We start from the raw sequence: 115,343 nt of genomic DNA, 5'->3' as shown, positions 1-115,343 counted from the left end.
GTGGACGCGGCGGCAGCGCCGGTTCGACGATCTCGACATGTTCAACCAGGTGCTGGCCATCGGCGAGACGGCCGCCCACCTGGACGTTCTCGTCGAACGTGGCGAATTGACCCGAACTGTGAACGCCGGCGTGCTCGAATACCAGGCGTGACACTCCTGTGTTGGGGACCGGTCCGTAAACAGGTCCTTCGCGAGAGCTGTACGGGAGACATCCGGGACTTCTCCGCGAGTCAGCGTCGCGGGGACATCGACGAGTGACGAAATCGATCTCGGTGCTCGAGTTGGCACGCGTCGGCCGACCGCATCACCGCTGATCGGTATGAACACGCTCGATCAACCCGCTCTGCGGCATGAGCGGACGCGTTGCCCTTGCGAAAACCATTGGGGGACCGACTTGCTCCGCTGATGTACTGATGTCCACCGGGAGTCTGCCGCGTGACGGAGGTAGCAGGTGTGAGCAGCTATAACGCGCTTGCCGAGGTGTACGAGTGGCTCATCTCAGACGCAAAGCTGGCTCCGGCCGAGTTCGCTGCGTCGTTCGATGACGTCCTCAGTCTTCTGCCGTCGAACGCTCGCGTCCTCGATTGTTCGTGCGGGACCGGACAGTTGGCGGTTGGCCTCGCCGGTCTGGGCATGAACGTTGTCGCAACTGACGCCAGCGACGCGATGGTTCGTCGGACCGCGGAGTTGTCCGAGGAGTTCGGGGCATCTGTCCGGACAGTGCGGGCGGACTGGCAAGAGTTGCCCGACCATTTCGATGACGACACCTTCGACATGGTGTTCTGCGTTGGCAACTCGCTGCACCATGCCGAGGGCGCGCGAGGCAGAGTTGCTGCTCTGGAGTCGATGTCACGGCTTCTGCGCCGTGGCGGGCGCTTGGTGCTCACCTCCCGCACGTGGGAACTCGTGAGGGCCAGAGGTTCCCGGCTGGACATCAGTGACCGACTCGTCCGCCGGAACGGGCGCGATGCCGTCGTGGTCTACCGCTGGGACATCGCGCCCAACTGGGAGGACGAGCACCACATCGAGATTGCGATCGCGCAAGTGGACACGGCCGGGTCGGTTCTTGCCCGCTCGGAACTGCTGTCGAGCTGGCCCTACCGATACGAAGAACTCGAAGCCGAGTTGCGCCGGGTCGGACTTCAGACGGAAATGAGCACGTTCAACCTTGAGGCCGAGAACTACATGGTGGTGGCGAGCAAGGTATAGACAGCGGGCTCTCAGTCCGCAGCCGGACCGCGCGGTTGCGACCAGGAGGCTTGCCTCCTCTCATCGGCATGAGTGGGTCTCTGCTCGGCACACGATCAGCGGCATGAGCGGATGTTCGTTGTTCCAATATTGATCGAGCGGCCGCGGCGGTGTGCATTGTCGTCGGCAGCAGGACCGCCCGCGCGGCTGCACGACGGCACGTTCGCGGTGAAGATCGACGGCGGCGAGATGTGCGGCAGGTCCGACCACCCCGGCGGGCCCCCGTGGTGAGCAACGTGATGCGGGTGACGCTCGGCAACGGCCAGGTCGTCGAAGGTCCACTCTGCGTACCCGCCGGACAGGCGCCACCCGCCAGGGCTGGTGCCAATGCCGTGTGGTCAGGCACTGGGCTGTTGATCAAGGGCTTGGCGGGTCGAGGATGTCGAAGCTGATGGTTGTTTTGCAGCTGGTTCTGTCGACGGTTCAGCGGGCGGCGTATTTGGGAAGTTCATGAGATTGATCAGGCAGCGGTTGATGGTCTTGTTGGTTCGGAAAGTTCTTCATGGCCCTTCAAGGTGCCGGTCAGCGGCCGGTCGTGGACCTGTCACACCGCCGCTGTGCACGGGACGCTCCTGTGCGGGTGGTGCGCGACGTCGGGTGCCGCTCAAACGAGGAGGGGAATGATGAGACGACTGATCACGATCATCGTCACCGCCGCGGTGGTGGCAGCGGGACTGCTGGGAGGTGGGGGCACCGCAGCCGCCGCACCGGACGTCGGGGTCCAGGCGGCCTGCCTGGACAACGGCAACGATCTCGTGCCGTCCCGCAGCGAGGCGCTGCGCCGGGCACGGTCGTGGCTGGCCCGCGTTGACACCAGTGCCGACCCGATCAACTATCACGGCGACTACGTGCCGTACTCGCAGGCTTCCTGCCACAACAACAGTTACGGCTCGTACCGGCAGGACTGTTCCGGGTTCCTGGCCATGGCCTGGGGGATGGGTGGCCGGGGAGACGCCTGGTACACGGGCAACCTGCGGCCGGCGTACTCCAGCGGGCGGACCGTCTCGATCGCCCAGTCGCAGCTCGCGCCAGGCGACGCACTGCTGCTGCACATCGCGGACAGCGACCCCAACAACGACCACGCCGGCCTGTTCGTGGCGTGGGTTTCCGGCGGCGCGCTGGTGTACGAGCAGACCGGGGCGGTTGACCGGACCCGGGCGGCCGTCTGGTCCCAGTCCAAGGTCAACTCCTACTCTCCCATCCGCTACACGAAGCTCGCCAACGACGTCGTGTCCGGCCAGCTGGGCCGGTTGAACATCGTCGCCGACGACGGGGCACTGAGCTGGTACCAGCACACCGGCTGGTCCTCAGGCACGCCGAGCTGGGAATCCTCGTTCACCGCGGGCGCCGGGTTCCAGAACTTCGACAAGCTCGTCGCCGCGGACCGGACCCTGTTCGGTGTCCGCCCGAACGGCGACATGCAGTGGTACCGCTACGACACCGACCAGGGGTTCGCCGCGGCCAGCGGCGCGGTGATCGGCACCGGGTGGAACTCCTTCAAGTTCGTCATCTCTGCCGGCGCGGGGGTCATCTACGGCGTCTCCTGGACCGGCGCCCTGCACTGGTACCGGTATCGCGGAACGCCTGGTTCCGGCGGTTCCTGGGCACCGAACTCCGGCAAGGTCATCGGAGCAGGCTGGCACACGTTCCGTTCGGTTACCGCGTCCAACGGGGTGCTCTACCCGGTCGGACACGACGGATCGCTGCGGTGGTATCGGTATCTCACACCGGATGACGGGTCGGGCGTCGCGTGGGCTGGAGGCAGCGGGGCGGCCATCGGGTCCGGCTGGGTCGAGGGGACCTGCAACTACCAGACCGTTCTCGCGGCCGGTGACGGCCGGATCTATGCCGCCGACCAGGCAGGCGTCCTCCACTGGTGGCACCACACCGATCCGACGAACGGCTCCGCCAGTTGGGCACCCGTCGCACCGTGCGGCAACACGGTCGGCTCCGGCTGGCTATGAGGTAGGACGGAGGTCTGCGAGGGGGGACCTTTTTCTGAGCGGTAGAGCGGGTCGACCGGCTCGCTCTACCGCTCGGTCAGCACGCCCGGATCGCAGTGGCAGCCCCATGAACGGCGCCAGATGTCGAGCTCTTCCGCCTCCCTTGTGCGGTGGGCGCGGAAGATGGTCATGGCCTCCGCCCAGTGTGGGTGGGCCTGGGCGCAGTCCGATCCGACTGCATGTGCCGCGCCGATGTCCCGGAGGGTGCGGGCCTGCCAGAGGAGGAGGTGAAGGTGACGCCAGATCGTCATGGCCTGGGTCAGCCAGTGCAGGGCGGACTCGGCGTCGCCTTCCGCCAGGTGCAGTTCGCCGATCGTGCGGAGCATGAGCGCGACGCCAAGGCGATCCTGGTGTTCTCGGCACACGCGCAGGCTGTTCAACAGCACCGGTTTCGTCCGGTCGGTTGCGCCGCGGCGGATCCAGACCTTTGCCAGTGCCTGCAAGGTGTAGCACCGCAGGTGCCGGTCGCCGGTCGTCTCGATGATCCGGTGTGCTCGTTCGCAGAACTGTTCGGCCAGCTCGTGTTCGTCGCGGGCCCGGTGGATCAAGCCGATGCCCCGGATCGCGATCGCCTCGCCGCGGTGGTGTCCGATGCGGCGGTACTGGCGTGCGGCTTCTTCCAGGTGGTGTGCTGCCAGCTCGTCGTGGCCCAGTTCCCGGTGTGCGTAGCCGATTCCGTAGAGCGCGTGCGCGACGCCGTGCCAGTCGCCCAGTGCGAACAAGGCTTCCCGGGCTCGTTCGTGGTACAGCAGGGCCAGGTCGTGTTCGCCCAGCTCACGGTGGGCCGTGCCGATGCCGTTGGTCGCGACCGCTTCGCCGTGTGGGTTCCCGCCCGCGCGGAAGCGGTCGATGGCCAGCTGGAAGTGGTGCTTCGCTTCGGCGAAGCGGTCTTCGGTGTACCGGAGCTGACCGAGGCCGCATTCCAGCGCGGCCCGTCCCGAGTCGTTGCCTGCCGCGTCAGCGGCGGCGCAGGCCGCGGCGTGGGTGCGGTCCCAGCCGTCGAACCGGTTGTAGGTGCCGAAAACGGCGAACACCAGGGCCTCGGCCAGTGCGCACGCGAGCCGATCCAGTCCGAGCGCGCTCGCCCGCTCGACCATCGCGACCAGCATCGGTTCCTCGTCAAGCAGTTCGGGGCCGTAACCTCCGTCGACCGCGAGCCAGCTCGGGTCCAGGTCCGGCTGGTACAGGCGGCGCACGGCCACCGGCAGATGCTCGGCCACCCCCTCGACCGCCCGCAGCGCCTGGGTGATCGCGCGCGCCACGGCCGTCGTGCGGTCGCCGACGCTCTCCTCCGCCTCGGCGCACTCTCTGGCGTAGATCCGGACGAGGTCGTGCATGCGGTACCGGATCCGACCGCCCGTCTTCGAGATGTACTCGACCAGCCGTGCGTCGGCGAGCCGGTCGAGGACGTCCTCCGCCGCGGCGACGGGCACGGCAAGCAGCGCAGCGGCGGTCGACGCCGCGAAGTCGGACGGGTCGAGGAAACCGAGCAGCCGGAACGCTCGTTTGCCCGTCTCGTCGAGTCCGTGGTAGCTGACCGCCAGCGACGAGCGCACGCCGAACTCGCCGAGCCGGAGCTCGTCCAGCCTGCGCCGCTCGTCACCCATCCGGCTCACCAGCGTCGCGACCGGCCACTGTGGACGGTTGGCCAGCCGCGCGCCTGCGATCCTCACCGCCAGCGGAACCTGGTCGCACAGCCGCACAAGGGTTTCCGCTGCGCCCGGATCCTGGTCGAGCCGGGTGTCGCCGATGATGTGCCGGAGCAGACCCAGGGCGTGCGACTCGCTCATCGCCTGGACGTCGAGCGTGATCACCCCTGGCAAACCGGCGACCGGCGCACGGCTGGTGATGATCACCCCGCAGCCGGGATGGCCTGGCAGGAGCGGCGCCACCTGTTCGAGGCCGCCCGCGTCGTCGAGCACGACCAGGACGCGCCGGGCGGCGAGGGTCAGCCGGTACCGCTCGACCTTCTCGTCGAGGCTGCGCGCGGACGCGGCGGCCGACTCGTTGAGCGCGTGCAGCAACCGCCCGAGCGCCTCGTCGGGAGGCACCGGGTTCGATTGTGTCCCACGGAGGTTGATGAACATGCCACCGTCGGGGTAGATCCGGCGCAGGCGGTGGGCGACGTGCACCGCGACCGTCGTCTTGCCCATCCCGGCCGCCCCGGCCAGCGCGACCACCGGAACCGCGGTGTCGGCCGCCTGCCGCTCGGCCAGCCGCGCCTCCATGACCGCGATCTGCTCGTCCATCCCCGTGAAGTCGGCGGTGTCCGACGGCAGGGAGAAGACCGGCGACGGCCGCCGCGCCGACACGTCGGCGTCGTTCTCGGCGAGCGCGGAGTCGATGAAGACAGCGCGGTCCTCGCCCGTGAGGTTCAGCCCGTCGGCCAGCAGCCGCACGGTGTCGTTGCGGGGCTGGCGGATGAGACCGTTCTCGAGCTTTCGGATGGTGCGCACGCCCAAACCGGACCGCTCGGCAAGCGCCTCCTGGGTAAGACCGGCACGCCGACGCCGAGCACGCAAAACCGAACCGAACACCCGGCCCCTCCTGGCTACCTCGGCTCCCAGGAAAGCCTACCGTCGGCATGCTCCGAACTCAGATGGTTCGGGAACGTCAGGTTTCCTCACGGCCGAGCAACAGACGTTGCACCCACGCCGCCAGTTCGGGCGGATGTTGACGTTCGCAACCTCCTGGTAGACGCGGGTGATGTGGGTGTTCACGCGCCCTCGTAGAAGTCTACGAACGGAGGCGGATCGGCCATGCCCAGTGCCGTCACCAGTTCCCGGCAGTCGTCGCGGGCCGCGAATGCCACCTCGTGGTCGCCCCGCACAGCGGTCCTCCTCGCTCCATCCGCACATGGCTGGCCAACAATTCAATACGCCCGCGTGGGCAGCCGGAAAGGTAGCCCACGCCTTCCTTCCGGTCACGCCGTCACATGAGTACGTGTGGCGCGGCCGGCCGTAGTCCAGCGGCAGTGCCTTGAGGTGTTCGACGGGAGTCTTGCTCACAACCGCGACGCGCGACTGGTGTTCGTCGCCCACTCGATGGGCGGACTCCTCGCCCGCTGGTACGTCGAACACAGCGGCGGTGCCGAGATCACCCGCAAACTCATCACCCTCGGCACCCCCTACCGCGGCGCTGCCAAAGCCCTGCTACCTCTCATCAACGGTGTCCGCAAAGATCTCGGCCCCCTCGCCGTCGACCTCACCGCCTTCGCCCGCAGCATGCCCTCGCTCCACCAGCTTCTTCCCACGTACGCCTGCATCGACCAGACCCAAGGTCTGGCCACCCTCGCCGAGATCACCCTGCCCGAACTCAACTCCGCCATGGCCACCGACGCATTCGCCTTCCACCACGACCTCGCGCACGCCGAAGCCGCCCGCCCCGCCAGCCCACCACCAGCACCATCCGCATCGTCGAAGGTCGAGTCGAAGCCCTGGACACCATCGGCGGCGACAACGACTACGGCGACGGCACCGTCCCCCTCACCGGAGCGACCGGACACGGCCAGCCGATGGACACCAACACCGTCCGCCGCATCATCGACCACCACGGCAGCCTCCAAGCCGGCCCCAACGCTCTCGACGAAGTCGAAGAAATCCTGACCACCAAACCCATCCGTCGACGAGCACCGGCAACAGTCCCGGTCCAACTCGCCGCCCCGGACATCGTCCTCGCCGGCCACCAGTTCCCCATCACCGCGCAACTCCCGCCGGACGCACGCGACTCCATCCAGATCACGATCGTCGACGAACACCAACGATCAGTCTTCGCGCGACGCCCATCCAGCATCGGCGGAACCTTTCACACCAGCGCACCCGCGCTCCCACCCGGCGGCTACGAAATCCGTGTCACCGGAACCCGCCCTGGATCACCCATCACACCCGTCACCATCCCAACCCTTGTCTGGGACTCCGCAGGCGCCACTGCCTGAAGCAACTGCATGATCGATCTCGTGCGACGTCCGCTCATCGGCATGACAGTGCGTCGGAACTCAGCTGCCTGTTCCGTCAGCAGCCCAGCACGTGGCGGTGTCGTGAGCGTTCGCGATGATCGGATGGTCCCGGCCGAACAGATCGTGGCACTCGATCATCTGGAGTCTGTCGGGTGCCGTCCAAGTGAGGCGGAACGGAGGTACGGGCTCAACGGCGTGCGGTCGCTCCTCGACGACAACGGCATCGTGGACGTGGAACTGGAGGGCACACCCGCTTGGTGGACCTCCTCCGCGGATCAGGTAGGACGTCAGGTCCTCGCGGCTGCTGAAGTGGTCGGTGCCGCACACGTCAAGGTGACTCCGGACGACCACGACCGGCCGTGGAATCTGGCCGAGTGGGCGGCGAAGTTCGCGACTCTGGCTGCCGAGACGGAAGGCGTGGGAGTCCGGCTGGGCCTTGAGTTCCTGCCCTGGTCGAACGTCAAGGATCTGGAGAGCGGCTTGCGGTTGGTAGGGGAGGCCGGGCACGACAACGGTGGCCTGGTGATCGACATCTGGCACGTGGAACGCAATCGCGCGGCTCCCGCCAGCCTCCTCGGGTTCCCCTGAACCGCGTCACGAGTGTGGAACTGAGCGATGACCTCCGGTGAGGTGGTCGGCACGTTGCACGGGCTTACGAGACGGGCGATACCCCACTTGATGCGGAATCCGTGCGATGCTGCGGTCGTCCACCGGGCGGCTGGCCACTTCGAGTCGGCGTGCCATCTTCAGGATTGTGCGGGGCAGTCCGTCGAACCGGATCTTCATCGCCGATCACTGGCGACGTGACGGTGGTCGCGCACTCTTGGCGGTGGGCACGCCGCGGTCACAGTCTTCGACCGGAAATACCTGGGACGAGGCAGAACGCATGACGTATCCCGTTGCTGTGTGATCGCTCGCTGTTACGGATGCTCTCCCGATCGTGACTTCCTGTATTCAGATGAATACGGGATCTGTCCGTGGTTCGCGTGGTGGAATACCAGGCGTGACACCGCTCCAACTGGCCGCCTGGACCTGGAAGATGCCCCGCCGGGGCAGGGGATTCTGGTTCTCGCTGGCGATCGACGTCCTGTGGCCCGTCGTCGTGCTGTTCGTCAGGCTGCGCGTGCGGGGCAAACAGCACGTGCCGGGCAACGGCGGCGTGATCCTCGCGTTCAACCACCTGTCCAACGCGGACACCGTGGCGGCCGTGGTGTTCGCGCTCATGTCGAACCGGGTGCCGCGCGTGCTCGCGAAGGCCTCCCTGTGGCGCACACCGGTCATCGGCTGGGTCATGCGCTCCGGAGGGCACATCCCGGTAGAACGTGGCACCGTGAAGGCCTCAGAGGCGCTCAGGCCCGCTGTGGAGGCGTTGCGCGACGGCGAGTGCGTGATGGTGTTCCCCGAGGGCACCTTCACCGACGACCCGGAGAACTGGCCGATGAAGGGCAAGTCCGGGGTCGCGCGGATGGCGCTGGAGTCCCGCGTGCCGGTCGTGCCCGTCGCCGAGTGGGGCACGCAGGACCTGCTGCCCAAGGGCACGATCCTGCCCAGGTTGTTGCCTCGCAAGCGGATCGAGGTCGTCGCGGGCGCGCCGGTCGACCTGTCCGATCTGTACGACCTCGAACTCACCGCCGAGGTGCTGGCCGAGGCCACGCGACGGGTCATGGCGGCCATCACGACCATGCTGTCGGGCATACGTTCCGCCGAGACGGGTACCCGGAGTGCATGACCACGCGAGAGGAATTCGAGTTACGCAGGCGCCGTCCCGGTGGCACCGGGATGTGGGCACCAGTCATCCCTGACCCGCGCGAGCCCCAGGAATGGGTCGTGCAGGCCGACGACGAGCCGGTGATCGTCCGCAGCGTCGACTGACCGTCTACCTCACCTGGACAGTGTCTAGACGAACTAGACGCGTCTAGCTAACGTAGACGGCATGACACTGGACGAGGAACTGCTGGCTGCGGCGCGGAAGGCGGGCACCGCCTCCGCCGCCGCCCAGGAGCAGGCCGACATCGCCAAGGCCGTCTACCAGCACACCGTGCTGCGGCTGCACCGCGCCGGCGGGTCGATGCGCGAGATCGCGGAGGCGCTGGGGATCAGTCACCAGCGCGTGCACCAGATCGTGGAGCAGTCCAAGCGGACCGAACGCTGCTGGTTCTGCGGCCGCGGCGCCGCCGAGGTCGACAAGATGATGGCCGGCCCGGCCGCGCTGATCTGCGACCTCTGCGTCGCCGCCGCTCAGGTGGGCGAGGCCGGCGACTGCTCGTTCTGCAGCGAGACCAAGGCCGTGCACGAAGGCGCGGACGCGAAGATCTGCCGGTCCTGCCTGGACTTCAGCGCCGCCGTGATCAGCGGGGCAGCTTCACTACGGTGACGAAGAAGTCGTCGATCTGCCGGACGACCTCGATGAACCTGTCGAAGTCGACCGGCTTCGTCACGTACGCGTTCGCGTAGAGGCTGTAGCTGCGCAGGATGTCCTCCTCCGCCTCCGACGTCGTCAGCACCACGACCGGGATCGAGCGGAGCTCCGCGTCGGCCTTGATCTCGCTGAGCACCTCACGGCCGTCCTTGCGGGGCAGGTTCAGGTCCAGCAGGATCAGCCCCGGCCGCGGCGCGTTCTCGTACTGGCCCTCGCGCCGCAGGAACTCCAGCGCCTCCACGCCGTCCTTCACCACGTGCAGCGTGTTGCGGATCTTGTGGTGCTCGAACGCCTCCTGCGTCATCAGGGCGTCGCCCGGATCGTCCTCCACGAGCAGGACGTCGATCACGGTCATCGGTGAATCAGACATGTACTTCCTCAACCAGGGGAGCGGGCTCGGGGACAACGGGCAGGGTGAACTCGAAGGTGGTGCCGAAGTCCACATCGGTCTTCAGCCGGATCGTGCCACCGTGGAACTCGACGATCTTGCGGCACATCGCCAGGCCGATGCCCGTGCCCGGATAGGCGTCCTTCGGGTGCAGGCGCTGGAAGATGACGAAGATCCGGTCAGCGTACTCCGCCTCGATCCCGATGCCGTTGTCGTGCACCGTGAACTTCCACAGCTCACCGTCCTTCTCGACGTCGACGGTGATCACCGGCGCCTCGGCGCCCTTGAACTTCAACGCATTGCTTATCAGGTTCTGGAACACGGCGCTCAGCAGCGACGCCTCACCTCGCACGGAGGGGAGCTTCGCGATCTCCAGCCGCGCGCCGGTCTCCTCGACGCGGTCCGAGTAGCTGTCCACGACCTGGCGCACCAGATCGTTCAGGTCGATCACCGTCTGCTCGCGGGTCATCCGGCCGACGCGGGAGAACGCGAGCAGGTCGTTGATCAGCACCTGCATCCGCTTCGCGCCGTCAACCGCGAAGTCGATGTACTGGTCGGCGCGCTCGTCGAGCTGGCCGCCGTAGCGGCGTTGCAGGAGCTGGCAGAACGACGCCACCTTGCGCAGCGGTTCCTGCAGGTCGTGCGAGGCGACGTAGGCGAACTGCTCCAGCTCCGAGTTCGACCGCTGCAGCTCGGTCTTCGCCGCGTCGAGCGTCGCGAGCTCCTGCACGATCCGGCGGCGCATGGCGTCGACGTCCTGGCCGAGCTGGACCGTCTCGCGTGGACCGTCCGCGTCGATCTCGTGCTCGAAGTCGCCGGACGCCACCTGGCGGGTGTGGTCGGCGAGGTTCGCGAGCGGGGCGATCAGCAGGCGGTGCAGCAGCAGTGACAGCCCGCCGATCACCGCGACCAGCAGCACGCCCATGCCGATCACCAGCCACAGCACCACGTTCGCCGCGTGGTCGAGGTTCACGCGTGCCTGCCGGGCGAGCCCGCCGATGTCGGTCCGCAGCGCCGCGGTCTCGGAGCGGAGCTGGTCGAACAGCACCTTGCCGCGCTCGATGTCCCCTCCGGTGCCGGGGGTGGTGCCCGACCGGGCGGCGGTGATCGTCGGCGTCGCGTACTCGGAGCGCCACTGGTCCGCGAGCTGCTCGATGCGGCTCACCCGGCCGTTGACGTCGCCGACGAGGTCGCGCACGCTCCGCGCGGCGTCCGCCTCGGCCTTCTGGCCGTCCAGGTACGGCGTGAGGAAGTCGTCCTGCCGGGTGAGCACGAAGCCGCGCACCCCGGTCTCCTGGTCGAGCAGCGCGCGGTTGATCTCGTTCACCCGGCGCCCGGCGGGTTCGACCTGGTCGACCGATCGCGCCCGAGCGCCGCTGAGCGCGTCGAGGGCGATGACGGTGGACGAGATCGCGACGGCGGTGATGGCGAGCAGGACCGCGAGGATGGCGCCCAGCAGGCGGCTTGCCGGGAGCCTTTGCGGCAGGTTCAATTTCCGTCCTTCAGCAGCAGGATGGCCACGTCGTCGTCGAGCGCCCCGCCGTTGAGCTCCGTCACCTCCGCGATGACCGAGTCCATCCATTCGGGGCCTTCCTGGAGCTGCCTGTGCAGGATCTCGCTCAGACGCTCGACGCCGAGCCGGTCGACGTCGTCAGGTACCCGGCCCTCGATCAGTCCATCCGTGTAACAGGCGATCGACCAGCCGGACGGCAGCGGCACGTCCACGCCGGTCCACGCGTAGTCGGGGAGCACGCCGAGCGGCACACCGATCTTCGACTGCGGCAGGTCCGCGATCTGCGTGCCCGCGATCAGCAGCGGCTCCGGATGCCCGGCGAGGAAGTAGCGCGCCGACCGGCGGTCCGGCGCGACCGTGACCATGCACGCCGTGGTGAAGATGCCCTCGCCGTGCCGTTCCGCGACCAGCACCTGGTCCAGGGTCTGCAGCACCTTCTCGGCCGGCGCGCCCGAGAGGACCAGCGCCCGCCACGCGATCCGCAGGCAGACGCCCAGCGCGGCCTCGTCCGGGCCGTGGCCGCAGACGTCGCCGATGATCGCGTGCACGGTGCCGTCCGGCATGCCGACCGCGTCGTAGAAGTCGCCGCCGAGCAGCATCCGCTGCCCGCCGGGCTGGTAGCGCACGTCGAGGCCCACGTCGGAGCCCTGCAGCAGCGGCGGGGGGAGCAGGCCGCGTTCGAGCCGGGACTGCTCGGCGGCCAGCAGGCTCGTCTCCCGCAGCTGGAACTCGGCGAAGTCGGCGCGGCGGCGTTCGACCGCGTACCGGACACCCCGCAGCAGCAGTTCTCCGTCGACCTTGCCCTTGATCAGGAAGTCCTCGGCACCCGCGGCGACCGCGTTGATGCCCTCCTGCTCGTCGTCGTGCCCGGTCAGCACCAGGATCGCCGGCGCGTCGGGCTTGGCCAGCAACCGGTGCAGGCCGTCGAGGCCCCGCGAGTCGGGCAGACCCAGGTCGAGCAGCACGCATTCGGAGTCGGAGAGCATCTGCTCCGCCTCCGCCAGCGTGCCCGCACGCGACAGGACGAACGGCGCGCTCGCTTCTTCGAGCAGCGCCTCGACGAGGAGGGCGTCGCCATCGTCGTCCTCGACCAGGAGGACGCGCACTGTCTTGGTTCGCATCGAGTCGGACTTTAACGTTATTCGGCTGCGAGGTCCGCGTCAGACCTACCAGGATGACGGGCGTGTTGATCCGTCTCGCCCAACCAGCCGAACTGCCGTACCTCCAGCAGATCGAAATCGCGTCCGGAGAGCCCTTCCGCGACGCCGGAATGCCCGAAATCGCCGACGACGACCCGATGTCCCTGGACGACCTCGCCGAGCACGAGGTCTGGGTCGCCATCGGCGCGGAAGGCGTGCCCGTCGCGTTCATCGCGATCGGCGACGTCGACGGCGCGACGCACGTCCACCAGGTCAGCGTGCACCCTTCGCACGCACGCCAGGGGATCGGCGCCGCGCTGATCGAGCACGTCACGCGCGGCGAACGCGCGGTGACGCTGACGACGTTCCGCGACGTGCCGTGGAACGCGCCGTACTACGAACGCCTCGGGTTCAGGGTCGTGGCCGACGTCTCGCCCGGCCTGGCGAAGCTCCTGCGAGCGGAGGCCTCACGGGGCCTCGATCCCGCGACCCGTGTCGCCATGGCTCTTCTCCCAGCGCAGGTACGAGCCTGAGGCCACCGAAAGACTGCTGAGCAACCACACCAGGACACCCGCGTCGTCGGTCACGCCGATCACCGGAAGGAACTCCGGCAGGAGGTCGATCGGCGACACGAGGTAGACCAGCGCCACCGCCCACATCAGGACCTGGCTGCGCGGCAGCTCCGGGTACTGGCCACTCCGCCAGGTCTTCCACAGCCGCGGCAACGCCTTCAGGCGCTGGACCGGGTTCCCGACCGCGCCGGGCTCGCCCTGGGCGCGCTTGCGGCGGTTGCGGAGGATGCCCAGGCCGGCGAACACCAGGCCGAGCGGGATCAGCACCCAGCCGACGACCGCGGGGCTCAGCCCGCCCAGCGGGGCGTTGCGGAACAACAGGATCAGCAGACCTGACAGCGAGATGAACGATCCGAAGACGACCATCTGCCGTATCCCCCTAGTTGTGTCGTTCGAAGCGTGGTCGGGCCACTAACTGGGCTCTTGGAAGAGCATCGTCGGAATGGCCTTGTGGGGCTGCTTCTGCTGCGCGGGCTCGGGTTCCCTGAGGTCGATCACGTGCTCGGGTTCCACCTCGGGCGCCTCTTCAACCACCGGCTTGCGCGCCGCCTTCACCGGGGGCGGCGTGATCTGGTCCAGGGCGGCACGCGCCTTGGAGATCCAGACCTTCTGCATGGCCTCGTCCTTGCTGCCGGCCGAGGTGGCCGCGAGTCCGGAGAGGACACCTCGGATGCGCGGAACCAGAGACGGATGGCGCCGGATCGCCTGCCACACCGCGTGATCACCCGGTAGCCGGGCGGACACGAGCCGCGACACCTGAGCGCGCAGCTCCTCTGTGGACAGATCGAGCCAGCGCTCGACCGCTGACGGGGCAATCGCCACGTAGCCAGCCTTTCCCGAACCTCTGCGGATTTCCGCGAAACGACAACTGCCCCCACAGGATCTCACGGATCCCGCGGGGGCAGTGGTCTGGTGTCGTGAAACGTCAGGAGGCGACGACCTCGAGCAGTGTTTTGCCGTTCTCGTCGACGATCCGGAACGTGGCGATCTCGTGCCAGCGCATGGCGACGTTCGCCGCGAGCTTGATGGTCTTCTTGTCCCCGGCCACCGGTTCGGGGGCGTACCAGGACGTGACCTGCGCGACACGGCCCGCCCGGCCCACGGCGACGAGTGACCCGCGGCCGGGTCCCGCCATGCCGCTGATCTCGATGTCCATCGCGGTGCCCGACGCCTCGTCGGAGGCGGTGATCTTCGTGCCCACGCCGCTGTTCGGGTCTTCCTGCTGCACCTTCATCGACGAGTCGGGGGAGTTGTTCGCCACCCGCGTCTGCGACGTCGTCGTGCTGGGTGCGGCCTGGTTCGTGCCGTCGTCCTTGCCGCCCACGACGAGTGACGTGACCACTGCGGTCACCGCCACGATGCCGGCGGCGGCGGCCGCGACACCCTGGGCGACGAACCACCGTCGGCGCTTCCTGCGCGCCGCTACGGCGTCGAGCATGACCCGCACCGACTTGCCGTCGGGGCGTTCCGGAGCAGTCCCGCGCAGCATCCCGCCGGCGTCGGCCTCGTCGATGAGGTCGGGCACCACCGCGAAGTCGCGCAGGTCAAGAGCACACCGCCGACATTCGGTCAGGTGGTTCTCGAACGCCTCCACCTCATCGGCATCGAGGATGCCGAGCACGTAGGCGGCGACGTCGAGGTGATCTGGTGCCGTTGTCACCGCGTCTCTCCCCGATCGTGCAACGCACGCCGCAACGCACGGAGCGCGTAGTACACCCTCGACTTGACCGTTCCCGGTGGCACACCCAGTGCCGCCGCGGCCTCACCGACGGTGCGGTCCCGCAGATATGTCTCGAGAATAGCCTCCCTGTGTTCCTCCGAGAGACCGTTCATCGCCTCCGCCACGACGATCGCCGCGAGGGTGCGATCCTCTTCGCTGCCGGAAGGCGACTCGTCCGAAGGGGTCAGTTCGAACTCCTGCGGACGGACGCTTCTCTTACGCCTGTCGTCAATGACCAACCGCCTTGCCACCGTGAACAACCACGACCGCAGGAGCACGGGGTCACGCTCGAGTTTCTCGGCGTTGCGCCATGCCCTGACCAGGGTTTCCTGCACGATGTCCTCGGCCCACTGACGATCATGGCCCGTCAACCTCATGCAGTGTCCCAGCAGGGCACTGCCGAATTCCTCGTACAGCCGACGGATCAACTCTTCCTCGAGAGATCCCGGTCTTGGTGATTGTTCGTCTAACTCGCGTTGACGTCTATGCCGCGCCACGGGGGACATCCTTGCCTCATCAACCGCCTCAAGTCGAGAGGCAAATATTCCTCACGAAGTTCGTGAACCGTCACCGGATCGTGTCCGTACTCCTCGGTACCCCAGTTGAGAAAGGACCTGCCGATGCGACGTGGACAGGCCACCACCGCCCTCGCGGCCCTGGCTATCGCCCTCACCGCGTGTGGCAGCACCCAGACTCCTCCCGGAGGGGAGGCCGCACCCGGCGGTCTGCGAGCGAAAAACGCTGATCTGGAGGGTCACAACAACTACTTCATCGCCAACACGGAGCAGATGGGGTGGTTCGTGATCGACGCCGAGGGTCTGCCCATGTACCGCTACGACAAGGACGTCCCCAAGCCGTCCAAGTCGAACTGCGAGGGCGAGTGCGCGAAGGCGTGGAAGCCGGTCCTCGCGGACAAGACGCCGATGGCGACCGGTGTGGACCCGATCTCCATGGGGGTCCTGACCAGGCCGGACGGCACCAAGCAGCTCACCATCCAGGGCTGGCCGCAGTACACGTACGCCGAGGACAAGGTCGCCGGTGACATGAAGGGGCAGGCGAAGGGCGGAGTGTGGTTCGTCACTGCCCCCAACGGCGCCAAGATCACCGGCGGAAAAGCGCAGAACAACAGCAACAAGAGCAGCAGCAAGCCGAGCACGTCCCCCACGGGAGCCGGCCAGACGTCGTCTGCGCCTCCGCCCGCCGCGCCCGGCTACTGAGCCCACTGCTCAGCGGTACTTCATCCACCCCCTATCGACTTCCTTTGGACAACGAGGACAACAAGACGATGACCAGAGCCCTCGCCACCGTCTTTGCGATGTTGTTCCTCTTCTCCGGTCTGACCGCCACGGCTGCCGCGCAGCCCGCGGACACCGGGGGAGTGATGGACACCCCGTCAGGGCCTTTGACGGCGAACGACCGCGAACTGCTGAACAGGGTGCGCCTCGCAGGCCTGTGGGAGATGCCCATGGGCGAGCTCACGGCCACCAAGGCGTCCAACGCCAGGGTCAAGCAGATCGGTAAGATGATCATGCTCGACCACATGATGCTGGACGCGCTGACGAAGAAGACGGCCGCCGGCTTCGGGCTGACCACGCCCGACGTGCCGAACCCCACGCAGCAGTCGTGGATGGAAGAGATCAACGCCCTCGAAGGCGACGCGTTCGACCAGGCGTTCATCGCCCGGTTGCGCGCCGCGCACGGCCAGATCTTCCCCTTCATCGCCAAGGTGCGCTCCGGGACCCGCAACGACGTGATCCGCGGGTTCGCCCAGGCGGGCATCGACGTGGTGATGAAGCACATGACGCTGCTGGAGAGCAGCGGCCTCGCGGGCGACGCGGCGTTCGCGGAACCCCAGCCCGCCGGCAACATCATCAACGCGACCCTGGCCTCCGACGAGGGGCCGAACATGTGGGTGATCCTCACGGTCACCGCCGCGGGAGCCGTTCTCACCGTGCTCCTGCTCCGAGTGCTCCGCCCGCGACGACCGGTGCGGTGATTCTGCAAGACCCCGTTGCACGACGGGAAACGGAGGTGGTGTCCCAAGGTCAGAGGCACTCCAACGCGGACCTGTTCCCACCCGCCCGGTTCTGATGTGTCCACTCCTGCACCCAGGACCGGGCGGGTTCCCGCGAGAAGTTCTTTCCGGAGGAAGAGTTGTTGTCGAGCCAGATTCCGCTCCTGGTGGCCCAAGCCGAGTTCGACTCGGGCGTCAAGAAGATGGCGCAGATCTCCGCCAGGCTGGCTTATGTACTGATGTGCGCGACCTTGTCCTGGGGCGTGCTCATCGCGACCGGGTGGGCCGAGAAGCTCACCGGCCGTGAAGGTCTGAAGAACGGGCACATGGTGCTCGCGTCACTGGCGATCGCGTTCGGCTGCATCCACGCGTTCGCCTTCTCGTTGCTGCAGGGTGCCCCCCTCGGCATCATCAAGCTGATCCTGCCGTTCGTCGACGGCGGTCTTTTCCGGCACGCGCTGGGCATCCTCGGCCTGGAGGTCATGCTCGCGATCGCCGTCCTCGCCTCGATGAGGCACAAGGTCTTCTACCGCAAGTGGTTGAGGTTCCATCAAACGGCGTACATCGCGGTGGCGATCACCGTGGTGCACTCCTGGTTCGGCGCCATCGCGAACGGCAACCTGTCCGTTCTCTGGCTGGCCGGCCTCACCGTTCTCGTCCCGACCGCGACCCTGGCCCTGGCCCGGTTCCTCCCGCCCGAGGTGCTGACCCGCATCGGCATGCTCGACTCCGAGCGCGGCAAGGAACCCGGCGTCGGCGAGGGCGACGCGATGGACGTGAGCGTCAACAACGAGAAGTGCCACCGCTACGGCACCTGCCAGGCGGAGGCTCCGGACGTCTTCCAGCTGATCGAAGACAACCGCCTGACCTACAACCGCCGCCCGCCCGAGGAGCACTTCGCCCAGGCCCGAGCGGCACAGCGCGCGTGCCCGATGCGCGCGATCGAGATCAGGGAGCGAGTGAAGTGAGCGAACGGATCGTGGTCGTCGGCGGCGGACTCGGTGGAGTCCGTTCCGCGGAACGGCTGCGGGAGATGGGTTTCGACGGGCAGATCACGATCCTGTCCGCCGAGCGTCACCTCCCGTACCACCGCCCGTGCCTGTCGAAGCAGATGATCACCGGAGAGTGGACCCCGGACGACTCGTTGCTGTCGTTCTCGGGTGACCTCGACGCCGAGTGGCGCCTGAACTCCCCGGCCCTGCACCTGGACCCGAAGAAGCAGTCGGTCTGGGTGCCGGGCGGCGAGGAGATCAAGTACGACGGCATGATCATCGCCACGGGCGTCGACGCCCGCGCGATGGGCGGGGCTCCGCGTCACGACCCGCGGGTGCACGTGCTGCGGACGTTGGACGACGCGATCGCGATCCGCAAGAACATCCGTCAGTCGCAGGGACTCGTCGCCGTCATCGGCGGCGGGTTCATCGGCTGCGAGCTCGCTTGTTCGGTCCGTCACATGGGCCGCGACGTCGCTCTGATCGTGCGTTCCCCGGCGCTTCTCGGTGGTGTCGTCGGTGACGACATCGGCAAGAAGATCACCGAGGCGCACGTCGAGCACGGCGTCCGCCTGGCCACCGGTGTCGGCATCAAGCACTGGGTGCGCCAGCCCGGCGGCATCGGGATCCACCTCTCGGACGGCCAGGTCTTCTTCGCTTCGTGCGTCGTGCTCGCCGTCGGCGCCTCCCCGGCCGTCGACTGGCTGCGCGGCTCGGGTCTCGACATCTCCGACGGCGTCCTGTGCGACTCCACGAACCACGTGGTCGGCGCCGAGAACCTCGTCGCCTGCGGTGACGTCGCCCGCTGGCCCAACATGCGCTTCAACGGCGCCGTGCGGCGGGTCGAGCACTGGCTCAACGCCGTCGAGGGTGGCCGCGCCGCCGCCGAGAACCTCCTGGTCGGGCGCAACCACGCCAAGACCTACACCCCGGTCCCGCGCTTCTGGACCGAGCAGTACGGCATGCGCGTGCAGGGAGCCGGCCTGCCGGTCCTCGGCACCGACACCACCGACGTGAACGGACTCACGGGCTTCATCGCCAACGGCAAGCTCGTCGGCATCGTGGGTCTGGAGTCGCCGGGCAAGATCATCACCGAGACGCCGGAACTGTTCCGGCAGAACGAGGTCGAGACGAACGTCCCGGTGTGGACACAACCGGAGACCGAAGTGGTCGCCGAAGCACCGGAGGTCCTCCCGACCGCCCTGATCCCCGTTCCCGAACCGGTCGCCGCCCTCGCATCATCTGTTCCCCCGTCCGTCTCGTCGTCGATGTCCCCGCCATTGCAGCGGCGGCGGCATTCGCGTTCGAGGCCGGAGATGGTGCGCACGGGCGGAGGACGCGCGAGGCCCTAACCAGGTAGTGGAGGTTTCAGGTTGCCGGTACAGGGCAAGCGGGAACGGCGAACTCCGACGTCGCCCGCGTGGCCAGGTGGCGGACCGATGACGTCACGCGGCGATGCGCTCGTTCCCGCGCCGGTGACCTGAACCTTCTTCTCGTGCGTCACCAACGGTGTGGCGGCTCGGCGGGCTCCCGAGTCGCCACACCGGCCTATTCCAGCGGTTCGTTCACGGGGTCGTGATGACCTGACCGGCCCACGAAAGCCCGCCGCCGAACGCGAACAACAGCACCGGCTGCCCCGACGGAAGCTCCCCGCGTTCGGCCATCTTGGACAGCGCGAGCGGCACCGAGGCGGCGGAGGTGTTGCCGGACTCCACCACGTCGCGCCCGATCACCACGTCCTCGCGCAGCCCGAGCTTGCGCGTCAGTGCCTCGATGATCCGCAGGTTGGCCTGGTGCGTGACGACGGCGGCGAGGTCGGTGACGGCGATGCCCGCCCGTTCGCAGGCCTGGACCGCGATGGCGGGGAGTTCGCTGGTGGCCCAGCGGAAGACGGCCTGGCCCTCCTGCTCGAAGCGCGGCTGCCACTCGTTCACGAGGCGAACCGCGTTGCTCCGCGTCGGGTCCGAACCCCAGGTGGCTGGGCCGATGAGGGCGTCGGGGGAGGCGCTGACCACGGCCGCGCCGGCTCCGTCGCCCAGCAGGATGCAGGAGGAGCGGTCGGTCCAGTCGACCAGGTCCGACATCTTCTCGGCGCCGATGACCAGGGCGTGCTTCGCCGCACCCGCGCGGATCGTGTGGTCGGCGGTGGCCAGGGCGGTGCAGAAGCCCGCGCAGGCGTTGTTCAGGTCGAAGACGACCGCGGACGGGATCGCGAGGCGCGCTGCCACGGAGGCCGCGGTGGACGGGCTGCGGTCGATCGCCGAGCAGGTCGCGACGATGACCTGGCCGATGTCGGACGGCGACAGGCCGGAGGCGGCGAGGGCCTTCGCACCCGCTTCGGACGCCATGTCGGCCACGGTCTCGGTCGGCGCGGCGATGCGGCGGGTGGCGATGCCGGTGCGCTGGAGGATCCACGCGTCGTTGGTGTCGACCATCTTCTCCAGGTCGGCGTTGGTGAGCACTCGTTCAGGCTGGTGGTGGCCGAACGCGACGACACGGGATCCGGACAAGGTGATCTCTCCTTCGGCCAGGGCGACGCGGCGAATATAGCAACCGATCGGTCGGTAGCTAAAGAGACGTAGACTACAGAGATGAGCCCGCGCCGATCCGTCGCCGACACCCTCGAGACGAGGCAGCGCATCCTCGACCGGAGTCTCGCCATCGCGTCCGCGGAAGGCCTCGAAGGGCTCACGATCGGACGGCTCGCGACGGAGCTCGGGATGAGCAAAGCCGGGCTGCTCGGGCACTTCGGCACCAAGGAGGCCCTGCAACTGGCGGTGGTCGACCAGGCCGCGGAGGTCTTCCTGCGGGAGGTGCCGCGCAAGGTGAAGCAGATGCCGTCCGGGCTGCCGCGGCTGATCGACGTCTGCGAGGCCTGGGTCTCCTACCTCGAACGCGAGGTGCTGCCCGGCGGCTGCTTCTTCACCGCCGCGACGGCCGAGTTCGACGGGCGCAGCGGGCGGGTGCGGGACGCGCTGGCCGGCATGAACGCGTTGTGGCGGCGGGACCTGCGCATCCACATCCGGCGCGCGGTGAGCGACGGCGACCTCAAGCCCGACACCGACGTCGACCAGCTGATCTACGAGATCCTCGGGGTCATGCTGGCGCTCAACCACTTCCTGCAGCTCGAACACGACGCCGCCGCGCCCCGCAGGGCCCGTCAGGCGCTGAGGCGACTGCTCACGAAGTGATTCACGATCTCCGCGACCTCCGCGGCGTTCCCGGACACCATGCCGTGCGTCGCGTCGATCTCCTGCACCTGCACGTTCGCAGGCATGTCGCGCCGCAGTCCTGCGCGGTGGGCGTCCATCAGCGGTAGGAGGCTCGGTGGCACTGGCAGGTTCTGCGTGGCGAGCACCAGCAGGAACGGCGCGGTCACCTTCGCGAAGACGGGCAGCGCGTCCAGGAGCTCGGGTGACGTCCGCAGGACGCCGGTGATCTCGCGGGACGGACGCGTGATCGTCTCCAGTTGGGCGTCGAAGAGGGCGTTGAGCGTGGCCAGGCCTTCCGCGACCTCCCCGGCCGGCAGGCCCTCGTAGTTGGCGGGACGCGTTGTGGCGGAACGGTGCCCGTCGAGGCTCACCGCCGCGGGGCACGACGGGTGCCGCAACGCCCACAGTCCGGCGATGATCCCGCCGAGCGAGTGGCCGACGACCACCGGCTCGTCCAGTCCGAACCGGACGGTCGTCTCGTCGAGGTCGTCGAGCACCGCCTCCCAGTCCCACGGCCCGTCGGGCGACTCGCCGTGGCCGCGCAGGTCGACCGCCACCGCTCGCCCGTTCAGCTGCGGCGCCAGCGTTTCCCAGGCTCTTCGATCTCCGCCCAGGCCGTGCAGGAGCAGGAACGACGGTCCGTCGCCGCCGAAGTCGGTTGCCGCGAGCTTCACTGTTCTCTCCTCAGGGTCAGCCGGGCACGGATCGACTCGACGGTCACGCCGCCGTCCGGGTGCCGCAGCAACTTGGCGCGGTTCACGAGGTCGTGCACGCCCTGGCGGGTGATGCCGAGCATCGCCCCGGCCATCCCGAGCGACACGTGGTCCCTGCTCGGGTGGCCGGCCCGGCGTGCGGTGACCCGGCCCAGCGGTGTTGCCCACCAGGTCTCGGGCGGGTCGAACGGGGCGTCGCCGGGGTAGAGCACGGTCAGCAGGCGGATGGCCACCTGCCGGGCCGTCGTGTCGCTGGGGCCGAGCAGGTGAGCCGCCCACATCTCGGCGTCGGCCTCGGCGGACTGCCGCAGGCCGGTGAGATCGGCCTGCGGCAGCAGGATTTCCAGCGGGTCGAGCAGGCGGCTCGTCACGAGCCGGATCAGGTCGTTCCGCAGGTCCACGTGTTCCGAGAGGGTCGACACTTGACAGACGATAGCAAGTACTTGACGCCTGCCGTCAAGTAGTTAGGCGGCCCACATCTGCACAGGAGCGATGTAGTTCCAGCTGTACAGCTGGTTCGCTCCGTCATAACTGCCGTCCGTGCCCGCGCCATAGGTGTCGTGGACGTAGAACTGCCCGTTGTCGTGGTACCCGATCACCACGGACAGGTGCCCGGAGGTCGAGCCCCACGTGCCGCTCATGATCACGAACTTGCCCTGGTCGAGGAACGCGCGGACCTGCGCCGGGGTGAAGTTGCCCTGCTGGACGGCGGCGCCGTTGCGGGCCAGGAAGTCGCGCTCGGACTCCCACGAGGCGCAGGGGCGGGCCGGGTTGCCGCCGCAGTAGTAGCCGGTGATCCAGCCGTGCGCGCCCTTCCAGCTGCCGGTGCGTCCCCAGTCGTTCATCGTGCGGTTGAAGGTGGTGCCGCGGTTGGAGAACTCGTCGGTGATGTAGCGGCCCCACTTCGAGTAGTGCGAGAACGGCTGCGAGACCTGCACTCCGAACTCGGTGGGCAGCTGGTAGGTGACGAGGTCGATCACCGCGCTGGTCGGGCCGCAGGACGAGTTGCCGTTGAAGTCGTTGCGGGTGTCCCACAACTGGTGGATGTACTCGGCGCGGTTCAGCCGGCCCATCGTGGTGACCTCGCCGTCCAGCGTGGCGGCACGCAGGCCCGAAGCCTTCACGTACCCCTTGGCGGGGCTGCCGATCACGGCCTCACCACCGTCGAATCCCGTCAGCGCGTGGGTGAACGACAGGCCCTCGACGACGCGCGAGGCCTTCCGCGTGGCCAGGTCCTGGACGTAGACGCCGTTGAACGCGGCGAACTGGTCGGGGCCGAGCGTCTTGTCGGACACGCACCCCATGACCTCGTACGCCACGCGCGCGCCGTCGGTGCTCCACACCGCGCTGCGGTAGTGGTGGCGGGTCTCGCCGGTCAGCGACCGGACGTCACCGTGCTCCGAGACGAGACCCAGCCACTGCGGGTCGGTGCCGCCACAGCGGTAGATCTCGTTGTGCTTGATGAAGCTGACGTGCCGTTCGCCCTTGACGTCGACGAGCTTGAAGTCGCGGTAGAGCGCCGAGGAGTCCGAGGTGACCAACGGCTTGGCGGCGCCGGACTTCAGGTCGAACCGCACCAGCGAACCCACGAACGTGCTGTCGTCGGCCGTGTCCGGGTGCTGCACGGCCAGCAGACCGGTGCCGTCGGAGGTGAAGCCGAGCAGCGACGGCGCGCGGCCCTTCAGCTTGCCGGCGGGAACGCCGTCCACCACGACGTTCTCGCCGTCCGTGTAGGCCAGCGTCGAACCGTGGAACACAGCCGACGTGATCGCGCCGCGTGCCACGAAACGGGACTTGCCGTAGCGGTCGACGGTGTGCAGGGACGTGCCCTGGGTGCCGTCGAAGTCGGAGATCACGGCGGCCAGGGCGCCGTCGGAGGACGACGTGGACCGGACCGTGTAGGCGGGATCGCTGACGGGGAAGGTGGCTCTCTTCGCTCCGCCGACGATCACGTCGTACCCGGTGCCCGACCGGACGGCCTGCGACTGCGACGGACTGGAGGAGTAGGGCTCGACGGCCTGGGCGGGGGACACCGCGGCGGCCAGCGTGCCGAGTGCCACCACCAGTGCCAGTGAGGTTTTCGTCATGGATCAAACGTCCTGGCGCGTGGCATGCGTCCGGTATGCGGTTGGTAGTTACGATCGGATCGTGGAGTTCCGGGTGCTGGGGCCGGTCGAGTGTTACGCCGACGACGGCGTGCGGCGCGGCCTTGGGCCGCCCAAGCAACGGGCGGTGCTCGCGTTGCTCCTCGCGCAGCCCGGCCGGGTGCTGTCGGTCGACCGGCTGATCAGCGTGATGTGGGACGACGCTCCGCCCAAGACGGCGTTGAAGAACCTCCAGGTCTACGTCTACCAGCTGCGCAAGATCGTCGGCTCGCGGCTGCTCTCGCGGCCGCCCGGCTACCTGATGTCGATCGACCCCGCCGAGCTCGACCTGACCCGGTTCACCGAACTGCTCGACGCCGCCCGCCGGGAACGCACACCGCGCGCCTACCGCGAGGCGCTCGCGTTGTGGCGCGGGCCCGCCCTCGCGGACCTGGCCGCGTCCGGGTTGCTGCGCGGAGTCGTCGCGCAACTGGAGGAGCTGCGGCTGGCCGCGCGGGTCGAGTGCGCCGAGGCGGAGCTCGACCTCGGCCGGCACGTCGAGGTCGTCGCGGACCTGAACGAGTGGGTGCGCGAGCACCCGTTGAACGAACGCCTGCGCGAGCAGCAGATGGTCGCGCTGCACCGGGCGGGCCGTCCGGCCGAGGCGCTCGCCGCCTACCAGGAGTGCCGCCGGGTGCTGCACGACGAGCTCGGCGTCGAGCCGGGGGAGTCGTTGCGGCGCCTGCAGGCCGAGATCCTGCGCGCGAAACCCGTTGGCGCGGCGGCGATCCGGCAGCTCCCGCCGGACGTGGTCACCTTCGCCGGACGAGGCCGCGAGCTGAACCTGATCAAGGCCCAGCCGCGGCCGGACCGGGTCGCGGTGTGCGTGATCACCGGACAGGCGGGCATCGGCAAGTCGGCGCTCGCGGTGCGGGCGGCGCACGAGATCGCGGCGCGGTTCCCGGACGGCCAGCTCTACGCCGACCTGTCCGACGGAGCCTCGGAGCGGGTCCTGAGCCAGTTCCTGCGGGCGCTGGGCGAACGGCCCGGTGACGAGGAGGCCCTGCGCTACCGCTCGCTCACCGCGTCGCGCAGGCTGCTGGTGGTGCTGGACAACGTCGCGACCGCGGGCCAGGTCAAGCGCCTGCTGCCGACCGGTCCCGGCTCGGCCGTGCTGATCACGTCCCGCCGCCCGCTCACCTCGCTGACCGGCGCGTCGTACGTGAAACTCGGGGCGCTGCAACTGGAGGACGCGTACCGGCTGCTGGAGGGTGTCGCCGGGAAGGTCGAGGACGCGGCGGAACTCGTGCGCTGGTGCGGAGGACTGCCATTGGCCCTGCGCATCGCGGGAGCCCGGCTCGCCGCCCGTCCACAGTGGACAGCTCCGTTGCTGGCGGCACGGCTGGCGGACGAGACGCGGCGGCTGGACGAGCTCAGGCTCGGCGACGTCGCGGTGCGCTCGGCGTTCGAGGTCAGCTACGCCGAGCTCGGATCCTCCGCCGTGGCCGGGGTCTTCCGGCTGCTCGGCCTCCTCGACGGCCCCGACTTCGCGGTCGCCGCGGCACGGGCGCTGACCGACGTGCCGGACGTGGAGGAGCTGCTCGCCGAACTGGCCGACGCGCACCTCGTCGAGGAACCGGTGCCCGGCCGGTTCGCGCTGCACGACCTGCTGCGCCTCTTCGCCCGCGAACGCTGCCGCGGCTCGGAGTCGGCCGAGGAACGCTCGCTCGCGCTGGAACGCCTGCACAAGCACTACCTGGAAGCGCTGGCGGACAACCCGACCGACCTCTGGCTGGCCGAGGAACGCGACAACCTGATCGCCGCCGCGCACCAGGCCTCCCCGGCCGACGCGGTCGCGTTCGCCGCGGGCCTGTCGTGGTACTTCCGCCGCCGCTCGGAGGTGGCGGACTGGGCCGCGCTGAACACCCTCGCCCTGGAGGCCGCGCGTTCACTGGGTGACGTCCGCGCGGAAGCGTTGGCGCTGAAGGAACTCGGCGCCGCCTGCGAGCGCGGCTTCAGGTTCGCCGAGGCCCAGCAACACTGGACGGCGGCTTTGGAACTGGCCCGCGCGTTGCACGACCGCCGGCTGGAAGCCGTGACGCTCAACAACCTCGGCATCACCCACTGGCGCCGCCGCGACCTGCCCGCCGCCCTGACCTCGCTGGAAGCCTCGTTGCTGCTGCGCGAGGAACTCGACGACTCCCAGGGCGCGGCCTACGTGCGCACCAACCTGGGCCTCGTGCACGCGGCGCTGGGCGACCTCCCCGCCGCGCTGGTCTGCTACGAGGAGACGCTGACGACGTTGCGCGCGTGCGGCGACAGGTCCGGCGAACTGCACGCGCTGGCGAACATGGCCGACGCCCACCGCCAGCTCGGCTCCCTGGAGAGGGCGCTGGAACTGGCGGAGGAGGCGTTGCGACTCGCGCGTTCGGTGGGGGACAGGCAGATCGAGGCGGGCGTGCTGCTCGACCGCGGCATCGTGCACGAGCTGGCGGGGCGGACGGGCGAGGCCAGAAGCTCCTACGCCGAGGCCGTGGAGCTGTCACGCCGCATCGGGTTCCGGTGGGGTGAGGCGGAGGCGTCGCGGAAGCTCGCGGGGCTGGGAAGTAGCGACGAAAGTCGGTAGCCGGGTCCGGGTGCCGCGGTGAGGATCGCCAGGATGACAGGAGTCGCATGGCGGTTGAATGCCGCAACACGTGCGGCTTTGCTTCCGCTTCGACACTTGGCCGGGGAGTCGCTCGGCGACTACCGCGGTCCAGTCGCACCTTCGAGCACTGCGAGGTCGCGCACCGCGTAACGGTGGTGCTCGGCTTCTTCCTTCAGCACTACCTTGAGGCAGCGGCGTACGACGTACTCCTGGTCGGGATACATGTCCGCGGGCTTGCGGCCGCACACCCGGTCGAGCTCGGCCGCGGTGAGTCCGTCGACGACACGCCGCATCGCGGCCATGCGGGCGAGTCGCGGCGCGAGCACCTCGTCGAGCGTCGGGACGGCTTGGAGGGTGAGGCCGAGCTTCTCCGCTTCCGCCGGCGGTGTTCCCCCGGCGGGGAGGCCCAACGGGTGGTAGGGCGCTTCCTCCTCGAGCACGGCATTGCCGAGCCAGGCATCGCTGGCGAACAGCAGATGCCGTTGTGTCTCGACCAGCGACCACTCGCCGCCGACCCGCTCGTGCAGTGTGGCCTCGGGCAACAGCCTCGCCCGGTCGAGCGTCGCGTTCCACAGGGTCTCGATGGTGTCCCAAGCAGCCCGATAGTCCTCGGGGGACGCCGCCTCCCGCGCCACCACCCGCGCGGGGTGCCGGCGGTCGAGCTCAGCCTCGACGTAGGCCGTCACGTCGACGTCGTTGACGACGAGTCGCTCGAAGAATCCACCAAGGTAGACGTCGCTGCCGTAGCAGTCGACGATCTTCAGGCTGTCCACCTCGCAATCGCGGATCTCGAGGCCCGCCAGATTGCTCAGGTGTATACGAGCACCGCGGAATTGGTCGGTCTGAAGGTATTCGGAAACCATCGAGGCAGTCTGGTCCACCTGTCCGGTCCGCGCAACGTTCGGCAACGGCCCTGAACATCGTCTCGGCGCACACCGAGAACATCAACTCCCGTATCCCGTGGCCATGCCGGTCGGGCTGACGAGCGTGGTGCCGACGGTGGCTCGACGGAAGTTGGCCGGGCTACCCAAGGCCCTGTCCGAAGATCAGGTGCGGCTGGGTCTGAGCATCGGCGAAGTCGCCACGCTCCGGCTGGAGGACATCGCCCGCCCTTGGCCTGGATCGGGGGCAGCGGCATGAGCACGCTGGTTCACACGCTCGCCGATCACCTACAAGTACGTCGCGCACCGGGCTCCACATTGGACAGGGCGGAGAAATTGCTGACCCAGTTCATCACTTGCCTGGAACAGAACGAGCTCTGGCCCGCACCACTCTCATCACCGCCGTCCCTGGCCGCTACCAGCCCACCGAAAACCGTTCTGCCGCAACGCTTCAGAGACCGACTCGATCTCCGGCACGGTCTTCCGCGTGTCTCCAAACGGCACGCCGTCGCCGCCCTCTCCGGCGCCCGCAAGCTCGCCGTCATCTCGCTGGGTCCGCACGCGGGACCGTTGGCAGACGGTGGAAGTCGTCCGTGAGATCGCGTGGCCGGACAAGGCGCCGACGACGCCGGCGAACACCCCGTGCGGTGTCTACGCGCTCGCCGGAAGACTCGACGTGGTGCTCGCGGGTGGGTGCAACGACGAGTTCGTGCTCCGAACGGCCTAGTCTGGAACACGTGGAACTGCTGCACCTCAGGTACTTCGTCGCGGTCGCCGAGGAGCTCAACTTCTCGGCGGCCGCGCGGAAGCTGCACATGGCCGCGTCGCCGTTGAGCCAGCGCGTCAAGGACCTCGAACACGAACTGGGCCGTAAGCTCTTCGACCGCAGCACCCATCACGTGGCGCTGACCGACGCCGGCACCGCCCTGCTGCCGATCGCGCGGGACGTGCTCGACCGCGTCGGGTCGATCCCGTGGCGCCTCGACCAGGCGACCAGCCGGGCCAGGACGACCGTGTTCATCGGCATGCCCGCCGGGATCCACCCGGCGCTGCGGGAACGCCTGACGGTGCTGGCGGATCGGGTGGCGGAGCGGTTCGAGGTCAAGCGGTGGCCGGGGACGACCACGGACCTCGTCGCGGCCGTGAAGGACGGCCGGCTCGCCCTCACGCTGGCCCGGTTGCCCGTGCAGGAGGCCTCCCTCGACACGGTGCACGTCATGTCGGAACGCCTCGGCGCCGTGGTGCCGGCGGATCAGTTCGAAGGCCGGAATTCGGTCAAACTGGCCGATCTCACCGATCTCGCGTATGCGAAGTCGCCGGAAGAAATCATGCCCGCATATTTCGAGCAGCTCGACCGTCAATTGAGCGAACTGGGCATCAGGAAGCGCATCCAGCTGAGCAACACCGGCTACCAGGGCACGTCGGAGATCGTGTCGAGCGGGCTCGGGTTCTCCGTCTCGATGCTCGACGAGGACAGCTCGATGCGCGGCTACCAGCTGGAGAACATGGTGGTCCTGCCCTTCGAGGACTTCCGCGCCCAGCTCGACACCGGACTGCTCTGGCGGCACGACCGGGGTTGCGGCGGCGACCTCGACGATCTCGTCGCGGTGGCGAAAGAAATCTTCGCGGAGCCGATGGTGAAATGAACAATGGTGTGACCGCTGTGGTCATGCCATTGTTCGCGACATGATCGTTCCCTTTCTCGCTGTTCGCCACTAACTTCGGTGGTGCAAGGACGAACAGGTGCGAAAGGACGAACGATGAAGGACATCACCGCCGGTCCGCTGGACGGCGTGCGCGTGATCGACCTCTCGACCGTGGTGATGGGCCCGTACGCGGCCCAGATCCTCGGAGACCTCGGCGCCGACGTGATCAAGATCGAGTCGCCTGTGGACACCGTCCGCAACGGCCGCTACCGCACCACGCCGGGCATGACCCCGTTGAGCCTCAACGTCAACCGGAACAAGCGCAGCGTCGCGCTGAACCTCAAGGACGAGGACGACCGCGAGACCGCGCTCAAGCTGATCGACACGGCCGACGTGCTGATCACCAACATGCGACCGGGCGCGCTGAGCCGCCTCGGCCTGAACTACGCCGACGTCGCCGAGCGCAACCCCGGCCTGGTCTACGCCCACGCGCAGGGCTTCCGCGGCGACTCGGACCGCGCGGGCATCGCCGCCTACGACGAGACGATCCAGGGCGCGTCCGGTCTGGTCGACATCGCGAACCGCGCGCTCGGCCGGCCCGTCTACCTGCCGACGATCATCGGTGACAAGGTGTCGTCGCTGACCATCGCCTACAGCGTGCTCGCCGCGCTGGTGCACCGGAACTCCACGGGTGAGGGCCAGCGGGTCGAGATCCCCATGGCCGACACGATGATCGCGTTCAACCTGGTCGAGCACCTCGCCGGTCACGCGTTCGTGCCGGAGGAGGGGCCGACGGGCTTCAACCTGTCGATGGCCAAGGGGCACCACGCCGTGCACACCAAGGACGGTCTGGCCTGCGTCGTCCCGTACAACCCGCAGAACTTCCGCGACTTCTTCGCCGCGGCTCAAAGGCCCGACCTGGTCGAGGACCCGCGCGTCGCCGGCGAGCGGATCGACCCCGGTGACAGCGACGACCTGATGGGCCTGGTCGACGAGTGCGCGCCCGCTCTGTCCACAGAGGAATGGGCGGAGGTGTGCGCGAAGCACAGCATCCCGTTCGGCCCTGTGCTGGAGCTGGACAGGGCGCACGAGGACCCGTACGTCCGCGACGGTCACCTGCTCGACGTCGTGCAGCACCCGAGCGAGGGCGCGATCCGGTCGATCGGCATCCCCGTCAGGTTCTCCGCCACGCCCGCCACCGTCCGCCGCCTGGCCCCGCTGCCCGGCGCCGACACCGCCGAAGTCCTGAAGGAGTTGGCATGAAACAGGTTCGCACCGAACACGTCGGTTCGGCACTGCTGATCACGATCGACCGCCCGGAGGCCCGCAACGCCGTGAACGCGGCCGTCGCGACGCAGCTCTCCGCCGCGCTGGACGAACTCGAGGCCACGCCGGAACTGCGCGTGGGCGTGCTCACCGGAGCGGGTGGCTCGTTCAGCGCGGGCATGGACCTCAAGGCCGCGCTGAAGGGTGAGTCGCCGGTCGTCGGTGATCGCGGGCTCGGCGGTCTCACCGAGGCCGAGCTGACCAAGCCGCTGATCGCCGCGGTCGAGGGGTTCGCGCTGGGAGGCGGGTTCGAGCTGGCCCTGGGCTGTGACCTGATCGTCGCCGCCGAGGACGCCAGGTTCGGACTGCCCGAGGTCAAGCGCGGCCTGATCGCCGCCGCAGGGGGAGTCGTCCGCCTGCCGCAGCGGATCCCGCACCACCTCGCCATGGAGATCCTGCTGACCGGCGAACCGATCGACGGCGTTCGCGCGGGCACGCTCGGCATCGCCAACCGGGTCGTGCCGAACGGCGAGGCCGCCGCGATCGCACTCCAGTTGGCCGAACAGATCGCCCAGAACGCCCCGCTGGCGCTCGCCGCCGTCAAGGCCGTCGTGCGCTCGCGGGACCCCTGGGCCGCACAACGCACCGAAAGCGCCCGTCTGATGAGCACGGCCGACGTCCGCGAGGGCATGACCGCGTTCGCCGAGCGCCGCGCTCCACAGTGGACAGGACGCTGATCATGCTGGGCATCACACCCCTCACCGCTCCCGCGTTTCCCGCGGTGCGGCCCCGGTTCTTCGACCGCGAGTACCTGAACATCGTCTACCGGACCGAACCGGAGGCGTTGCGGGCCGTCGTCCCCGCGCCGCTGGAGATCGACGAGCCGCTCGTCCGGTTCGAGGTCATGAAGATGAACGACGTCACCGGCTACGGGCCGTACACCGAGGCGGGCCAGGCGATCCCGGTCGTCTTCGGCGGCGAACGCGGTGAGTACCTGCACGCGATGTACCTCGACAGCTTCGCCGCCACCGCGTCCGGCCGCGAGGTCAGCGCGTACCCGAAGGTCATGGCCTCGCCGACGCTCTACGCCGACAACGGCGCTTTGGTCGGCACGCTCGACTACGGAACCATCCGGGTCGCCACGGCCACGATGGGCTACAAGCAGTTCGAACTGGACCCCCGTCAGGCTGAGGCGGAGATCACGGTTCCAACCTTCATGCTGAAGACGATCCCTGACTATGACGGAACGTTGCGAGTGCAGGAACTCGTGCGCACGGAGATCACCGACGTCGTGGTCAAGGCCGCGTACACCGGCCCGGCGCGCCTGCAGCTGTTCCAGCACGTCCTCGCGCCGCTCGCCGACCTCCCCGTGCTGGAGGTCGTCTCCGCCAGCCACGTCATCACCGACCTGACGCTCGCTCCCGCCAAGCCGGTTCACAACTACCTGGAGGTGTCATGACGACCGTCGCGGTCATCGGTGCGGGTGTCATCGGACTTTCGTGGGCCAGGCTGTTCGCCGAGCACGGTCTGACCGTGCGGGTCGTGGATCCCCGTCCTGACCTGGTCGTTCCGGACGGCGTGGAGATCGCGCCGAGCGTCGCCGAAGCCGTGCGGGACGCGGACTTCGTGCAGGAGAACGGCCCGGAGGACCTGGAGTTCAAGAAGACCCTGTTCGCCGAGCTGGTGCGCGAGGCCCCGGAACACGCTCTGCTGCTCAGTTCGTCGTCCGCGATCCCGTCCACCGCGTTCACCGCCGGCATCGACGGCTCGCGCGTCCTGATCGGACACCCGTTCAACCCGCCGCACGTGATCCCGCTGGTCGAGGTCGTACCGGGGGAGCAGACGAGCGAGGAGTCCGTGACCAGGGCCGTCGAGTTCTACCGCTCGCTCGGCCGCACCCCGGTCGTCGAACGCAAGGAGATCCCTGGCTTCGTCGGCAACCGCCTACAGGCCGCGCTCTCCCGCGAAGCCGCCTACCTGGTCGAGCAGGGCGTTGTCACGCCCGCCGACCTCGACGCGGTCGTCACGAATTCGCTCGGCATCCGCTGGGCGACCGTCGGACCGTTCCTCGGCGCCCACCTCGGTGGTGGGCCAGGCGGCTACCGGCACCTCGCCGAGCACATCGGCAAGTCCATGCAGGGCTTGCAGCTGGGCACCCCGTCGCAAGATCCCGAACGGCTCATCAAGGCCGTGGAAGACGCTTACGGCTCCTCCACGTACTCGGCGCTCGCCGAGACGCGCGACCGCAGGCAGCTCGCCGTTCTGATCGCAGTGGAGGAGAACTGACATGGACCGCCTGGAAGACCAGCTGACCGCCGACTTCTACAACTACGAGGCACTGCTGAGCGACGACGAGCGCAAGATCCTGCTCGGCGCCCGCGAGTTCATGACCACCGAGATCAAGCCGCTGGTCAACGAGTACTGGGCCAAGGGCGAGTTCCCGCACGAGCTGATCGGCAAGTTCCGCGGCGCCGGCCTCACCGCGCTGTCGTACGAGGGCTACGGCGAACACCCCGCCGCCGTCAGCAACCTGCTCACCGGCATGCTGGCCATGGAGATGACCCGCACCGACGCGTCGGTCGCCACGTTCTTCGGTGTCCACAACGGACTCGCGATGTACTCGATCTTCGCGGGCGGCTCGCAGGAGCAGCGTGATCGCTGGCTGCCGGACATGGCCGCGATGGACAAGATCGGCGCGTTCGCGATGACCGAACCGCTCGGCGGCTCCGACGTGGCGGGCGGCATGCGCACCACCGCTCGCCGCGACGGCGACGCGTGGGTGCTCAACGGCGCCAAGAAGTGGATCGGCAACGCGACCTTCGCCGACTACGTGGTGGTGTGGGCCCGCGACCTCGACGACAACCAGGTCAAGGGTTTCGTCGTGGAGAAGGGCACGCCCGGCTTCGTCGCGGAGAAGATCGAGGGCAAGATCGCGTTCCGGATCGTCGAGAACGCCGAGATCACCCTGACCGAGGTGAAGGTCCCGGAAGCGAACCGGCTGCAGAACATCAACTCGTTCCGCGACGTCGCGGAGATCCTGCGCGCCACCCGCGGCGGTGTCGCCTGGCAGGCGCTCGGCGTGATGGTCGCCGCCTACGAACTCGCCCTCGCCTACGCCAAGGAGCGCGAGCAGTTCGGCCGCCCGATCGCCCGTTTCCAGATGGTGCAGGACAAGCTGGTGCAGTCACTCGGCAACATCACCGCGTCGTGGGGCATGCTCGTGCAGCTCGCCCGGTTGCAGGACGCGGGCATCTTCCAGGACGAGCACTCGTCGCTCGCGAAGGCGTTCGTCACCTCCCGGATGCGCGAGGTCGTCGCCTGGGCACGGGAGATCTTCGGCGGCAACGGCATCGTGCTCGGTTACGACGTGGCCCGCTTCTTCGCCGACGCCGAGGCGATCTACTCGTTCGAGGGCACGCGCGAGATGAACACGCTGATCGTCGGCAAGGCGATCACCGGCGAGAGCGCTTTCGTCTAGGGACTTCAGGCCTCGGGGATCTCGACGACCACGTGCGTCGACTTGATCGAGGCCACGGCGACGCTGCCGACCTCCAGGCCGAGCTCGTCCGCGGACTCACGACTCATCAGGGACGTGACGCGGAAGGGCCCGGCCTGCATGTCGACCTGGGCCATCACCCCGTCCTTGACGACCCGCGTGACGATGCCCTTCATGCGGTTGCGCGCCGAGGCGGCCACGGTCGCACCGGGCTCGGCCACCTCGGTCATCTTCTGCGCGAACGCCGCGAGCTCCGTCCCGCTGACCCCCTTGCGCCCGTTGTCCAGCACGACGGACGCAAGGCGGCCCTGGTCGATCCACCGGCGCAGGGTGTCGTCACTGACACCGAGCAGCGCGGCGGCCTCGCTGATCCGCAAGTTCGGCACGGGCGCGAGTGTATATCCGCGTTCGCGGGTCAGGAATGACCCGCGACGCGGTGCGGCTCGTAGCCCGACTCCAGCCGCGACACCTCGTCGTCGGTGAGCTCGAAGTCCAGCGCCGCCACCGCGTCGTCGAGCTGCGCGGGCTTGGTGATGCCGACGATCGGTGCCGTCACCACCGGGTTGCGCCGCAGCCACGCCAGTGCGACCTGCGCCCGTGACACACCGCGGTCCGAAGCGACGGCGGCGACCTGGTCGACGATCGCGCGGTCCGACTCCAGGTACAAAGTGGACCCGAACTCGTCGGTCTCGGTGCGCGCGGTCGTCGCGTCCCAGTCGCGGACCAGGCGGCCGCGGGCCAGCGGGCTCCACGGGATCACGGCGATGCCCTGGTCCGCGCAGAACGGCAGCATCTCGCGTTCCTCCTCGCGGTAGAGGAGGTTGTAGTGGTTCTGCATCGACACGAACTTCGTCCAGCCGTTCGCCTGTTGCGTGAACAACGCCTTGGCGAACTGCCACGTGTACATGGACGACGCGCCGATGTACCGCGCCTTGCCGGACTTCACGACGTCATGCAGCGCTTCGAGCGTCTCCTCCAACGGAACCGAACCGTCGAAGCGGTGGATCTGGTACAGGTCCACGTAGTCCGTGCCGAGGCGGCGCAGCGAGTTGTCGATCTCGGCGAGGATCGACTTGCGCGACAGGCCGAAACCGTTGGGGCCCTCGTGCATCCGGTGGTGCACCTTGGTGGCGAGCACGATCTCCTCGCGCCGCCCGAAGTCGCGCAGCGCCCGGCCGGTGATCTCCTCCGAGGAGCCGGCCGAGTACATGTTCGCGGTGTCGAAGAAGTTGATGCCGGCGTCGAGCGCGGCCTTGACGAACGGCCGGGAGTCCTCCTCCGGCAACGACCACGGGTGGCCGCCCCGTTTCGGATCTCCGTAGCTCATCATGCCGAGGCAGATCTCGGACACGTCCATGCCGGCCAGCTTGGTGTAGCGCACTGTCAGCCCCTCAGGGATCACGGTCGGGTGATGGTGACGACAACCCGTTCACCATCGAACCTAGTCGCGCTCCCCGGATCGTGCCTCTGTTTAACACGACAGTGGTTATCGGACAGGAATGCCTGACCAGCGGGTTTAGCGTCGTTTCCCGGGCTCTGAGAGGAAACGCGCATGACGAGCATCGACGTGGTCGCGCCGCCGCAGCACGTGCTGGAGCGCGCCCGAGCCGCGGTCGAGCCGTTGCTGGGCGCGGCGCTGGCGGAACTTCCGGACGAAACGCGCGAAGTGGTCGAGCGCGGGCTCGTGCGGCAGGACTTCTCGACGGCCGCGCTCGTGCTGCTCTCCGCCGAGGCGTTCGGTGACGCCGAGGTGACGAAAACCGCTGTCGCGCTGGAGTTCGCGCACCTGCACGAGCGGCTGCACGCGGACCTCATGGCTCGCGGGCCGTTGCGGGAGGCGTTCGGGGCAGACCGGGTCGTCTCGGCGGCCGACGCCCTGCTCTCGCTCGCCTGCGCCCGCCTCACCCGGTCCGGGGTGATGATCCTCAACGTCGCGCTGATGTCCGTTGTGGACGGTTACGTCCAGGAGATCGGCATGGAGGAGCGCGACGACGTGGACATGTCCGAGCACCTGGGGGTGGCGGCGGCAAAGCACAGCGCCCTCACCGCGGCGGCGTGCGAACTCGGCGCGCTGGCGGCCGGTGCGAGCGCGAGCCAGGCCCGTCACCTCAGGGAGTTCGGCGACGACGTCGGCCTGGCGCGCAAGCACGTCGACGACGTCCTGGCCCCGCAGGACGGTCACCGCACGCTCCCGGTGGTGGCGGCGGCGTGCGCGGGCATCACCGTCGACGGCGCGCGGAAGTGGTGCGAGCAGCAGGCAGACCTGCTGCTCGCCCGTGCCCTGAACCACCTGCGGCAGTGCGGTCCGAGGGCACGGGCGGCGAGCGAGCTGTCCGCGCTGGCCGAGGAGATCACGATCGCCCGGTGCCGGCCGGTCGTGCCTCCTCAGGCCGTCGCGGCACCGTCACTCTGACGGGCGCAGCACCACCTTGCCCGCCGCGTGCCCGGTCGCGACGAGGTCCTGCGCCTTGCCCGCGTCGGCCAGCGGCAGGCTCTGCGCGACCCGCACGGTGAGCTTGCCCTCGACCACGAGCCGGGCGTACTCGCCGAGTCGCGAGCCGAACGGCGCGCCGCCACCGGAGAACGTGACGCCGAGTCCGGCGGCCGCGGGGTCGGCGATGGTGATGACCCGGTCGGTGCCGCCGGCCAGTTCGACTGACACCGGCAGGTCGCCCTGCCCGGCGGCGTCGTACACGGCGTCGACGCCCTGCGGCGCGGCGGCGCGGACCCGGTCGGCGAGGCCTTCGCCGTAGGCGACCGGGATGGCGCCGAGCGAGCGCAGGTAGTCGTGGTTGCCGGGGGAGGCGGTGCCGACGACCGTGGCGCCGCGGGCCACCGCGAGCTGGACGCCGACGGCGCCGACGACACCCGCCGCGCCGTGGATCAGCAGTGTGTCGCCCTCGCCGACCTTCAACGCGTCGAGCACGCGGACCGAGGTCTCGACGGCGACGGGCAGCGCGGCGGCGGTGTCCCAGTCGAGGTCGGCGGGCTTCAGGGCGAACTCGGTGGCCAGCGCGTACTCGGCGTACGCGCCGGTGTCGGTCCAGCCCAGGACCTGGTCGCCGACCTCGACGCCGGTGACGCCCTCGCCGACCTGGTCGACGATGCCGGCCGCCTCCGCGCCGGGGGTCACCGGGAACGGCGGTGCCATCTGCGGCATCCAGCCGTTGCGGATCTTGTGGTCGAGCGGGTTGACCGCCGCCGCCACGACTTTCAACCGCACCTGTCCGGGACCGGCCTGCGGCTCGTCGACCTCGGTCAGGCTCAGCACTTCGGGGCCGCCGAACGTGGTGTAGGTGATCGCCTTCATCTCTGACTCCGGGTGCTTGTCGTTTGGTTGACATGTCAACACTAGCGAGCGCGTGAAGTCGGAGTGGCCCGTACTTCGGCTAGTTCGACCTAGCCGAACGGCCAGCCGGACACTCGGCCGGGCGGACTACGCTCGAGTCATGGACCTGCAGAAGGCCGCTCAGGTGATCCAGGCGCCGCTGGGCGAGACGTTGGCGCAGCTGTCCGAGGTGTTCGCCGAGGACATCCCCCACCGGGCGATCGCGGAGCTGTCCAACTGCTCGTTCGCGCCGTTCAAGTTCCGCGGCGAGGCGCGGCGGCCGTCGGTCACGATCACCGACCTCGCCACCCTGCAGGCGGTGCTGCCCTCGAAGGGACCCTGGCAGGGCCGGGCGGTCATGGCCGGGGTCGACGTCCCGGTGGTCGTGCTGGTCAGTGACCTCTCCGTGCCGAGCGCGATGCTGGTGCTCCTGCGCGCTGATGACACGCCTGTGCCGCAGGAGGTTCTAGAGCCCGCCAACGCGGTGTGGGACGTCGTCACCGCGCACATGGAGAGCATGCGCAACGAAGCGGTGCCCGCCACTCTCGCCGTGTCACGCGCAGCGGCGGCGGCACGCGCCGTGGCCATCTCCGACCTCAGTGACGCCTATGGCGCCTCGCTGACCGCACTGCTCGGAGTGCTGCGCGACCGCGACGGGGACGACTCGGCGGTCCGCTCGCGTGCAGTCGACCTCGCCGTCACCGCGCTGGTCGAACTGCGGGCGCGGGCCGACCTCGACCGCGCGCAGACCGAGGAACGCGCGGGCGACGCGTTCGAACGGCTCGCGGAGTCCTTGCGTCGGGTCCTGCGCGGCCGTGACGTGCGACTCGACCTCGGCCCGCCCGGCGCGGAGGAGGGCGCGGACCGGGTGGTGCCGACCGAGGTCTCCTCGACGGCCGCCGCCGTGGTCCGCTCGACCGTGCACGCGATGCTGGACGACCAGGGCGGTGTCAGCCGCGTCCACATCGGCTGGAAGATCGTCGGGGCCGTGCTGCGCGCGACCGTGCGGGACGACGGCCCGGGCACCCTGTCGTGCGGCAGCCTCGACCAGCGCCGCGTCCCGGAACGCCTCGGTCCGCTCGGGGGCCAGGCGGAGGTCGACGCGGTGCCGGGCTGGGGCGCGACCGTCACGATCGAGGTTCCGCTCGGACCGCCGGAGACGCCGCGCGAGGACCCGCTCACCGTGCTGGGCGCGCGGGAGCTGGAGGTGCTGGCGCAGCTCGCCCGTGGCCGGCGCAACCGCGAGATCGCCGGTGAGCTGCACATCAGCGAGTCCACGGTGAAGTTCCACGTGGCGAAGATCCTGGAGAAGCTCGGCGTCGGTTCCCGTGGTGAGGCCGCCGCGATGGCGCACGAGTGGGGCGCCGCCCGTTAGCCGATCTCGCCCATCCGCTGCCGGACCAGGTCGCGGACCACGTCGTCGGGCAGCGGCCGGTCCACCGTGAACCGGACCGTGCCCTTGGACAGCGAGAACCCGGCCAGCCGCTCGCGCACCACGTCCACGGCCGCGGGGCTGAACGGGAACACGGCCAGGTGATCTTTCGCCGCCTTGAACCCGAGCAGCGGCTTGCCCTTGAGCCGGAGCGCCGCCATGCCGTAGCTCGTGCCCTGCTCGGCGTCCGGCGCGACCTTCTCGGCCAGCGCGCGGATCCGTTCGAACGCGGCCCGCGCCGGAGCGTCGAGGCCCGCGAAGTAGTCGTCGACTTCGGCCATGCGGGCACGCTACCGGCGCGAAGTGCTCCACGAGCGAACCTGTGGCAGGCGGCGGGATCATGCTCGATACAGAGACCTGGCCCACCCTCGGTTGCACGTCCAATAGTAGGAAGTCAAACTATTCTCATGGCGACCACTCTGCACAAGCCGGCGAACCCGGTGCGCTTTGTGACCGCGTCCAGCCTTTTCGACGGCCACGACGCGGCGATCAACATCATGCGGAGGATCCTGCAGTCGCAGGGTGCGGAGGTCGTCCACCTCGGCCACAACCGGTCGGTGTCGGAGGTCGTCGACGCGGCGGTCCAGGAGGACGCGCAGGGCATCGCCATCAGCGCGTACCAGGGTGGGCACGTCGAGTACTTCTCGTACCTGGTCGAGCTGCTGAACGAACGCGGTGCCGGGCACATCCGGGTCTACGGCGGCGGTGGCGGCGTCATCGTCCCCGAGGAGATCGAGCTGCTGCACTCGCGCGGGGTCGCGCGGATCTTCTCGCCGCAGGACGGGCAGACGCTCGGCCTCGCGCGGATGATCAACCTGATGATCGAGGAGTGCGATCACGCGCTCACCGAGCCGTTCAGCCACGACGCGCTGCTGACGGGAGCCGACGAGGCCCTGGCGCGCGCGATCACGCACATCGAGGCCGGTACCGCCGAGCCCCTGGAGACCACGCGCAAGGTGCCGGTTCTCGGCATTACTGGCACCGGTGGCTCGGGCAAGTCGTCGCTCACCGACGAACTGGTGCGCCGGTTCCGGCTCGATCAGCAGGACAAGCTGCGCATCGCCGTGCTCGCCGTCGACCCGACGCGCCGCCGTGGTGGTGGCGCGCTCCTCGGTGACCGCATCCGCATGAACTGCCTCGACGGCGATCGCGTGTTCTTCCGTTCGCTGGCCACGCGCCGTGCGGGTAGCGAGATCCCGGACGGCCTGGAGCAGGCCATCGTGGCGTGCAAGGCGTCCGGTGCCGATCTGGTCATCGTCGAGACGCCCGGTATCGGCCAGGGTGACGCGGCCATCGTGCCGTTCGTCGACTTCTCGCTGTACGTGATGACGCCGGAGTTCGGTGCCGCCTCCCAGCTCGAGAAGATCGACATGCTCGACTACGCGGACGCCGTGGCGATCAACAAGTTCGAACGCCGTGGCGCCGAGGACGCGCGCCGTGACGTCGCACGGCAGATGGTGCGCAACCGCGAGGCGTTCGGCGTGAAGTGGGAGGACATGCCGGTCTACGGCACGTCCGCGGCCACGTTCAACGACGACGGTGTGACGGCGCTGTACCAGTTCCTGCGCGACGGCCTGATCGAGCACGGCCTGCACACCGAAGAAGGCGCGCTCGTCACCGTGGCCGGCAAGACGTCGACCTCCGCGTCCACGGTCGTGCCCGCCGCCCGTGCCCGCTACCTCAGCGACATCTCCGACACCGTGCGCGGCTACCACCGCAGGACCGACGAGCAGGTCGCTGCCGTCCGCACGCACACCCAGCTCTCCGGCGCGCAGAAGGCGTTGGAGGCCGCGGGCAAGGGCGTCGCGGACATCGCCGAACTGGTGTCCGATTCCGAGCGCAGGCTCGACCGCGACACGACGGAACTGCTGGGCGCGTGGCCCGCGACCGTCGAGCAGTACTCCGGCGACGAGCTGGTGTTCAAGGTGCGCGACAAGGAGATCCACACGTCGCTGACGCGGGAGACGTTGTCCGGCAACAAGGTCCGCCGGGTCAGCCTGCCGCGCTACGACGACGAGGGCTCGCTGCTGCGGTTCCTGCGCAAGGAGAACCTGCCGGGCTTCTTCCCCTACACCGCAGGGGTCTTCCCGTTCAAGCGCGAGGGCGAGGACCCGGCGCGCATGTTCGCGGGCGAGGGTGACGCGTTCCGCACGAACCGCCGCTTCAAGTACCTGTCGAAGGGCAACCCGGCCACGCGCCTGTCGACGGCGTTCGACTCGGTGACGCTCTACGGCCGCGACCCCGACACCCCGCCGGACGTCTACGGCAAGATCGGCACGTCCGGCGTCTCGATCGCGTCGCTGGACGACATGAAGGCCCTGTACGACGGCTTCGACCTGGTGGCGCCGACGACGTCCGTGTCGATGACGATCAACGGCCCGGCGCCGACGATCCTCGCCTACTTCCTCAACACCGTGATCGACCAGCAGGTCGCCGTGTTCACGGAGAAGGAGGGACGCGCGCCGTCCGCGGAGGAGCACGCGAAGCTCAGGGCGTTCGCGCTGGCCAACGTTCGCGGCACCGTTCAGGCCGACATCCTCAAGGAGGACCAGGGCCAGAACACCTGCATCTTCTCCACGGAGTTCTCGCTGCGCATGATGGCGGACATCCAGGAGTGGTTCATCCAGCAGCAGATCCGCAACTTCTACTCGGTGTCGATCTCGGGCTACCACATCGCCGAGGCCGGGGCGAACCCCATCAGCCAGCTCGCCTTCACGTTGGCCAACGGCTTCACCTACGTCGAGTCGTACCTCGCGCGCGGCATGAACATCGACGACTTCGCGCCGAACCTGTCGTTCTTCTTCTCCAACGGCATGGACGCCGAGTACAGCGTCATCGGACGCGTGGCGCGTCGTATCTGGGCCGTGGCCATGCGGGACCGCTACGGCGCCGCGGAGCGTTCGCAGAAGTTCAAGTACCACGTGCAGACGTCGGGCCGTTCGCTGCACGCGCAGGAGATGGACTTCAACGACATCCGCACGACGCTGCAGGCCCTCTGCGCGCTGTACGACAACTGCAACTCCTTGCACACCAACGCTTACGACGAGGCGATCACCACTCCCACGGAGTCGTCCGTCCGCCGTGCGATGGCCATCCAGATGATCATCAACAAGGAGTGGGGCCTCTCCGCGAACGAGAACCCGCTGCAGGGCTCGTTCGTGATCGACGAGCTCACCGACCTCGTCGAAGAGGCCGTGCTCATGGAGTTCGACCGCATCTCCGAACGCGGCGGCGTGCTCGGTGCGATGGAGACCGGCTACCAGCGCGGCCGCATCCAGGACGAGTCGATGCTCTACGAACAGCGCAAGCACGACGGCTCGCTGCCGTTGATCGGCGTCAACACCTTCCTGCCCGAGGACGGCACGCGCGAGGTCGTGAAGATCGAGCTCGCCCGTGCCACCGAGGAGGAGAAGGAGTCGCAGGTCGACCGCACCCGCGCCTACCAGGCCGCGCACCGCGACGAGGCCCAGAAGGCGCTGACGCGGCTGCGTGAGGTGGCGCAGACGAACGAGAACGTGTTCGCCGTGCTGATGGACGCGGCCCGCGTCTGCACGCTCGGCCAGATCACCGAGGCGTTCTTCGAGGTGGGCGGGCAGTACCGCCGCAACATCTAGCCGCGGGTTCCTAGACGGCGTAGGGCCGGCCGACGATCCACCCGCCGATGTGGCCGGGGAGTTCGTCGGTCGGCACCAGCTCGACGGTGTCTCCGACGTTCACGACACCGGGCTGGATCACCCAGCTGTCCAGGCACAGCACGCCGCCGAACTCGTGCCGGATCCGCCGGTGCACGTCGAGGTCCTGCGCGCCGGTGTCCGGGTCGATCGTCGTGACCACGCACCGCGCGCGCTGCTGGTACATCCCGATCACCACGTCGCCGACGACCAGCGCGTGCCCCGGCCAGGACTCCTCCTCGCCGGGCTCGACGCCGCCGATCAGGATGTTGGGCCGCAGCCGTCGCACGTCGACGCCCGAGGCCTCGACCTGGCCGTCCGTGGCCACCAGGACGTTGAGCACGTCGAAGCGCTCAGGGCCGGTGTAGCGGGTGAGCCTGCCGCCGAACGGGAGCACCTTCTCGTGCGCCTGCCAGCTGTCCCACGGGTGTCCGTCCACCAGTGGTCCGTCGGGGCCGGTGGAGGCGGGGATGGTGAGCAGGCCGTAGCGGGTGCGGCCGGTCAGCACGCCGCGCGGGCCCTGCACGTGCACCAGCCGGTCGCCCTCGACGCCGTCCGGGGTGAAGGTGGCCTGCTGGAGTTCTTCGCCGCCCAGTGACTTCACCGGGAACCGCCACAGCGCCTTGACGTGCACGTTCATCACTCCTGCGGGATCTCGTAGGTGGAGTTCGGGTCGACGCGGCGGTCCGATTCGGCGATCTTCACGTCGTTGATGCTCGCCTCGCGCCGCGACATCAGGCCGGACTCGGCGAACTCCCAGTTCTCGTTGCCGTAGCTGCGCCACCACTGGCCCTTGTCGTCGTGCCACTCGTACTGGAAGCGCACGGCGATGCGGTCGCCGCTGAACGCCCACAACGACTTGCGCAGCACGTACTCGTGTTCGCGTTCCCACTTCCTCGTCAGGAACGCGACGATCTCCTCGGTGCCGTGGACGAAGTCCGACCTGTTGCGCCACACCGAATCCGGTGTGTACGCACCGGCGACGCGAACCGGGTCCCTGGTGTTCCAGGCGTCCTGGGCCGCCTGCACCTTCAGGCGTGCGGTTTCGGCGGTGAACGGGGGCGTGAGTGTCACGACGGTCCTTCCATGCGACGGTCCTTCCAACGGTTGCTCGAAGCTGCAAACGTTAGAACTTTGGCCTAACGGATGCAAGCCCGTGTTACCGTTAGACGTGCTGACGCCCGACGAACCCCGCCCGGTCCTGCTGATGAACACCATCTGGGTCAATCGGTCGCAGGTGCACGACGACCTGACGACTGTCGGTGGGCTTCGCGACTTCCTGGGAGTTCCGGCGGACCAGGCCGATCTGACGGCGTTCCTCGCGTTGCGGCAGGCGTTGCGGGACCTGGCCGGCGTGCTGACCGAGGACACGCGTCCGGTCGCGCGGGATCGTGACCTGGAACGGGCCGTGGGTGAGGTCAACCGTGCGGCGCGCAGTGCGCAGCGATGGCCTCAGCTGCTCGTTCAGGACGGCGAACTGTTGCGGCACAACGAGAGTGATGGATCACTCGCTGATCGCGAACGCGCCTCGATCGCGGCCGAGGCCGTCGAGCTGTTCACCGGTGAGGGCAGGGTTCTGTTGCGCGCCTGTTACGCACCGGGCTGCGTGCTGTACTTCGTGAAGGACCACCCGCGCCGTGAATGGTGCTCGCCCTCGTGCGGCAACCGGGTCCGCGCGGCCCGACACTACCGGCGCAATCGGGGTGAATCCCCTGGTCCGAACGGGTTTTCCTGATCAGTGGGGGTAAACATGAGCCGCCCCGGTTCCGATTAAACGGACAACAGTTGGGCGCGTTTTGTGTGTGGTGGTGATCCACGATGTCCAGAGAATCCGTGCCAGGGCACGACATCAGCTATCACCTCGTCTGCTTCGACGAGACGGGCAACGAGCGGGGGCGCGACAGCGCGGACGTGCTGTACGACGCCCGCCAAGGCGTCACCGACGTCTTCTTCTTCATCCACGGGTGGAACGGCGACGTGCCGGCCGCCCGTGAGCAGTACGGGCAGTGGGTCAGGACGATGGCCGACTGCCGGGCCGAACGTGAAGCGGCACACCGGCTTCCCGGCGGTTTCAAATCCCTGCTCGTCGGCCTGCACTGGCCGTCGAAGGCGTGGGGCGACGAGGACGTGCGGTCGGACGAGTTCATCAAGGCGCAGGCGAACCGTCTCGGCGGGGGCGCCGGACGCATGGCCGCCGTGCGCACGATCGTCCAGGCCGCGCGGCAACACCCGTGCCGCATGTCGCCGACGGTCAAACAGGCCTACGACTACCTGGATGCCTCGGTCCCCGACCTGCCGGGCGAGGACGGGATGGCGTTCGACGCCGAGCAGCTCTACCGGGCGTGCCTGGAGGACCCGGCGCTGGGCGGGATCCTGTCACCGCTGCGGATCCTGACGTTCTGGAAGATGAAGCGGCGCGCCAAGGTCTTCGGCGAGAGCGGAGCGGCGCGCATCGCCCGTGAGGTGGCGCAGGCCGCTCCACGGGCACGCATCCACCTGATGGGCCACAGCTTCGGCTGCATCACCGCCACGGCGATGGCGAACGTGGTGCCCGCCGCGACGCTGACCCTGGTGCAGGGCGCGATGTCGCTGTGGTCGTTCGCGGAACGGCTCCCCGGCGAACCCGGCTCCGGCCACTTCCGCGGCGTGCTGGGCCGGGTGCCCGGTCCGATCATCGTCACCACGTCGTCGAACGACTACGCGATCGGCAGGTTCTACCCGCTGGCCGCGCGTTCGGGCCGTCAGGTCGACCTGGACGAGTACCCGAAGTACGGCGGCATCGGCTCGCACGGCGTGCAGGGCACCTATGCGCACGGCCACCGGATCGGCGCTCCCGGTGAACTCTCGCGCGGGCAGGTGCACAACGTCGACTGCACGTCGGTGATCCGCCGCATCGACGGGATCGCGGGCGCCCACAACGACATCTGTCATCCGGAACTGGCCCGGTTGCTCTGGAAGGCGGTGATGGCGCGCTAGCGACCGTCCACCGAGGACTACCCCTCACCCAGCCGCAGGACCATCTGCGGCACCAGGGTGTTGCCGAGGCACGGGCGCAGGTCGGCGCGCAACGCGGACAGGCTCATCGGGTGCGGCGCGGGGTGGACGCTGATCCCGACGGTTCCCGCGGTCAGCACGACGCGCTGCATCGCCTGTCCCGCACGGATCTCCGCCGCCGCGCCCTGGTTGAACGTGCACAGCACGAGCTCGGCGCCGGTGCGGACGTGCAGCCACGCCCGTTCCACCTCGGCCGCCCGCGACAGCAGGCCGCGCCACGAGGCCAGCTCGGGGAAGGTCGTCCACGTGCGACGGTTCGTGCGCAGGGCGTGCAGCAACGCCAGCACGTCCGGGCTCGGCTCCTGGTACCCGCCGAGCCTGATGGCGGCGGCCGCGTCGTGCGCGCTCGGGCCGGGCAGCAGCGTCACGAGTGGACGGATGCCGTGGCCCTGCAGCGCCAGCCGGACGTTGAGCAGGGCGACCCCGCAGGCGAGCCGTGTCTCGCGGCTGTGCGGAGAGGAGGTGTGCAGCTCGATCTGCTCCGGGCGTACCTCGAAGCGCACGCCGGAGACCGCGGCCATCGCGAGCGCGAGGACGCCGCGCACGTCCTCACCCGCTAGGCCGAGTGAGTCGGGTACGGCGATGGTCATGGGCACCACTGTCCGGCCGTCCGCTCGGGTCAGCCACGGTCGAAGGTCCCCATTTGCTAGGGCCGTGCGGGGCCGAAAAGTGTGCGAATCTAGGCGGCGTGCCTGACGTGCCTGGTCGCCGCGACCTCGACGAGCTCCTCGACGAGGTCCGAGACCGCATGGACGAGATCGTGACCGCCCGCGACCACATGCAGGAGCTCCTCGGCGCGGTGCTCGCCGTCGCGTCCGGTCTGGAGCTCGAGCCGACGCTGCTGCGCATCGTCCAGGCGGCCGTGGACCTGGTCGGCGCCCGCTACGGCGCGCTGGGCGTGCTCGGCACCCGTGACGACCTCTCGGAGTTCCTGCACGTCGGCGTGGACGAGGTGACGCGTGCGTCGATGGGCCACCTGCCCGAGGGCAAGGGCCTGCTCGGCCTGCTCATCAAGGACCCGACGCCGTTGCGCCTGCGCGACCTCGCCCAGCACGAGATGTCGGTCGGCTTCCCGCCCAACCACCCGCCGATGCACAGCTTCCTGGGCGTGCCCGTCCGCGTGCGCGACGAGGTGTTCGGCAACCTCTACATGACCGAGAAGATCGACGCGGCCGAGTTCACCGCCGACGACGAGGCCGTCCTGCAGGCCCTGGCCGCCGCCGCAGGCATCGCGATCGAGAACGCCCGCCTGTTCGAACGCTCCCGCATGCGCGAGAAGTGGCTCGAGGCGATCGGCGAGGTCAACTCGGAACTGCTCGGCGGCGCGTCCGGCGAGTACGCGCTGCGCCTCATCACCCAGCGCACCGTGGAACTGGCCGGCGCCGACTCGGCCCTCGTCGTCCTGGGCGACGGCCGGCACACCCCGCTGTCCGTCGCCGCCAGCGCGGGTGTGAAGGTCGACGACTTCGCCGCCGCCGACCACGTCGTCGACGAGGTGATCCGCTCCGGCGTCCCGTTGCTGGTGAACGACCTCGGCTCGGCCTTCGGCCCCGCCCTGGCCGTGCCGCTGCGCTCGGAGATGGGCGTGACGGGCGCGCTGGTCGTCCTGCGCCGGTGCGGCGAGACCCGCTTCCTGCCGGACCAGGTCCCGATGCTCGCGTCGTTCGCGGACCAGGCCGCCGTGGCCCTGGAGTTCGCCGAACAGCAACGCTCCCAACGCCTCCTCGACGTCCTGGAGGACCGCGACCGCATCGCCAGGGACCTGCACGACCACGTCATCCAGCGCCTGTTCGTCACCGGTCTCACGCTGCAGGCCACCCTGCGCCGCATCACCGAACCCGAGGTGGCCGCCCGCCTGCGGACCGCGGTGGAACAACTCGACGAGACGGTCCGCGAGATCCGCACGTCCATCTTCGACCTGCACTCGACCGACAACACCTCGCTGCGCCGCCGGTTGCTGGACCTGGTCGCCGGCCTCACCGAGTCCACGCACCTCAAGCCGTCCATCCGCATGGCCGGCACCGTGGACAACTCGGTCCCGCCCGAACTCGCCGAACACCTCGAGGCCGTCGTGCGCGAGGCCGTCACGAACTGCGTGCGACACGCCTCCGCCACCGAGTTGACGGTGCTGATCGACGCCGGGGAGGACGTCGTGATCACCGTGCAGGACAACGGGGTCGGCATCCCGGCGGACGCCGCGCGCAGCGGTCTGCGCAACCTCGCCCACCGCGCGTCGCAGTTCGGCGGGTCGCTGGAGGTGCGGGTTCCCGACGGTGGCGGGGCGTGCCTGGTGTGGCGGGTTCCGCTCTCCTAGCGGCGCGGTTCACTCGAACGCACTAGTGCGTGGGCTTGTCGCCGTCCTTGCGGAACTGCGAGGCGAACACGGCGGCCTGCGTGCGGCGTTGCATGCCGAGCTTCGCGAGCAGGTGCGAGACGTAGTTCTTCACGGTCTTCTCGGCGAGGAACATGCGCTCGGCGATCTGGCGGTTGGTGAGGCCCTCGCCGATCAGGTCGAGGACGGTGCGCTCCTGCTCGCTCAGCATGCGCAGCGGGTCGCCCTCCTCGCGTTCACGGCGGATCCTGTTGAGCAGCGCCGAGGTCGTGCGGGCGTCCAGAAGGGACTGTCCTGCCGCGACGGTGCGGACGGCGTTGACCAGGTCCGCGCCGAGGATCTGCTTCAGCACGAAGCCGGAGGCGCCGGCCATGATCGCGTCGAACAGGGCCTCGTCGTCGGCGAAGCTCGTCAGCATCAGGCACTGCAGGCCCGGGATGCGGCTGCGCAGCTCGCGGCACAGTTCGATGCCGTTGCCGTCGGGGAGCCTGATGTCGAGCACCGCCACGTCGGCCTGGGAGCCCGGCACCTTGGCCAGGGCCTCCGCCACCGACGCGGCGTCACCGACCACCTCCAGATCGGACTCCTCGCCGAGCAGGTCCGCCACGCCGCGGCGGACGATCTCGTGGTCGTCGACGAGGAAAACACGCGTCGCCATGAGGGTCACGGTAGCCCAAAGACCCTGACATGAGGGGACCATCGGCACGCGGCTCACTGCGACGATCGGGCCTATTTTGGGATCATGAGCGGCCCTCCTGTCGTTGTTGGAGTCGACGGTTCCACGTCCGCGCTCGCCGCCGTGGCGTGGGCTGCGCGCGCGTGCATGCTGCACGGTGCGCCTTTGCGGCTGGTGCACGCCTACACGTTGCCGACGCGTGGGTACCCAGAGGTCATTTCATCGGCGCGTGAGCTGCGGTCGGCCATGTACGACCAAGGGCGGATGTGGCTTTCTCAGGCCGTTGCAGTCGCACAGGCCGAGGCGCCTGGTGTGCCCGTGGAGCACGACCTGCGCATGGAGCACCCCACGCCCGTGTTGATCGCGGAGTCTGCACGCGCACGAGAGGTGGTGGTGGGGTCGCACGGGCTGGGAGGGTTCACCGGAGCGTTGGTCGGCTCAACGGCCGTGGCGCTGTCGAATCACGGTGAGTGTCCCGTGGTGGTGGTGCGAGGAACGCAGAACGACGGGCCCGTGGTGGTGGGTGTCGATCTCTCGCCCGAGTCTGACCCGGCCATCGGCTTCGGGTTCCAGGAGGCGGCGGCGTCCGGGGTGCCGCTCGTGGCGGCGATGGCGCACGCCGACGAGCAGTCGCTGGACACGCGAATGTCCGGGTGGCTTCGGAAGTACCCGGACGTCGCGGTGGAACACGTGCTGGGGGAGCGGCCGATCCCGTTGCTGCTCGAACTCGGGCACCGGGCCGGACTGCTCGTGGTCGGGTCGCGGGGGCGTGGCGGATTCGCCGGGATGCTGCTCGGATCTACCTCGCAGGCCCTGATCTACCACGCCCCGTGCCCGGTGGCCGTCGTCAGGCCTGCTTGACCGCGGAGATCTCGAACTCGAGGACGACCTTCTCGCTGACCAGCACGCCACCGGTCTCCAGGGCGGCGTTCCAGGTGACGCCGTAGTCCTTGCGGTTGATGGTGTGCGAGCCCTCGAAGCCGACGCGGGTCTGGCCGTACGGGTCGACGGCCACGCCCTCGAAGGCGAACGGGATGGTGATGCTCTTGGTGACGCCCTTGATCGTCAGGTCACCGGTGATCTCGAAGTTGTCGTCGTCGACCTGCTTCGCGGAGGTCGAGACGAACGTGATCTCCGGGTGGGTCTCGGCGTCGAGGAAGTCGTTGGTGGCCAGGTGGCCGTCGCGCTGCGCGTTGCGGGTGTCGATGCTCGCGACCTTCAGGCTCACCGAGGCGGTGGTGTTCTCCGGCTTGTCACCGTCGATGGAGATCTTGCCGTCGAACTCGTTGAACGCACCGCGAACCTTGGTGACCATGGCGTGGCGAGCGACGAAGCCGATGCGGGAGTGCGAGCCGTCGATGACGTAGTCGCCGGTCAGAGCGGAGAGGTTGGTTGCCGTGGTCATGGTGTCAAGTCCTTCGGTTGCTCGATTTGGTTGAAGTGTCATCCACCTTGCCCGAACGTGGATGATGTGTCAACTATTCCCGTATGCTGAACCGGTGACACGATGGTTGGAACCTGAGCAACAGCAGGCGTGGCGTGCGTACGTCCGCATGCAGGGGGAGCTCAATGCGCATCTGAGCAGGCAAATGTCGGTCGATTCGGACATCTCGATGGCTGACTTCGCCGTGCTGGTGCAGCTCACCGACACGCGTGATGAACGCGTGCGCGTGTTGGAGCTTGCACGGTCGTTGCACTGGGAGAAGAGCCGCATCTCACATCACGTCGCACGGATGGAGAAGCGTGGCCTGGTGCGGAGGGAGAACTGCCGCAGTGACGGGCGCGGGTCGTTCGTCGTGCTGACGGACCTGGGCAGGTCGGCGATCGAAGCGGCCGCGCCCGCGCACGCCGAGACGGTGCGCGGGCTGGTGTTCGACCTGCTCACCGACGCCGAGGTCGTCGCGCTGCGGGAGATCTCCGAGAAGGTCTTCGAGCGCCTAACGACAGGAGAATGTGCGGCGGTAGTCGCTCGGTGCGATGCCGACGACCCGATGGAAGTGGTGCCGGAGGAGAGCGGCTGTCCCGAAGCCTGACCTGGTCGCGACCGCGTCGACGTCCAGATCGGTCTCCTCGAGCAGCCTGCGCGCGTGAAGCACCCGTTGGAGTGACAGCCACTTGTTCGGGGTGGTGCCGGTCTCCGCGGCGAACCTGCGCGCGAAAGTCCGCTCGGACATGACGGCGAGCTTCGCCATCGTCGCCACCGTGTGGTTGTCCGCGATCGTGTCGAGCACCCGTTCCAGCACCGGTTCCAGGCTGTCGGAGCTGCACTCCGGGATCGGGAGCTCCACGAACTGCCGCTGACCGCCGTCGCGCTGCGGCGCCACGACCATCCGGCGCGCGATCGTGTTGGCGATCTTGGTGCCGAGCTCTCGCCGCACGAGGTGCAGGCACGCGTCGATGCCCGCCGCCGTGCCGGCGCTGGTGATGATGTTGCCGTCGTCCACGAACAGCACGTCGGCGTCCAGTTGGGCCTTGGGGAAGCGCTCCCTGAACGTGCGCGCCTCGCGCCAGTGCGTCGTGCAGTGCCGGTCGTCGAGCAGGCCGGCCGCGCCGAGGATGAACGCCCCGCTGCACACGCTGAGCAGCGTCGCGTCGGTCTCGCGCAACGCCTTGACCAGCTTCTCCGGGTACTCGTCGCGCACGCGCGCGGCGGGCAGGGCGACCAGGTCGACGCTCTGCAGCGCGTCGAACCCGTGCTCCGGCGTGATGCTCACGCCGCGGATGCTCGTCGGCACCGGCTGGTTGGGGATCTCCCCGCACACCCGGAAGTCGACCAGTGGCACGCCCTCCTCGGTCCGGTCGATGCCGAACACCTCGCAGAGCAGGCCGAACTCGAACGGCGCGACGCCGTCGATGAGGGGAACCGCCACCGATCGCAGCATGGCAGGATTTTAGCGCACAGCGTCAGAGCTGCCACTGTTGGCGGGATGTTGACGACCGCAAACTTACTGACATGACTCTTGCAGCGATCGTCCTCGCAGTGGCCGCCCTCTCCGTCTGGCTCGACCGGCACCGTGACCGCACCGCCGGCCTGGCAGGCTCTTCCGACGTCACCGACCGCGACCGCAGCCGAGTGCGCAACGACCTGCGGTACCTCACCTGATCTGGGCGGACCTGATGACGGGTGCCGGTCCCGTGTAGCGGGCGACCGGTCGGATGATCTTCGTGTCCTCGGACTGTTCGAGCGCGTTGGCACACCATCCGACCACCCGGCTGCATGCGAACGTCGGCGTGAACATCTCGCGCGGGATGCCGCACTGCTCCATCACCACGCCGGCGTAGAACTCCACGTTCGCGTACAGCTGCCGGCCGGGCTTGAGCTCGGCCAGCAGCTCCGTGACCCGGCGCTCGACGGTGGCCGCGAACTCCGTGAGGCGGGTCGGCTGTTCCTGGGCGATGCCCTTGAGCAGGCGTGCCCGCGGGTCCTCGGTCTTGTAGACGGCGTGCCCGAAACCCATGATCCGATCGCCCTGCTCGATGCGCTCGCGCACCCAGGCGTCGATGTTGTCCGGCGTCCCGATGAGGTCGAGCGCCTCCAGCGCGCGGTCCGGCGCGCCACCGTGCAGCGGCCCGGAGAACGTGCCGATCGCCGCCGTCACCGCGGACACGACGTCCGCACCCGATGACGCCACCACGCGCGCGGTGAACGTCGACGCGTTGAAGCCGTGGTCGATCGTGGCGATCAAGTACTGCTCGACCGCACGACTCGTCCATGTCGACGGCTCCAGTCCGGTCAACATGTACAACCAGTTCGCCGACGTGGACAAATCAACCCTGGGGTTGACGGGATCAAGTCCGAGCTTGAGCCGGTGCAGTGCGGCGAGGATCGTCGGCGTCATCGCGCTGACCTTGAGCGCGTCCGCCTTCCGCGTGCTCATCGGCGCGTCCCACATCGGCTGCGACGGCAGCATCGAGAGCGCGGTCCGCAGTCCCGCCAGCGCCGTGCACCCCGACCGCGCGATGGCGGGCAGCACCTCGCTGATGACCGGCGGCAGCGTTCGCAGCGCCGCGGTCTCCTCGGCGAAGAGCGCGGCCTCGGCCGGGTCCGGCAGCCGGCCCTCCACGAACAGGAACCACACGTCCTCGAACGACCGGGTCGTGGCCAGTTCGATCGCGTCGTGCTCGCGGTAGTGGTAGTAGCCCGCGGCACCGTTCACGTCCCCGATCAGGGTCGTGGTGACGACGACGTCTTTAAGCCCTTTGGGTGCATCAATCAACATGGATGAAAGGCTCCGGCAACATGTCTTGTACAGTCAACGTTGATGGAATCAATGTTGACGACGAATCAAGCCGCCCGGCGCCTCGGCGTGAAACCGGCGACGGTGTACTCGTACGTCAGCCGCGGCCTCCTGACCAGCACCAAGGTGAACCGCCTGAGCATGTTCGGCGTCGCCGAGGTCGAAGCCCTGGCGCAGCGCACTGGTGCGCGCGGAGCAGTGGCCGCTGTGACGGATCGCATCCGCACCCGCATCTCCCTGCTGGAGAACGACCACCTGCACTACCGCGGCCGTTCCGTCCCCGGGCTGTCGAGCACCAAGCGCTTCGAGGACGTCGCGCACTGGCTGTGGACGGGCATCGACTCGGTCGGCATGCAGTTCCCCGAGGGCCAGGAGATCTGGATGGCCCTCCCGGAGAGCGCCACCCTGACCGACCGGGTCCGGGTGGCCGTGGCCCTCGCGAGCGCCGGCGACCCGTTGCGCTTCGACCTCGACCGGTCCATCACCACGGCCAAGGCGATCATCGCCGACATCGTCGAGTCCCTCCCGCTGCTGGGCAGGCCCGCGGGCACCGACATCGCCGACCGCCTCTGGGCCCGGCTCTCCCCGGACCCACCGCAGCCGGACCTGCTCAACGCCGCCCTGATCCTGCTGGCGGACCACGACCTGGCCATCTCGACGATGGCGGCCAGGGTCGCCGCCTCGGCCCACGCCCACCCGTACGCCGTCGTGTCCGCGGGCCTGGGCGCGATGGAGGGCCAGCGTCACGGAGCCGCCGCGACGATCGCGCACCGCTTCCTGGCCCAGGCCGCCACCGACCCGATGGGCGTCGTCGCCGAACACCTGAGGGCGGGCCAGCCGATCCCAGGCTTCGGCCACCGCGTCTACCGGTCCCGCGACCCGCGCGCCGACCACTTCCTGGCCCTGCTGCGCGCCCACGGCGACCTGGTGGTGGACAAGGTGATCGCGACCCAGTCGAAGACGTTCCCGAACATGGACCTGGCGCTGGCGCAGTTCAGCCTGATGTTCTCCATGCCGCCGACGGCGGGGGAGGCGATCTTCTCGATCGCCCGGATCGTGGGGTGGGTCGCGCACGCGATGGAGGAGTACAAGGAGCCTGGGCTGCGGTTCCGGACGATGGGTGTCTACACGGGCGACCGGCCCTAGTGGCGTGACTCAGAACGTCGGCGGCGAATCCGCGCCCAGCAGGGCGCCTCGTGGTGCCGCCCCCACGCCCCCGTACAACCAGTACGAGAACGTGGGGGCGGCACCACGAGACACCCGTCTGACCACGAATGCACCGGCAACGTTCTGAGCCACGCCACTAGCCCGGAACCGCGGACCGGCGGTCGAGGACGCCAGAGGCGCCAGACGACCCCCAGGACGCCTGGCACCTCGAGTTCATCCGCTCAGTCCGGCAGTTCGGCGTGGTCCTCGGCGAAGGCGAGGATCCGCGCGTTGGTGAGCTCGGGTTCCTCCAGGTTCAGCGCGTGGGTCCTCCCCGGCACGATCTCCGTGCGCACTCGCGGGACGAGGGACTCGACGCGCGCGGCGAGCTCCTGCGGGCCGATGACCGAGCGCCCGCCCAGGATGAAGTGGGCGGGCACGTCGATCGACCGCAGTTCGTCGTCGGTGAACACGTGCAGTGGAGCGATTTGGGCCTTGTACCTGATGCCGCGGAACAACAGCGGGCGCATCGTGTGGCGCACGGCGGGATCGCCCGCGCTGACCCGGCGCAGGATCGCGGCGGGCAGCAGCCAGCGGGACAGCTCGCCGAGGCTCCAGAGGACGAACCTCAGACCCGGTAGCCCGAACCCGCCCGGCTCGAAGGCGAGGACGCCGGTGATCCTGCCGGAGCGCCGCACGGCGTGGTTCAGCGCGAAGTAGGCGCCGCGCGAGATCCCGACGAGGTGGACCTTCTCGTGGCCGAGGCCCACGAGGACGTCGTCGAGCCAGTCCGCCTCGTCCTCGGTGTTCTCCAGAGGCCGGGTCTGGACCGAGTGTCCTGGTTCGCCCATCGTGTCGACGGCGTACACGGTGTGCTTCGCCGCCAGTTCGGCGACGAAGGAGTACCAGGACAGCGACGTTCCCAGGACGCCGTGCAGCAGGACGATCGGCACGCCGGTGCCGGTGCCGCTGCGCCGGACGCGGGTCGAGCCGAACCGCGTCTCCACGTCCAGTTCCTCCGCCGGAACCGGCCACTTCTCCAGGATCGCCGCATAGACGGCGAAGTACCGGTCCTGCGCCGTCTGGTCCTTGAACTTCCCGAGCATCACACCCCCAGATGTTTTTCCAATGCAGATGCAATGTAACAGCGTCCGCAGTGGTCGTCGACACCGGACGTTGTGACACAGTGATCACATGCCGAAACGCGTTGACCACGACGAGCGGCGGCGTGAGCTCGTGGAGGCGCTCTTCCGGATCGCTTCGACGCGAGGACTCCAGTCGGTGACGCTGCGCGCGGCCGCGGCGGAGGCGGGCGTGTCGATGTTCCAGATCCAGTACTACTTCCCGACCAAGGAGGAGATGCTGCGCTACGCCTGGCAGCGGATCACCGAACTGGGCGCCGAGCGTGCCGGGCAGGGCATCGCGGAGGCGCTGCGGACCGGCGACGAACGCGCCGTCATGAGGGCGTGCGTGCTCGGGGTCCTGCCGATGGACGAACGCAGCCGGATGTTGTGCGCGGTGCAGATCGCCTACTTCGCCCTGGACGTCACCCGTGGCGGCCCGGCACCGGACCAGCAGGCCATGCTGCCCCACCTCGTGGGTCTGCTCGCCGGGCAACTCGACCAAGCCCAGAAACGCGACCGGGTCCCCCCGCACCTCGACCCGCGGATGGAGGCCGACGCGCTCGCGATCATGACCGCGGGCCTCCTCAGTGCGATGCTGGTCGACGCCTACGACGTGGACCAGGCCACGCGGATCGTCGACTACCGGCTCGACCAGCTGTTCCCCGGCTAGCGACGTCCGCCCCGCTTGGCCGCTGGCATCTCCGCCGCGAGAAGCGGACCATGAAAACCATGAGATTGTCCGCTGTGGACAACCTGAAGGTGATCCTGGTGGCGTGGGTCATCGGCGGCCACGCGCTGCTGGGCTACGCCGCGATCGGTGGCTGGCCCTACGACGAGGTCAACGAGGTCACGTTCCACCCCGGCGTCGAGACGGTGCTGGCGGCGCTGGTCGGACCGTCCGGCCTGTTCTTCATGGGCACCTTCTACTTCATGGCCGGGATCTTCACGCCCGGTTCCCTCGAGCGCAAAGGGCGGCGGCGGTTCATCGCCGACCGGCTGGTCCGGCTCGGTGTGCCGTGGGTGGTCAGTGCTCTGGTGGTGTGGCCTACGTTCGTGTGGCTGGCCTACAGCGGGGCTGGGCGCGACGTCACGTGGTGGCAGGCGTTCACGGACCGGCGGCCGTTCCTGGACAGCGGGTCGCTGTGGTTCGTGGGCGTGTTGCTGATCTTCAGCATCGGGATCGCGCTGGCACCGCCCATCAAGGAGCGCGCCATCACGCCGCAGACCGTGGTGGGGATGACGTTGGTCGTGGCGGGGACGACGTTCCTGACCCGGCTGGTGTTCCCGGCGCGCAGCGGGCAGGTCGGGGACCTGCACCTGTGGTGGTGGCCGCAGTGTCTCGGGATGTTGCTGCTCGGCGCGATCGGCGGGCGCAAGCTCGCGGAGCGGGTGCCGGACGAGATCTACCGCATGACGCGCACCGTGGTCGTCGGGACCATCGCGGTGCTGCCGGCCGCGGCGGCGCTCATGGGGGTGCTGGACCTGGCCGAGAGCGCCGAGCCGTTCCTCGGCGGGTGGAGGTGGCAGGCCGCGACCCTCGCGCTCGTCGAGGGGATTCTGGTGGTGGCGGGGAGTGTGTGGCTCATCGGGCTGGCGCAGCGGCGGTTGACGCGCCAGGGGCCCTTCGCCGAGGGGCTGGCGCGGTCCGCCTACGTCGCGTTCGTCGTGCAGGGGCCGATCCTGCTCGCCCTCGCCACCGGACTGCGGCCGCTGGACCTTCCCGCCGAGGTGAAGGCACCGCTGGTCGGGGCGGGGGCGATCGGGTTGTCGTTCGCGATCGGCTGGTACGTCACTTCACGCCGAGGCGCTTCAGCACGCTCGTCGTGATGCCGGCGGCGTCCAGGCCGTGGGCGCGCAGGATGCGGGCGCGGGAGTCGTGCGGCAGGAAGCGCGGCGGCAGGGCGAAGGTCGCCACGCAGGTCGGGGTACCGGTCAGGGCCTGGCCGAGGCGTGCGCCCAGGGCTCCGGTCGACGTCGTGTCCTCCACGGCCAGGACCAGGCGGTGCTGGCCGCTGAACTTGACCAGGTGCGGGTCGAGGGGCGCGATCCAGCGCGGGTCCACGACGTTGACCCGGATGTCGTGCGAGGCCAGTTCCTCCGCCGCGGCCAGGCAGGGGCCGGCGAGCGGGCCCACGGAGATCAGGAGCACCTCGGCGTCCGGGACCTCCCGCAGCACGTCGAAGTGGCTCACGTGGCGCATCGCGGGCACGTCCGGGCCGAGCGCGGCCTTCGGGTAGCGCACGACAGTCGGGCCGTCTGAGACCTCCACCGCCTCGCGCAGCAGAGTGGCCAGGGAGGACGGGTCGCGTGGTGCGGCAAGGCGCAGACCCGGCACCACCGGCAGCACCGAGGCGTCCCACATGCCGTGGTGCGAGGCACCGTCCGGGCCCGTCACGCCCGCCCGGTCCAGCACGAACGTCACCGGGAGCCGATGCAGGGCCACGTCCATCAGCAACTGGTCGAAGGCCCTGGACAGGAACGTCGCGTAGACGGCGACGACCGGGTGCAGACCGCCCATCGCCATGCCGGCGGCGGACGTCACGGCGTGCTGCTCGGCGATGCCGACGTCGAACACGCGCGCCGGGAAGCGCTCGGCGAAGGGCCGCAGTCCCACGGGTTCGAGCATCGCGGCGGTCAGGCACACGACGTCCGGCCGGTCGGCGCCGATGGCCACGATCTCGTCCGAGAACGCGTCGGTCCAGGTCCGGCCACCGGCGGCACCGGACGCGCCGACCGCGTGCATGCGGTCGGCCTCGTCGGTCTCCGCCGCCTCGTACCCCTTGCCCTTCACGGTCTTGCAGTGCACGACGACCGGACGGCCGAGCGACTTGGCCTCCCACAGGGCGTTCTCGACGGCGTGCACGTCGTGCCCGTCGACCTCGCCGATGTACGCGAGACCCAGCGCCTCGAACAGCCCGCGAGCCGAGCCGTTGCCCAACGACGCCGCGAAACCGCCCGCGGTCGGGTCGTACGAGCGGCCGTTGTCGTTGAGCAGCACCACGACCGGGCGCGAGGAGCCGCCGATGTTGTTCAGCGCCTCCCAGCACATCCCACCCGTCAGCGCGCCGTCACCGACGATCGCGACGACCCGGCGGTCGGCCGCGGCCAGCTCGAACGCCTTGGCCAGACCGTCCGCATAGGACAGTGCGGTGGAGGCGTGCGAGTTCTCGACGACGTCGTGCGCGGACTCGGCCGCGGACGGGTAGCCGGACAGACCACCGGCCTGCCGCAACGAGTCGAAGTCCGAGCAACGCCCGGTCAGCATCTTGTGCACGTACGACTGGTGCCCGGTGTCGAACAGCACCACGTCGACGGGCGAGTTGAAGACCCGGTGCACGCCGATCGTCAGTTCGACGGCGCCCAGGTTCGGGCCGAGGTGGCCACCGGTCCGGTGCACCTTGGAGATCAGGAACGACCGGATCTCCGCGGCCAGCGCGCACAGTTCGGAGGACGAGAGCGCTCGCACGTCCGCGGGCGAGGTGATGTCAGCCAGCACGGCGCACCGCCAACGGCAGCGTGAAGGAGATCGTCTCCGTCGCGGTCGTGTGCGTCGACACCGTCACGGATCCCAACGCCTCCAAGGCAGCCACGACCTCGTCCACGAGTTCGGGAGGCGCGGAGGCGCCCGCCGACAGCCCCACGGACGACACACCCGACAGCCACTCCGGGTCGATCTCCGAGGCGTCGTCGATCAGGTACGCCGGCGTGCCGGCACGGGCCGCGAGCTCGACCATCCGCACCGAGTTGGACGAGTTCTTCGAGCCCACCACCAGCACCAGGTCGGACTGCGCGGCGACCTCGCGGACGGCGATCTGCCGGTTCGTGGTGGCGTAGCAGATGTCGTCCGAACCGGGGCCGCGCACGTGCGGGAACTTCCGCTCCAGCGCCTCGACCACCTCCGCCGTCTCGTCGACTGCCAGCGTCGTCTGCGTCAGGTACGACACCGGGCCGGTGATCTCCAGCGCGAGAACGTCCTCCACGGTCTCCACGAGCACCATCTGGTCGGGGGCCTCGCCCAGCGTGCCCTCGACCTCCTCGTGCCCGGCGTGCCCGATCATCACGATGGTGTCGCCGCGTTCGGCGAAACGCCTCGCCTCGGCGTGCACCTTCGTGACCAGGGGACAGGTCGCGTCCAGCACGTCCAGGTCCCGGAGACGGGCCTCGGCGCGGACGACGGGGGAGACGCCGTGCGCGGAGAAGACCGCCGTGGCACCGAAAGGCACCTCGGACAGCTCCTCCACGAACACGGCGCCACGAGCCTCCAGCGAGCGCACGACGTGGACGTTGTGCACGATCTGCTTGCGCACGTAGACGGGGCCGCCACGCTGGTCGAGCAGTCGTTCCACGATCTCGATGGCGCGCTCCACCCCGGCGCAGAACGACCGGGGTGAGGCGAGCAGCACCGAACGCGGCGGATGTTCCGTCATCTACTGCCTTCCAGACTCAGTGGTCTCGGTGGGTGACGAGCTGGGCGAGCGTGCCGAGCTCCACCGCCGCACGCGCGGTCGGGGAGGCCTCGCCGAGATGGACCAGCGCCTGCGTGTGCAGTTCGTCGGCCTGCGTCTGGCTCCACGCGCGACCACCGGCCAGATCGACCAGGTGTGCCGCCCGCGCAAGCGTTTCCGCGTTCATCTCCTGCTCGCCGAAGTACAACGACGCCAGCTCGGCTGAGGCCGGGACTCCCGCGGTCAGGGCACGCACGACCGGCAGGGACTTCTTGCGGCTCACCAGGTCCGTCTGCGCGACCTTGCCCGTCACCGCCGGGTCGCCCCAGATGCCGAGCAGGTCGTCCACGTGCTGGAACGCCAGCCCCAGCTCGGCGCCGTACCCGCGCATCGCCTCGACCTGCCGGTCGGACCCGCCGCCGTACAGCGCGCCCAGCGCCGTCGAGGCTCCCAGCAGCGCGCCCGTCTTGCCGCGCGCCATCCGTTCCACCTCGAACACCTGGACGTCGGATCGCGTCTCGAAGTCCAGGTCGTCCGCCTGGCCTTCGAGCAACGCCACGGTGGCGTCACCCAGCGTCCGGATCGCCTCCAGCGCCCGCGGATGGCCTGATCCCGCGAGGACGTCCACGGCCAGCGCCTGCAACGCGTCACCGGCCAGGATCGCCGCGTTGACGCCGAACACGGTCCACGCCGTGGCCCGGTGGCGCCGGGTCGGGTCGCGGTCCATCACGTCGTCGTGCAGCAACGAGAAGTTGTGGATCAGTTCCACCGCGACCGCCGCCGGCACAGCGGCGGAGGCGGTGCCGCCGACGGCCTCGGCCGCCAGCAGCACCAACGCGGGACGGATCGCCTTGCCGCCGTTCTCCAGCACCGGGTTGCCGTACTCGTCGCGCCACCCGTGGTGGTACTCCGCGATCGCGCGCATCGACGGCGGCAGCTGCTCGACGGCCTTGCGCAGAGCCGGGAGCACGAGGCTCCGGCTCCACGCGAGGACCTCGCCGGACGGTCTTCCGGCGGCCAGGGTCTCGGTCATCTCCGCTGTCATGGCTAGAGACCGATCTCCACGTTCTCCAGCACGCCCAGCGCGTCCGGCACCAGCACGGCGGCCGAGTAGTACGTCGACACCAGGTACTTGAGCATCGCGTGCTCGTCGATGCCCATGAACCGCACGTTCAGGCCGGGCTCGTACTCGTCCGGGATGCCGGTCTGGCGCAGGCCCACGACGCCCTGCTTCTCCTCGCCGAGCCGCATGGCGATGATCGACGTGGTGCCGTTCTTGTTGACCGGGATCTTGTCGCACGGCGCGATCGGGATGCCGCGCCACGACTGCAGCTGCTTGCCCTCGACCTCGACGGTCGGCACGACCAGGCCGCGGCTGTTGAGCTGCCGGCCGAACGCGGCGATCGCCTTGGGGTGGGCCAGGATCAGCTTCGTGTTGCGGCGCCGCGAGATCAGCTCGTCCATGTCGTCCGGCGTCACCGGGCCGGAGCCGGTGCTGACCCGCTGCCTGAGGTCGGCGTTGGCGAGCAGGCCGAACTCCTTGTTGTTGACGAGCTCGTGCTCCTGCCGCTCGCGCAGGGCCTCGATCGTCAGGCGCAACTGGTGCTCGACCTGGTCCATCGGCTGGCTGTAGAGGTCGGCGACCCGCGTGTGGACGCGCACGATCGTCTGCGCCACGCTCAGTTCGTACTCACGGGGCCGCAGCTCGTAGTCGACGAACGTGCTGGGCAGCATCGGCTCGCCGTCGTGGCCGGACGAGATGTCGATCTCGGCCTCGCCGTGCTTGTTCGACGCGTTCGTCGGGTTCGCCAGCTGCTGCGCGATGTGCTCGCGCAACGGCTCGATCTGCCCGTTGAGCTGTGCGAAGGCGGCCCGGGACAGCACCACGGCCGTCGTCGGCGTCAACGCCCGCGCGGTGAAGCTCCACTCCTTGCCGGCACCGGAGAGCACCGGCTCGTCACCGATGTACTCGCCGTCCGCGATCGTGCCCAGCGCCACGTCGTCGCCGTACTCGCCGCGACCGGTCTTCGTGACCTTGCCGTGCGCGATCACGATGATCTCGTCGACGGACGTGCCGCGTTGCGCGATCACCTCGCCCGGCTGGTACTCGCGCTGCTCGAAGCGGTTCGCGACGGCGGTGAGCGCCGCCTCGTCCTCGAACCCGCGCAGCAGCACGAACTCCGCCAGCTCCTGCGGCACGATCCGCACCTCGGACCCCACGGCGGTGAAGGTGACCCGGCCGTCACCGATGGCGAACGTGAGCCGCCGGTTGACGCGGTAGGCCCCACCCTTGGCCTCGACCCAGGGCAGCATGCGCAGCAGCCACCGCGGCGAGATGCCCTGCATCTGCGGCGCGGACTTGGTGGTCGTGGCGAGGTTGCGGGCGGCTGCCCGGGAAAGGCTCAGCTGCTTGTCCTCGACCCCGAGACCCGGATCGGTAACAGTCACTGCGAATCCTGCCAATCTGCTTTAGCGAACGAGAACTGCGGCGGTGCCGAGTCCGGTCGGACGGTGGAACGATGTCCGGGTGGGGGCCGGGGAGAAGCTGAATCTCTCGGATCTCCGAGTCCAGAGCAGTTCGCCGGCGAGCCACGACTTCAGCGCTTCGGCGTACCGGTGCAGCCCGGCCTTGGTCTCCGCGTCGAGGCCGTACTCGTCGGCGAGCGACGGCAGCTCACCGAGGATCGAGCCGATCTGCCGCAGCCTGGCCGCGATCAGGTCGGCCACGATCGACACGGCCTGCTGCTGCTCACAGGCGAAGAACTGCTGCACGGCGAGCACCGCGCTGGTCGTGCTGGCACCGGTGGCGTAGGTGTGGTCGAAGCCGACGATCTCCTGTCGCAACGCGGGAACGTCGCCGAACGAGTCGACCAGGGCCCGCATCGTGCTGTTGCGCAACAACTCCTCGGGCAACTCCGCGCCGACGGACTTGCGCGCGAGCTTCGCGGACAGCTCCGTGGCGATCGACCGGCGCCGCATCTCCACCAGGTCGATCGGGTCGGGCACGCGGCCCTGCGCGGTGTTGTGCAGCTCCCACAGCAACGCGTCGAAGAACTCGGCGAGGTGCTCGGAGTCCTCGCTGTCCAGAGTGGACCGCGAGACGAGGTCGGAGAGCCCCTTCTCGGCGGGGTTCATCGGCGCCGACCCGCTCAGCACCGACTTCAGCCCCGCCACGAACGCCCTGCCGCCCGCGACGTTGCGCGAGCGGAGGAAGGACTGGAACGCGTCGGTGACGTAGAAGCCCCACGTGTGCCAGTCGTTGATGTGCTTCAGGTCCTCGAGCGTCGCCGTCGGGTGGGTCAGCGGGCCGAAACCGCCGAAGTCCGCGGCGTCGTAGAGCGCCTCGGTCCACGGCGCGCCAGCGAGCATGCCCATGTCCCGCACCCACGTCTTGGTGTGCAGCCGGACCTTGTCGACGTGCGGCGAAAGCCTTGCCGCGAACGGCATGTCGAACGAGGGGATCTCAACCACGAGGAACCCCCAGCCACGCCGCGGACGTGCCCAGGCCGGTCGGCCCGCGCAGGATCGTGCGGAAGAACGCGGAGTTGCCCGCGCCGCTGCCTTCGACCTTCGTGTAGCGGCCGGCGTGCAGGTGCCACTCGTGGCCACCGGACTGCCAGTCCTGCAGCCCCTTCACGTACTTGAGCACGCGCGCCTGTTCCTCCGGGCCCAGCGCGTTCTCCGCGAAGAGCTGGGGCAACTCGGTGAAGACGGTGTTCTCGAACTGGTGCAGCCGCGAGGTCAGCAGGGTGTTCACCGCCTCGACGGCGGTCTGCGTGTCGTGGCCGAAGAACTTCTCGAACACGAGCACGCCGTTGGAGTTCTCACCCTCCCGCAACACCTCCCGTTCGTACGAGAAGATGTCGTTGCGCAGGTGGATCGCGTCGGAGAACGTGTCCGACAGCACCCGCAGCGGGCGGGTGCCCGCGACGGACGCGGGCACCTCGGCTGCTTCGGAGACCTCCACCAGGTTCGCCGACCACGGTGCGCCGCCCACCTTGCGGCGCATCTCGATGTACTCGATCGGGTTGGCGACCGTGCCGCTCTCGATGTTCTTGATCTCCCACATGCACTCGAGCAGCAGGTTGTGGGTGCTCGTGGTGAACCGGCGCCGCCAGTCCTGCGACATCAGCGGAATGGTCCGCTGCCACAGGTCGACGAGGCCGCGCTCGGTCGGGTTGACGGGTTCCGGCCACGGGTCCGTGCCGTTGAGGGGCATGAACGCCGGCAGCCGGTCGAGATACGCCTTCGCTCCCGACACGTCCTTGCTCTGCTTGAACTCCGCGAAGAACTCGTCGTCGAAGTAGAAGACCCAGACGTACCAGTCCGTGATGAGGTCGAGGATCTCCGCGGGCGCGTCCGGATGGGTCCACGCGCACATGAACCCGTAGTCGTCGCCCGCGAGGACCTCGTCGGTCCACACCCCGGTGTCGAGCATCCCCATGTCCCGCGCCCACCGCGTCGAGTGGGCGCGGGCGCGTTCGAGGTGCGGGTTCATCCGCGCCGGGTGCGGCACGTAGAACTCCGGCATGGTGAAGGAGGCCAAGACCTATCCCTCGCGGCCGAGCTCGACGTGCTCCAGCACGCCGATCGCGTCCGGCACCATGATGGCGGCCGAGTAGTAGGCGCTGACCAGGTAGTTGATGATCGCCTGGTCGTTGATGCCCATGAACCGCACCGACAGACCCGGCTGGTACTCGTCCGGGATGCCGGTCTGGTGCAGGCCGATGACGCCCTGGTTCTGCTCGCCGGTGCGGATCAGCATCACCGACGACGTGCGGGTGTCGGAGACCGGGATCTTGTTGCACGGCAGCACGGGGATGCCGCGCCAGGCCGGCACCTGCTGGCCGTTGAAGTCGATGTGCTGGGGGTACAGGCCGCGCTTGTTGAGCTCACGGCCGAACGCGGCGATCGTGCGCGGGTGCGCGAGGAAATAACCGGGGTCCTTCCACACGATCGACAGCAGCTCGTCGAAGTCGTCCGGGGTGGGCGGGCCGGACCGGGTGTGGATGCGCTGCTTGAGATCGGCGTTGTGCAGCAGGCCGAACGACCTGTTGTTGACGATCTCGTGCTCCTGGCGCTCGCGCAGGGCCTCGATCGTGAGCCGCAACTGCTGCTCGACCTGGTCCATCGGGTGGTTGTAGAGGTCCGCGACCCGGCTGTGGACCTGCAGCACGGTCTGAGCGACGCTCAGCTCGTACTCGCGCGGGGACTGCTCGTAGTCGACGAACGTGCCGGGCAGCACCGGCTCGCCGTCGTGGCCGGACGACAGCCCGATCTCGGCCTCGCCGTGCTCGTCCTGCGGCTTGTTGCGGCTGTTGAACGTCTGCTGGATGTGTGCGCGCAGGCCGCCCGCTTCCCCGTTGAGCGCCTGGAAGTCGTTCCACGACAGGGTCAGCACGGTGACCGGGGTGACGGCCTTGGCCGTGTACTCCCACTCGCCCTGTGGTCCCGCCAGCACGGACTCGCCGAAGTACTGGCCGTCCGCGAGGTTGCCGAGCACGGTGTCGCCGCCGTACTCGCCGGTGCCGATCTTGTCGACCTTGCCGTGCGCGATCAGCACGACGGTGTCCTGCGGGCGGCCCTTCTCGACGATGACGTCGCCGATGCCGAACTCCTGCTGCCGGAAGCGACCGGCGAGCGCGGCGAGGACCTCCTCGTCGTCGAAGCCCTTCAGCAGCGCCAGCTCGGTGAGCTCCTGCGGCACCACGCGGATCTCCGCGCCGATGTTGGTGAACGACACACGGCCATCGCCCAGCGTGTAGGTGAGACGGCGGTTGACGCGGTACGCACCACCAGCGGCCTGCACCCAGGGCAACACCTTGAGCAGCCAGCGGGAAGTGATTCCCTGCATCTGCGGGACGGACTTGGTGGTCGTGGCCAGATTACGCGCGGCGGCCGTGCCCAAACTCAGCTGCTGACGGCCCTCATTGAGGTCAGAATCCGTCACAGTCACAACCTGCACCCACCCATCTCAATGCGCTAATGGACCAATCCGATAAGCCGGAACGGACGTTAGTTCGCGCTGTTAAGAGCTGTGAAGAGGCCAAAAAGGCGACATTCGGGTGGGTGGTTTAGGCCTGTCGATGCTACAGAGCGTACAACTGGCGCACTACGCAACGGCCGTTGTATCGGCAGGTGGGTGATCGGGAGCTATTCGAACGAGTATGGAATAGGGCACTCGTTTGGCCCAGTAAGATCACTCTTTCGAGCGCACGGGAGTGCCTTGTCCGGATGTTATAAGACACCACTCCGAGTGGGTCGAAAATCCACTCGAAGTGGTGTGTGTCAATACAATGTTGCGCCTCTTGGTGATGCTGGTGAGTCGCAGCTTGATTTTGTATCGACGGCTATTCGTGCTATTACGCCTCGGGGTCGTTCAGGAATGATTCCAGCTGGGTGACGACGAACGCGTGGTCCTCGGCCTGGGGCAGTCCGGAGACGCCGACGGTGCCGACCGGGCCGGTCCCGCGCAGGATGACCGGGAAGACCCCGCCGTGCGCCGCGTACAGGTCCGGATCGAGGCGTGACTCCGCCTCGAACGTCGTGCCCTTCTCGCGGAACTCCGTGCCGACCAGGAACGAGCTGTGGCCGAACAGCTCGACGACGCGGGCCTTGCGCTCCAGCCACCGGTCGTTGTCCGGCGCGGTGCCGGGCAGTGAGGCGTGGAAGAGGCGGTGCCCGTTCCGCCGCACCGAGATCGCGATCGGCAGGCCCTGCTCGCGGGCCGCGTCGAGCAGGTGCAGGCCGAGCTCGATCGCGACGTCGTTGCCGAAGCGGTCGAACTGGAGCCGCCGCTCCTGGGCGAGCAGTTCTTCACTGGTAGGGCTCACAGGGACACCACCCGGTTCTCGTGTGCGGAAAGGAAAGCGGCCTCGATGACCCGCAGCGCGTGCACGGCGCCGGCGGGGTCGACGGGGACGCGGCCGGCCTGCAGTTCAGCGTAGAAGTCCTGGTACGCGCCGGGTTCGACGGCGACCTCGGTCGTCTCGCCGAGCACGCCGAGCCGTCCGGTGCGGTCCTCGTGACCCCAGCCGGGATCGGTCGGGCGGCGGCCCGCGTCGAGGGCGTCCTCCTGTTCGTCCAGGCCGCCGATCTCGAACGCGCCCTCGCTGCCGAGCAGGCGGAACCGCGGCCCGTAGTGGGCGGCGTGCGCGTTGGCCCACAGGTGGGAGCGGACGCCGTTCTCGTGCGTCAACGCCACGAACACGTCGTCGTCCACCTGGGCGCCGGGACGGCGGCGGTCGAGTTCCGCGTAGACGGTCCGCACCGGCCCGAACAGCTGCAACGCCTGGTCGACGAGGTGCGCGCCGAGGTCGTAGAGCAGGCCGCCGGCCTCCTCGGGCGCGCCGGACTCACGCCAGTTGTCCCAGATCTCCGGCACCCAGCGCTCGAAGCGGGACTCGAACCGCCGGACCTCGCCCAGCTGACCGACGATCTCGCGCACGGTCAGGAAGTCGCTGTCCCAGCGGCGGTTCTGGAACACCGTCAGGGGTACCCCGGCGGCCTGCGCGGCGGCCACGAGTCCGGCGGCTTCGGCGGACGTCGGCGCGAACGGCTTGTCGACGACGACCGCGACACCCTTGGTGATGGCCCGCTTCGCGTACTCGACGTGCGTCTTGTTCGGGGTGGCCACGACGACCAGGTCGAGGTCCAGGTCGAACAGCTCGTCGGCGGTGACGATCTTCGCCTCCGGGTGCGCGGCACGGGCCTGCGCCTGCCGCTCCGGGTTCGCCGTCACGATCGCGACGAGGTCCATGCCCTCCGTGGAGGTGATCAGAGGGGCGTGGAAGACCCGCCCCGCGATGCCGTAGCCCAGAAGTCCGACTCGAGTCATGCTTCCGATTAAAGCAACGCTGTTGAATAATTGCGACCGTGGACCTCACCTCGCTCCGTTCGCACAACGACAGGACAGTGCTCCGGCTCGTCCGCTCCGGGGCGCTGAGCAGGGCTTCCCTCGCGGAGGAGACCGGGCTGACCCCGCAGGCGATCTCGAAGATCGTGGCGCGGCTCATGTCGGCCGGCCTGCTGGAGGAGACCGGGGCCGTGCGCGACGGCGGCCGCGGCAAGCCCCGGATGGCGTTGCGGCTCGCGGCCGGCGGGGCGTTCGCCTACGGCGCCTACGTCGACCGCGACGAACTGCGCGTGGTCAGGCTCGGCCTGACCGGTGAGGTGGTGTCGGCCTCGGTCGTGCCGCTGCCCCCGATGTTCACGCCGGACGACGTGCTCGACGCCCTGGAGCCGTTGGTCGAGGCAGGGGAGAAGGTGCTGGGTCTCGGCATCGGCATCGCCGGTCCGCTGGAGCACCGCGACGGGGTGGTGTCGCCCCACGGGTTGCCGGGCTGGTCCTCGGTGCCGTTGAAGGCGCTGGCCGAGGAACGGCTCGGGCTGCCGGTCGTCGTGGACAAGGACACCAACGCCGCCGTGCTCGCCGAGGCGTGGCGCAGACCGCTCCAGGACGCGGCGCTTGTGTTCGTGGGCACCGGTCTGGGCGTGGGACTCCTACTCGGAGGAGAGGTGTATCGCGGCGCACGGTCGGGCGCGGGCGAGTTCGGGCACACGACGATCCAGCTCGACGGACCGCTCTGCGTCTGCGGACGGCGCGGGTGCGTCGAGGCGGTGCACGCGGCCAGTGCCGGTGCCGAGGCGGCTCGTGTGCTCGGCGCGGCGGTGGCGAACCTCGTGCTGCTGCTGGACCTCGACCAGATCGTCCTGAGTGGACGGAAGGTGCTCGAGTCGCCCGGCCTCTACCTGCGGGCGATGCCGGCCGTGGACGTGAGCGTCACGTCGTACGGTCCCGATCTGGTGCCCGTCGGCGCGGGGCTGCTGGTGCTGGGCGAGTTGTTCTAGCGATGTCGGCCGGGCGAAGCACCCGGCCGACGTCCCCATCCCGCTACCGGGCCACGGCTTCGAACAGGTGCAGCGAGTCGGTCGCCGTCGAGCCGCGGTACTCGAGCCCCGCCCGGTCGAACAGGCTCGCGTACTCGGCCTCCGTGCGTTCCTGGCTGCCGAACAGCACGAACATCCCCATGTCGGCCATCGCGGTGTAGGCGTCGGGCGTGCCGGACTTCTCCAGCAGCACCTCGACCACGACGATCCGCGAACCCGGCCTTGCGGCCCGCGCGCAGGACTCCAGGATGCGCACGCAGTCGTCGTCGCCCCAGTTGTGCAGGATGAACCTCAGCAGGTAGAGGTCGGCCCCCTCGGGAACGGACTCCAGCGCGTTGCCGGTGACGGTCTCGCAGCGCGACGCCAGCGGGTCGCTGACGAGCTCGGGCAGCGCGTCGGCGATGACCCCTTCGACGTCGAACAGCACCCCGTTCAGCTCCGGCGCGGCCCGCAGGACGTCGCGCAGCAACGTGCCGCGGCCGCCGCCGACGTCGACCACCAGTCCCGTCGGGGGCAGGCCGAGCGCTGCGACCACGTCCCCGTTGTCCTCCTCGGTGGCGTTGCTCATGGCCTGGTGGAAGTCGGCGGCGCGCTCGGGTTCGTGCTCGCTGAGGTAGCTGTAGAAGTCGGTGCCGTGCACCACCTCGAACGGGCCGCGGCCTGCCCGCGCGGCCGCGGCGAGGCTGCTCCACGCCTGCCAGTTGGCGTCGGCCTTCAGGTCCTGCGTGAGGATGCGGCCCACCGGGTGGGCCGAGCACATCGTCCGCGAGAGCGCCGTGTGCGCGTACCGGCCGTCCTCGGTCAGGGTGAACACCCCGAAGCTCGCGAGGGCGGCCAGCAGCCTGCTCAGCACTCCGGGGTCGGTGCCGGTGCGGGCGGCCAGGTCCGGCACGGAGAGGGGCTCGTCCTCCAGCGTGTCCGCCAGGTCGAGCAGCACGGCCGCGCGCAGCAGGTGGGCGGCGCGCAGCAGCACCAGCATCTGGCTCACCGAGTCGTCCGGTCCTTCGTGGGGCATCTCGTTCCTCCTAGGCGGGCGACAGCACGACGGGCAGGGCGCTGATGCGGCGGATGATCCAGTCGGACTCCCACCGCACCTCGTTCGTCGTGCTCAGGCGGGCGTGCGGGAAGCGGGTGAGGAACGCGCCGAGGGCGATCCTGGCTTCCAGCCGGGCGAGGGGCGCGCCGAGGCACAGGTGCCGGCCGAGACCGAAGCTGACGTTGTCGCCCCCGGTTCCGGGCGCGAACTCGTCGCCGGCGGTGCTGTGCGGGCAACGGTTCGCCGCGGCCAGGTTCACCTGCACCGGCGCGCTCTTCGGGATCAGGTAGCCGCCGAGCTCGACGTCCTCGGTGGCGAACCGCCACGTCGCGTGGGGCAGCGGCGGCTGCACGCGCAGGGTCTCCTCGACCCAGTCGCTGATCTCGGTGTCGGTGCGGGGGCGTTCGGCGGGCGGGCGGCGCAGAGCCTCGTGGATCGAGGAGGCGATCAGGCTCGCCGTGGACTCGTAGCCCGCCATGATCAGGCCGGTCGTCCACGTCACGACCTCGTTGAGGCTGACCGAGTCCTCGGCCTGCGCCGCCAGCAGGTCGGTGACGAACCCCTGGTCCAGCACGGTGCCCTCGGCGGCCCACTGCGCGACCGTGCCGGCGAGTCCACCCACTCCGGCGGCGCGTTCGTCCTGGTCCTGCGAGTAGATGATGTTGTCGGTGACCTCGCGCAGCGCGGGCCTCAGGTGCGGTGGCACGCCGATCAGTTCGCTGAAGAACCCCAGCGGCAGCGGGAAGGTGAAGCGGTCGACGAGGTTGACCTCGCCTTCCCCGGCCAGGTCGTCGAGCAGTCCGCCGGCGAGCTTCGTGATGCGCTCACCCCACTCGCCGAGCTTGCGGGGCGTGAAGAACTTCGCGTGCAGGCGCCGGATCCGGGTGTGCTCCGCGCCCTCGCTCATCACCATGGCCTTGGCGACCTCGGCACGGGGCTGGGCGCCGAGCATGGCGCCGGGGATCCGCATCCACTCCGGTGCGAGCGCCATGTCCTTGCTGAGCCGGGAGTCGAGCAGCGCGGCGCGGGCGAGGGCCGGGTCGCACACCACCCAGTTCGTGCCGCCGAAGTAGTCGACGGTGACGATCGGTGCGACCCGGCCCGCCGCCAGCACCGCGGGCAGCGAGTCGACGGAGGCGGGGGTCGTGGGCATCTCGGCCCGGGGTGCCTGCCGCGCGGCCCCGCGCACCGTGTCGGCGAGCGCCGCCGGGTCGTCCGGGAGCGCGTCACCCCGCCACGCCACGTGGCCGTCCGGGCGGACCAGGACGAAGGTGCGGTCGTAGAGCTTGGCCAGTTCGTCGCTGTCGCTGTGGCGCACGCTCAGGGGCACACCGCGTTCGGCGAACGCGGCCTCGAAGCGCGGAAGCCGTTCGTCCGCTCCGAACCGGAGCAGGACGAAGCCCAGTCCGAAAAGGTCCAAAGTGGATGTACGAGCGTCCCACCACGCGTGCGCCGCCCGCCTGCCGGGTTCGCCGCCGGGCCGCCACGCCGCGTCCGGCACGGTGATCTCCGCCGACTGATCGGGGTCGTCGACGATCACCGGTGAGCGGTAGCGTAGTCCGAAGTGGATCTCCGGGGCGTCGAACTCGCGGTGCGCGCCGCTCGACGCGAGCCGTTCGGCCATGGCCCTGCGGGCCTGTTCACCGTCGGGGCCGTCGAGGTCGATCTCCTGCGGGACCTCGCGGTCCATCGTGCGCCGCAGGTTCGTGTTGGCCTCGTTCATGCTCGCTTCGGCGATCGGCCGGCGTTCCGCCTCGTAGCTGTCGAGCAGGCCGGGACCGGCCCAGCCGCCGAGGGTGGCGGCGATCTTCCAGCCCAGGTCGGCCGCGTCGGCGATGCCCGTGTTGAGGCCGAAACCGCCGGAGGGGGACAGGGTGTGCGCGGCGTCGCCCGCGAGGAACACGCGGCCGTGCCGGTAGCGGTCGGCGACGCGGTGGGTGAGGTGCCAGTCGCCGTCGCTCAGCACCTCGAACGGGGTCTCGAACGCGATCGCGTCCCGGATCAGGGACTCCGCGCCGACCCGTTCCGCGTGCTCGTCCTCGACGCCGACGACCATGTTGAACAACGCGTCGCCGTCCAGTGACCGCAACGGGAAGCGCAGCACCGGCGAGCGGACGAGGAAGTGCACCAGCGCGGTGCCGGCGCCGAGCCTGGCCCGCAGTTCGGGGGCGCGGAACAGGACGTTGCGGAAGATCTGCGGGCGGAACCGGGCAGGGGAGTCGATGCCGCACGCCTGCCGGATCGGGGACGACGCGCCGTCGCACGCGACCAGGTACCGGGCCTGGATGTCCTTCCTGGTACCGGTTTCCAGATCGGTGAGCACGGCACGCACGTGGTCGCCGGTCTGCGTCACGTCGCCGAGCGAGGTCCGCAGCCGCAACGGGTCGCCGGTCGCCCGTGCCAGCACGGGGTTGAGCCAGTGCGCCGGGCAGATCTGGTCGGGTTCGGGGGTGTGCTGGAAGACCGGGCGGTCCGCGGCCGTGCCCCGCCGGTAGCGGTGCAGCTCGTGGCCGCCGATCTTGGTCACCCAGGCGATGTCCAGCGGGTGGTCCGGTGGCCAGCCCGCGCCGCGGATCGCGTCCGCGAGCCCCCAGCGCCGGAACAGTTCCATCGAGCGCGGACCGATCGTGCTCACCTTGGGGTGGCGGACGGTGCCGTCACCGGCCTCGGCCACCACGCAGCTGATCCCGCGGTACGTCAGGTCGATCGCCAGCGCCATCCCGACCGGGCCACCACCCGCGATGAGCACGTCGGTCTGTTCCATCGTGTCCTCGCCTTTCGTTGCAGGAGTGGGCAGGGCGGCCGGGGGCCGCCCTGCCCGGGTCGGTGTGGTCAGGGACGGACCGCGACGGCCAGCAGGCAGCCGAAGTCGTCGGCGCCGGTCAGGTCGCCCGGCTTGAAGGCGTCCTCGTCGAACGCGAAGTTGCCCTCGTCCATCGCCACGGGCCGTTCCTCGAAGCCGCCCAGCTTCTCGATCTCGTCGGCCAGGCGCAGCGTGCTCTGCTCGGTGATGTCGAGGATGCTGTGCAGCCGCAGGCCCGCCCGGTGCAGCATCGGGACGTAGTCGTCGATGTCGGCCGTGGTGCACATGAGGTCGCGGCAGAACTTGTCGATGCCGGGGCTGCGGACCTCCTTGTGCGGGTAGCGGTCGAAGATGTCGGTCAGCACGACCCGGCCGCCGGGCTTGAGGACGCGGAAGATCTCGCGGAACACCCGGTCGCGGTCGGGGATGTGGCAGATCGACTCCAGCGCCATCACCGCGTCGAACGACCCGTCCCGGAACGGCAGGTCCAGCGCGTCGGCGTGCTCGAAGACCGCCCTGGCGGCGAGCCCCCTCTCCGCGCTGAGCTTGTTGGCGGTCTTGACCTGCTCCGCGCTGATGCTCACGCCGGTGACCCGCGCGCCGGTCCTGCCCGCGAGCCTCAGGCCGGGGCCGCCGACACCGCAGCCCAGGTCGAGCACGTGGGACGTCGCGCCGACGTGGAGGTGCTCGATGAACACGTCCGTGAGCCGGTCCATCGCCTCGTCGATCGTGGCCGTGGAGTCCGGTGAGTCCCAGTAACCGATGTGCACGTTGGTGTTGAAGCTGCCGTCGCGCATCGCGCTCAGGGTCAGCTTGTCGTAGAGCGCGCCGACTTCGTGCGGCTGCGGGAGGGTCTGGGTCATGGCGAGCTTCTCCTGGTTGGTCTGGGGGTGTCAGAGGGACGCGACGGCGCGCGTGAGGTCCTGCTCGATCCGGCGGCACAGCTCGTAGTCCGGCAGCAGGCCCTGCTCTTGCGCCTGTGCCAGCGTGATCGCCGCACCGTCCCTTTCGGACAGGATCGGATTCGGCGGCACGGGCAGTCCGAGTGCCGGGTCGAGCACGTCGAGGGCGAGTTCGTGTTCCGCCACGTAGGTGCCGGAGATCATGTACGACATCACGGTGTTGTCCTCGAGCGCGATGAACGCGTGCCCGACGCCGACCGGGAAGTACAGGGTGCGGTGGTGGTTCTGGTCCATCCGCACGGAGTCCCACCGCCCGAACGTGGGCGAGCCGGCCCGGATGTCGACGACGACGTCGATCGCCGACCCGGCCGCGCAGTAGACGTACTTGGCGCATCCCGGCGGCGTCGTCGTGTAGTGGATGCCGCGGACGACGCCGCGGGCCGACACGCTGTGGTTCGTCTGCCGCACCGGGAACAGCGGGCTGCCGGTCGCCTCGGCGAACGCCGCCTCCTGGAACGGCGAGAGGAACTTGCCGCGGTCGTCGCCGAAGACCTGCGGGGTGAACTCCAGCGCGCCTTCGACTGCGAGCGTGCGGACCTTCATGGGGGCTCCTGCGATCTCAGAGCGTGGCCAGGACCTGGCGCAGCGCGTGGATGACCTTGTCCTGCAGGTCGGGCGACAGCGAGGGGTACATGGGCAGCGAGAAGATCTCGCCCGCCAGTGCCTCGGTGACGGGCAACGAGCCGGTGCGTTCGGCGAGGTGGGCGAAACCGCTCATCGTGTGCACGGGCCACGGGTAGCTGATGTTCAGGTGGATGTCGTACGACTTGAGGCGCTCGATGATCTCGTCGCGCCGGGGATGCCTCACGACGTAGACGTAGTAGACGTGGCTGTTGCCCTCGTTCGTGCTGGGCAGCCTGAGGCCGGTGTCCTGAAGGCCTTCCTCGTACCGGCGCGCGATGGCCTGCCGTCCGGCGACGTAGGTGTCGAGCCGGGTCAGCTTGCGCCGCAGGATCTCCGCCTGGACCTCGTCGAGGCGGCTGTTGTGCGCCGGCGTCTGGACGGTGTAGTAGATCTTGTCCATGCCGTAGTAGCGCAGCCTTCGCAGTTGCGCGACCACGGTGTCGTGCGGGGTGATCACCGCGCCGCCGTCGCCGTACGCGCCGAGGACCTTGGTGGGGTAGAAGGAGAACGCGGCCACGTCACCGGTCGAGCCGGCGACCTTGCCGTGCTGCCGGGCACCGTGCGCCTGCGCGCAGTCCTCCAGCACGCTCAGCCCGTGCTTGTCCGCGATCGCCTTCACCGCGGCCATGTCCACGCACTGCCCGTAGAGGTGCACGGGCACGATGCACCGGGTGCGGTCGGTGATCTTCGCTTCGACCTGCGCGGTGTCCATGAGGAAGTCCTCCTCGCACACGTCGACGAACACCGGCGTGGCGCCCGTGTTGTGGATCGCGATGACGGTCGGTGCCGCGGTGTTGGACACCGTGATCACCTCGTCGCCCGGGCCGACGCCGAGCGCCTGAAGACCGAGGGTGATCGCGTTCGTGCCGTTGTCGACACCGACGCAGTGCGCGAGTCCGTGGTAGGCCGCGAACTCCTCCTCGAACCCCTGCACGCTCGCGCCGAGCACGAGTTGCCCGGAGTTGAACACCTTCTCGACGGCGTCGAGGATGTCGGCCCGTTCGTTCTGGTACTCGAGCAGGTAGTCCCACACGCGCGTGGTCATGGGCGAGCCTTTCGGGCGAGTGCTGCGACGGTTCGGTGGATCCCTTCCCCCAGCGGGATCTCCGGGCGCCAGCCGGTGACGGCCCGGAACGCCGAGGAGTCGATCGTCACGCTGCGGAAGTCGGTCACGGGGGCGTGCGAGGGTGCCTGGACCGAGGTGACCTCGACCGGTGGCGCCCCGGTGTGCTCGGAGGTGATGGAGGAGATCAGCCGGAACACGTCGCCGAGCGCGTCTCCGCGGCCGGCGCCGAGCAGCCAGTGCCTGCCCGCCAACGCGTCGGCGTGTTCCAGAGCGGCGGCGAACGCGGTGGCGATGTCGTCGACGTGGACCAGGTCACGGCGCACGGTGCCGTCGTGCCACATCGTGAGCGCCTGCCCGTCGAGAGCCCTGGCGGCCATCGCGGACACGACACCTCGGTCGTGGCCACCGCCGGGTGTGCCCTCCCCGAAGACGGTCGGCAGGCGCAGGCTGACGCCGCGCACCCGGCTTCGGGCCAGCAGCAGTCGTTCCGCGCGCAGCTTCTGCCGGTCGTACGCGGTCTCGGGCCGGTCCGGTTCAGTGCCGTTCAACGGTTCCCGTTGCGGCACACCGACCTGGGACGCGGCGCCGCCGTAGACGAGCACCACGTCGTCACCCAGCACCTCCAGCAGATCCGCCATGACGCCGACGTTGACGCGTTCGGCGGAGCCCTCCTCGGCCGCGCGCCAGCCGCCGTCACCGAGGAGCAGGTAGACCACGGCGTCCGAGCCCTCGACCGCGTTCGCGAGCGCCTCGCGGTCGGTGAGGTCGGCGGTGACCACCTCGACCAGGGCGGGCCCGTCCGGCACCTCGGCCGGTTTGCGCGCCACGGCCCGCAGGTGAACGTCCTGACGTGCCAGCGTCTTCAGCACGGCCGAGCCGATGAAGCCCGTCGCGCCGAGCACGGTGATCCTCTTCATCACACCAGCCCCCGTGGCCAGGCGGAGGCGGCGTTCATGCACGCGAGCAGCGTGCGCGCCTCCACGTTGAGGTAGTGGCCGTGCCGCGCGAGCGTGGTGAGCTGCGCGGGTGTGGCCCAGACGAAACCGCGCGGTGGTTCGGACGGCACCTGCCCGTCGGCCTCGATGATCAGGTAACGGCACCGGGTGTCGAGGAACCGGCCGCCCTCCTCGGAATGCACCGCCTCGTAACGGATGCGCTGACCGGCCTGGAGCACCACGTCCAGGAACGCGGGACGCTGATCGGCCGGCAGGTGTTCGTAGTTGCGCGGCGTGCACTGCACGGTCGGTGCCAGCTCGACCGTGTCGAGGAAGCCGCCGTCCGCACGGGCGTGCACCAGCACGTGCCGCACGCCGCCGAAGTCCCGCACGAGGAACGCGGACACACCCATGTCGACGGATTCCAGCAACGGCTGGGTCCAGCTGACCCGCTCGCGGTTGCTGCCCCGCACGGCGACGGCCACGACCTTGAAGTACCGGCCGTCCTCGTGCTCGACGGCGTCGGGCCCGCGCTTCCAGCCCTCCACGGACGCCAGCGGGATGCGCGTCGTCCGCACGTCGTGGCGCGCCCGTTCGCCGGTGAACCACGACAGCAGCTGGACGTCCGAGTGCAACGCGCCGGGATTCGGGTCGTAGTAAGGAAGACACGACAGCACGCTGCGCGCGTTCATGTTCACCGTCTCGTCCTCGTGCAGCAGCTCCGCGATCTGCCCGAGGGTGAGCCAGCGGAAGTCCTCGTCCGGTGCGATCTCCGCACTCGTCTCGACGATCATGTTGCGGTTGGACTTGCGGAAGAACCAGGACCCCTGCTCCGCCTGGAGGACGTCGACGACGACCTGCTCGCGGTCGAGGTCGGCGAAGTGCTCCAGCAGCTTCACGCTCGACCCGCCGTGCGCGCCCGTGTAGTTGCTGCGGGTCGCCTGGACGGTGGGGGAGAGCTGCACCAGGTTCGGGTTGCCCGGCTCCATCTTGGCCTGCATCAAGAAGTGCAGGACGCCGTCGATCTCCTTGCACAGGATGCCCAGGATGCCGACCTCGGGCTGCTTGATGACCGGCTGCTGCCACTCGCGGTAGGGGCCGTCGCCGTGCGGGCCGTCGTGCTCCACCACGTGCAAGCCCTCGATCGTGAAGAACCGGCCGCTGGCGTGCGCGAGGTCGCCGGTGGACTTCACGAAGTGCCATTGGTCGAGCTCGGCGAACGGGACGCGTTCGACCGTGAGGACGTTGGCGTGGCGCCGTTCGGCGAGCCAGGCGCGGACGTCCTCCGTGCGCATGTGCGCGCCCTGGCGGGTCGCGGCGGACAGGGCGACGCGGTGCAGGTGGGAGGCGTTCCCGCGGGTGCGCAGGGTGGTGGGCGGGTCGAGCTGGGCCGTCATGGCGACATCTCCCTTCTACGGCCGCTGCGCGGTGATCAGGACGTAACCGCTGCTCGGGTTCTCCCCGAACGCCGCCATGAGCTCGGCCGCCGTGATGATGTCCGCGGCGGCGAAGGGCGGTGCCGTGTCGGCGATCCGGCGGAACGCCTCCGCCGCCCGCGCGTAACTCGGCCGCACGTTCTCGCCGATGTCGAGCAGCTCCAGCAGGTCCCAGCCGGCCTTCTCGAGGCCCGCCCGGTGCTCCTGCTCCGAGTTGATCCCGGCGATCTCCAGCGTGCGGACCATCCCGGCCAGCACCGCCTCACCCGCGCCGGTGAAGGGCTCGCGCTGGCACAGGTCCGCGACGACCAGTCGCCCGCCGGGCCTCACGAACCGGCGCAACCGCGCCAAAGCGGCCGCCTGGTCGGGCAGGTGCAGCAACGACTCGATGGCGAAGACGGCGTCGAACGTGCCGAGGTCGTCCGGCAGCGAGGCGGCGTCCGCGAGCCGGAACACGACGCGGTCGGAGCCCGCCGCGAGCTCGGTCGCGCGGTCCACCTCCTGCTGGGACACGGTGATGCCGGTGACGTGCGCGCCGTGGGCCTCGGCGATGCGCACGGCCGGGAAACCGTTGCCACAGCCCACGTCGAGCACCCGGTCACCGGGACGCAGGGCGAGGCGTTCGGCGACCAGGTCGGTGAGCCGGTCGGTCGCCGCGGCCATCGGCACGTGCTCGGTGCCCGAGTCCCAGTAGCCGGCGTGGATGTTGCCGCCCAGGGCCTCGGTCGTACCGGCCTGCGCGAACTGGTCGTACTTGCCGCCGACGGCGTCGGTCTGCGATGTCACGGGTGCGTCCCTTCGAGGCTGTCGGTCAGGTCGAGCAGGAGTCGTGCCGGGCCGTGGAAGACCATGTCGGCGGCGTACTCGACGTGGCAGGCCGCCCGTTCCCAGCCGCGCACGCCGTCCAGCAGGGCGCTCAGGCCGATCTCCAGCTCGGCGCGGGCGAGGGTCGCGCCGAGGCAGTAGTGGATGCCGATGCCGAACCCGAGGTGCCGGTCCGCAGGCCGGTGCACGTCCACGACGTCCGGGCGGGGGAAGCGGGCCGGGTCCCTGTTCGCCGAGCCGAGCAACGCGATCACGCGGCTGCCGGCCGGGACGGCGGTGCCGCCGACGACCACGTCCTGACGGGCCCAGCGCGTCACCGCCTGCACCGGTGGGTCGTAGCGGAGCAACTCCTCCACGGCGGTGGGCAGGAGGTCGGGGTGGTCGCGCAGGTCGGTGACCAGCTCCGGGTGCGCGCGCAGGATCAACGCCGCCTTGGCCAGCGAGTTGGTCGTGGTCTCGTGTCCGGCGGTCAGGAGGTGCACGCAGGTACCGACGACGCGTTCCGCGCCGAGCGGGATGCCCGCCATCAAGGCGATCAGGTCGCGGTCGCCCGGCTGCCGTTGCCCTGCCTGGTCGCGGAAGTAGGCGTCGAGCTCGCGCGCGGCGTCCTCGGCGTCGGTGAACCGCGACGGACCCGTGCGAGTGCTGCTGGCTCCCTGCAACGCCACCGCGAGGGCGCGCAACCGTTCGTGGTCCTGCGCCGGAACCCCGAGGAGCTCGCAGATCACCATGATCGGGAACGGCGCCGCGAACCCGCCGACCAGGTCCGCCTCGCCTTGCAGCCGGGAGAGCAGGTCGCGGGCGATGCGGGCGATGCGCGGGCGCAGTCCGGTGACGACGCCGGCGGAGAACTCCTTCTGCAGCGCCGAACGCAGCCGCGTGTGCTCGGGCGGGTCGAGGAAGACGAGCCAGTTCTCCACGACGGTGCGCAGGGCGGCGAACTCCGGCGGCACCGGCAGGGAGACCGGCACACCGTCCTCAGTGGAGCGTGACACCCGGCCGAAAGCGCGATCGGACAGCACCTTCACCACGTCGTCGTAGCCGAAGACGTAGAACGCGTCCGCGCCCTCGTGCACGGACCCGGCCTCGCGGTAGCGCCGGTAGATCGGGTACGGGTCGGCGATGTCGTCCATCGACCAGTCCCGCAGGCTGAACGGCGTCATGTCACCTCCCCGCCTGTGCGCGGAAGTGGTCCGCCCAGAACGTGCTCAGCTCGCCCACCCGCGCGGGCACCAGGGCGCACTTGGCGCACTGGGCGGCGATCTCGTCCAGCCGCAACACGATCGCCCGCCTGGCGACGTCCGGACGCGGGATCGCGGCGGGCACCTCCGGCAGTTCGAACGAGGGCCCCGCCGTCGTGCCACGACGGCCGGAGGGGAGGGTCACCAGCAGTTCGGCCAGCGGGCGCATCAGCCCGGCCATGATGTCGATGGCCGCGTTCATCAGGTCCGAGCGGCGCAGGCTCGCGTCGGGACGTTCGCCGAAGTGCTGGGCCATCAGCTGCAACGCCATGAAGTACGACTCGTTGAAGATCCGCATGACCGTGCGGGCGTCCGGGTCCGTGACCGTCTCGACGGCCGGGCTCGCGGGGTTCAGCGACGGGTTGCGGGCGACCGGGTACGCGGGGTTCCACAACTCGCCGTGCGGGCCCGTCACCGGCGCCTTGCGCAGCAGTTCGCCGATCAGCAGGAACGACGTGTAGTGCGAGTCCTCGACGGCGTCGGGGTCCAGCACCCCGCCCTCGCCCTGCTCGGTGATCACGTCGATCGCGTACAGGGCGCTCGGGAGGTCGTCGACCTCCAACTGGTAGTCCGGGTGCTCGTGGTTGATCGACTCGCGCAGGAACAGGTGGTGCTCGCCGCCGCCCCGGCCCTGGTCGACCAGGAACAGGTCCGGGATCTGCCGCAGGGCCTCGCGGATGTCGGCGTACAGCTCGCTCAACGACGCGTAGCCGTGGTCCTGACGATCCGGCGGTGTCTCACCGTCGCGCGGCCGTAGATCGCCGACCTGGTGCTCCGGCTTCTCGATCTGGGTGAAGCGCTCGACGCTGCCCAGGCCCAGCCGTTCCAGCGCGAAGTCCAGCGGGACCGGCAGCAGGTGGTTGATGGTGCCGAAGTCGACCACCGGCACGTGGAACGGCTCGCCCAGCGCCATGATGATGTTGTTGACCAGCAGGAAGTGGATCATCTCCTCGCGGGCGATGCCGAGCAGCATGCTCCGGATGCCCTCGTCCAGCGTCTCCCCGCCGTCGCCACAGGCGAGCTGGAGCTGTTCGGGCGTCCACAGGCCGAGCCGCACGTACTCCGCCCCGGCGCCGTAGGTGGGCACCGAGTAGGCCGCGTAGAGGTACTGGAGCATCACCGCCAGTTCGATGAGGGCCGCTTCCCGCAGCACCTCGACCAACCGGCCGCGGGTCGCGATCCGGTTGCGCACGGGCACGGTCGTCTCGGCCGGCAGCAGGAGGTGCTCGGGAACCTGTTGCGCCCTCAGGAACTTCAGCAGCAGCCGTGCCTTCGGCTCGGAGAGGTCCCGGGTCGGCGGCATGTAGTAGGTCTTGGTCTTGTTCTGCGGGTCGCACATCTGCCAGATCAGCTTGGCGTAGGTCTCGGTGCGGCTGCGGTTCGCGAGGCTGAAGACCTCCTTGTCCATGAAGGAGAAGAGGTGTTCGTAGTAGGCGAAGACCTCGCGGTACACCAGGTCGTAGTCGGCGTGCTCGACCTCGTCGAGGTGCCAGGAGTCCGGCAGCACGCGCACGGTCAGATATCCGGCGCCGGACCAGAAGCCGAGGTTGTCGTCGTTGTCGTAGTCGAGGTCGGCGGGCACCGGCCCGGCCGTCAGCAGGACACGTGCGGTGCCCGCTGCCTCACCGTGCATCGTGAACCGGCCACGACCGGTGTCGTCGGTGTTCACCACGGCGTCCACGGACACGATGACGTCGGCCGGGTCGAGGGGGCGGGCCGCCGGGTTGGCGAACTGGCGGACCGCGATGTCCCGCACCGCACCGGGACGGCCTCGGACGAACGACCGCACCTCCACCTCGACGGTGTCGTCCGCGGTCCGGGGGTACTCCACGAACACGCTCGCGTCGTCGACCTGGAGGTTGATCTCCTGTTCCCGCAGCAGGATCGCACCGTCCGAGGCGACCAGTCGCAGCGCGTCACCCGCGATGTCCTCTTCGGACAGCAGACTGGGCACCGTGACCACTCCGGCGGTGAGGACCGCGTCCTCGGTGTACGCCTCGGCGGGAATCCGGGCCACCAGAAGGTCGTCGCGGACGGTGCGCAGTTCGAGATCCCTGGCCGCGGCCGCCGGTGCGGGCGCCGTGATCATGTTCAGCACGACCTGACCGTGCGCGGTGCCGACGGTGAGGTTGCCCAGGCGGTTGCGCGTGGTGCGGTCGGGGACGAGCAGCCGGCCGGCCGGGTACGTGCGCGGCTCGTGGGGCCGCCACGGCGCGATCGTGCCGTGCAGCCGCCACTGCGAGGGCTGGTCCGGTGCCTGCGGAGCGGACTGGCCGTCGAGCGCGAACTGCACGACGAGGCCGCCCGTCCCGCACTCCCTGAGCAGCCTGGCGACCGGGGACGCGTCCGCCTCGTCCAGCCAGCGCAGGTCCTCGTCGGTGACGACGAACTGGTGCACCACCGAGCGGCCCAGCTGCCAGTGGCCGCAGCCGCGACCGGTGGCGTGCCAGCGCGGCGGCGAGAAGCCTTTGACCGCACCGGTCGCCATGTACCCGACGTCGTGCGAGCGTCCGTCGCGGCCGAAGCCGAGCTGGCCGACCATGAGCGTCGTCGTCCAGTCCGAGGCGGGATCCACGTCGAAGATCCGCGCACGGTTGACCGTGGTCGCGAGGTACTCGTTGTAGTGGCCCCAGAAGTCGACCGCGCGGCCCACGACCGGGTCCGTCGTGCCGGCCTCGCCCGCCACGAGCTCGGCGCTCACGACGTGTGCGTTGATCGAGAAGTGCCCGTTGCCGGCGAAGTCACGGCCCAGGGCACCGCTGAACGCTCCGCCGGGCGTCTCGCTGCCCGCGCTGTCGTAGCGGGGCCCGGTCTCGTCGAGGTGCGCGTGGTACTCGGCGGGCGGGCGGTGCACGGGGAACGGCTCGCCCTGCGCGGTGAGAGCGGTGTTCGTCGCCAGGTCCACCATGCCGTTGCGGGGGCCCGTGGGCAGGCGCGTCGAGGCGACGCCGCGGAAGTGCAGCCGGGGCAGGTCGAAGACGCTCATGCGGACTTCTCCGTCTGCGGCAGCCGCCGGGCGGGGACCCGCCGCTCGCACCACTCGATCTCGTGCGCCGCGTCGATCGCCGACTCGATCGCGCCCTCGATCCACGCGGGCTTCGACGAGCAGTGCTCGCCGGCGAAGAAGAGCCCCTTCTGCGGCCGCGTCGCCTCCCGGCGCTGTGCCTCGCGCAACGCGGAGTCCTGCTCCCAGCGGATCGTCGCCGCGCCGAGGGACCACTGGTGCTCGCCCCACGCCTTCGTGGCGACGCCAAGAACCATGCCTGGCTCGCGCAGCTCGGGGTGCATCACGCCGAGCTCCCGCGTGATCAGCGTGATCCTCTCCTGCTCGCTCAGCGAACTGAGCGCGTCGGCGTCGGGACCGATGCTGTAGCTGGCGAGCATCACCGCGCCGTGGGCAGGATCGCCGTCGACGGGCGGGTAGTAGGTCTGCCGGACGTGCCCGCCGGTGAACGAACCACCGCCGCGGATGCCGTCCTCGTGCCAGAACGCCTCACGGCAGTGGAACGCGACCTTCGTCGCCGGCCAGTACTTCGTCTCGTGGATGATGTCGAGCTTCTCGTCGTCGAACCCGCTGAGACGCATGCCCCGCAGCACGGTGAACGGCACCGTGCACACCACGTAGTCGCAGGTCTTGGTGAAGGACCTGGTGCCCTGCCTCAGGTTCAGCACCACGGACTTGTCGCGGACCTCGATCCCGGTGACCTCCTGCCCGACGGTGACGCGGCCGAGCAGACGGGCCGCGAGACTGCGGGGGATGAGGTCCATGCCGTCGCGCAGCCGCACGATGTCGGAGCTGGTCTCGTCCAGCACGTCGTCGAGGAACCGCTCCAGGTGCGGCGGCACCAGCGAGCGGATGCGCGGGTTGCCCGCGTAGAAGGCGTGCAGGTCGATCATGGTGCCGTTGTGGCCGCGGCGGTACGGCGTCATGTCGACCTGGTCCACGAGGTCGAGCAGGCCGACGCCGATCTCGCCGTGCATGCCGTTGTAGAACTGGCGTGGCGCGATGGCCCGGATGGTCGCGTCCAGCCAGGCACCGAACAGCAGGGTGCCGTCGCGGTAGCGCCCGGCGGGCACCCCGGAGGCGAAGTCGTTGAGCAGCACGTCGTGTGCGTCGCGCACGCGCAGGTAGCCGGACGAGCTCGGCAGGTACGCGGCGTCGTCCGAGAAGATGGTGTGGAACGGCAGGACCTGGTCCTGCAGGCCCAGTTCCGCGATGTAGTGCAGGGTCAGGCGGTGCGCGGAGGGGATGCGCATCGCACCCAGTTCGGCGAACGGCCCGGTCTCGCCCGTGAAGCGGTGGGTGTGGACGCGGCCCCCGATCCGGTCACTGGCCTCGATGATCTCGACCTCGTGGCCGAGGCGCTCCAGCTCGTAGGCCGTCACCAGCCCGGCGACACCCGCGCCGATCACGGTGACCTTCTTCCGCTCACCGATGGCGTCGAGCCCGTTGACCTCTTGCAGCGTCGTCACCGCGGACTTCCTTCCGGTGCGCTAGCGGCGGGCAGGAATGGAGGGGGTTGCGTGGCTTCGTGGGAGCGATCCCACCAGGCGTCCCAGCGAACTTGGCTCGTCCGGGCAGTGCCAGTAGCGCCATTCTTCGGGCGGTGGCGGTGCGCCCGTATCCCCCGACAGAGCCGGTCGCGAACGGCTTCGCGGGACCGTGAGCGCTAACGAGACGGGCGGAACCCGACCTCCCCCCACTCAAGTGAGCGGGGTTTGTCTCGACACGGCGGGCCCCGCCGTGAACGGGGTGATGCTGACGCGAGCCGTTCAGCGGCCACCCCGGAGTTGGAGGCGACGTTGACCCGAGTGCTGATCGCGACGACACCGGCCCCAGGGCACGTCGTCAGCCTGTTCGAGATAGCCACCGAGCTGACGCGCCGGGGTCACGAGGTGCGCTGGTACACCGGTGAGGCCTTCCGGGAGCAGGTCGAACGGACCGGGGCGCGCTTCGAGCCGATGACCGAGGGACTCGACTTCGGTGGTCACAGCCGGGAGGAGGCTTTTCCCGGCCACGCCGGGCTGACCGGGTTGAAGAGCTTCAAGGTCGGTGTCCGCGACATCTTCTACCGCACCGCTCCCGGCCAGCTCGCGGACCTCCTGGCGATCCTCGGACGGTTCCCCGCGGACCGCATCCTGTCCGACGACATGTGCTACGGCGCGTGCTTCGCCAGTGAGCGCACGGGAATCCCGCTGGTGTGGCTGGCCAACTCCATCTACATCCTGGGCAGCCGCGACACCGGGCCGCTGGGAATGGGCCTGGGGCCGAGCACGAACCGGTGGAACCGCCTGCGCAACGGCGCGCTGAGGTTCCTGGGCGACCAGGTGTCCATGCGAGACCTGCGCGCCGAAGCCGACCGCGTGCGCGCGCAGGTCGGACTACCCCGGTTGAAGACGAGGGCGATGGAGAACATCGCCCGTCACCCCGACCTCTACCTGGTCGGATCGGTGGCGTCGTTCGAGTTCCCGCGCAGGGACCTCGCTCCGGGCACCCACTTCATCGGCGGGCTGTTCGGTGTCCCGCCCGCGAGGTTCGACCCGCCGTCGTGGTGGGACGAGCTCAACGGAGACCGGCCCGTCGTCCTGATCACACAGGGCACCACGGCCAACGACGTCGAACGCATGCTGGTGCCCGCCGTGCGCGCACTCGCCGAAGAGGACGTCCTCGTCGTGCTGACCACCGGCAGCAAGCTGGACGTGGAACGGCTGCTTCCGTTGCCGCGCAACGTCCGGATGGAACGGTTCGTGTCGTACCACCACCTGCTCCCGTACGTGGACGTGATGATGACCAACGGCGGTTACAACGGGGTCAACGCCGCTCTCGCGCACGGGGTGCCGTTGGTCGTCGTGCCGGCCACGGAGGAAAACCCCGACGTGGCAGCGAGAGTCGAGTACGCCGGTGTCGGCGTGGTCGTGAAACCCCGTGCTGTCAGCGAGTCCGGTCTCCGTGCCGCCGTGACCACCGTGCGGGCGAACGAGCGCTACCGGCGTCGTGCCGCGGAGATCGCGGTGGACCTGAACAACAGCAACGCACCGCAGCGGGCGGCCGACCTGATCGAGTCCGCTGTCGTTCACCAGGACCAGATTCCGACCGGAGGTACCGCGCGTTGAACGGGACGACGAACACGGGGCTGCAGGCCCCCGAGACGACCATGCCCATCGATCCCGGCCCGTTCGACTGCATGCCCGAACTGCTCGCCGCCGCGCGGGTCGCTCCGGTCGTGCGGATCCCGTACCTGGGCCGGCACGCGTGGGTGGTGTGCGACCGCGAGCTCGTCAAGGTCGCGCTCGCGCATCCGAAGATGGGCAAGGACATCACGCTCGTGCCCGAGTTCATGAAGCAGCCGGGCCTGATGGTGGGCTCCCAGCCGCCGCCGGAGTACGCGCGGGCGATGATCATGAGCGACGGGGAGGACCACGCGCGGATCAGGCGCCTGCACGCGCCCGTGCTGAGTCCGCGCAACACCGAGAGGTGGGGCGAGCGGGTCAGCGTGAAGGTCGAGGGCTTCCTCGACGAGCTGGAGCAGCGCGGTGTCCTGGGGGACAACGAGGTCAACGTCGTCACCGACTACACCCACAAGATCCCGCTGGCGTTCATCTCGGAGATGCTGGGGCTGCCCGAGGAGGCCGAACGGCAGCTGCGCAGCATCACCGACGTGATGCTCTACTCGTCGGACTACGAGGCCAGGACGCTGGCCGTGCGGGCGCTGTACGGGGCGGTCGAGGGCTGGGTGGCCGATCCCGCCCCGCTGCGCGACGGCGTCATCACCGGGCTCCTGGCGTCCTCCAACGGCATCGACGCCGCCGTGACGGAGGGCGAGGTGATCGTGTGGACGCTGGGCATGATCATCACGGGCTACGAGACCACGGGCAGCCTGATCTCCGCGTCGCTCTTCGAGGCGCTGCGGCGGCCCGTCGAGGAGAGGCCGAAGACCGAGGACGAGATCAAGTCGTGGATCGAGGAGGCACTGCGCGTGCACCCGCCGTTCCCGCACCCGACCTGGCGCTTCCCCCTGGAGGACATCGAGCTCGGCGGGTACCTGATCCCCAAGGGCGCGCCCGTGCAGGTGAGCATCGCGGCGGCCAATCGTGAACCGGGGGAGGAGGCGGACAGCTTCGATTCCGCGCGGGGCGGCCACGGCCATCTCTCGTTCGGTCTCGGCATGCACTACTGCATCGGCGCGTCCCTCGTGCGCCTGGAGGCCCAGATCGCGGTGAGCGGGTTCCTGCGCCGTTTCCCGGAAGCGCGGCTGAGCACCACCACGCCGTTCGAGTGGGAATCCGAGTGGATGATCCGCCGGATGAGCGTCCTGCCCGCGACCTTGCGCTGACGGGAATGTGAACGTCAACGATCGCCTCGTCCGGTGAAATTTCGGTTTCGTCGGGGCGAGGCGATCGTTCCGCGGCGGCCGGCGAAATGAGACGACCGGATTGCCGCGAAACTGACCGAAGGAGGCCGCGGGCTGCCCGATCTGTGCCCGGAAATGCGTCTCGGCCGGTCGGGGCGGCCGCTGGGGCGGCATTCCACTCGACTTTCGCCCGTCCTCGTCATCCCCTCGGTGAAGAACCCACATGTGCGGGTTCTGTCAAGAGAGTTGACACGACGGGTGACATCGCGCGACTCTCCAGGTAGATGAGGGAGGTTCGCGGATGACGCCGTCGCGCATTGTTTCCACGGGAAACCCGCGTCTTGATTGGCGAATTCTTGCACTAGGGTTGTGAATACCTCACTTGCGTCGTTCCCGACTGTGCTCACAGGACAGGAAAACAAGTGTCGTGCACACCTCTCGGCGAGAATCTCGTGTGGGATCGCCCAGCTGATCTGCCCGTCTCACTCCCGTTGCACGGACGTGACGAGGAAACCCGGAGGATAAGACGGTTCATCCTGGCGGCCGAGTCCCGGCAGGCACGAATGCTCGTGGTGGCGTCCCCGGCGGGCACGGGCAACACCAGGCTGGTGGCCGAGGGCGTGGCCCTGGCCGCGGCGCGCGGCTTCTCCGCGATCGACCTGTCACCCGGCGCGTTCCCGGCGGACGGCCCCCACAGCGTGAGCGCGCTGACGGCCCAGATCGAGCCGCGGCTGGTCCAGCGGCTCCGGCACGGCCCGGTGCTGGTCACGCTCGACGACGCCCATCGCACGCCGCCCTCGGTGCTCGGTGCCGTGAGCGCGGTGATGGCCAAACTCAGAGACCTGCCCGTGTGCTGGCTTCTCACCGTGCACGCCGAACACTTCGCCACGGCCGCGAGCGAGATGCTGCAGGACATGGCGCGCGTTCTGCCGTGTGACTGGCTTGAGCCCCTCACGCCGTTGTCGGACGACGCTGCGTTCGCCATCGCCGCCGACCTGCTGGGCGCGGCGCCCGACCCGGACATCGCCTCGCTCGTCGGCAGCGCCGGCGGAACCCCGGCCGGGGTCGTCGAGGTCGTCCTGGACCTGGTGCGGGACAACCACGTCCAGGTCGTGGGCGGCGTCGCCCGGCTGATGGCGGGCCCGATGGACCGAGGCATCGCCTGCGCCGTGTCGCCGGAACCGGCCGGGCAGTTGCCGGGGTCGTTCCGGCGGATGATGAGCGCGCGGCTGCACGGGTTGTCACCCCAGGCGCAGGACGTGCTCCAGGTCGCGGCGGTCCTCGGCAGCGGCTTCGCGCCGGAGGACCTGGCGGAGATGCTCGGCGAGCCCGTGGCCGTGCTGCTGCGGCCGCTGCGGGAGGCGCTGGCGGCCGGGTTCCTGCGCGGGGGCGGGCCTGAGTTCGTCTTCCACCGCGAACCGGTGTGGCGGGCCGTGCTGGGCTCCGTGCCGGAACCGATGCGGTCGGCGTTGCACCGGCAGACCGCCACGATGCTGCAGGGCCGTGAGCGTCAGGACGCGGTGTCCGTCGCCGTGCACCTGGTGCACTGCGCGCGAACCGGCGACGCGCGGGCCATCAGCGCCGTCGACGAGGCCGCGCAGAGCCTGCTGCCGGACTCGCCGGAAGCCGCCGCCGCCCTCGCGATCAACGGCCTGCGGATCACCGAGCCGGGCGAGCCGAACCGGACGGCGCTGGGTGTCACGGCGGCCGCCGCGCTGGTGCGGATGGGCAGGCTCAGCCAGGCAGTGGAGCTCTCGCGGGAACTGCTGCACCCCGACGACCCCGGCCACGTGCAGTCGGCGTCCGTGCTGCGCACCTGGCAGACCATCGCGCAGATGCTGCGCGGCGACGCCACGACGGTGTGCACGGTCGGGCTGGAGGTCACCGAGTCGGCCGCGCACGGGCACGACCTGTCGCCGGAACTGTTGCTGCTCAACATCCTGTCGCTCTACAACCTCACCGCCGCGATCGGCATGGCGGACCAGGTGCTCGCGCAGTCCTGCCAGTACAGCCCGGACGTGCTGGCCGCCGCGTTCACCGTGCGGGCCATGGCGAGCTGGCGCGAGGGCAGCCTCGACGCCGCGATCGAGGCCGCCGAAGCCGCCGTGGTGGTGCGCCACGAGCTGACCAGGATCTGGCAGAGCGATCCACTGTGGACGAAGGTCTGGATCCTCACCAGGCTCGGCCGTCTCGCGGAGGCGCTGGCCGCGGTGGACGAGGCGTGCGGCACGGCCGAAGCGCACGGAACCGGTGTGATGACGTCGGTTCCGCTCACGCTGCGCGCGGCCGTCCTGCTGGCCCAGGGAGATCTCGCCGCCGCCGAGGCCGCCGCGACCACCGGTCTCGCGGCCTCCGAACTCGCCGAGATGCCGTTGTTCCAGCCCCAGCTCGGCGCGGTGCTGGTGCTCTGCGCGCTTCGCCGGGGCGACCTCGTCACGGCCACCGACGGACTGCGCAGGCTCGAGGAGTCGATCCCGGCCGGACAGTCCCACCCGTGCGCGGTGACGCTGCGGCTGATCGCGGGCCAGGTGGCCGCGGCCAACGACGGCGCGGTGGCGGCGATCGACGAGATCCGCCCGTTCGCGGAGGACCCCGGTCTGCGCACCCAGCTCCTGCTGGAGGCGCCCACGGCGACCGCGTGGTGCGTGCGCACCGCGATGGCCGCCGACGACCACGCCCTCGCCGACCTGCTCGTGAGCACGGCCGAGGAGCTGGCGCTCGTGAACCCGAAGCACGACTCGGTGGTCGTGGCGGCCGCACATGGCCGCGCACTGGTGAAACAGGACGTCGAAGCGCTGGCAGAACTGCGGGACAGCTGCACCGACCCGTGGACGAGAGCCTCTCTCGCGGAGGACATCGCCGCCGTACACCTCGACACGTGCCGTGAGCAGGCAGTCGACGAACTCAACCGCGCGCTCATCGGGTACGACGAGATCGAGGCCGAACTCGACTCCGCCCGAGTGCGCCGCACGTTGCGACGGCTCGGCGTCCGGCGGCGCCGCACCCCGGCGAGACGCGCGGACGAGCCCGAACCCGAACCCAGGCCGCGCACCGGCTGGGACAGCCTCACCGGCACCGAGCAGAAGGTCGCCCGCCTCGTCGCGGACGGGCTGACCAACCGCCAGGTCGCGAAGGAGCTCTTCATCTCGCCGCACACGGTCGGCTTCCACCTCCGGCAGATCTACCGCAAGCTCGCCATCGGGTCCCGGGTGGACCTCGCCCGCATGGCCCCCTGACCGCCGATCGGGGGTAGGAAGCGATCTCCGGCTCGACCAGAGTGACCGCATGAGGATCATCGTGGCGGCGCTCGCCGCCCTTCTGGTGCTGCCCGGGGTGGCGTCGGCGACGGACACCTACTGGGAGCTCAAGCCGACCGGCACGGACGCCCGCCTGCGGGGCCTGTCCGCCGTGTCCGGCCAGGTCGCGTGGGCGAGCGGGTCCAAGGGCACCGTCCTGCGCACGACCAATGCCGGCCGGACGTGGGAGTCCGTCGGCCCGCCCGGAACCGAGGCCCTGGAGTTCCGCGACATCGAGGCCTTCGACGCGCGCAACGCCGTGGCGCTGTCGATCGGGGAGGGCGAGTCGTCCCGGATCTACCGCACCTCCGACGGAGGCAAGAACTGGCAGGAGGAGTTCCGCAACACCGACCCGAAGGCGTTCTACGACTGCGTGGCGTTCTTCGACCGGTTCCGCGGGCTTGCGCTCAGCGACCCCGTCGACGGCAGGTTCCGCGTGCTGCGGACCTGGGACGGCGGCCGGTCGTGGCACGTCAACGACCCGAAGGGCATGCCGGACGCGCTGCCGGGCGAGTTCGCGTTCGCGGCGTCCGGGCAGTGCGTGACGACCAGCGGCAACCACGCGTGGATCGCGACCGGCGGCGGCGCGAAGGCACGGGTGCTGGAGTCGCGGGACGGCGGCCGGTCGTGGAAGGCCAGCGAAGTGCCGTTGCCGTCCGGTGAGGCGGCCGGGGTGTTCGCGGTGGCGTTCAAGACGCCGTGGCGTGGGGTGGCCATCGGCGGCGACTACCTGAAGCCGACGGACCCGACGCCTGCGTTCGCGACCAACGACGGGCGTGGCTGGAAGGCCGGGAAGCAGGCACCCGTCGGGTACCGCTCCGGCATCGCCTACCGGGGCGACGGGCTGGTCGCGGTCGGACCGTCCGGCACGGACACCAGCAGGGACGGCAAGACCTGGAAGGTCGCGGACACCGGGAGCTTCGACACCGTGGACTGCGTCGGGCACACCTGCTGGGCGGCCGGGGAAAAGGGACGTGTCGGCCGCACGTGAGATGCGCCTGCACCCCGGTGAGACCGAGGCCGCGGGATGGCGCGTCGCGAAGCTGACCGACGTCGTGCGGCGGTTGCGGGAGGAGGCCGACGTCACCGGGCGTCCCCTCCTCGCCGCGATCGACGGACGCGGCGGCGCGGGTAAGTCCGGCCTGGCCGAACGGCTGCGGACGATCGTTCCCGGCTCCGCCGTCGTGCACACCGACGACGTCGCCTGGCACCACGCGTACTTCGACTGGGGCGGGCTGATCGCGGAGAACGTCCTCGCACCCCTGCACCGGGCCGAGGCGGTGGCGTTCCGGCCTCCGGCGTGGGTCGAGCGCGACCGTCCCGGTGAGATCCGCGTCCCCGCCGGGACGGACGTCGTCTGGATCGAGGGCACCGGGATCATCCGCGCGGAGCTCGCCGGGTGGCTCGACGCCACGATCTGGGTGCAGGGAGACCTGGACGAACAGGAACGCCGGCTGGTCGCCCGCGATGGCGACTCCGCGGAGCAGCGGAGGCACGTCGCCGCCTGGCTCGCGGAGGAACTTCCTTTCCTGCTCCGCGAACGGCCGTGGTCGAGGGCGACCGTCGTCGTGGCAGGTACGACCGCTCTCGCCCACGATCCCGCGTCCGAGATCGTGGTCGCGGTGTAACGCTCGCGAGGCCCGCACCGAAGAAGCACGTGTCGGCGGCGCCCTCGCGGGGTAGCCGACGTGAGTGTTCGAAGGCTTCTCGTTGCGTTGCAGGGACGTTGGCGAGGCCGTGCTCAGAGTGAGGACCGGCGGTGCAGGGCCGCCGGTCCTTCTCCTTCACGGCCATCCTCGGACGCACACCACATGGCACCGCGTAGCGCCGTTGCTCGCCGACGACTTCACGGTCGTGTGCCCGGATCTGCGCGGCTACGGCGAATCCAGCAAACCCGGTGACTACTCGAAACGTGCGATGGCACGTGACTTCGTGGAACTCATGCGCGGACTCGGTCACGAGAAGTTCGCCGTCGCCGGACACGACCGGGGTGCCGCCGCGGCGATCAGGCTGGCGCTCGACCACCCGGACCGGGTCACCCACCTCGCCGTGCTCGACGGGCTGCCGATCGGCGCCCACCTCGCCCGCGCCGACGCCCGGTTCGCCCAGGCCTGGTACCACTGGTTCTTCCTGGCCCGGCAGGACCTCGCCGCCGCGATGATCAACGAGAACCCCGTCCTCTGGTACGGCGGCCGCTACCACGACACGCCCCTCGCGATGGGCGTCGAGAACTGGGCCGACTTCCAGCGGGCGATCCACGACCCCGAGACGGTGCTCGCGATGTGCGGCGACTACCGGGCCGGACTGGAGGTCGACCGCCACCACGACGACGAGGACCTGGCCGCCGGACGCCGGATCACCTGTCCCGTGCTGGCCCTGTGGTCGGCCAAGGACGACCTCGGCGAGCTGTACGGCGACCTGGCCGGGATCTGGGCCGAATGGGCCGACGACGTGCGGGTTCGTTCTCTCGACTGTAGACACCACATGGCCGAGGAAGCACCCGTCGAACTGGTGCGCGAGTTGCGGTCGTTGTTCTGAACGGACCGTTGACGACAGGTGGTGATGAGGTTTCAGTGCGCGCACGCGTTAGGGTCTGTGCGTGGCCATCGCACGTGCCGAACGCCTCGTCAACCTGGTGTTGTGCCTTCTGTCGACCCGTCAGTACCTGACAGCGGAGCGCATCCGCGCCATCGTCCCCGGCTATCACGAAGCGCCGACGGACGAGGCGTTCTTCCGCATGTTCGAACGGGACAAGTCCGAGCTGCGTGATCTCGGCGTGCCGCTCGAGACCGGGCGGCAGACCAACGCCGAGGGCGCGGAGGACGGCTACCGCATCGCCCGGCGCGACTACGAGCTCGGCGACATCGACCTCGAACCCGACGAGGCCGCCGCCGTGGCGCTGGCCGCCCGGCTGTGGGACTCGCCGCAGCTCACGGGCGCCGTGCACGGCGCGTTGATCAAGCTGCGGGCCGCCGGGGTCGACGTCGACCAGGACACGCCCGCCACCGTCGAGCCCAAGGTACGGGCCAACGAACCCGCGTTCCCGCCGCTGCTGGCCGCCGTGCAGGCGGGGCAGGTCGTCGCGTTCGACTACCGCAAGCCGCCGCCGGGCGGGCAGAAGGAACGCACGGTCGAGCCGTGGGGCGTCGTCGCGTGGCGCGGCAAGTGGTACCTCGTCGGCTGGGACCGTGAACGCAACGACACACGCTGCTTCCGGCTCTCCCGCGTCGTGGGCGCCGTCCGCACCGTGGGCAAGCCCGGCGCGTTCACCGTTCCCGACGGCACGGACCTGATGAGCCTCATCGCGCGCACGCAGGCTGATCCGCACCACACCGCGCCCGCCAGGATCTGGGTGGCCAAGGACCGGGCGCAGGGCGTGCGGCGGCACGCGAAGGTCGTCGAGGAACGCGACGGCGGCGACGTCGTCGAGATCGACCTGAAGTTCCCCGACTCGGCCGCCAAGTGGCTCGCCGGGTTCGGGCCCGACGTCGTGGTGCTGGAGCCCGAGGTCCTGGCCAAGTCGGTCCGCGACCGCCTGCAGGGCGCACTGGAAGGAGCGCGGTGACCGCGTCGAACGAACGGCTGCCGCGGCTGCTCGCCCTCGTGCCGTACCTGCTCAACCGGCCCGCCATCACCGTCAAGGAGGCCGCGGCCGACTTCGGCATCACGCCCAAGCAGCTGCGGAAAGACCTCGAGCTGCTGTGGATGTGCGGCCTGCCCGGCTACGGGCCGGGCGACCTGATCGACCTGTCGTTCGAGGGCGAGACGATCACCGTCTCGTTCGACGCGGGACTGGACCGGCCGTTGCGCCTGACCGCGGCCGAGGCGGCGTCGCTGCTGGTCGCGCTGCGGGCGCTGGCCGACACCCCGGGTGTGGTCGACACGGACGCCGTGCAGCGGGCGCTGGCCAAGATCGAGGCGGCTGTGGGCAAGGCGCAGCCGGCGGGCATGGTCGTCGGGCTCGGCGCGTTCGAGCGCGGGGAGACAGCGGAGGTCCGTGCCGCGGTGCAGGACGCCGTGAAGCGCGAACGGGCCGTGCGCATCCGGTACTACTCGCAGTCGCACGACGCGATGAGCGACCGAGTGGTGGATCCGATGCGTCTGCTGCTCGTCGAAGGCCGCGGTTATCTCGAAGGATGGTGCCGCTCGGCCCTCGGCGTCCGGCTGTTCCGGCTGGACCGGATCGACGAGGTGCAGGCGCTCGACGAGCCCTCGTCGCCTCCGCCGCACGCCCAGCCGACCGATACATCGGAGGGCTTGTTCCACCCCAGGGACGACCAGAAGGTCGCCGTGCTGCTTCTCGAACCGGACGCCCACTGGGTCGCCGAGTACTACCCCGTTGATCACTCGGCGGAGCTCTCCGACGGCCGCACGCGAGTCCTCATGCGGTACGACGACCCGTCGTGGATGGTCCGCCTGCTCCTGGGTCTGGGCGGTGACGTGCACGTGGAGAAGCCGCAGGAACTCGCCGCCGAGGTGGTGCGGCAAGCCCGTGAGGCATTGAGCCGGGCAGATCACCTGCTGTCCACCTGAGCCGTATACCGTGTGCTTGTGCCGTCCACACCGACCCTGGCGCTGATCGCGCTCGGCCTGATCGTCCTCATCGGAGGAGCGGTCCGAGTCATCCGATCCTTGCGTCGATTCGCCCGCGCCCGCACTCTGGTGGGGGACAGGGTCGGTGACGGCGTCGGTCTGCTCAAGGCGCGCACCGCGGCGCTGAAGGTGGCCATCGCCGGGCGGCGGCCCAAGGAACAGGCCCGCACCAGGGCAAACCCCGCGTACGATCGTCGTGGCGGGGGAGACAGGAGGATCACCAATGGGTAACCTCGGACCCACCGAGCTGATCATCATCGCTGTGGTGATCATTCTGCTGTTCGGTGCGAAGAAGCTTCCCGACATGGCCCGGTCGCTCGGCAAGTCGGCGAAGATCTTCAAGGCTGAGACCAAGGGCCTGCGCGACCAGGACGCGGACGACGCGCCGGTCCAGCAGCAGCCCGTGCAGCAGCCGGTCCAGCAGCTCCCGCCCGCGCAGCCGCAGCCGGTGCAGCAGCCCCAGGTCGCGCCTCCCATCGAGCAGACCACCCAGAACAAGGCCAACAACTGACCTTGCGGTCTCCTGACTTGTAAGGACGGTCGACGCGGTGGCAGGTCCGTTCCGGTGGGTCGCTGAACGCCGGGAACGCGGCAGGCGCCGTCGGGGCAACGCCGACGGCACGATGTCGCTCAAAGAGCACCTTTACGAGCTGAGGTACCGGCTCGGCCTGGCCATGCTGGTCATCGCCGTCGGCGCCATCTTCGGCTTCATCTGGTTCCAGGTGCGCCTGGGCCCGATCCCGTCGCTGGGTGACATCCTGACGGGGCCGTACTGCCAGCCGGATCTGGCGCAGTACCGGGCGAAGATCACCAACGACGGCTCCTGCGCGCTGCTGCAGACCGAGCCGTTCGAGATCTTCATGGTGCAGCTGCAGGTCGGCACGGCGGCGGGCGCGGTGCTGCTCAGCCCGTTGTGGCTGTACCAGATCTGGGCGTTCATCACGCCCGGCCTCTACCTCAAGGAACGCAAGTTCGCGCGCGTCTTCGTCGGCGCCGGCGCGGTGCTGTTCATGGCCGGCGCGGTGCTCGCGTACCTGGTCGTGCCCGAGGGCCTGAAGGTTCTGCTCGGCTTCGGTGGCGACAACTGGGTCACGGCGCTCACCGGTAGCAAGTACATCAACTTCGTCATCACGATGCTGTTCATCTTCGGCGTCAGCTTCCTGATCCCGCTGGTCGTCGTGATGCTCAACCGCGCGGGCGTGCTGTCCTACGAGCGGCTGGCGAAGTGGCGGCGCGGCCTGATGATGGGCCTGTTCGTGTTCGCCGCGATCGCGACGCCCGGCACCGACCCGATCTCGATGGTCGTGCTGGCCCTCGCGCTGGTGCTGCTGTTCGAGATGGCGACCCAGATCGCCCGGATCCACGACAAGCGCAAGGCCAAGCTCCGCACGGCCGAGGGCTGGGACGCGCTGGACGACAACGAGGCGGCGCCGTTCGACTACGTCGCCTCCGACGCCGACGGCAACGACCCCGGTGAGAAGGCCATCGGTGAGAAGGCCGTCGCCGCGGAGCCGCCGAAGCGCGTGAACTACGACGACGCCACGTGACGCGGGCAGCCTTACTGGTCTGCCCGGCGTCGGGCAAGGGGCGGGCGGCCCGGATGGCCGGGTCGACCGCCGCCGCGCTGCGCCCGCACGTCTCGTCGCTGACGCAGCTGGTCGCGCACGACGCCGAGGGCACGCTGGAGATGGCGCACGAGGCCGTCGCCTCCGGGGTCGACCTGCTGGTCGTGCTCGGCGGTGACGGAGCCGCCCACCTGGGCATCCAGGCGGTCGCGGGCACGTCCACGGCGCTGGGCATCGTCCCGGCGGGCACCGGCAACGACCTGGCCGCGGCCATCGGCTCGCAGTCGGTCGAGGACGTCGTGCACGGCACCCGCAAGCAGCTCGACCTCGGGCGGTTGTCGACGGGGCAGTGGTTCGCGACGGTGCTGTGCGCCGGGTTCGACTCCGCGGTCAACGAGCGGGCGAACGCGATGCGCTGGCCCGCCGGTCCGCGCCGCTACGACCTCGCGATCGTGGCCGAACTGGCGTCGCTGAAGTCGGCGCCGCTGGTCGTGACGACGGAGTCCGAGACCTTCGAGCTCGACGCCACGCTGGTCGCGATCGGCAACACGCCGAACTACGGCGGCGGCATCCCCGTGTGCCCGGCCGCGGACGCGCACGACGGGTTGTTCGACGTCACGGTCGTCGAGGGCGGCAGCCGGTCGATGCTGGTCCGGATGCTGCCGACGTTGCGCACGGGCAAGCACACCGAACACTCGGCCGTGCGGACGTTCCGCGCCCGTGAGGTGTCCTTGTCGGGTGCAAACGGGTGGATCGCCTACGCCGACGGCGAACGCCAGGAGGCGTTGCCGGTGACGGTTCGCACGGTTCCCGCCGCCCTGACCGTCGTGGGTCGCTAAGTTGTACGGCTGTTCGGTTCGTTTTTCGGTTCTTCGGTAGGGATTCATGGAGACGCTGGAGTTTCAGTCCGAGGCACGTCAGCTGCTGCAGCTGATGATCCACTCGATCTACTCGAACAAGGACACGTTCCTGCGCGAGCTGGTCTCGAACGCCTCCGACGCGCTCGACAAGCTGCGGCTGGAGTCGTTCCGCGACAAGGACATGGTCGTCGACGTCGACGACCTGCACGTCGTGATCGAGTCCGATCCCGCGGAGCGCACGCTGACCGTGCGGGACAACGGCATCGGGATGACGCGCGAGGACGTCGTGCGGCTCATCGGCACGATCGCGAAGTCCGGTACCGCGGAGTTCCTCAAGCAGCTCAAGGACCAGCAGTCGGGCAGCGCGTCCGACCTGATCGGCCAGTTCGGCATCGGCTTCTACTCGTCGTTCATGGTGGCGGACAAGGTCACCCTCGTGACGAAGTACCCGCACGCCGAGAAGGGCGTGCGCTGGGAGTCGTCCGGCGAGGCCACGTACACGATCGACGACGTGGACGACGCCCCGCAGGGCACCTCGGTCACGTTGCACCTCAAGCCGTCCGACGACGAGGACCGCCTGCCGGACTACACCGAGCCGGCGAAGATCAAGGAGATCGTCAAGCGCTACTCGGACTTCATCACCTGGCCCGTGCGCCTGGGCGGCGAGGAGATCAACTCCCGCAAGGCCCTGTGGGCGCGCCCGGCCTCCGAGGTGACGGAGGAGGAGTACGCCGAGTTCTACCGGCACATCAGCCACGACTGGAACGCGCCGCTCGAGACCATCCGCATGCAGGCGGAGGGCACGTTCGAGTACCAGGCCCTGCTGTTCCTGCCGTCGCAGGCGCCGATGGACCTGTTCATGCGCGACGGCAAGCGCGGCGTCCAGCTCTACGTGAAGCGCGTCTTCATCATGGAGGACTGCGCCGAGCTGATGCCGGAGTACCTGCGCTTCGTGAAGGGCGTCGTCGACGCGGCGGACCTCTCGCTGAACGTCTCGCGCGAGATCCTGCAGCAGGACCGCCAGATCCAGCTGATGCGCCGCCGTCTGGTGAAGAAGGTCCTGCAGTCCATCAAGGCGCTGCAGTCCTCCCGCCCCGACGACTACGCGAAGCTCTGGGGCGAGGTCGGCGCCGCGCTGAAGGAGGGCCTGCTCTCCGACGCGGACAACCGCGACGCGATCCTGGAGGTCTGCTCCTTCGCCTCGACCGAGTCCGAGTCCGACCTGACGACGCTGGCCGCGTACGTCTCGCGGATGAAGGAAGGCCAGGAGCACATCTACTTCATGACCGGCGACTCACGGGTCGCCGTCGAGAAGTCGCCGCACATGGAAGCCCTGCGCGCCAAGGGCTTCGAGGTGCTGATCCTGACCGACCCGATCGACGAGATGTGGGTCGACTCCGTCCCGGCCTTCGACGGCAAGACCCTCCAGTCCGTCGCCAAGGGCCAGGTCGACCTCGAGACCGACGAGGAGAAGTCGGCCAACGAGGCCAAGACCGCGGAGTTCTCCGACCTGCTGACGTGGATGGGGACGTCGCTGGCCGACGACGTCAAGGAGGTCCGCCTCTCGACGCGCCTGACGACCTCGCCCGCGTGCGTGGTCGGCGACGCGCACGACATGACGCCGACGCTGGAGAAGATGTTCAAGGCGATGGGCCAGGAGGTGCCGAAGGTCAAGCGCATCCTGGAGCTCAACCCGTCGCACCCGCTCGTCGAGGGCCTGCACGGGGCGTTCGCGGCCGGCGAACGCGAGTCGCTGACCGACACGGCGGAGCTGGTCTACGGGCTGGCGCTGCTGGCCGAGGGCGGGGAGCTGGCCGACCCGTCGCGCTTCGTGAAGCTGGTGGCGGACCGGGTGCAGCGCACGTTCTGACGCTGGTGGGGCGGTGGCCGGAAGGCCGCCGCCTCGCGCGGGCCGGGGGCGTGCCACGACCGAGTGCATGCCCCCTCACCTGCGAAGACGTGCGGGTTCTGTAGTCCGGAACCGCTCCCGCCTGACCGGCACCTCCATCTCTGGCCGGCCTTCCGCTCGCACCACGGTTCGCTCGATAGCTTCAGTGTTGTCTGAAGTTGGTCAATGTCGGCGGCGATTGTCGGTGCGATGTGAAAGCCTGATGGGGTGTCAAGCGCTTCGCGGTCCCCGGCCGAGGCCTACGCCGAATCCCGGCGTCGTGCCGAACGGCCCAAGCTGACCGATTTCCTGTCCGTGATCTCGTTCGAGCTGGACCCGTTCCAGCGCCAGGCCTGCGAGGCCCTGGAAGACGGTCACGGAGTGCTCGTCTGCGCCCCCACCGGTGCCGGTAAGACGGTGGTGGGCGAGTTCGCCGTGCACCTCGCGCTCACCGAGGGCCGCAAGTGCTTCTACACCACGCCGATCAAGGCGCTGAGCAACCAGAAGTTCGCCGACCTCACCGCCAGGTACGGGCCGGAGAACATCGGCCTGCTCACCGGTGACACGAGCGTGAACGGCGGCGCGCCGGTCGTGGTCATGACGACCGAGGTGCTGCGGAACATGCTGTACTCGGGTTCGTCCACTCTGGACGGGCTCGCGTACGTCGTGATGGACGAGGTGCACTACCTCGCCGACCGCTTCCGCGGGCCGGTCTGGGAAGAGGTCATCCTGCACCTGCCCGAGCACGTGCAGGTGGTCGGGCTGTCCGCGACGGTCAGCAACGCCGAGGAGTTCGGCGAGTGGCTGGTCGAGGTGCGCGGCGACACGACCGTCGTGGTCGACGAGCACCGGCCCGTGCCGCTGTGGCAGCACATGATGGTCGGCAACCAGATGCTCGACCTGTTCGAGGGCGACCAGACGCACGCGCGGATCAACACCCAGGTGCTGCGCAAGACCGAGGAGCTGGCGCGCTACCACGTGCCGTTCAGCCGCGGGCGCAACCGCGGCGCGAACAGCGCCAGGGCGGGGCGGGGCAGCGGGTTCAAGCCGCCGTCGCGCACCGACATGATCCAGCGGCTCGACAACGCGTCGCTGCTGCCCGCGATCGTGTTCGTGTTCAGCCGCGCGGGCTGTGACGCGGCGGTCGCGCAGACGGCGCGGGCCGGGCTGCGGCTCAACACTCCGGAGGAGACCGAGGAGGTCCGCCGGATCATCGACGAGAAGACCCGCGACCTGCCCGAGGCCGACCTCGGCGTGCTGGGCTTCTGGGAGTGGCGCGAGGCGCTCGAGCGCGGCATCGCGTCGCACCACGCCGGGCTGCTGCCCGCGTTCAAGGAGACGGTCGAGGAGCTGTTCGTCCGCGGGTTGTGCAAGGTCGTGTTCGCGACCGAGACGCTCGCGCTGGGCATCAACATGCCCGCGCGCACGGTCGTCCTCGAGAAGCTCGTGAAGTACAACGGCGAGGCGCACGTCGACCTCACGCCGGGTGAGTACACGCAGCTCACGGGCCGGGCGGGGCGTCGTGGCATCGACGTCGAGGGGCACGCGGTCGTCGTCTGGCAGCCGGGGATCGACCCCAAGGCGGTCGGCGGGCTCGCGTCCACGCGCACGTACCCGCTGCGCTCGTCGTTCCGGCCGGGCTACAACATGGCCGTCAACCTCGTGAACCAGCTCGGGGCCGAGTCCGCGCGCGCGATCCTGGAGCAGTCGCTCGCGCAGTTCCAGGCGGACCGCTCGGTGGTCGGGCTCGCGCGCCGCATCGAGCGCAACAAGGAGGCGCTCGCCGGGTACACCGAGGCGATGACGTGCCACCTGGGCGACTTCACGGAGTACGCGGCGCTGCGCCGCCGCATCGGCGACCGGGAGAAGCAGCTCGCGAAGCAGAACACGAACTCGCGGCGCATCGAGACGGCCAAGTCGCTCGAACGGCTGCGCAAGGGCGACGTGATCGCCGTGCCGTCCGGGCGGCGCAGCGGCCTCGCGGTCGTCGTCGACCCCGGCCTCGAGCCGATGGGGGAGGCGAAGCCGCTGGTCGTCACCGAGGACCGCTGGTCCGGCCGCCTGACGTCGGCCGACTTCCCGTCGCCGGTCGAGGTGCTCGGCCACATCCGGCTGCCCAAGCAGGTCGACGTCCGGTCGCCCAAGTCGCGGCGCGACCTCGCGTCCACGATCCGCAACACTGGCATCACCGTGCCGTCGCGCGGTCGCCGGCAGACCACGGCGGACGACGACCCCGAGCTCGCGACGCTGCGCCGGGCCCTGCGCGCGCACCCGTGCCACGGCTGCGACCAGCGCGAGGACCACGCCCGGTGGGGCGAGCGCTACCACCGGCTGCTGGCCGAGAACCAGCAGCTGGAACGCAAGGTCGCCGCGACGACGCACTCGCTCGCCCGCCAGTTCGACCGCATCCGCGCGCTGCTGCGCGAGCGCGGCTACCTGAGCGAGGCCGAGGAGGTCACCGCCGACGGCAAGCGCCTGACCAGGCTCTACAGCGAGTCGGACCTGCTCGCCGCGGAGTGCATCCGCAACGGCGTGTGGAAGGGCCTCAAGCCAGAGGAGCTGGCCGCCGTCGTGTCGTCGCTGGTCTACGAGGCGCGCCGGGACGGTCCCGTCGAGGCACGCCTGCCGCAGGGCCCGGTGGCCGACGCGATGCTCAAGACCGTGCGGCTGTGGGCGGAGATCGAGGACGACGAGCGCCGTCACAAGCTCGAACGCATCACCCGCCAGCCCGACCCCGGTTTCGCCTGGCCGGTGTACCGGTGGGCGCGCGGCGAGTCGCTCGAGAAGGTGCTCAGCGCCGCCGAGGCCGGTGGCAACGAGCTCGGCGCGGGCGATTTCGTGCGCTGGTGCCGGCAGGTGATCGACCTTTTGGACCAGATCCGTGAGGTGGTCGGCCGACAGGACCCGGTCGGAGCCGCCGCCGCCAAGGCCGTCGACGCGCTGAGGCGCGGAGTTGTGGCGATGATGTGACATGAGCCTGACGAAGGTTTTGCGAGTCGGAGTAAAGACTGACGTGCACGGTGTGATTGGATTTCGCCGCAACGTCGTACACACGGAGGTCGACAGATGAGCAGCCCGTACGGACCGTCCGGAGGGAACGATCCTCAGCAGCCGTGGGGCCAGCAGCCGCAACCGCCGCAGCAGCCTTACGGGGGCGGTTTCCCTCCTGGTACCCCGTCCGGCGGCTTCCCGGCCCAGCAGCCGGGGCAGCAGAACCCGTACGGCCCGCCGCAGCCCCAGCCGGGCCAGCAGCAGCCGTACCCGGGCTTCGACCCGTCGCAGCAGCAGACTCAGCAGTACGGCGTGCCCGGTCAGCAGCCGCAGTCGAACCCGTACGGCACCCCTGCCCAGGACCCGTACGGCCAGCAGACCCAGCAGTACGGCATGCCGGGCCAGCAGCAACAGGATCCGTACGGCCAGCAGCAGCCCAACCCGTACGGCCAGCAGCCGGGCTACGGCCCGCCGATGCCGCCGAAGAAGAAGTCCAGCGCGGCCATCTGGGTGGCCGCCGTGGTCGTCGTCCTGCTCGTGGGCGGCGTGCTGTTCACCGGGTTCGTGTCGCCGGCCTTCTTCAAGAAGAAGATCTTCGACAACACGGCCGTCCAGACCGGCATCGTCCAGATCCTGAAGGACGAGTACAAGATCTCCGACGTCGGCGCCGCGACCTGCGCGGGTGAGAACGAGGTCAAGCCCAACACCTCGTTCGAGTGCAAGGTGCAGGTCGGCGGCAAGGACAAGAAGGTCAAGATCGTCGTCAAGACCGAGGACGGCGAGTACGAGGTCGGCCAGCCGACCGGCTGATCCTCGCCCGCACTTCGCGATAGCCTCCCCCAGAGCGCTTCTGGGGGAGGCTTTCTTGTCTGTTCGTCATTTCGTGTTCCCAGCGGTCGAGTCCGCACCGCGTTGCCCGCTGAAGGTCGTGCGGCTGTTCCCGGACGGCACCGAGGAGACGTTCACGCGGGACTTGGCGTGGGAGCGGTCGAACACGCTCGAGGACGCCCTGCCCGCCGGGGCGTGGGAGACCGGGCCGGAGTACGCGACGGTGTTCCTCACGGACATGGTCGTCGAGACGCGTGCGGCCGAGCACGCGCAGCCGCACGCCGACGGGTTCGTCTACCACGCGTTGTTCCGCGAACGGGCGGACGTCCTGGACCTGGACGCGTGCCACGGCCTGGTGCGGCGGGGTCAGGACGAGGTCCTGCACGAGCTGGCTCCGGACGGCTCGTGGCAGCCGTGCCGCGAGGAGGTCCCGGCCTTCGCCGTGCGGAGGTGGGCCACGCCGGGACCGGCGGCCATCGCGATCGACGCCGAGGAGGCCGCCCGGCTGGTGGCCCGTGGCGTTCGCGCGCCGGAGCGGTTCGAGTGGCACGTGATCTGGGACGAGAACGACGCGATCCCGGCCGGTGTGGTCCGCGTGCGCGCAGACGGCAGCGAGGAGGTCTTCACGAGGGACCTGGTGTGGGAGCTCTCCGACCTGCGGCACCACACGCCTGTCCGCGTCCGCCCGGCGACCGGACCGGAGGCTCAGCGGGCGATCTGTGAGATGGTCCGCCTGATGAACCTGTGCCGGCGCCGCGACGAGGGCGGCCCGTACCAGTACTACGGGATCTTCGACAGCGAACGGGACGCGGTGGACCCGCGCACCGCGTCCCAGATCGTCCGGCAGTCACGGGACAACGGCCGGAGCTCGACGCTGAACCGCTGGGACGCGGAGACGTGGAACTTCCGGACCGAGGACGGCTGGACTCCCACGGAGGTGCTGCGCAAGATCGACGTCGGCTCCACCAACCAGGAGGCGGTCCCGATCACGCCGGCCCAGTTCGAGGAGATCGTCGAATGGATGAGGCAGTGGCATCGGGCCTACGGAAACTGAGGTGCGCTCGCCGCCCGCCTGAGTCACGATCGCGGGCGTGACGGAGATCCGCGTTCTCACCGACGAAGCGCAGTACCGCGCCCACAACACGCTCTTCCGCCGTGCGATGCACTGGGGCCCGCCCACGGACGAGCAGTGGGCGATCACCCAGCCCTCTTACGAACCCGGCCGGGCGCTCGCCGCGTTCGAGGGCGACGAGATGGTCGGTACGACCCAGACGTTCGGCGGCTCCCTTGTGGTGCCCGGCGGCGCCGTTGTGCCGCATGCGGCCGTATCGCGCGTGGGTGTGCGTGCGGACTACACGCGCCGAGGCGTGGTGAGCGCCCTGATGCAGGAGCAACTCTCGACGCTCGCAGAGCCCGTCGCGACGCTGCGTGCGTCGGAAGGGCGCATCTACGGCCGTTTCGGGTACGGGCTCGCCGGGCGGGTGCGGTTCCTGCGGGTGGACGCGCGCAAGGCCGTGATCCCCGGTGCGCCGGTCGGACGGGTGCGGATGATCGACCAGGACACCGCGGAGAAGGTGCTGCCGGAGCTGCACACCGCGTTCGGCCTGAACCGGCCGGGGCAGATCTCCCGCTGGCCGGGCTGGTGGGTCAGGGCGTTCGACCGCAAGGGCGATTCCGACAACCTGGTGACCGTCGTCCACAGTGGACCGGACGGCGACGACGGGTACGTCTGCTACAAGGTGTCCGAGGACAAGGAGTTCAACCACCACATGGAGGTCGAGGACTTCGCGTGGGCCAACGCCGACGCGTGGCGCGACCTCTGGATCTACCTCACGCGCCTGGACCTCGTCGACACGATCAGCGTCGACGCCGCGCTCGACGACCCGCTCAACTGGCTGTTCGAGGACCCGCGCGTCGTGTACACGAAGGACGTCTTCGACCAGATCTGGCTGCGGCTGGTGGACGTGCCGCGCATGCTCGCCGCCCGCACCTACGGCGGCACCGGGTCCGTCGTCGTCGAGGTGCGCGACAAGCTGCTGCCCGCCAACGACGGCTGTTACCGCATCTCGCCCGACGGCGCTGAACGCGTGGAAGCACCCGCGGACATCACGATCCCGGTGGACCTGCTCGGTGCCGTCTACTTCGGCGACACGAGGTTCTCCGACCTCGCGGCCGCCAAACGGATCGAGGGCTCGCGGTTCGCGGAGGCCGACGCGTTGTTCGCCGGCCCCACGGCCCCGCTCTGCTCGACGTTCTTCTAGGGACGCCGCTCCATCGCGTTCACCAGACGCGGCACCGAACTGCCGAGACCCCAGCGCTGCGTGAGCTCACGCAGCCGCTCGGGGTCGGCGGGCACGCGCGGCACGTCGTCGGCGCGGTCCAGCACGACCGGGGCGTCCAGGGCCGTGCGGACGACCACCGGCGCCACCGCCAGGTACTCCTCGGCCGCGATCAGCGAGTTGCGGGCCTTGGTGCTGAGCTTGCGGTCCATCGGGTCGGTCACGGCCTCGAGCACGGCGTCGAGCGAGCCGAACTCCGTGATCAGCTTCGCCGCGGTCTTCTCGCCGATGCCCGCGACGCCGGGCAGCCCGTCGGACGGGTCGCCGCGCAGGACGGACATGTCGGCGTAGGCCGAACCCGCGTTCTCGACGGGCAGCGAGTACTTGGCCGCGAGCTCCTCCGGACCGAGGACCTCGGCCTTGTTCCAGCCGCGGCCGACGTAGACGACGCGCACGGGCGTGGGCTCGAACCGCACGACCTGGAACATGTCGCGGTCACCCGTCACGACCTCGACGGGCGAACGGGTCTCGTGGTGGGCGAGGGCGCCGATCACGTCGTCGGCCTCGTAGCCCGTCGCCTCGCCGGTGCAGATGCCGGCGGCGTCGAGGACGTCGAGGATGATCGGGATCTGCGGCGTCAGCGTGTCCGGGACCTCCTCGGACCCGTCCGTCGCCTCCGCGGCGACCCGGTGCGCCTTGTAGGACGGCAGCGCCTTCACCCGGAACTCGGGCCGCCAGTCGGCGTCGAGGCATGCCACCAGGCGGGCGGCACCGCGTTCGGTGATGACGCGCGCGATCGTGTCGACGAACCCGCGCACGGCGTTGACCGGCGTGCCGTCGGGCGCGGTCATCGAGTCCGGCAGCGCGTAGTACGACCGGAAGTAGAGGCTCGCGGAGTCGAGCAGCACCAGGGGAGAGCTCACGAAGGGACAAGCTACTAGGCTTTCGGCCATGGCAACGATCACCGGGCCCATCGACGTGTCCGCGCTGCGTGCGCGGCTCGACCGCGCTTCCGCCGCCGCCGAGCAGGCGGGCGTCGACGCCCTCCTCATCTCGCCCGGCTCGGACCTGCGGTACCTGATCGGTGCCGGTGGCGACTCGTTCGAGCGCCTCACCTGCCTCGCGCTGCCCGTGGGCGGCACGCCGACGCTGGTCGTGCCGAAGCTGGAGCAGCCGGGCTACGCGGCCATCCCCACCGACGAACTCGGTGTCGAGGTCGTCACGTGGGTCGACGGCGAGGACCCGTACGCGCTGGTCAAGGCCGCGCTCAAGGGTGACCGCACCGCCGTGGCGGACATGATGCCCGCCCTGCACACCATCAAGCTCGGCCAGGCGATCGGCGGCGCGCAGTCGCTGGCCGGGCCGATCATCCGAGAGCTGCGCATGCGCAAGGACGCGGCCGAGATCGACGCGCTGCGCAAGGCCGGCCAGGCGATCGACCGGGTGCACGCGCGCATGGGTGAGTTCCTGCGCGTGGGCCGCACCGAACGCGAGGTGGCCAAGGACATCGCCGACGCGATCGTCGAGGAAGGCCACACCGTCGCCGACTTCGTGATCGTCGGCTCCGGCCCCAACGGCGCGTCCCCGCACCACCGCGACTCCGACCGCGTGGTGCAGGCGGGGGAGGTCGTCGTCATCGACATCGGCGGCCCGGTCGCCGAGGGCTACAACTCCGACTCGACCCGCACCTACGTGATGGGCGAGCCCACCTACGACGACGTCCGGGAGACCTACGCGGTCCTGCAGGCAGCGCAGAAGGCGGCTGTCGAGGCCGTGAAGCCCGGCGTGACGTGCGAGGAGATCGACGCCGTCGCGCGCAAGGTGATCACCGACGCGGGCTTCGGCGAGTACTTCGTCCACCGCACCGGCCACGGCATCGGCCTGGACGTGCACGAGGAGCCCTACATCGTGAGCGGCAACTCCCTGCCGCTCGAAGCAGGCATGGCCTTCAGCGTGGAGCCCGGCATCTACCTGCCCGGCCGCTGGGGTGCCCGCATCGAGGACATCGTGGTCGCCACCCCGGACGGCGTCGAGTCCTTCAACAACCGACCTCACGAGCTGGTGGTGCTTTGACCCTGGAGCAGATCGACAGAGCGATCCTGAAGGAACTCGCCTCGGACGGCCGGTGCAGCTTCACCGACCTGGCCGAACGGGTGGGCCTGTCCGTGTCGGCGGTGCACCAACGCGTGAAGCGCCTCGAGCAGCGCGGCATCGTGAAGGGCTACGCGGCCCGGCTGGACGGCGCCGAGATCGGGCTGCCGATGTCGGCGTTCATCTCGCTGTTCCCGATCAACCCGTCCGAGCCCGACGACTACCCGAAGCGCCTCGAGCACCTCCCGGAGATCGAGGCCTGCTACTCGGTGGCGGGCGACGCGTCGTACGTGCTGCGCGTGCGTGTCGGCTCGCCGGTCGCGCTGGAGGAGCTCCTCCAGAAGATCCGGGAGTCGGCGAACGTGTCGACGCGGACGACGGTGGTCCTGTCGACGCCTTACGAGGACAGGCCGCCCGCGGTCTGAACCCGTCCGTCGGCCAGCACGAGCACTCGGTCGGCGACGGCGTGCACGGCGTCGTGGTGCGTGGCGATCAGCACCGCGGCGCCCTCGTCGGCGACACGCCGCAGCAACCCGACCGCGGCCTCGGCGCTGACGGAGTCGAGGTGCGCGGTCGGCTCGTCGGCCAGCAGGGCGGAGGGCCGTGCCACCACGGCCCTGGCCAGCGCCGCGCGTTGCTGCTGCCCGAACGACACCTGCCCCGGGAACCTGCTGCCCAGGCCGGAGATGCCCAGCTCCGCCAGCAGTTCCGCGACCCCGGCCACCTCCCGCCCGGCCAGCCGCAACGGCAGGGCGACGTTCTCCTCCAGCGTCAGCTCGGACGCGAGCCCGAGCGACTGGGGCAGCACGGCGCAGGCGGACCAGGAGGCCAGTCCCGGCAGCACGGATCCGCTGTCGGGGAAGTCGAAGCCGCACAACAGGGACAGCAACGCGGTCTTCCCGGACCCGGAAGGCCCGCTCAGCGTCACGAGCTCACCGGCGGCGACGGCCAGGTCCACCCCGCGCAGCACGGACACCCCGCCGAACGCCCGGTGCACGCCGTCCGCCCGGATCATGACGCGGCCAGCGGGATGCACAGGTCCGCCAGCGAGACGAGCCGAGGATCGTGCGAGGCGACCACGGCGGGCACCGGCAGCGACCCGAGCGTCTCCAGCACGAGATCGGCGGACCGGACGTCGAGCTGCGAGGTCGGTTCGTCCGCCACCACGACGGAAGCGCCGCGGGCCAGCGCGCACCCGAACGCCAGACGTTGTTGCTGCCCACCGGACAACGCCCCGATCCGCCAGGTCGCGGATCCGCCGAGCCCGAGCCGGTCCAGCAGCGAGAAGTCGTCGGCACCGGCCGCGCGCAGGTTCTCGCCGACGGTCAGGTGCGAGATCAGGTTGTCGGCCGGGTTCTGGAACACCACGGCGATCTCCTTGCGCCGCAACGCGCGCAGCTCCGCCCACGACATCGACGAGGTCGGCACGTCGTGGACGAACACCTCGCCGAGCGACGGCCGTTCGACCAGCGAGAGCACGCGCAGCAGCGTCGACTTGCCGGAGCCGGACGGTCCGGACAGGACGGTGAGGCCGGGCGCGATCGACAGCGACACGTCCGCGACGGCGCGCACGGAACCGTAGGACACCCCTACGCCACAAGCGCGTATCACCTGAGCAGTTCTCCCATCCGCGCGGTTCGCACACCGCGCAACGCGAGCCAGGCGGCCACGACGACCACCAGGGCGCCGCCCGTCACCATCGAACCCAGCAACGGCAGCAGGTCCGGCAGCATCGGGGCGGGATTGAGCCAGGGCGCGGGGTCCAGGCGCGGTACGGCCGCGCCGGCGCTCGCGAACGAGGCCACCAGGCCGATTCCCATGGCCAGCAACGCCAGCGCGCCCACTTCCAGCAGATGACTCGACCACAGCACGGACGGGCGCATGCCCATGCGGGTCGACAAGGCCCCGGAGACCGCGTTCTGCCGGCGGCGGACCTCGATGGCCAGCAACAGGGCCACGGCGGCGACCACGGCCAGCACGACGCCGATCGCCGCCACGAAGCCGAAGGTCCACTCGACGGTCAGGAACGGCAGCCCGTCCAGGACACGGGCGCGGTCGGCGACGTTCGTGTAGTTGATGCCGTCGGCCTTCAACGCGGAAGTCAAGGCGGACAACGGAAGCGTCGACCACAGGTGCCACGAGCCGACCTGTTCGACGGCGGGCACCGAGTCCCGGGCGACGACGTAGCCGCGCGTGCCGAGCTTCGGGAACGACGGCAGCTGCGCCACCGGTCTGAGCAGCGGCAGACCGGCGATCTGGATCTCCTGGTTCGCCGAGCGGCCGATGCGCAGCGCGGGCGCGACCTCACCGTCGCGCTTCAGGCCCGAGATCAGCGACCGCACCGAGGAGGGGTCGTCCAGCACGGCCGCGTCGGTGAACGTCGCGGGGTCGACGACCAGCGCGCCCGTGCTCACGCCGACGAGAGTCGTGTTGCCCCGCAACGCTTCGGGCAGCGCGACCCGGCCGGCCGCGATGTCCTGCGACACCTGGACGGTGCTGTTGGCGCCGACGAACACGCCCGACTTCGAGTCCAGCGACGACTGCTGTGCCCCCGCCACCGCGCTGCCGACGGCGATGGTGCCGACCGCCAGCACGCCCACGAGCAGCACGCCGGTCACCGGACCGACCGCGGCGGCCAGGCGGCGCAACGCGAGCTGGGCGGCCGGGACCCGCCACCACTGCACGTGCTGCGACCACCCCAGCGACCAGCGCAGCACCCGCGTCGCGAGCAACGCCGCCGCCAGCACCACGAGCAGCGGGAACGCCAGCGCGGCCACGTCGATGCGCGGCAGCGAACCGGGCTTCAGCGCCGTGCCCAGACCGTTCTGCGACAGGCGGAACCACGCGAGCACGGCCAGTCCGGCGACGACCAGTTCCCACGGCACCAGGCCGAGCCGCCGCGAGCGGGCCCGCCCCTGGAACGTCCGGTGCGCCCGCCACGCCGCCACCAGCACGGTCACGGCGAGGCTCAGCACCACCACGGCCAGCACGAACCCCAGCGCCACCCAGAGCGTTCCGGGAGCCAGCACCACACCCGGCGCGTACAACGGCAGCAGAAGGCGAGCGGCCACCAGTCCCAGCAAGCCGCCCAGCACCAGCGGCAACCCGAGTTCCAGCACACCGCGGAAGCCCAGCGCCAGCGGACTCGCCCCGCGCACCCACAGCAACCGCAGCTCGGAATGGCGCCGCTGCGCCCACTGCACGGTCACCGTGCCGACACCCGCGAGTCCGACCAGCACGCTGATGATCACCAACGGCAGCAGCGCGGACGACACGTTGCGTTCCGAGGTCCTGGCCGCCGTGACGGCACCGGACAGCAGATCGGTCCGCGTCAACGGCAGCCCGAGCGCCGCCAGCCGGGCATTGCCGTTGTCCCGCAACGCTTCCGCCTCGGCGAGCGTCGACAGCGGCGCCGTGGCGAAGCGCAACGACACCGTGGCGTTCTCCGCGAACTCCGGCGGTAGCAGGGAGAGGTCGGCGGCCGAGGGCACCCAGATCACCGACGTGCTGACGCCGTCACCGGCCAGCGGGTTCGGCACCACGGTCTTCGCCTCGGAGCACCACCAGCCGTCCACGGGCTGCGCGAGGTCGGCGTAGATCGCCGTCACCACCAGGGACGACCCGGTCAGCCGGTCCCCGACCTTCACCCGTGCGGCCGTCGCGATCGTCTGCGGCACCCACAACCCGGTGCCGCCGCCCTGCACCACCGTGAGGTGCGTCAGCGCGTCCGGCCGGTAACCGAACCGGCCGTAGGTCGCGATGCCGTTGAAGTCCGGCCGGCCGATCCGCGAGTAGGCGCCGCCGAGATCGCTGCGCGCGGCCATCGTGACGGCCGTGGACAGCGGAAGTCCGTCACCGTCCAGCGACGGGTGCACGGAATGCGGGCACATCCGGCTCTGCTGGTAGGCGAGAGCGGCGCTGCCCGCGGCGGAGGAGTGCAGGGCGCCCGCGGCCACCACGAAGCCCAGCAGCAACGTCGTCGCGATGCTCACCAGCAACGTGAGCGGGCTCGACAGCGCTGCCCTGGGCGCGGCTCTCCACGGCAACTGCACCAGCGCACGCTAACCGCCGTTCCCCGATTTGGGGAGCATTTAGGAGGTAACGGAACGCATGACCCCGAAGCGGGCTCCGAATGGATCAACGAGCACCGCGATCCGTCCGACTCCGTCGAGGTCATGAGGCGCGAGGAGCACCGGCGCCGCGGCGGCCACCTGATCCACATCGGCCACCTCGAAGTACGGCAGCCAGAAGGCCTGGGTGTCCGCGACGATCGCACCGAACATCCGGCCCTCCTCCGTTCCCGCGGGGTGCAGGAACTGGCCCGGCGCGCCCGGGATCATCCGGATCTCCCACGAGAACAACGAGCGGTAGAACGCCGCCGACGCGGAGGGCGCGGGGGAGTGCAGCTCGAGCCACGTCAGCGAGCCCGGCACCGACACCGCGCCGAGCCCGGCGGGCCCCTGCCACACCCCGAACTCCCCGCCGTGCGGATCCGTCAGCACGACCTCGGTCGTGGGCCCCGTGCCCGCGAAGTGAGCGATCCACGACCCGGCCTGCGCGGCGACGTGGCCCGCCACCGCCACGCCCTCACACGTGAACACTCCGCTGCCCGGCGTGTCGCGAGGCCGGTAGTCCCAGCCGAGCACACCACCGTAGAACTCCGCGGCCTTCGCCTCGTCCGACGAGCCCAGGTCGATCCAGGCCGGCGCTCCGGGGACGTACTCAGTGGTGATCATCAGGCCCACCTCCAGCGGATACCTACCCAGTTCACCGACACATCAGTCTCGAAGTGGTGCACGGAGTTCGTGTGGTCCGGTGCCAGGTCGATCGTGCGGTGCGGTTCCTGCTCCTCCCAGTCCTGCAGGTAGACGTGCGGGTCGACGGGCGGCGCCGCCGGGTCGAAGTGCACCTCGATCAGGCTCTGCGGGAGGAAGCACCGCACGCCGTGCGCGTACTCGACGCTCTCCAGCCGCGTCGAGTCGTGCGCCACGAACTCGACGACCCAGGTCTCGCCCTCGCTCAACGGCTTGCCGAACAGCAGTTCGTCGACGACCAGGCGTTGCTCGGCGTCCCAGGTGGACCGGCCGAGCCGGCAGTTGCGGACGGGTTCGTGCCGGATCTGCGACGACTCGACGGAGTCGTCGCAGAAGTAGTGCGCGTGGAAGCGGTCGACGCCGTCGCGGCGCGCCCGGACGACCACCCGCGACTCGACGCGCGACGCACGCCGGTCCGCGTCCACGAACACCCTGTCGTGCCGGGAGAGGACCTCGAGGTCGTTGGCGTCGAAGCCGGGCATCATGCCGGGCACGACGTCCGGCCAGCCGCTCGGGCCGGTGCGTTCCAGCAGGTCCAGCAACGACCGCGGTGGCACCTCCAGCAGCTCTTCCAGCACCTCGACGGCCTTGAGCGACTTCGGCGAGACCGGCCGCACCCGGCCCTGCTGCCAGTCGCTCAGCGTCGACAGCGCGACCGCCACCTGCTGGTGCGCGAGGCGCGACCGGAGCCGTTCCAGCGTCAGGCCGCGGCGGCGGATGGCCGCCCGCAGCGCCGAGTGGAACGGTCCGATGCGCAGCAGTGCTTCCAGGCTGGGGGTCGTCGTCACCCGGGAGACCCTAGAGCGCGAACCCCTCGGGGAAGGGATCGGTCTCGTCCAGGAGGTACTGCCCCATACCGGTGATCCACGCCCTCCCGGCCACCGTCGGCACGACGGCCGTGCGGTCGCCGAGCTGGACCTCCTCCAGCAGCCGGCCGATGAACCTCGTGCCGATGAACGACTCGTTCACGAAGTCCTCGCCGATGCCCAGCCGGCCACGGGCGTGCAGCTGGGCCATCCGGGCGCACGTGCCCGTGCCGCAGGGAGATCGGTCGAACCAGCCGGGGTGGATCGCCATCGCGTTGCGCGAGTCGGCGCCGTCCTCGCCGGGCGCGACGAACTGGACGTGCTTGCAGCCGCTGATCGCCGCGTCGACCGGGTGCACCGGCCGGTTCGTCGCGTTGATCTCGTCCATGACGGCCAGGCCCGCGGCCAGGATCCTGTCCTTTTCGGCCCGGTCGAACGGGATGCCGAGGTCCGCGAGCGGGACGATGGCGTAGAAGTTGCCGCCGTACGCCATGTCGTAGCGGACCTCGCCGATCCCGGGCACGGTCACGACCGCGTCCAGTTCGTGCGCGTACGCCGGGACGTTGCGGATCGTCACGAGCTTCGTGCGGGTGTCGTAGTCGGCGAGCACCAGCCCGGCCGGGGTGTCGAGGCGGACGGTCGTGACGGGTTCGGTCACCTCGACCATGCCCGTCTCGACCAGCACCGTCGCGACGCCGATCGTGCCGTGCCCGCACATCGGCAGCAGGCCGGAGACCTCGATGAACAGCACGCCCCAGTCCGCGTCCTGCCGCGTCGGCGGTTGCAGGATCGCGCCGCTCATCGCCGCGTGCCCGCGCGGTTCGTTCACCAGCAGCCGGCGGATGTGGTCGTGGTTCTTGATGAAGTTCAGCCGCTTCTCGGCCATGGTCTCGCCGGGGATGACGCCGACGCCGCCCGTGATGACCCGCGTCGGCATGCCCTCGGTGTGCGAGTCGACCGCGCTGAAGTACTTGGCGAACCTCACGACGTCGCCAGCTTCATGTCCGCGTCGACCTGCGCGAGCTGCTCGGCGCTCAACGGCCCGCGCGGCGGACGGCACGGGCCGCCGTACCGGCCGACGTAGTCCATCGAACGCTTGATGGCCTGCACGAACTCGGTGCGCGAGTCCCAGCGGAACGCGGGCACGAGCTTCTCGTACAACGCGCGCGCCTCCTCCAGTTCGCCCTCCAGCGCCAGGTCGAACAGCTGCTTGCTCTCGGCGGGGAACACGTTGGGGTAGCCCGCGAACCAGCCCGTGGCGCCCATCAGCAGGCTCTCCAGCACGACGTCGTCCGCGCCCGCCACGACGGTGAGGTGCGGGGCGGCCGCGCGGATCTCCAGCACGCGCCGCACGTCGCCGGAGAACTCCTTGACCGCCACGACGTTCTCGATCTGGCCGATCTCCGCGAGCAGGTCCGGCGTCAGGTCGACCTTGGTGTCGATCGGGTTGTTGTAGACCATGATCGGCAACCCGGCCTTGGCGACCTCGCGGAAGTGGTGCACGACCTCACCGCGGTTGGCCCGGTACATCGTCGGCGGCAGGCACAGCACGCCGTCCGCGCCGTCCTCGGCCGCGAGTTCGGCCCAGTGCCGAGCCTGGTGCGCGCCCACGCCGTGCACACCGATGACCGCGATGCCACGCCCCTTGACCGCGGCGATGGCGGTCTGCGCGACCTCGCGGCGTTCCGCGTCGGTGAGCGACGAGTACTCGCCCAGCGAACCGTTCGGCCCGACCCCGCGACACCCGCTGTCGACGACCCACCGGCAGTGCTCGGCGAACCTGTCGAGGTCGGGACGCAGCCCGGCGGGTGCCGTCGGGTCTTCGGCGTAGGGGAGTGCGGTGGCGACGATGACGCCGTCGAGGCGTTCGGTCATGACTTGTCCTCCGGGAGTTGTGCGAGTTCGCCGAGGGGGATGGGGACCGCGATGACGCGGCGCTGGCCGTCGAACGGGACACCGGTCAGGTCGGCGGCGTTGCGGCCGCAGACGCGGCCCTGGCACCGCCCCATCGCGACACGGCTGGTGAGCTTGAGCTCGCGCAGGGTGGTGGCGTCGGTGAGGCCTTCGAGGGTGACCTTTTCGCAGCGGCACACGGTGGTGTCCGGGCTCAGCCAGCTCTGCCAGCCGGGCTGGACCTCGTGCGCCCTGGCCAGGGCTGCTGCGAACAGCCTGCCCCTGCGGATTGCTTCGAGTGCTTCGGCCGGTGGTCGCCGGCCTGCCGCAGCCGCTCCGGCGACGATGCCTTCGGCCTCGGCCAGGTCGGCGCCGCCGATGCCGGTGACCTCGCCGGCCGCGTAGACGTTCGTGGCGGACGTCCGCTGGTGGTCGTCGACGTCGAGGAAGCCGTTGGTGCGACCGGCATCGGGGACGAGATCGGTGCGGGGGAGGAAGCCGTAGCCGACGCACACCAGGTCGGCGTGCTCGGTGCGGTGGCTGACCGGTCGCCACTGGCTGTCGAGCTTCGCGACCGTGACGCGGTCGCCGTGCTTGGCGATCACGGCGGTGCGGGTTTCCAGGCGTGGCAGGACTGTGCGGTAGCTCGCGAGCTCACCGATCTTGTGCCGGTTCGCCGCGATCGCCCTGGCTTCGCGGAGCCAGCGGGTGGGGGAGGAGGCCTCGTAGACGCCGACGAGGGTGGCGCCGAGGTCCTGGAGCGCGGTGGCGACGGGGAGCAGGAACGGGCCGGTGCCGGTGACGATGACGCGTTCGGCGAGGGTGACGCCCTGTTTGGCCAGGGCTTGGGCGGCGCCCGCGGTGATCACGCCGGGGCCGTCCCAGCCCGGGAAGGGGAGGGGGCGGTCGTAGGCGC

Annotated in this window: 108 protein-coding genes and 1 pseudogene (2 of these 109 running past the window's edge); 55 read left to right on the top strand and 54 right to left on the bottom strand. The window is 69.7% G+C overall.

The features are described 5' to 3' along the window. The 3 genes from PV646_RS26650 to PV646_RS26640 all read left to right on the top strand — a co-directional run. Positions 1–151 carry the final stretch of an MBL fold metallo-hydrolase gene (locus tag PV646_RS26650; protein ID WP_500344922.1) on the top strand. 839 nt of this gene lie to the left of the window's left edge, so the window shows 151 of its 990 coding nt (coding positions 840–990); the start codon falls outside the window, past its left edge; the stop codon is at positions 149–151. 284 nt (positions 152–435) lie between these two features. Continuing rightward, complete coding sequence (locus PV646_RS26645) at positions 436–1,209, top strand: class I SAM-dependent methyltransferase (protein ID WP_500344921.1); 774 nt, start codon at positions 436–438, stop codon at positions 1,207–1,209. Between the two features lie 662 nt (positions 1,210–1,871). Continuing rightward, positions 1,872–3,212 carry a tachylectin-related carbohydrate-binding protein gene (locus PV646_RS26640; protein ID WP_500344920.1) on the top strand — a complete coding sequence of 447 codons (1,341 nt, stop codon included), beginning with the start codon at positions 1,872–1,874 and terminating at the stop codon, positions 3,210–3,212. A gap of 65 nt (positions 3,213–3,277) precedes the next feature. On the opposite strand, the gene PV646_RS26635 is transcribed toward PV646_RS26640, so the two are convergent. Beyond that, positions 3,278–5,788 carry a tetratricopeptide repeat protein gene (locus PV646_RS26635; protein ID WP_500344919.1) on the bottom strand — a complete coding sequence of 837 codons (2,511 nt, stop codon included), beginning with the start codon at positions 5,786–5,788 and terminating at the stop codon, positions 3,278–3,280. Positions 5,789–6,235: 447 nt separating this feature from the next. Between PV646_RS26635 and PV646_RS26630 the strand changes: the two genes are divergently transcribed. From PV646_RS26630 to PV646_RS26605, 6 genes are all read left to right on the top strand, one after another. After that, positions 6,236–6,856, top strand: a complete 621-nt coding sequence (locus tag PV646_RS26630) for an esterase/lipase family protein (RefSeq protein WP_500344918.1) — start codon at positions 6,236–6,238, stop codon at positions 6,854–6,856. After that, complete coding sequence (locus PV646_RS26625; RefSeq protein WP_500345098.1) at positions 6,766–7,185, top strand: hypothetical protein; 420 nt, start codon at positions 6,766–6,768, stop codon at positions 7,183–7,185. Before PV646_RS26630 ends, PV646_RS26625 begins: the two co-directional genes overlap by 91 nt. Before the next feature lie 102 nt (positions 7,186–7,287). After that, positions 7,288–7,794, top strand: a complete 507-nt coding sequence (locus PV646_RS26620; RefSeq protein WP_500344917.1) for a sugar phosphate isomerase/epimerase family protein — start codon at positions 7,288–7,290, stop codon at positions 7,792–7,794. 415 nt (positions 7,795–8,209) lie between these two features. Beyond that, positions 8,210–8,935, top strand: coding sequence for a lysophospholipid acyltransferase family protein (locus tag PV646_RS26615; RefSeq protein ID WP_500344916.1), 726 nt, complete (start codon positions 8,210–8,212; stop codon positions 8,933–8,935). Beyond that, positions 8,932–9,078, top strand: coding sequence for a hypothetical protein (locus PV646_RS26610; RefSeq protein ID WP_500344915.1), 147 nt, complete (start codon positions 8,932–8,934; stop codon positions 9,076–9,078). The genes PV646_RS26615 and PV646_RS26610 overlap by 4 nt, the downstream gene beginning before the upstream one ends. Before the next feature lie 61 nt (positions 9,079–9,139). Beyond that, a complete protein-coding gene (locus PV646_RS26605; RefSeq protein WP_500344914.1) occupies positions 9,140–9,580 on the top strand; it encodes a MarR family transcriptional regulator in 441 nt (146 codons plus the stop codon). Here the strand turns inward: PV646_RS26605 and PV646_RS26600 are convergent. From PV646_RS26600 to PV646_RS26590, 3 genes are read right to left on the bottom strand one after another with little or no spacing between them, the layout of a single operon-like run. After that, positions 9,555–9,995, bottom strand: coding sequence for a response regulator (locus PV646_RS26600; RefSeq protein WP_500344913.1), 441 nt, complete (start codon positions 9,993–9,995; stop codon positions 9,555–9,557). The genes PV646_RS26605 and PV646_RS26600 overlap by 26 nt on opposite strands. Next, positions 9,988–11,505, bottom strand: coding sequence for a sensor histidine kinase (locus PV646_RS26595; RefSeq protein ID WP_500344912.1), 1,518 nt, complete (start codon positions 11,503–11,505; stop codon positions 9,988–9,990). Before PV646_RS26595 ends, PV646_RS26600 begins: the two co-directional genes overlap by 8 nt. Continuing rightward, positions 11,502–12,647: a PP2C family protein-serine/threonine phosphatase gene (locus tag PV646_RS26590; protein ID WP_500344911.1), complete on the bottom strand. Its 1,146-nt coding sequence runs from the start codon at positions 12,645–12,647 to the stop codon at positions 11,502–11,504. Before PV646_RS26590 ends, PV646_RS26595 begins: the two co-directional genes overlap by 4 nt. A gap of 62 nt (positions 12,648–12,709) precedes the next feature. On the opposite strand from PV646_RS26590, the gene PV646_RS26585 reads away from it, so the two are divergent. Beyond that, positions 12,710–13,198: a GNAT family N-acetyltransferase gene (locus PV646_RS26585; RefSeq protein ID WP_500344910.1), complete on the top strand. Its 489-nt coding sequence runs from the start codon at positions 12,710–12,712 to the stop codon at positions 13,196–13,198. Here the strand turns inward: PV646_RS26585 and PV646_RS26580 are convergent. From PV646_RS26580 to PV646_RS26565, 4 genes are all read right to left on the bottom strand, one after another. Then, positions 13,133–13,603, bottom strand: coding sequence for a YkvA family protein (locus PV646_RS26580; RefSeq protein ID WP_500344909.1), 471 nt, complete (start codon positions 13,601–13,603; stop codon positions 13,133–13,135). The two genes, PV646_RS26585 and PV646_RS26580, sit on opposite strands and share 66 nt — an antisense overlap. 45 nt (positions 13,604–13,648) lie before the next feature. After that, positions 13,649–14,059, bottom strand: coding sequence for a hypothetical protein (locus PV646_RS26575; RefSeq protein ID WP_500344908.1), 411 nt, complete (start codon positions 14,057–14,059; stop codon positions 13,649–13,651). A gap of 103 nt (positions 14,060–14,162) precedes the next feature. Next, on the bottom strand, positions 14,163–14,897 hold the full coding sequence (locus PV646_RS26570; RefSeq protein WP_500344907.1) for an anti-sigma factor family protein: 735 nt from the start codon (positions 14,895–14,897) through the stop codon (positions 14,163–14,165). After that, on the bottom strand, positions 14,894–15,385 hold the full coding sequence (locus tag PV646_RS26565; protein ID WP_500344906.1) for a sigma-70 family RNA polymerase sigma factor: 492 nt from the start codon (positions 15,383–15,385) through the stop codon (positions 14,894–14,896). Before PV646_RS26565 ends, PV646_RS26570 begins: the two co-directional genes overlap by 4 nt. A gap of 192 nt (positions 15,386–15,577) precedes the next feature. On the opposite strand from PV646_RS26565, the gene PV646_RS26560 reads away from it, so the two are divergent. From PV646_RS26560 to PV646_RS26545, 4 genes are all read left to right on the top strand, one after another. Further along, a complete protein-coding gene (locus tag PV646_RS26560; protein WP_500344905.1) occupies positions 15,578–16,174 on the top strand; it encodes a COG4315 family predicted lipoprotein in 597 nt (198 codons plus the stop codon). A gap of 98 nt (positions 16,175–16,272) precedes the next feature. After that, positions 16,273–16,953 carry a DUF4142 domain-containing protein gene (locus PV646_RS26555; protein WP_500344904.1) on the top strand — a complete coding sequence of 227 codons (681 nt, stop codon included), beginning with the start codon at positions 16,273–16,275 and terminating at the stop codon, positions 16,951–16,953. Between the two features lie 161 nt (positions 16,954–17,114). Continuing rightward, positions 17,115–17,939 (top strand): ferredoxin, encoded by an 825-nt coding sequence (locus tag PV646_RS26550; RefSeq protein ID WP_500344903.1) that lies wholly within the window; start codon positions 17,115–17,117, stop codon positions 17,937–17,939. Further along, positions 17,936–19,315, top strand: coding sequence for an NAD(P)/FAD-dependent oxidoreductase (locus tag PV646_RS26545; RefSeq protein ID WP_500344902.1), 1,380 nt, complete (start codon positions 17,936–17,938; stop codon positions 19,313–19,315). The genes PV646_RS26550 and PV646_RS26545 overlap by 4 nt, the downstream gene beginning before the upstream one ends. Positions 19,316–19,528: 213 nt before the next feature. Here PV646_RS26545 and PV646_RS26540 read toward each other — a convergent pair whose 3' ends face one another. Continuing rightward, complete coding sequence (locus PV646_RS26540) at positions 19,529–20,473, bottom strand: beta-ketoacyl-ACP synthase III (protein WP_500344901.1); 945 nt, start codon at positions 20,471–20,473, stop codon at positions 19,529–19,531. 81 nt (positions 20,474–20,554) lie between these two features. Here PV646_RS26540 and PV646_RS26535 point away from each other — a divergent pair, with 81 nt between their 5' ends. Then, complete coding sequence (locus PV646_RS26535) at positions 20,555–21,154, top strand: TetR/AcrR family transcriptional regulator (protein WP_500344900.1); 600 nt, start codon at positions 20,555–20,557, stop codon at positions 21,152–21,154. Here the strand turns inward: PV646_RS26535 and PV646_RS26530 are convergent. Genes PV646_RS26530 through PV646_RS26520 form a run of 3 tightly spaced genes read right to left on the bottom strand, consistent with a single transcriptional unit; the run spans position 21,124 to position 23,975 of the window. Next, on the bottom strand, positions 21,124–21,849 hold the full coding sequence (locus PV646_RS26530; RefSeq protein ID WP_500344899.1) for an alpha/beta fold hydrolase: 726 nt from the start codon (positions 21,847–21,849) through the stop codon (positions 21,124–21,126). The two genes, PV646_RS26535 and PV646_RS26530, sit on opposite strands and share 31 nt — an antisense overlap. Further along, positions 21,846–22,310 carry a hypothetical protein gene (locus tag PV646_RS26525; protein WP_500344898.1) on the bottom strand — a complete coding sequence of 155 codons (465 nt, stop codon included), beginning with the start codon at positions 22,308–22,310 and terminating at the stop codon, positions 21,846–21,848. The genes PV646_RS26530 and PV646_RS26525 overlap by 4 nt, the downstream gene beginning before the upstream one ends. A gap of 42 nt (positions 22,311–22,352) precedes the next feature. Continuing rightward, positions 22,353–23,975 (bottom strand): C39 family peptidase, encoded by a 1,623-nt coding sequence (locus PV646_RS26520; RefSeq protein WP_500344897.1) that lies wholly within the window; start codon positions 23,973–23,975, stop codon positions 22,353–22,355. A gap of 61 nt (positions 23,976–24,036) precedes the next feature. Here PV646_RS26520 and PV646_RS26515 point away from each other — a divergent pair, with 61 nt between their 5' ends. Then, entirely contained in the window at positions 24,037–26,598 is a 2,562-nt protein-coding gene (locus PV646_RS26515) for an AfsR/SARP family transcriptional regulator (protein ID WP_500344896.1), read from the top strand. 119 nt (positions 26,599–26,717) lie between these two features. On the opposite strand, the gene PV646_RS26510 is transcribed toward PV646_RS26515, so the two are convergent. Then, positions 26,718–27,482, bottom strand: a complete 765-nt coding sequence (locus PV646_RS26510) for a DinB family protein (RefSeq protein WP_500344895.1) — start codon at positions 27,480–27,482, stop codon at positions 26,718–26,720. A 598-nt stretch (positions 27,483–28,080) separates the two neighbouring features. Here PV646_RS26510 and PV646_RS26505 point away from each other — a divergent pair. The 7 genes from PV646_RS26505 to PV646_RS26475 all read left to right on the top strand — a co-directional run bounded on the left by PV646_RS26505 (position 28,081) and on the right by PV646_RS26475 (position 33,890). Further along, the gene (locus PV646_RS26505; protein ID WP_500344894.1) at positions 28,081–28,227 is read left to right on the top strand and encodes a hypothetical protein; all 147 of its coding nucleotides are present in this window, start codon (positions 28,081–28,083) and stop codon (positions 28,225–28,227) included. Between the two features lie 10 nt (positions 28,228–28,237). Beyond that, positions 28,238–29,146 (top strand): LysR family transcriptional regulator, encoded by a 909-nt coding sequence (locus PV646_RS26500; RefSeq protein ID WP_500344893.1) that lies wholly within the window; start codon positions 28,238–28,240, stop codon positions 29,144–29,146. A 114-nt stretch (positions 29,147–29,260) separates the two neighbouring features. Beyond that, positions 29,261–30,409, top strand: coding sequence for a CaiB/BaiF CoA transferase family protein (locus PV646_RS26495; RefSeq protein WP_500344892.1), 1,149 nt, complete (start codon positions 29,261–29,263; stop codon positions 30,407–30,409). After that, positions 30,406–31,149 carry a crotonase/enoyl-CoA hydratase family protein gene (locus PV646_RS26490; protein ID WP_500344891.1) on the top strand — a complete coding sequence of 248 codons (744 nt, stop codon included), beginning with the start codon at positions 30,406–30,408 and terminating at the stop codon, positions 31,147–31,149. Before PV646_RS26495 ends, PV646_RS26490 begins: the two co-directional genes overlap by 4 nt. Positions 31,150–31,151: 2 nt before the next feature. Beyond that, on the top strand, positions 31,152–31,871 hold the full coding sequence (locus tag PV646_RS26485; RefSeq protein ID WP_500344890.1) for an acetoacetate decarboxylase: 720 nt from the start codon (positions 31,152–31,154) through the stop codon (positions 31,869–31,871). Beyond that, entirely contained in the window at positions 31,868–32,698 is an 831-nt protein-coding gene (locus PV646_RS26480) for a 3-hydroxyacyl-CoA dehydrogenase NAD-binding domain-containing protein (RefSeq protein WP_500344889.1), read from the top strand. The genes PV646_RS26485 and PV646_RS26480 overlap by 4 nt, the downstream gene beginning before the upstream one ends. Before the next feature lies 1 nt (position 32,699). Beyond that, entirely contained in the window at positions 32,700–33,890 is a 1,191-nt protein-coding gene (locus tag PV646_RS26475; RefSeq protein WP_500344888.1) for an acyl-CoA dehydrogenase family protein, read from the top strand. Between the two features lie 5 nt (positions 33,891–33,895). Here the strand turns inward: PV646_RS26475 and PV646_RS26470 are convergent, their stop codons facing one another. Together PV646_RS26470 and PV646_RS26465 are read right to left on the bottom strand one after the other, a co-directional pair. Next, positions 33,896–34,294, bottom strand: a complete 399-nt coding sequence (locus PV646_RS26470; protein ID WP_089916545.1) for a TOBE domain-containing protein — start codon at positions 34,292–34,294, stop codon at positions 33,896–33,898. Between the two features lie 29 nt (positions 34,295–34,323). Beyond that, on the bottom strand, positions 34,324–35,289 hold the full coding sequence (locus tag PV646_RS26465; RefSeq protein ID WP_500344887.1) for an aldo/keto reductase: 966 nt from the start codon (positions 35,287–35,289) through the stop codon (positions 34,324–34,326). Between the two features lie 171 nt (positions 35,290–35,460). Here PV646_RS26465 and PV646_RS26460 point away from each other — a divergent pair, with 171 nt between their 5' ends. Further along, on the top strand, positions 35,461–36,321 hold the full coding sequence (locus PV646_RS26460; protein ID WP_500344886.1) for a polyprenyl synthetase family protein: 861 nt from the start codon (positions 35,461–35,463) through the stop codon (positions 36,319–36,321). On the opposite strand, the gene PV646_RS26455 is transcribed toward PV646_RS26460, so the two are convergent. After that, on the bottom strand, positions 36,313–37,218 hold the full coding sequence (locus PV646_RS26455; protein ID WP_500344885.1) for an NADP-dependent oxidoreductase: 906 nt from the start codon (positions 37,216–37,218) through the stop codon (positions 36,313–36,315). The two genes, PV646_RS26460 and PV646_RS26455, sit on opposite strands and share 9 nt — an antisense overlap. Before the next feature lie 139 nt (positions 37,219–37,357). Between PV646_RS26455 and PV646_RS26450 the strand changes: the two genes are divergently transcribed. After that, positions 37,358–38,611, top strand: coding sequence for a helix-turn-helix transcriptional regulator (locus PV646_RS26450; protein WP_500344884.1), 1,254 nt, complete (start codon positions 37,358–37,360; stop codon positions 38,609–38,611). On the opposite strand, the gene PV646_RS26445 is transcribed toward PV646_RS26450, so the two are convergent. Further along, positions 38,608–38,949: an iron chaperone gene (locus tag PV646_RS26445; protein ID WP_500344883.1), complete on the bottom strand. Its 342-nt coding sequence runs from the start codon at positions 38,947–38,949 to the stop codon at positions 38,608–38,610. The two genes, PV646_RS26450 and PV646_RS26445, sit on opposite strands and share 4 nt — an antisense overlap. Before the next feature lie 126 nt (positions 38,950–39,075). Between PV646_RS26445 and icmF the strand changes: the two genes are divergently transcribed. Beyond that, on the top strand, positions 39,076–42,282 hold the full coding sequence (gene icmF / locus PV646_RS26440; RefSeq protein WP_500344882.1) for a fused isobutyryl-CoA mutase/GTPase IcmF: 3,207 nt from the start codon (positions 39,076–39,078) through the stop codon (positions 42,280–42,282). A 10-nt stretch (positions 42,283–42,292) separates the two neighbouring features. On the opposite strand, the gene PV646_RS26435 is transcribed toward icmF, so the two are convergent. Together PV646_RS26435 and PV646_RS26430 are read right to left on the bottom strand one after the other, a co-directional pair. Next, on the bottom strand, positions 42,293–42,979 hold the full coding sequence (locus tag PV646_RS26435) for an MOSC domain-containing protein (protein ID WP_500344881.1): 687 nt from the start codon (positions 42,977–42,979) through the stop codon (positions 42,293–42,295). Beyond that, positions 42,979–43,413: a nuclear transport factor 2 family protein gene (locus PV646_RS26430; protein WP_500344880.1), complete on the bottom strand. Its 435-nt coding sequence runs from the start codon at positions 43,411–43,413 to the stop codon at positions 42,979–42,981. Before PV646_RS26430 ends, PV646_RS26435 begins: the two co-directional genes overlap by 1 nt. An 82-nt stretch (positions 43,414–43,495) precedes the next feature. On the opposite strand from PV646_RS26430, the gene PV646_RS26425 reads away from it, so the two are divergent. Further along, on the top strand, positions 43,496–44,074 hold the full coding sequence (locus tag PV646_RS26425; RefSeq protein ID WP_500344879.1) for a CGNR zinc finger domain-containing protein: 579 nt from the start codon (positions 43,496–43,498) through the stop codon (positions 44,072–44,074). A gap of 83 nt (positions 44,075–44,157) precedes the next feature. Then, entirely contained in the window at positions 44,158–45,315 is a 1,158-nt protein-coding gene (locus PV646_RS26420; RefSeq protein WP_500344878.1) for a hypothetical protein, read from the top strand. A gap of 17 nt (positions 45,316–45,332) precedes the next feature. On the opposite strand, the gene PV646_RS26415 is transcribed toward PV646_RS26420, so the two are convergent. Then, entirely contained in the window at positions 45,333–45,983 is a 651-nt protein-coding gene (locus PV646_RS26415) for a hypothetical protein (RefSeq protein WP_500344877.1), read from the bottom strand. Between the two features lie 98 nt (positions 45,984–46,081). Here PV646_RS26415 and PV646_RS26410 point away from each other — a divergent pair, with 98 nt between their 5' ends. Further along, positions 46,082–47,707: a sensor histidine kinase gene (locus tag PV646_RS26410; RefSeq protein WP_500344876.1), complete on the top strand. Its 1,626-nt coding sequence runs from the start codon at positions 46,082–46,084 to the stop codon at positions 47,705–47,707. Positions 47,708–47,729: 22 nt separating this feature from the next. Here PV646_RS26410 and PV646_RS26405 read toward each other — a convergent pair whose 3' ends face one another. Continuing rightward, positions 47,730–48,383: a response regulator gene (locus tag PV646_RS26405; RefSeq protein ID WP_500344875.1), complete on the bottom strand. Its 654-nt coding sequence runs from the start codon at positions 48,381–48,383 to the stop codon at positions 47,730–47,732. A gap of 84 nt (positions 48,384–48,467) precedes the next feature. On the opposite strand from PV646_RS26405, the gene PV646_RS26400 reads away from it, so the two are divergent. Then, on the top strand, positions 48,468–49,262 hold the full coding sequence (locus PV646_RS26400; protein WP_500344874.1) for a universal stress protein: 795 nt from the start codon (positions 48,468–48,470) through the stop codon (positions 49,260–49,262). Here PV646_RS26400 and PV646_RS26395 read toward each other — a convergent pair. Then, complete coding sequence (locus tag PV646_RS26395) at positions 49,249–49,806, bottom strand: YceI family protein (protein ID WP_500344873.1); 558 nt, start codon at positions 49,804–49,806, stop codon at positions 49,249–49,251. The two genes, PV646_RS26400 and PV646_RS26395, sit on opposite strands and share 14 nt — an antisense overlap. A gap of 94 nt (positions 49,807–49,900) precedes the next feature. On the opposite strand from PV646_RS26395, the gene PV646_RS26390 reads away from it, so the two are divergent. Beyond that, positions 49,901–50,434, top strand: a complete 534-nt coding sequence (locus PV646_RS26390) for a MarR family winged helix-turn-helix transcriptional regulator (RefSeq protein ID WP_500344872.1) — start codon at positions 49,901–49,903, stop codon at positions 50,432–50,434. On the opposite strand, the gene PV646_RS26385 is transcribed toward PV646_RS26390, so the two are convergent. Beyond that, on the bottom strand, positions 50,339–51,283 hold the full coding sequence (locus PV646_RS26385; RefSeq protein WP_500344871.1) for a helix-turn-helix domain-containing protein: 945 nt from the start codon (positions 51,281–51,283) through the stop codon (positions 50,339–50,341). The two genes, PV646_RS26390 and PV646_RS26385, sit on opposite strands and share 96 nt — an antisense overlap. 71 nt (positions 51,284–51,354) lie before the next feature. Here PV646_RS26385 and PV646_RS26380 point away from each other — a divergent pair, with 71 nt between their 5' ends. Continuing rightward, complete coding sequence (locus PV646_RS26380; protein WP_500344870.1) at positions 51,355–51,504, top strand: hypothetical protein; 150 nt, start codon at positions 51,355–51,357, stop codon at positions 51,502–51,504. Here the strand turns inward: PV646_RS26380 and PV646_RS26375 are convergent. Beyond that, positions 51,497–52,621, bottom strand: a complete 1,125-nt coding sequence (locus tag PV646_RS26375; protein WP_500344869.1) for a citrate/2-methylcitrate synthase — start codon at positions 52,619–52,621, stop codon at positions 51,497–51,499. The two genes, PV646_RS26380 and PV646_RS26375, sit on opposite strands and share 8 nt — an antisense overlap. A 42-nt stretch (positions 52,622–52,663) precedes the next feature. On the opposite strand from PV646_RS26375, the gene PV646_RS26370 reads away from it, so the two are divergent. Beyond that, on the top strand, positions 52,664–53,785 hold the full coding sequence (locus tag PV646_RS26370) for a citrate synthase (protein ID WP_500344868.1): 1,122 nt from the start codon (positions 52,664–52,666) through the stop codon (positions 53,783–53,785). A gap of 242 nt (positions 53,786–54,027) precedes the next feature. On the opposite strand, the gene PV646_RS26365 is transcribed toward PV646_RS26370, so the two are convergent. Beyond that, positions 54,028–54,891, bottom strand: coding sequence for an alpha/beta fold hydrolase (locus PV646_RS26365; protein WP_500344867.1), 864 nt, complete (start codon positions 54,889–54,891; stop codon positions 54,028–54,030). Between the two features lie 88 nt (positions 54,892–54,979). On the opposite strand from PV646_RS26365, the gene PV646_RS26360 reads away from it, so the two are divergent. Together PV646_RS26360 and PV646_RS26355 are read left to right on the top strand one after the other, a co-directional pair. Further along, on the top strand, positions 54,980–55,579 hold the full coding sequence (locus PV646_RS26360; RefSeq protein WP_500344866.1) for a TetR/AcrR family transcriptional regulator: 600 nt from the start codon (positions 54,980–54,982) through the stop codon (positions 55,577–55,579). 59 nt (positions 55,580–55,638) lie between these two features. Next, positions 55,639–56,736: an acyltransferase family protein gene (locus tag PV646_RS26355; protein ID WP_500344865.1), complete on the top strand. Its 1,098-nt coding sequence runs from the start codon at positions 55,639–55,641 to the stop codon at positions 56,734–56,736. Here the strand turns inward: PV646_RS26355 and PV646_RS26350 are convergent. From PV646_RS26350 to PV646_RS26310, 9 genes and pseudogenes are all read right to left on the bottom strand, one after another. Then, on the bottom strand, positions 56,699–58,405 hold the full coding sequence (locus tag PV646_RS26350) for a 1-deoxy-D-xylulose-5-phosphate synthase (protein WP_500344864.1): 1,707 nt from the start codon (positions 58,403–58,405) through the stop codon (positions 56,699–56,701). The two genes, PV646_RS26355 and PV646_RS26350, sit on opposite strands and share 38 nt — an antisense overlap. After that, positions 58,395–59,336: a 4-hydroxy-3-methylbut-2-enyl diphosphate reductase gene (ispH, locus tag PV646_RS26345; RefSeq protein WP_500344863.1), complete on the bottom strand. Its 942-nt coding sequence runs from the start codon at positions 59,334–59,336 to the stop codon at positions 58,395–58,397. The genes PV646_RS26350 and ispH overlap by 11 nt, the downstream gene beginning before the upstream one ends. Before the next feature lie 16 nt (positions 59,337–59,352). Further along, positions 59,353–60,387: a family 2 encapsulin nanocompartment cargo protein polyprenyl transferase gene (locus tag PV646_RS26340; protein ID WP_500344862.1), complete on the bottom strand. Its 1,035-nt coding sequence runs from the start codon at positions 60,385–60,387 to the stop codon at positions 59,353–59,355. A gap of 14 nt (positions 60,388–60,401) precedes the next feature. Then, positions 60,402–61,802 carry a family 2B encapsulin nanocompartment shell protein gene (locus PV646_RS26335; protein WP_500344861.1) on the bottom strand — a complete coding sequence of 467 codons (1,401 nt, stop codon included), beginning with the start codon at positions 61,800–61,802 and terminating at the stop codon, positions 60,402–60,404. Positions 61,803–61,823: 21 nt separating this feature from the next. Beyond that, positions 61,824–62,825, bottom strand: a complete 1,002-nt coding sequence (locus PV646_RS26330; RefSeq protein ID WP_500344860.1) for a terpene synthase family protein — start codon at positions 62,823–62,825, stop codon at positions 61,824–61,826. Between the two features lie 19 nt (positions 62,826–62,844). Beyond that, positions 62,845–63,885, bottom strand: a pseudogene (locus PV646_RS26325) (terpene synthase family protein); the annotation flags it as partial. A gap of 18 nt (positions 63,886–63,903) precedes the next feature. Then, a complete protein-coding gene (locus PV646_RS26320; RefSeq protein WP_500344859.1) occupies positions 63,904–65,304 on the bottom strand; it encodes a family 2B encapsulin nanocompartment shell protein in 1,401 nt (466 codons plus the stop codon). 412 nt (positions 65,305–65,716) lie between these two features. Then, positions 65,717–66,187, bottom strand: a complete 471-nt coding sequence (locus PV646_RS26315; protein WP_500344858.1) for a heme-degrading domain-containing protein — start codon at positions 66,185–66,187, stop codon at positions 65,717–65,719. Further along, a complete protein-coding gene (locus tag PV646_RS26310; protein ID WP_500344857.1) occupies positions 66,184–67,191 on the bottom strand; it encodes a Gfo/Idh/MocA family oxidoreductase in 1,008 nt (335 codons plus the stop codon). The genes PV646_RS26315 and PV646_RS26310 overlap by 4 nt, the downstream gene beginning before the upstream one ends. Before the next feature lie 38 nt (positions 67,192–67,229). Between PV646_RS26310 and PV646_RS26305 the strand changes: the two genes are divergently transcribed. After that, entirely contained in the window at positions 67,230–68,204 is a 975-nt protein-coding gene (locus PV646_RS26305) for an ROK family transcriptional regulator (protein WP_500344856.1), read from the top strand. Positions 68,205–68,247: 43 nt separating this feature from the next. Here PV646_RS26305 and PV646_RS26300 read toward each other — a convergent pair whose 3' ends face one another. From PV646_RS26300 to PV646_RS26250, 11 genes are all read right to left on the bottom strand, one after another. Beyond that, a complete protein-coding gene (locus PV646_RS26300) occupies positions 68,248–69,258 on the bottom strand; it encodes a methyltransferase (protein ID WP_500344855.1) in 1,011 nt (336 codons plus the stop codon). A 10-nt stretch (positions 69,259–69,268) separates the two neighbouring features. Beyond that, the gene (locus tag PV646_RS26295; RefSeq protein ID WP_500344854.1) at positions 69,269–72,043 is read right to left on the bottom strand and encodes a cytochrome P450; all 2,775 of its coding nucleotides are present in this window, start codon (positions 72,041–72,043) and stop codon (positions 69,269–69,271) included. A gap of 68 nt (positions 72,044–72,111) precedes the next feature. Further along, on the bottom strand, positions 72,112–72,945 hold the full coding sequence (locus tag PV646_RS26290) for an SAM-dependent methyltransferase (RefSeq protein WP_500344853.1): 834 nt from the start codon (positions 72,943–72,945) through the stop codon (positions 72,112–72,114). 30 nt (positions 72,946–72,975) lie between these two features. Next, positions 72,976–73,587 (bottom strand): dTDP-4-dehydrorhamnose 3,5-epimerase family protein, encoded by a 612-nt coding sequence (locus PV646_RS26285; protein ID WP_500344852.1) that lies wholly within the window; start codon positions 73,585–73,587, stop codon positions 72,976–72,978. A gap of 16 nt (positions 73,588–73,603) precedes the next feature. Further along, positions 73,604–74,713, bottom strand: coding sequence for a DegT/DnrJ/EryC1/StrS family aminotransferase (locus PV646_RS26280; RefSeq protein ID WP_500344851.1), 1,110 nt, complete (start codon positions 74,711–74,713; stop codon positions 73,604–73,606). Continuing rightward, positions 74,710–75,651, bottom strand: coding sequence for an NAD-dependent epimerase/dehydratase family protein (locus tag PV646_RS26275; RefSeq protein ID WP_500344850.1), 942 nt, complete (start codon positions 75,649–75,651; stop codon positions 74,710–74,712). Before PV646_RS26275 ends, PV646_RS26280 begins: the two co-directional genes overlap by 4 nt. Beyond that, a complete protein-coding gene (locus tag PV646_RS26270; RefSeq protein WP_500344849.1) occupies positions 75,651–77,066 on the bottom strand; it encodes an NDP-hexose 2,3-dehydratase family protein in 1,416 nt (471 codons plus the stop codon). The genes PV646_RS26275 and PV646_RS26270 overlap by 1 nt, the downstream gene beginning before the upstream one ends. A gap of 15 nt (positions 77,067–77,081) precedes the next feature. Next, positions 77,082–77,891, bottom strand: coding sequence for an SAM-dependent methyltransferase (locus tag PV646_RS26265; protein ID WP_500344848.1), 810 nt, complete (start codon positions 77,889–77,891; stop codon positions 77,082–77,084). Beyond that, positions 77,888–79,093 (bottom strand): cytochrome P450, encoded by a 1,206-nt coding sequence (locus tag PV646_RS26260; RefSeq protein ID WP_500344847.1) that lies wholly within the window; start codon positions 79,091–79,093, stop codon positions 77,888–77,890. Before PV646_RS26260 ends, PV646_RS26265 begins: the two co-directional genes overlap by 4 nt. 1 nt (position 79,094) lies before the next feature. Further along, positions 79,095–82,157 (bottom strand): ferritin-like domain-containing protein, encoded by a 3,063-nt coding sequence (locus PV646_RS26255; protein WP_500344846.1) that lies wholly within the window; start codon positions 82,155–82,157, stop codon positions 79,095–79,097. Next, positions 82,154–83,644 carry a flavin monoamine oxidase family protein gene (locus PV646_RS26250; protein ID WP_500344845.1) on the bottom strand — a complete coding sequence of 497 codons (1,491 nt, stop codon included), beginning with the start codon at positions 83,642–83,644 and terminating at the stop codon, positions 82,154–82,156. Before PV646_RS26250 ends, PV646_RS26255 begins: the two co-directional genes overlap by 4 nt. A 339-nt stretch (positions 83,645–83,983) precedes the next feature. On the opposite strand from PV646_RS26250, the gene PV646_RS26245 reads away from it, so the two are divergent. From PV646_RS26245 to PV646_RS26165, 17 genes are all read left to right on the top strand, one after another. Next, on the top strand, positions 83,984–85,285 hold the full coding sequence (locus tag PV646_RS26245; RefSeq protein WP_500345088.1) for a glycosyltransferase: 1,302 nt from the start codon (positions 83,984–83,986) through the stop codon (positions 85,283–85,285). Beyond that, positions 85,282–86,505: a cytochrome P450 gene (locus tag PV646_RS26240; RefSeq protein ID WP_229692974.1), complete on the top strand. Its 1,224-nt coding sequence runs from the start codon at positions 85,282–85,284 to the stop codon at positions 86,503–86,505. Before PV646_RS26245 ends, PV646_RS26240 begins: the two co-directional genes overlap by 4 nt. A gap of 581 nt (positions 86,506–87,086) precedes the next feature. After that, positions 87,087–89,759, top strand: a complete 2,673-nt coding sequence (locus PV646_RS26235) for a helix-turn-helix transcriptional regulator (RefSeq protein ID WP_500344844.1) — start codon at positions 87,087–87,089, stop codon at positions 89,757–89,759. A gap of 49 nt (positions 89,760–89,808) precedes the next feature. Then, the gene (locus tag PV646_RS26230; protein ID WP_500344843.1) at positions 89,809–90,810 is read left to right on the top strand and encodes a WD40/YVTN/BNR-like repeat-containing protein; all 1,002 of its coding nucleotides are present in this window, start codon (positions 89,809–89,811) and stop codon (positions 90,808–90,810) included. Next, positions 90,794–91,447 (top strand): hypothetical protein, encoded by a 654-nt coding sequence (locus PV646_RS26225; protein ID WP_500344842.1) that lies wholly within the window; start codon positions 90,794–90,796, stop codon positions 91,445–91,447. The genes PV646_RS26230 and PV646_RS26225 overlap by 17 nt, the downstream gene beginning before the upstream one ends. A gap of 64 nt (positions 91,448–91,511) precedes the next feature. After that, entirely contained in the window at positions 91,512–92,357 is an 846-nt protein-coding gene (locus PV646_RS26220) for an alpha/beta fold hydrolase (RefSeq protein WP_500344841.1), read from the top strand. A gap of 61 nt (positions 92,358–92,418) precedes the next feature. Continuing rightward, positions 92,419–93,384: a helix-turn-helix transcriptional regulator gene (locus PV646_RS26215; RefSeq protein WP_500344840.1), complete on the top strand. Its 966-nt coding sequence runs from the start codon at positions 92,419–92,421 to the stop codon at positions 93,382–93,384. Continuing rightward, complete coding sequence (locus PV646_RS26210; RefSeq protein WP_500344839.1) at positions 93,381–94,352, top strand: helix-turn-helix transcriptional regulator; 972 nt, start codon at positions 93,381–93,383, stop codon at positions 94,350–94,352. The genes PV646_RS26215 and PV646_RS26210 overlap by 4 nt, the downstream gene beginning before the upstream one ends. Before the next feature lie 18 nt (positions 94,353–94,370). Continuing rightward, the gene (locus PV646_RS26205; RefSeq protein ID WP_189152602.1) at positions 94,371–94,643 is read left to right on the top strand and encodes a bacteriophage holin; all 273 of its coding nucleotides are present in this window, start codon (positions 94,371–94,373) and stop codon (positions 94,641–94,643) included. Next, positions 94,636–94,923: a Sec-independent protein translocase subunit TatA gene (gene tatA / locus PV646_RS26200; RefSeq protein ID WP_090070250.1), complete on the top strand. Its 288-nt coding sequence runs from the start codon at positions 94,636–94,638 to the stop codon at positions 94,921–94,923. Before PV646_RS26205 ends, tatA begins: the two co-directional genes overlap by 8 nt. Before the next feature lie 37 nt (positions 94,924–94,960). Then, positions 94,961–95,959, top strand: coding sequence for a twin-arginine translocase subunit TatC (gene tatC / locus PV646_RS26195; RefSeq protein WP_500344838.1), 999 nt, complete (start codon positions 94,961–94,963; stop codon positions 95,957–95,959). Next, positions 95,956–96,816, top strand: coding sequence for a diacylglycerol/lipid kinase family protein (locus PV646_RS26190; protein WP_500344837.1), 861 nt, complete (start codon positions 95,956–95,958; stop codon positions 96,814–96,816). Before tatC ends, PV646_RS26190 begins: the two co-directional genes overlap by 4 nt. Positions 96,817–96,862: 46 nt before the next feature. Further along, positions 96,863–98,707 (top strand): molecular chaperone HtpG, encoded by a 1,845-nt coding sequence (gene htpG, locus PV646_RS26185; protein WP_500344836.1) that lies wholly within the window; start codon positions 96,863–96,865, stop codon positions 98,705–98,707. Between the two features lie 246 nt (positions 98,708–98,953). Then, positions 98,954–101,695, top strand: a complete 2,742-nt coding sequence (locus PV646_RS26180; RefSeq protein WP_500344835.1) for a DEAD/DEAH box helicase — start codon at positions 98,954–98,956, stop codon at positions 101,693–101,695. A 96-nt stretch (positions 101,696–101,791) separates the two neighbouring features. Continuing rightward, positions 101,792–102,526 (top strand): DUF4333 domain-containing protein, encoded by a 735-nt coding sequence (locus tag PV646_RS26175; protein WP_500344834.1) that lies wholly within the window; start codon positions 101,792–101,794, stop codon positions 102,524–102,526. Between the two features lie 55 nt (positions 102,527–102,581). Continuing rightward, on the top strand, positions 102,582–103,598 hold the full coding sequence (locus PV646_RS26170) for a hypothetical protein (protein WP_500344833.1): 1,017 nt from the start codon (positions 102,582–102,584) through the stop codon (positions 103,596–103,598). Positions 103,599–103,635: 37 nt separating this feature from the next. Continuing rightward, positions 103,636–104,805, top strand: coding sequence for a GNAT family N-acetyltransferase (locus PV646_RS26165; RefSeq protein WP_500344832.1), 1,170 nt, complete (start codon positions 103,636–103,638; stop codon positions 104,803–104,805). On the opposite strand, the gene PV646_RS26160 is transcribed toward PV646_RS26165, so the two are convergent. Continuing rightward, positions 104,802–105,776, bottom strand: coding sequence for a 5'-3' exonuclease (locus PV646_RS26160; RefSeq protein WP_500344831.1), 975 nt, complete (start codon positions 105,774–105,776; stop codon positions 104,802–104,804). The genes PV646_RS26165 and PV646_RS26160 overlap by 4 nt on opposite strands. On the opposite strand from PV646_RS26160, the gene PV646_RS26155 reads away from it, so the two are divergent. Next, on the top strand, positions 105,775–106,896 hold the full coding sequence (locus tag PV646_RS26155) for a M24 family metallopeptidase (RefSeq protein WP_500344830.1): 1,122 nt from the start codon (positions 105,775–105,777) through the stop codon (positions 106,894–106,896). The genes PV646_RS26160 and PV646_RS26155 overlap by 2 nt on opposite strands. A gap of 2 nt (positions 106,897–106,898) precedes the next feature. Next, entirely contained in the window at positions 106,899–107,339 is a 441-nt protein-coding gene (locus tag PV646_RS26150; protein WP_452252482.1) for an Lrp/AsnC family transcriptional regulator, read from the top strand. On the opposite strand, the gene PV646_RS26145 is transcribed toward PV646_RS26150, so the two are convergent. The 8 genes in view from PV646_RS26145 to PV646_RS26110 are tightly spaced (at most 39 nt apart) and all read right to left on the bottom strand, a layout consistent with a single transcriptional unit that may run on beyond the window. Continuing rightward, complete coding sequence (locus PV646_RS26145) at positions 107,312–107,929, bottom strand: ABC transporter ATP-binding protein (RefSeq protein WP_500344829.1); 618 nt, start codon at positions 107,927–107,929, stop codon at positions 107,312–107,314. The two genes, PV646_RS26150 and PV646_RS26145, sit on opposite strands and share 28 nt — an antisense overlap. After that, complete coding sequence (locus PV646_RS26140; RefSeq protein ID WP_500344828.1) at positions 107,926–108,501, bottom strand: ABC transporter ATP-binding protein; 576 nt, start codon at positions 108,499–108,501, stop codon at positions 107,926–107,928. Before PV646_RS26140 ends, PV646_RS26145 begins: the two co-directional genes overlap by 4 nt. Before the next feature lie 20 nt (positions 108,502–108,521). Continuing rightward, entirely contained in the window at positions 108,522–110,966 is a 2,445-nt protein-coding gene (locus tag PV646_RS26135) for a hypothetical protein (protein ID WP_500344827.1), read from the bottom strand. A 39-nt stretch (positions 110,967–111,005) separates the two neighbouring features. Continuing rightward, positions 111,006–111,650 (bottom strand): VOC family protein, encoded by a 645-nt coding sequence (locus tag PV646_RS26130; protein WP_500344826.1) that lies wholly within the window; start codon positions 111,648–111,650, stop codon positions 111,006–111,008. Continuing rightward, positions 111,650–112,516 (bottom strand): helix-turn-helix domain-containing protein, encoded by an 867-nt coding sequence (locus PV646_RS26125; protein ID WP_500344825.1) that lies wholly within the window; start codon positions 112,514–112,516, stop codon positions 111,650–111,652. Before PV646_RS26125 ends, PV646_RS26130 begins: the two co-directional genes overlap by 1 nt. 10 nt (positions 112,517–112,526) lie before the next feature. Next, positions 112,527–113,519: a proline racemase family protein gene (locus PV646_RS26120; protein ID WP_500344824.1), complete on the bottom strand. Its 993-nt coding sequence runs from the start codon at positions 113,517–113,519 to the stop codon at positions 112,527–112,529. Further along, positions 113,516–114,409 carry a dihydrodipicolinate synthase family protein gene (locus tag PV646_RS26115; protein WP_500344823.1) on the bottom strand — a complete coding sequence of 298 codons (894 nt, stop codon included), beginning with the start codon at positions 114,407–114,409 and terminating at the stop codon, positions 113,516–113,518. The genes PV646_RS26120 and PV646_RS26115 overlap by 4 nt, the downstream gene beginning before the upstream one ends. Continuing rightward, positions 114,406–115,343: the 3' portion of an FAD-dependent oxidoreductase gene (locus tag PV646_RS26110; protein ID WP_500344822.1), read on the bottom strand. 292 nt of this gene lie beyond the right edge of the window; 938 of the gene's 1,230 nt are visible here — the last part of the coding sequence; the start codon falls outside the window, past its right edge; the stop codon is at positions 114,406–114,408. Before PV646_RS26110 ends, PV646_RS26115 begins: the two co-directional genes overlap by 4 nt.

Origin of the sequence: Streptomyces sp. ID05-26A (assembly GCF_033794685.1) — a bacterium.
GTDB lineage: Bacteria > Actinomycetota > Actinomycetes > Mycobacteriales > Pseudonocardiaceae > Lentzea.
Note: the sequence above shows the minus strand (reverse complement) of the source record. Positions and strands in the feature narration are given on the sequence as shown.

Coding starts and splice junctions, on each gene's coding strand:
- PV646_RS26450 (WP_500344884.1), top strand. CDS start 37,358: ATGGACCTGCAGAAGGCCGCTCAGGTGATCCAGGCGCCGCTGGGCGAG.
- htpG (WP_500344836.1), top strand. CDS start 96,863: ATGGAGACGCTGGAGTTTCAGTCCGAGGCACGTCAGCTGCTGCAGCTG.
- PV646_RS26270 (WP_500344849.1), bottom strand. CDS start 77,066: ATGACGGCCCAGCTCGACCCGCCCACCACCCTGCGCACCCGCGGGAAC.
- PV646_RS26285 (WP_500344852.1), bottom strand. CDS start 73,587: ATGAAGGTCCGCACGCTCGCAGTCGAAGGCGCGCTGGAGTTCACCCCG.
- PV646_RS26115 (WP_500344823.1), bottom strand. CDS start 114,409: ATGACCGAACGCCTCGACGGCGTCATCGTCGCCACCGCACTCCCCTAC.
- PV646_RS26365 (WP_500344867.1), bottom strand. CDS start 54,891: ATGCTCGGGAAGTTCAAGGACCAGACGGCGCAGGACCGGTACTTCGCC.
- PV646_RS26640 (WP_500344920.1), top strand. CDS start 1,872: ATGAGACGACTGATCACGATCATCGTCACCGCCGCGGTGGTGGCAGCG.
- PV646_RS26130 (WP_500344826.1), bottom strand. CDS start 111,650: ATGATCACCACTGAGTACGTCCCCGGAGCGCCGGCCTGGATCGACCTG.
- PV646_RS26355 (WP_500344865.1), top strand. CDS start 55,639: ATGAGATTGTCCGCTGTGGACAACCTGAAGGTGATCCTGGTGGCGTGG.
- PV646_RS26370 (WP_500344868.1), top strand. CDS start 52,664: ATGGAATCAATGTTGACGACGAATCAAGCCGCCCGGCGCCTCGGCGTG.
- PV646_RS26420 (WP_500344878.1), top strand. CDS start 44,158: ATGTCCAGAGAATCCGTGCCAGGGCACGACATCAGCTATCACCTCGTC.
- tatA (WP_090070250.1), top strand. CDS start 94,636: ATGGGTAACCTCGGACCCACCGAGCTGATCATCATCGCTGTGGTGATC.
- PV646_RS26480 (WP_500344889.1), top strand. CDS start 31,868: ATGACGACCGTCGCGGTCATCGGTGCGGGTGTCATCGGACTTTCGTGG.
- PV646_RS26485 (WP_500344890.1), top strand. CDS start 31,152: ATGCTGGGCATCACACCCCTCACCGCTCCCGCGTTTCCCGCGGTGCGG.
- PV646_RS26310 (WP_500344857.1), bottom strand. CDS start 67,191: ATGACTCGAGTCGGACTTCTGGGCTACGGCATCGCGGGGCGGGTCTTC.
- PV646_RS26375 (WP_500344869.1), bottom strand. CDS start 52,621: ATGTTGATTGATGCACCCAAAGGGCTTAAAGACGTCGTCGTCACCACG.
- PV646_RS26490 (WP_500344891.1), top strand. CDS start 30,406: ATGAAACAGGTTCGCACCGAACACGTCGGTTCGGCACTGCTGATCACG.
- PV646_RS26610 (WP_500344915.1), top strand. CDS start 8,932: ATGACCACGCGAGAGGAATTCGAGTTACGCAGGCGCCGTCCCGGTGGC.
- PV646_RS26275 (WP_500344850.1), bottom strand. CDS start 75,651: ATGAAGAGGATCACCGTGCTCGGCGCGACGGGCTTCATCGGCTCGGCC.
- PV646_RS26175 (WP_500344834.1), top strand. CDS start 101,792: ATGAGCAGCCCGTACGGACCGTCCGGAGGGAACGATCCTCAGCAGCCG.
- PV646_RS26475 (WP_500344888.1), top strand. CDS start 32,700: ATGGACCGCCTGGAAGACCAGCTGACCGCCGACTTCTACAACTACGAG.
- PV646_RS26155 (WP_500344830.1), top strand. CDS start 105,775: ATGGCAACGATCACCGGGCCCATCGACGTGTCCGCGCTGCGTGCGCGG.
- PV646_RS26405 (WP_500344875.1), bottom strand. CDS start 48,383: ATGGCGACGCGTGTTTTCCTCGTCGACGACCACGAGATCGTCCGCCGC.
- PV646_RS26520 (WP_500344897.1), bottom strand. CDS start 23,975: ATGACGAAAACCTCACTGGCACTGGTGGTGGCACTCGGCACGCTGGCC.
- PV646_RS26555 (WP_500344904.1), top strand. CDS start 16,273: ATGTTGTTCCTCTTCTCCGGTCTGACCGCCACGGCTGCCGCGCAGCCC.
- PV646_RS26400 (WP_500344874.1), top strand. CDS start 48,468: ATGAGCGGCCCTCCTGTCGTTGTTGGAGTCGACGGTTCCACGTCCGCG.
- PV646_RS26455 (WP_500344885.1), bottom strand. CDS start 37,218: ATGAAGGCGATCACCTACACCACGTTCGGCGGCCCCGAAGTGCTGAGC.
- PV646_RS26300 (WP_500344855.1), bottom strand. CDS start 69,258: ATGCCCCACGAAGGACCGGACGACTCGGTGAGCCAGATGCTGGTGCTG.
- PV646_RS26255 (WP_500344846.1), bottom strand. CDS start 82,157: ATGAGCGTCTTCGACCTGCCCCGGCTGCACTTCCGCGGCGTCGCCTCG.
- PV646_RS26535 (WP_500344900.1), top strand. CDS start 20,555: ATGAGCCCGCGCCGATCCGTCGCCGACACCCTCGAGACGAGGCAGCGC.
- PV646_RS26295 (WP_500344854.1), bottom strand. CDS start 72,043: ATGGAACAGACCGACGTGCTCATCGCGGGTGGTGGCCCGGTCGGGATG.
- PV646_RS26510 (WP_500344895.1), bottom strand. CDS start 27,482: ATGGTTTCCGAATACCTTCAGACCGACCAATTCCGCGGTGCTCGTATA.
- PV646_RS26590 (WP_500344911.1), bottom strand. CDS start 12,647: ATGCGAACCAAGACAGTGCGCGTCCTCCTGGTCGAGGACGACGATGGC.
- PV646_RS26600 (WP_500344913.1), bottom strand. CDS start 9,995: ATGTCTGATTCACCGATGACCGTGATCGACGTCCTGCTCGTGGAGGAC.
- PV646_RS26385 (WP_500344871.1), bottom strand. CDS start 51,283: ATGCTGCGATCGGTGGCGGTTCCCCTCATCGACGGCGTCGCGCCGTTC.
- ispH (WP_500344863.1), bottom strand. CDS start 59,336: ATGACGGAACATCCGCCGCGTTCGGTGCTGCTCGCCTCACCCCGGTCG.
- PV646_RS26605 (WP_500344914.1), top strand. CDS start 9,140: ATGACACTGGACGAGGAACTGCTGGCTGCGGCGCGGAAGGCGGGCACC.
- PV646_RS26230 (WP_500344843.1), top strand. CDS start 89,809: ATGAGGATCATCGTGGCGGCGCTCGCCGCCCTTCTGGTGCTGCCCGGG.
- PV646_RS26495 (WP_500344892.1), top strand. CDS start 29,261: ATGAAGGACATCACCGCCGGTCCGCTGGACGGCGTGCGCGTGATCGAC.
- PV646_RS26235 (WP_500344844.1), top strand. CDS start 87,087: ATGCTCGTGGTGGCGTCCCCGGCGGGCACGGGCAACACCAGGCTGGTG.
- PV646_RS26435 (WP_500344881.1), bottom strand. CDS start 42,979: ATGAACGTGCACGTCAAGGCGCTGTGGCGGTTCCCGGTGAAGTCACTG.
- PV646_RS26580 (WP_500344909.1), bottom strand. CDS start 13,603: ATGGTCGTCTTCGGATCGTTCATCTCGCTGTCAGGTCTGCTGATCCTG.
- PV646_RS26360 (WP_500344866.1), top strand. CDS start 54,980: ATGCCGAAACGCGTTGACCACGACGAGCGGCGGCGTGAGCTCGTGGAG.
- PV646_RS26445 (WP_500344883.1), bottom strand. CDS start 38,949: ATGGCCGAAGTCGACGACTACTTCGCGGGCCTCGACGCTCCGGCGCGG.
- PV646_RS26415 (WP_500344877.1), bottom strand. CDS start 45,983: ATGACCATCGCCGTACCCGACTCACTCGGCCTAGCGGGTGAGGACGTG.
- PV646_RS26395 (WP_500344873.1), bottom strand. CDS start 49,806: ATGACCACGGCAACCAACCTCTCCGCTCTGACCGGCGACTACGTCATC.
- PV646_RS26290 (WP_500344853.1), bottom strand. CDS start 72,945: ATGACCCAGACCCTCCCGCAGCCGCACGAAGTCGGCGCGCTCTACGAC.
- PV646_RS26145 (WP_500344829.1), bottom strand. CDS start 107,929: ATGATCCGGGCGGACGGCGTGCACCGGGCGTTCGGCGGGGTGTCCGTG.
- PV646_RS26380 (WP_500344870.1), top strand. CDS start 51,355: ATGACTCTTGCAGCGATCGTCCTCGCAGTGGCCGCCCTCTCCGTCTGG.
- PV646_RS26560 (WP_500344905.1), top strand. CDS start 15,578: ATGCGACGTGGACAGGCCACCACCGCCCTCGCGGCCCTGGCTATCGCC.
- PV646_RS26260 (WP_500344847.1), bottom strand. CDS start 79,093: ATGACGCCGTTCAGCCTGCGGGACTGGTCGATGGACGACATCGCCGAC.
- PV646_RS26460 (WP_500344886.1), top strand. CDS start 35,461: ATGACGAGCATCGACGTGGTCGCGCCGCCGCAGCACGTGCTGGAGCGC.
- PV646_RS26160 (WP_500344831.1), bottom strand. CDS start 105,776: ATGGCCGAAAGCCTAGTAGCTTGTCCCTTCGTGAGCTCTCCCCTGGTG.
- PV646_RS26625 (WP_500345098.1), top strand. CDS start 6,766: ATGGACACCAACACCGTCCGCCGCATCATCGACCACCACGGCAGCCTC.
- PV646_RS26280 (WP_500344851.1), bottom strand. CDS start 74,713: ATGACCACGCGCGTGTGGGACTACCTGCTCGAGTACCAGAACGAACGG.
- icmF (WP_500344882.1), top strand. CDS start 39,076: ATGGCGACCACTCTGCACAAGCCGGCGAACCCGGTGCGCTTTGTGACC.
- PV646_RS26340 (WP_500344862.1), bottom strand. CDS start 60,387: ATGACCGAGACCCTGGCCGCCGGAAGACCGTCCGGCGAGGTCCTCGCG.